General features: G+C 69.0%; 104 protein-coding genes (2 of these 104 only partly in view). 57 read left to right on the forward strand and 47 right to left on the reverse strand.

Annotation, left to right across the window (positions count from 1 at the left end; all coding sequences use genetic code 11):
* Together GTZ93_RS09685 and GTZ93_RS09690 are read left to right on the forward strand one after the other, a co-directional pair.
* A protein-coding gene (locus tag GTZ93_RS09685; protein WP_139918346.1) for a hypothetical protein crosses the window boundary here: on the forward strand, positions 1-1,146 show its 3' portion. Its footprint begins 75 nt before the window's first position; the window shows 1,146 of its 1,221 coding nt (coding positions 76-1,221); the start codon falls outside the window, past its left edge; its stop codon occupies positions 1,144-1,146.
* A gap of 23 nt (positions 1,147-1,169) precedes the next feature.
* Positions 1,170-1,706 carry an AAA family ATPase gene (locus GTZ93_RS09690; RefSeq protein ID WP_139918348.1) on the forward strand — a complete coding sequence of 179 codons (537 nt, stop codon included), beginning with the start codon at positions 1,170-1,172 and terminating at the stop codon, positions 1,704-1,706.
* A gap of 11 nt (positions 1,707-1,717) precedes the next feature.
* On the opposite strand, the gene GTZ93_RS09695 is transcribed toward GTZ93_RS09690, so the two are convergent.
* From GTZ93_RS09695 to GTZ93_RS09710, 4 genes are all read right to left on the reverse strand, one after another.
* On the reverse strand, positions 1,718-2,968 hold the full coding sequence (locus GTZ93_RS09695) for a hypothetical protein (RefSeq protein WP_257979165.1): 1,251 nt from the start codon (positions 2,966-2,968) through the stop codon (positions 1,718-1,720).
* Between the two features lie 464 nt (positions 2,969-3,432).
* Positions 3,433-4,998, reverse strand: coding sequence for an RCC1 domain-containing protein (locus GTZ93_RS09700; protein WP_139918351.1), 1,566 nt, complete (start codon positions 4,996-4,998; stop codon positions 3,433-3,435).
* A gap of 245 nt (positions 4,999-5,243) precedes the next feature.
* The gene (locus tag GTZ93_RS09705; protein ID WP_139918353.1) at positions 5,244-6,836 is read right to left on the reverse strand and encodes an ADYC domain-containing protein; all 1,593 of its coding nucleotides are present in this window, start codon (positions 6,834-6,836) and stop codon (positions 5,244-5,246) included.
* Positions 6,837-7,040: 204 nt separating this feature from the next.
* Positions 7,041-7,688 carry a hypothetical protein gene (locus GTZ93_RS09710; protein WP_139918355.1) on the reverse strand — a complete coding sequence of 216 codons (648 nt, stop codon included), beginning with the start codon at positions 7,686-7,688 and terminating at the stop codon, positions 7,041-7,043.
* A gap of 232 nt (positions 7,689-7,920) precedes the next feature.
* On the opposite strand from GTZ93_RS09710, the gene GTZ93_RS09715 reads away from it, so the two are divergent.
* Both GTZ93_RS09715 and GTZ93_RS09720 read left to right on the forward strand, forming a co-directional pair.
* A complete protein-coding gene (locus GTZ93_RS09715) occupies positions 7,921-8,676 on the forward strand; it encodes a YfgM family protein (RefSeq protein ID WP_139918357.1) in 756 nt (251 codons plus the stop codon).
* The gene (locus GTZ93_RS09720; protein ID WP_139918359.1) at positions 8,673-10,124 is read left to right on the forward strand and encodes a putative metal-binding motif-containing protein; all 1,452 of its coding nucleotides are present in this window, start codon (positions 8,673-8,675) and stop codon (positions 10,122-10,124) included. Before GTZ93_RS09715 ends, GTZ93_RS09720 begins: the two co-directional genes overlap by 4 nt.
* Here the strand turns inward: GTZ93_RS09720 and GTZ93_RS09725 are convergent.
* The 4 genes from GTZ93_RS09725 to GTZ93_RS09740 form a co-directional block, all read right to left on the reverse strand.
* Positions 10,121-10,822: a hypothetical protein gene (locus GTZ93_RS09725; RefSeq protein WP_139918360.1), complete on the reverse strand. Its 702-nt coding sequence runs from the start codon at positions 10,820-10,822 to the stop codon at positions 10,121-10,123. The two genes, GTZ93_RS09720 and GTZ93_RS09725, sit on opposite strands and share 4 nt — an antisense overlap.
* A gap of 120 nt (positions 10,823-10,942) precedes the next feature.
* Entirely contained in the window at positions 10,943-11,404 is a 462-nt protein-coding gene (locus tag GTZ93_RS09730) for an SMI1/KNR4 family protein (RefSeq protein WP_139918362.1), read from the reverse strand.
* Positions 11,405-11,414: 10 nt separating this feature from the next.
* Complete coding sequence (locus GTZ93_RS42705) at positions 11,415-11,735, reverse strand: hypothetical protein (RefSeq protein ID WP_257979166.1); 321 nt, start codon at positions 11,733-11,735, stop codon at positions 11,415-11,417.
* 422 nt (positions 11,736-12,157) lie between these two features.
* A complete protein-coding gene (locus tag GTZ93_RS09740; RefSeq protein WP_139918365.1) occupies positions 12,158-12,583 on the reverse strand; it encodes a DUF3592 domain-containing protein in 426 nt (141 codons plus the stop codon).
* Between the two features lie 118 nt (positions 12,584-12,701).
* On the opposite strand from GTZ93_RS09740, the gene GTZ93_RS09745 reads away from it, so the two are divergent.
* Positions 12,702-13,793 carry a saccharopine dehydrogenase family protein gene (locus GTZ93_RS09745; protein WP_161662752.1) on the forward strand — a complete coding sequence of 364 codons (1,092 nt, stop codon included), beginning with the start codon at positions 12,702-12,704 and terminating at the stop codon, positions 13,791-13,793.
* Between the two features lie 68 nt (positions 13,794-13,861).
* A complete protein-coding gene (locus tag GTZ93_RS09750; protein WP_257979370.1) occupies positions 13,862-14,467 on the forward strand; it encodes a TetR/AcrR family transcriptional regulator in 606 nt (201 codons plus the stop codon).
* Here the strand turns inward: GTZ93_RS09750 and GTZ93_RS09755 are convergent.
* The 4 genes from GTZ93_RS09755 to GTZ93_RS09770 form a co-directional block, all read right to left on the reverse strand.
* The gene (locus tag GTZ93_RS09755; protein ID WP_139920717.1) at positions 14,447-15,223 is read right to left on the reverse strand and encodes an SDR family NAD(P)-dependent oxidoreductase; all 777 of its coding nucleotides are present in this window, start codon (positions 15,221-15,223) and stop codon (positions 14,447-14,449) included. The genes GTZ93_RS09750 and GTZ93_RS09755 overlap by 21 nt on opposite strands.
* Positions 15,223-15,894 (reverse strand): SDR family oxidoreductase, encoded by a 672-nt coding sequence (locus GTZ93_RS09760; RefSeq protein ID WP_139920715.1) that lies wholly within the window; start codon positions 15,892-15,894, stop codon positions 15,223-15,225. The genes GTZ93_RS09755 and GTZ93_RS09760 overlap by 1 nt, the downstream gene beginning before the upstream one ends.
* Positions 15,895-15,996: 102 nt before the next feature.
* On the reverse strand, positions 15,997-17,247 hold the full coding sequence (locus GTZ93_RS09765) for a c-type cytochrome (protein ID WP_257979369.1): 1,251 nt from the start codon (positions 17,245-17,247) through the stop codon (positions 15,997-15,999).
* A 9-nt stretch (positions 17,248-17,256) separates the two neighbouring features.
* Positions 17,257-17,835, reverse strand: coding sequence for a hypothetical protein (locus tag GTZ93_RS09770; RefSeq protein ID WP_139920714.1), 579 nt, complete (start codon positions 17,833-17,835; stop codon positions 17,257-17,259).
* Between the two features lie 278 nt (positions 17,836-18,113).
* On the opposite strand from GTZ93_RS09770, the gene GTZ93_RS09775 reads away from it, so the two are divergent.
* Complete coding sequence (locus GTZ93_RS09775) at positions 18,114-19,718, forward strand: alpha/beta hydrolase (protein ID WP_257979368.1); 1,605 nt, start codon at positions 18,114-18,116, stop codon at positions 19,716-19,718.
* A 22-nt stretch (positions 19,719-19,740) separates the two neighbouring features.
* Here GTZ93_RS09775 and GTZ93_RS09780 read toward each other — a convergent pair whose 3' ends face one another.
* Positions 19,741-23,253 carry a LamG domain-containing protein gene (locus GTZ93_RS09780; RefSeq protein ID WP_161662753.1) on the reverse strand — a complete coding sequence of 1,171 codons (3,513 nt, stop codon included), beginning with the start codon at positions 23,251-23,253 and terminating at the stop codon, positions 19,741-19,743.
* Positions 23,254-23,846: 593 nt separating this feature from the next.
* Here GTZ93_RS09780 and GTZ93_RS09785 point away from each other — a divergent pair.
* On the forward strand, positions 23,847-25,925 hold the full coding sequence (locus GTZ93_RS09785; protein ID WP_139920708.1) for a sodium-translocating pyrophosphatase: 2,079 nt from the start codon (positions 23,847-23,849) through the stop codon (positions 25,923-25,925).
* 165 nt (positions 25,926-26,090) lie between these two features.
* Positions 26,091-26,288, forward strand: coding sequence for a hypothetical protein (locus GTZ93_RS09790; protein ID WP_126935654.1), 198 nt, complete (start codon positions 26,091-26,093; stop codon positions 26,286-26,288).
* Positions 26,289-26,343: 55 nt separating this feature from the next.
* On the opposite strand, the gene GTZ93_RS09795 is transcribed toward GTZ93_RS09790, so the two are convergent.
* Complete coding sequence (locus tag GTZ93_RS09795; RefSeq protein WP_315967318.1) at positions 26,344-27,780, reverse strand: M28 family metallopeptidase; 1,437 nt, start codon at positions 27,778-27,780, stop codon at positions 26,344-26,346.
* A gap of 173 nt (positions 27,781-27,953) precedes the next feature.
* Positions 27,954-28,970 carry an alcohol dehydrogenase gene (locus GTZ93_RS09800; protein WP_139923082.1) on the reverse strand — a complete coding sequence of 339 codons (1,017 nt, stop codon included), beginning with the start codon at positions 28,968-28,970 and terminating at the stop codon, positions 27,954-27,956.
* 184 nt (positions 28,971-29,154) lie between these two features.
* On the opposite strand from GTZ93_RS09800, the gene GTZ93_RS09805 reads away from it, so the two are divergent.
* Complete coding sequence (locus GTZ93_RS09805; protein ID WP_139923084.1) at positions 29,155-30,039, forward strand: NAD(P)-dependent oxidoreductase; 885 nt, start codon at positions 29,155-29,157, stop codon at positions 30,037-30,039.
* On the opposite strand, the gene GTZ93_RS09810 is transcribed toward GTZ93_RS09805, so the two are convergent.
* The 3 genes from GTZ93_RS09810 to GTZ93_RS09820 all read right to left on the reverse strand — a co-directional run bounded on the left by GTZ93_RS09810 (position 30,036) and on the right by GTZ93_RS09820 (position 33,182).
* Positions 30,036-30,818 carry a fatty acid desaturase family protein gene (locus GTZ93_RS09810; RefSeq protein WP_139923086.1) on the reverse strand — a complete coding sequence of 261 codons (783 nt, stop codon included), beginning with the start codon at positions 30,816-30,818 and terminating at the stop codon, positions 30,036-30,038. The genes GTZ93_RS09805 and GTZ93_RS09810 overlap by 4 nt on opposite strands.
* A gap of 191 nt (positions 30,819-31,009) precedes the next feature.
* Positions 31,010-31,888, reverse strand: coding sequence for an OmpA/MotB family protein (locus GTZ93_RS09815; RefSeq protein WP_139923088.1), 879 nt, complete (start codon positions 31,886-31,888; stop codon positions 31,010-31,012).
* A 145-nt stretch (positions 31,889-32,033) separates the two neighbouring features.
* The gene (locus GTZ93_RS09820; RefSeq protein WP_306464235.1) at positions 32,034-33,182 is read right to left on the reverse strand and encodes a right-handed parallel beta-helix repeat-containing protein; all 1,149 of its coding nucleotides are present in this window, start codon (positions 33,180-33,182) and stop codon (positions 32,034-32,036) included.
* Positions 33,183-33,688: 506 nt separating this feature from the next.
* Here GTZ93_RS09820 and GTZ93_RS09825 point away from each other — a divergent pair.
* From GTZ93_RS09825 to GTZ93_RS09835, 3 genes are read left to right on the forward strand one after another with little or no spacing between them, the layout of a single operon-like run.
* Positions 33,689-35,335: a hypothetical protein gene (locus tag GTZ93_RS09825; RefSeq protein ID WP_186820046.1), complete on the forward strand. Its 1,647-nt coding sequence runs from the start codon at positions 33,689-33,691 to the stop codon at positions 35,333-35,335.
* Position 35,336: 1 nt separating this feature from the next.
* Positions 35,337-36,341 carry a hypothetical protein gene (locus GTZ93_RS09830; RefSeq protein ID WP_139916162.1) on the forward strand — a complete coding sequence of 335 codons (1,005 nt, stop codon included), beginning with the start codon at positions 35,337-35,339 and terminating at the stop codon, positions 36,339-36,341.
* An 11-nt stretch (positions 36,342-36,352) separates the two neighbouring features.
* Positions 36,353-37,945, forward strand: a complete 1,593-nt coding sequence (locus GTZ93_RS09835; RefSeq protein WP_139916161.1) for a DUF1501 domain-containing protein — start codon at positions 36,353-36,355, stop codon at positions 37,943-37,945.
* A 1-nt stretch (position 37,946) separates the two neighbouring features.
* Here the strand turns inward: GTZ93_RS09835 and GTZ93_RS09840 are convergent, their stop codons facing one another.
* Positions 37,947-38,990, reverse strand: coding sequence for an NAD(P)-dependent alcohol dehydrogenase (locus GTZ93_RS09840; RefSeq protein ID WP_139916160.1), 1,044 nt, complete (start codon positions 38,988-38,990; stop codon positions 37,947-37,949).
* Positions 38,991-39,136: 146 nt separating this feature from the next.
* On the opposite strand from GTZ93_RS09840, the gene GTZ93_RS09845 reads away from it, so the two are divergent.
* On the forward strand, positions 39,137-40,042 hold the full coding sequence (locus GTZ93_RS09845; protein WP_139916159.1) for a LysR family transcriptional regulator: 906 nt from the start codon (positions 39,137-39,139) through the stop codon (positions 40,040-40,042).
* 78 nt (positions 40,043-40,120) lie between these two features.
* Positions 40,121-41,026, forward strand: a complete 906-nt coding sequence (locus GTZ93_RS09850) for a LysR family transcriptional regulator (protein ID WP_139916158.1) — start codon at positions 40,121-40,123, stop codon at positions 41,024-41,026.
* 7 nt (positions 41,027-41,033) lie between these two features.
* Here the strand turns inward: GTZ93_RS09850 and GTZ93_RS09855 are convergent, their stop codons facing one another.
* Positions 41,034-42,023: an aldo/keto reductase gene (locus GTZ93_RS09855; RefSeq protein WP_139916157.1), complete on the reverse strand. Its 990-nt coding sequence runs from the start codon at positions 42,021-42,023 to the stop codon at positions 41,034-41,036.
* A gap of 295 nt (positions 42,024-42,318) precedes the next feature.
* Between GTZ93_RS09855 and GTZ93_RS09860 the strand changes: the two genes are divergently transcribed.
* On the forward strand, positions 42,319-42,615 hold the full coding sequence (locus tag GTZ93_RS09860) for a hypothetical protein (protein ID WP_139916156.1): 297 nt from the start codon (positions 42,319-42,321) through the stop codon (positions 42,613-42,615).
* Between the two features lie 46 nt (positions 42,616-42,661).
* Here GTZ93_RS09860 and GTZ93_RS09865 read toward each other — a convergent pair whose 3' ends face one another.
* From GTZ93_RS09865 to GTZ93_RS09885, 5 genes are all read right to left on the reverse strand, one after another.
* Entirely contained in the window at positions 42,662-43,345 is a 684-nt protein-coding gene (locus GTZ93_RS09865; protein ID WP_139916155.1) for a phosphatase domain-containing protein, read from the reverse strand.
* A gap of 66 nt (positions 43,346-43,411) precedes the next feature.
* A complete protein-coding gene (locus GTZ93_RS09870) occupies positions 43,412-44,956 on the reverse strand; it encodes a Kelch repeat-containing protein (protein WP_139916154.1) in 1,545 nt (514 codons plus the stop codon).
* Between the two features lie 137 nt (positions 44,957-45,093).
* The gene (locus GTZ93_RS09875) at positions 45,094-45,714 is read right to left on the reverse strand and encodes a DUF1877 family protein (protein WP_139916153.1); all 621 of its coding nucleotides are present in this window, start codon (positions 45,712-45,714) and stop codon (positions 45,094-45,096) included.
* A 37-nt stretch (positions 45,715-45,751) separates the two neighbouring features.
* Entirely contained in the window at positions 45,752-46,090 is a 339-nt protein-coding gene (locus tag GTZ93_RS09880; protein ID WP_121751687.1) for a hypothetical protein, read from the reverse strand.
* 108 nt (positions 46,091-46,198) lie between these two features.
* Entirely contained in the window at positions 46,199-46,639 is a 441-nt protein-coding gene (locus GTZ93_RS09885) for a hypothetical protein (protein ID WP_139916152.1), read from the reverse strand.
* Between the two features lie 136 nt (positions 46,640-46,775).
* Between GTZ93_RS09885 and GTZ93_RS09890 the strand changes: the two genes are divergently transcribed.
* A complete protein-coding gene (locus GTZ93_RS09890) occupies positions 46,776-47,822 on the forward strand; it encodes an alpha/beta hydrolase (protein WP_139916151.1) in 1,047 nt (348 codons plus the stop codon).
* Here GTZ93_RS09890 and GTZ93_RS09895 read toward each other — a convergent pair whose 3' ends face one another.
* Both GTZ93_RS09895 and GTZ93_RS09900 read right to left on the reverse strand, forming a co-directional pair.
* A complete protein-coding gene (locus GTZ93_RS09895; protein ID WP_120576535.1) occupies positions 47,823-48,245 on the reverse strand; it encodes a DUF4326 domain-containing protein in 423 nt (140 codons plus the stop codon).
* 71 nt (positions 48,246-48,316) lie between these two features.
* Positions 48,317-48,706: a hypothetical protein gene (locus GTZ93_RS09900; RefSeq protein ID WP_120576536.1), complete on the reverse strand. Its 390-nt coding sequence runs from the start codon at positions 48,704-48,706 to the stop codon at positions 48,317-48,319.
* Positions 48,707-48,925: 219 nt separating this feature from the next.
* On the opposite strand from GTZ93_RS09900, the gene GTZ93_RS09905 reads away from it, so the two are divergent.
* The 4 genes from GTZ93_RS09905 (at position 48,926) to GTZ93_RS09920 (ending at position 52,835) form a co-directional block, all read left to right on the forward strand.
* Positions 48,926-50,191, forward strand: a complete 1,266-nt coding sequence (locus GTZ93_RS09905) for a CCA tRNA nucleotidyltransferase (RefSeq protein WP_139916150.1) — start codon at positions 48,926-48,928, stop codon at positions 50,189-50,191.
* 94 nt (positions 50,192-50,285) lie between these two features.
* Positions 50,286-51,332 carry a tRNA 2-thiouridine(34) synthase MnmA gene (gene mnmA, locus GTZ93_RS09910; protein ID WP_120566164.1) on the forward strand — a complete coding sequence of 349 codons (1,047 nt, stop codon included), beginning with the start codon at positions 50,286-50,288 and terminating at the stop codon, positions 51,330-51,332.
* Positions 51,333-51,518: 186 nt separating this feature from the next.
* Positions 51,519-52,442, forward strand: coding sequence for an SPOR domain-containing protein (locus tag GTZ93_RS09915; protein WP_139916149.1), 924 nt, complete (start codon positions 51,519-51,521; stop codon positions 52,440-52,442).
* A gap of 30 nt (positions 52,443-52,472) precedes the next feature.
* Positions 52,473-52,835: a cupin domain-containing protein gene (locus GTZ93_RS09920; protein ID WP_014397344.1), complete on the forward strand. Its 363-nt coding sequence runs from the start codon at positions 52,473-52,475 to the stop codon at positions 52,833-52,835.
* 57 nt (positions 52,836-52,892) lie between these two features.
* Here GTZ93_RS09920 and GTZ93_RS09925 read toward each other — a convergent pair whose 3' ends face one another.
* Positions 52,893-53,492, reverse strand: coding sequence for a hypothetical protein (locus tag GTZ93_RS09925; protein ID WP_139916148.1), 600 nt, complete (start codon positions 53,490-53,492; stop codon positions 52,893-52,895).
* Positions 53,493-53,585: 93 nt separating this feature from the next.
* Here GTZ93_RS09925 and GTZ93_RS09930 point away from each other — a divergent pair, with 93 nt between their 5' ends.
* From GTZ93_RS09930 to GTZ93_RS09970, 9 genes are all read left to right on the forward strand, one after another.
* Entirely contained in the window at positions 53,586-53,768 is a 183-nt protein-coding gene (locus GTZ93_RS09930) for a ribbon-helix-helix domain-containing protein (protein WP_120576540.1), read from the forward strand.
* A 24-nt stretch (positions 53,769-53,792) separates the two neighbouring features.
* Positions 53,793-54,752 (forward strand): UDP-glucuronic acid decarboxylase family protein, encoded by a 960-nt coding sequence (locus tag GTZ93_RS09935; protein ID WP_121751681.1) that lies wholly within the window; start codon positions 53,793-53,795, stop codon positions 54,750-54,752.
* 71 nt (positions 54,753-54,823) lie between these two features.
* Entirely contained in the window at positions 54,824-55,768 is a 945-nt protein-coding gene (locus GTZ93_RS09940) for an NAD-dependent epimerase/dehydratase family protein (protein WP_120576541.1), read from the forward strand.
* Positions 55,769-55,934: 166 nt separating this feature from the next.
* The gene (gene lepA / locus GTZ93_RS09945) at positions 55,935-57,746 is read left to right on the forward strand and encodes a translation elongation factor 4 (protein WP_120576542.1); all 1,812 of its coding nucleotides are present in this window, start codon (positions 55,935-55,937) and stop codon (positions 57,744-57,746) included.
* Positions 57,747-57,751: 5 nt separating this feature from the next.
* A complete protein-coding gene (gene lepB, locus GTZ93_RS09950) occupies positions 57,752-58,999 on the forward strand; it encodes a signal peptidase I (RefSeq protein WP_120576543.1) in 1,248 nt (415 codons plus the stop codon).
* 77 nt (positions 59,000-59,076) lie between these two features.
* Entirely contained in the window at positions 59,077-59,970 is an 894-nt protein-coding gene (locus tag GTZ93_RS09955) for an aspartate carbamoyltransferase catalytic subunit (protein WP_120576544.1), read from the forward strand.
* Entirely contained in the window at positions 59,967-61,268 is a 1,302-nt protein-coding gene (locus tag GTZ93_RS09960; protein ID WP_167547954.1) for a dihydroorotase, read from the forward strand. Before GTZ93_RS09955 ends, GTZ93_RS09960 begins: the two co-directional genes overlap by 4 nt.
* A complete protein-coding gene (carA, locus tag GTZ93_RS09965) occupies positions 61,268-62,395 on the forward strand; it encodes a glutamine-hydrolyzing carbamoyl-phosphate synthase small subunit (protein WP_139916147.1) in 1,128 nt (375 codons plus the stop codon). The genes GTZ93_RS09960 and carA overlap by 1 nt, the downstream gene beginning before the upstream one ends.
* A gap of 19 nt (positions 62,396-62,414) precedes the next feature.
* A complete protein-coding gene (locus GTZ93_RS09970; protein WP_120576546.1) occupies positions 62,415-63,080 on the forward strand; it encodes a hypothetical protein in 666 nt (221 codons plus the stop codon).
* Positions 63,081-63,114: 34 nt separating this feature from the next.
* Here GTZ93_RS09970 and pyk read toward each other — a convergent pair whose 3' ends face one another.
* From pyk to GTZ93_RS09985, 3 genes are all read right to left on the reverse strand, one after another.
* Entirely contained in the window at positions 63,115-64,515 is a 1,401-nt protein-coding gene (gene pyk, locus GTZ93_RS09975; protein WP_139916146.1) for a pyruvate kinase, read from the reverse strand.
* A gap of 216 nt (positions 64,516-64,731) precedes the next feature.
* The gene (locus tag GTZ93_RS09980) at positions 64,732-65,526 is read right to left on the reverse strand and encodes a bifunctional nuclease family protein (RefSeq protein WP_169820390.1); all 795 of its coding nucleotides are present in this window, start codon (positions 65,524-65,526) and stop codon (positions 64,732-64,734) included.
* Positions 65,527-65,655: 129 nt separating this feature from the next.
* Positions 65,656-66,021 carry a hypothetical protein gene (locus GTZ93_RS09985; protein ID WP_172810996.1) on the reverse strand — a complete coding sequence of 122 codons (366 nt, stop codon included), beginning with the start codon at positions 66,019-66,021 and terminating at the stop codon, positions 65,656-65,658.
* Positions 66,022-66,116: 95 nt separating this feature from the next.
* Here GTZ93_RS09985 and GTZ93_RS09990 point away from each other — a divergent pair, with 95 nt between their 5' ends.
* Positions 66,117-67,937 carry an AMP-dependent synthetase/ligase gene (locus GTZ93_RS09990; protein ID WP_180946017.1) on the forward strand — a complete coding sequence of 607 codons (1,821 nt, stop codon included), beginning with the start codon at positions 66,117-66,119 and terminating at the stop codon, positions 67,935-67,937.
* 78 nt (positions 67,938-68,015) lie between these two features.
* Here the strand turns inward: GTZ93_RS09990 and GTZ93_RS09995 are convergent, their stop codons facing one another.
* The 8 genes from GTZ93_RS09995 to aroF form a co-directional block, all read right to left on the reverse strand.
* On the reverse strand, positions 68,016-69,323 hold the full coding sequence (locus GTZ93_RS09995; protein WP_120576549.1) for a citrate synthase: 1,308 nt from the start codon (positions 69,321-69,323) through the stop codon (positions 68,016-68,018).
* A gap of 86 nt (positions 69,324-69,409) precedes the next feature.
* Positions 69,410-70,705, reverse strand: a complete 1,296-nt coding sequence (locus tag GTZ93_RS10000) for a 3-phosphoshikimate 1-carboxyvinyltransferase (protein ID WP_139916145.1) — start codon at positions 70,703-70,705, stop codon at positions 69,410-69,412.
* Positions 70,702-71,772, reverse strand: a complete 1,071-nt coding sequence (locus GTZ93_RS10005) for a 3-dehydroquinate synthase (RefSeq protein ID WP_120576550.1) — start codon at positions 71,770-71,772, stop codon at positions 70,702-70,704. Before GTZ93_RS10005 ends, GTZ93_RS10000 begins: the two co-directional genes overlap by 4 nt.
* Complete coding sequence (gene aroC, locus GTZ93_RS10010) at positions 71,769-72,788, reverse strand: chorismate synthase (protein WP_120576551.1); 1,020 nt, start codon at positions 72,786-72,788, stop codon at positions 71,769-71,771. Before aroC ends, GTZ93_RS10005 begins: the two co-directional genes overlap by 4 nt.
* Entirely contained in the window at positions 72,785-74,032 is a 1,248-nt protein-coding gene (locus tag GTZ93_RS10015) for a shikimate dehydrogenase (RefSeq protein WP_167547955.1), read from the reverse strand. The genes aroC and GTZ93_RS10015 overlap by 4 nt, the downstream gene beginning before the upstream one ends.
* Entirely contained in the window at positions 74,032-74,631 is a 600-nt protein-coding gene (locus GTZ93_RS10020) for a shikimate kinase (RefSeq protein ID WP_139916143.1), read from the reverse strand. The genes GTZ93_RS10015 and GTZ93_RS10020 overlap by 1 nt, the downstream gene beginning before the upstream one ends.
* Complete coding sequence (gene ubiE, locus GTZ93_RS10025) at positions 74,612-75,301, reverse strand: bifunctional demethylmenaquinone methyltransferase/2-methoxy-6-polyprenyl-1,4-benzoquinol methylase UbiE (RefSeq protein ID WP_121751676.1); 690 nt, start codon at positions 75,299-75,301, stop codon at positions 74,612-74,614. Before ubiE ends, GTZ93_RS10020 begins: the two co-directional genes overlap by 20 nt.
* Positions 75,298-76,194: a 3-deoxy-7-phosphoheptulonate synthase gene (gene aroF / locus GTZ93_RS10030; RefSeq protein ID WP_139916142.1), complete on the reverse strand. Its 897-nt coding sequence runs from the start codon at positions 76,192-76,194 to the stop codon at positions 75,298-75,300. Before aroF ends, ubiE begins: the two co-directional genes overlap by 4 nt.
* Positions 76,195-76,341: 147 nt before the next feature.
* Between aroF and GTZ93_RS10035 the strand changes: the two genes are divergently transcribed.
* The 7 genes from GTZ93_RS10035 to GTZ93_RS10065 all read left to right on the forward strand — a co-directional run bounded on the left by GTZ93_RS10035 (position 76,342) and on the right by GTZ93_RS10065 (position 85,287).
* Positions 76,342-77,637: an isochorismate synthase gene (locus GTZ93_RS10035; protein WP_161662755.1), complete on the forward strand. Its 1,296-nt coding sequence runs from the start codon at positions 76,342-76,344 to the stop codon at positions 77,635-77,637.
* Entirely contained in the window at positions 77,634-79,406 is a 1,773-nt protein-coding gene (menD, locus tag GTZ93_RS10040) for a 2-succinyl-5-enolpyruvyl-6-hydroxy-3-cyclohexene-1-carboxylic-acid synthase (RefSeq protein ID WP_257979125.1), read from the forward strand. The genes GTZ93_RS10035 and menD overlap by 4 nt, the downstream gene beginning before the upstream one ends.
* Positions 79,397-80,248: a 2-succinyl-6-hydroxy-2,4-cyclohexadiene-1-carboxylate synthase gene (gene menH, locus GTZ93_RS10045; protein ID WP_139917678.1), complete on the forward strand. Its 852-nt coding sequence runs from the start codon at positions 79,397-79,399 to the stop codon at positions 80,246-80,248. The genes menD and menH overlap by 10 nt, the downstream gene beginning before the upstream one ends.
* Complete coding sequence (locus GTZ93_RS10050) at positions 80,245-81,165, forward strand: 1,4-dihydroxy-2-naphthoate polyprenyltransferase (RefSeq protein WP_139917676.1); 921 nt, start codon at positions 80,245-80,247, stop codon at positions 81,163-81,165. Before menH ends, GTZ93_RS10050 begins: the two co-directional genes overlap by 4 nt.
* A gap of 9 nt (positions 81,166-81,174) precedes the next feature.
* The gene (menC, locus tag GTZ93_RS10055) at positions 81,175-82,329 is read left to right on the forward strand and encodes an o-succinylbenzoate synthase (protein ID WP_139917674.1); all 1,155 of its coding nucleotides are present in this window, start codon (positions 81,175-81,177) and stop codon (positions 82,327-82,329) included.
* 63 nt (positions 82,330-82,392) lie between these two features.
* Positions 82,393-83,856: an o-succinylbenzoate--CoA ligase gene (gene menE, locus GTZ93_RS10060; protein ID WP_139917673.1), complete on the forward strand. Its 1,464-nt coding sequence runs from the start codon at positions 82,393-82,395 to the stop codon at positions 83,854-83,856.
* A gap of 105 nt (positions 83,857-83,961) precedes the next feature.
* A complete protein-coding gene (locus tag GTZ93_RS10065; protein ID WP_139917671.1) occupies positions 83,962-85,287 on the forward strand; it encodes a cytochrome P450 in 1,326 nt (441 codons plus the stop codon).
* Between the two features lie 69 nt (positions 85,288-85,356).
* Here the strand turns inward: GTZ93_RS10065 and GTZ93_RS10070 are convergent, their stop codons facing one another.
* The gene (locus GTZ93_RS10070) at positions 85,357-85,557 is read right to left on the reverse strand and encodes a hypothetical protein (RefSeq protein WP_120576700.1); all 201 of its coding nucleotides are present in this window, start codon (positions 85,555-85,557) and stop codon (positions 85,357-85,359) included.
* Between the two features lie 107 nt (positions 85,558-85,664).
* The gene (locus GTZ93_RS10075) at positions 85,665-86,459 is read right to left on the reverse strand and encodes a class I SAM-dependent methyltransferase (RefSeq protein ID WP_126932977.1); all 795 of its coding nucleotides are present in this window, start codon (positions 86,457-86,459) and stop codon (positions 85,665-85,667) included.
* A gap of 456 nt (positions 86,460-86,915) precedes the next feature.
* Between GTZ93_RS10075 and mhpA the strand changes: the two genes are divergently transcribed.
* Positions 86,916-88,556, forward strand: coding sequence for a bifunctional 3-(3-hydroxy-phenyl)propionate/3-hydroxycinnamic acid hydroxylase MhpA (gene mhpA / locus GTZ93_RS10080; RefSeq protein ID WP_139917669.1), 1,641 nt, complete (start codon positions 86,916-86,918; stop codon positions 88,554-88,556).
* Between the two features lie 6 nt (positions 88,557-88,562).
* On the opposite strand, the gene GTZ93_RS42260 is transcribed toward mhpA, so the two are convergent.
* Together GTZ93_RS42260 and GTZ93_RS10090 are read right to left on the reverse strand one after the other, a co-directional pair.
* On the reverse strand, positions 88,563-89,306 hold the full coding sequence (locus GTZ93_RS42260) for a hypothetical protein (protein ID WP_126932976.1): 744 nt from the start codon (positions 89,304-89,306) through the stop codon (positions 88,563-88,565).
* An 11-nt stretch (positions 89,307-89,317) separates the two neighbouring features.
* Complete coding sequence (locus tag GTZ93_RS10090; RefSeq protein WP_180946048.1) at positions 89,318-91,465, reverse strand: hypothetical protein; 2,148 nt, start codon at positions 91,463-91,465, stop codon at positions 89,318-89,320.
* 402 nt (positions 91,466-91,867) lie between these two features.
* Here GTZ93_RS10090 and GTZ93_RS10095 point away from each other — a divergent pair, with 402 nt between their 5' ends.
* The 18 genes from GTZ93_RS10095 (at position 91,868) to rsmI (ending at position 108,619) form a co-directional block, all read left to right on the forward strand.
* Entirely contained in the window at positions 91,868-92,419 is a 552-nt protein-coding gene (locus GTZ93_RS10095) for a histidine kinase (RefSeq protein WP_139917665.1), read from the forward strand.
* A 181-nt stretch (positions 92,420-92,600) separates the two neighbouring features.
* Entirely contained in the window at positions 92,601-93,896 is a 1,296-nt protein-coding gene (icd, locus tag GTZ93_RS10100; protein ID WP_120576706.1) for an NADP-dependent isocitrate dehydrogenase, read from the forward strand.
* A gap of 30 nt (positions 93,897-93,926) precedes the next feature.
* On the forward strand, positions 93,927-94,868 hold the full coding sequence (gene mdh, locus GTZ93_RS10105) for a malate dehydrogenase (protein WP_120576707.1): 942 nt from the start codon (positions 93,927-93,929) through the stop codon (positions 94,866-94,868).
* Positions 94,869-95,097: 229 nt separating this feature from the next.
* Positions 95,098-96,975, forward strand: a complete 1,878-nt coding sequence (gene sdhA / locus GTZ93_RS10110) for a succinate dehydrogenase flavoprotein subunit (protein ID WP_139917680.1) — start codon at positions 95,098-95,100, stop codon at positions 96,973-96,975.
* Between the two features lie 95 nt (positions 96,976-97,070).
* On the forward strand, positions 97,071-97,877 hold the full coding sequence (sdhB, locus tag GTZ93_RS10115; protein WP_120619313.1) for a succinate dehydrogenase iron-sulfur subunit: 807 nt from the start codon (positions 97,071-97,073) through the stop codon (positions 97,875-97,877).
* A gap of 268 nt (positions 97,878-98,145) precedes the next feature.
* The gene (gene sucC / locus GTZ93_RS10120; protein ID WP_139917663.1) at positions 98,146-99,306 is read left to right on the forward strand and encodes an ADP-forming succinate--CoA ligase subunit beta; all 1,161 of its coding nucleotides are present in this window, start codon (positions 98,146-98,148) and stop codon (positions 99,304-99,306) included.
* 32 nt (positions 99,307-99,338) lie between these two features.
* Positions 99,339-100,235 (forward strand): succinate--CoA ligase subunit alpha, encoded by an 897-nt coding sequence (sucD, locus tag GTZ93_RS10125; protein ID WP_120576710.1) that lies wholly within the window; start codon positions 99,339-99,341, stop codon positions 100,233-100,235.
* Positions 100,236-100,277: 42 nt separating this feature from the next.
* On the forward strand, positions 100,278-100,703 hold the full coding sequence (gene ndk / locus GTZ93_RS10130; protein WP_120576711.1) for a nucleoside-diphosphate kinase: 426 nt from the start codon (positions 100,278-100,280) through the stop codon (positions 100,701-100,703).
* Between the two features lie 149 nt (positions 100,704-100,852).
* Entirely contained in the window at positions 100,853-101,668 is an 816-nt protein-coding gene (locus GTZ93_RS10135; RefSeq protein ID WP_139917661.1) for a siderophore-interacting protein, read from the forward strand.
* A gap of 88 nt (positions 101,669-101,756) precedes the next feature.
* Positions 101,757-102,887: a 23S rRNA (adenine(2503)-C(2))-methyltransferase RlmN gene (gene rlmN, locus GTZ93_RS10140; RefSeq protein WP_120576713.1), complete on the forward strand. Its 1,131-nt coding sequence runs from the start codon at positions 101,757-101,759 to the stop codon at positions 102,885-102,887.
* 102 nt (positions 102,888-102,989) lie between these two features.
* Positions 102,990-103,250 (forward strand): 30S ribosomal protein S16, encoded by a 261-nt coding sequence (gene rpsP / locus GTZ93_RS10145; protein ID WP_014397299.1) that lies wholly within the window; start codon positions 102,990-102,992, stop codon positions 103,248-103,250.
* A 23-nt stretch (positions 103,251-103,273) separates the two neighbouring features.
* On the forward strand, positions 103,274-103,558 hold the full coding sequence (locus tag GTZ93_RS10150) for a KH domain-containing protein (protein WP_120576714.1): 285 nt from the start codon (positions 103,274-103,276) through the stop codon (positions 103,556-103,558).
* A complete protein-coding gene (gene rimM, locus GTZ93_RS10155) occupies positions 103,555-104,106 on the forward strand; it encodes a ribosome maturation factor RimM (protein ID WP_121751668.1) in 552 nt (183 codons plus the stop codon). The genes GTZ93_RS10150 and rimM overlap by 4 nt, the downstream gene beginning before the upstream one ends.
* Positions 104,103-104,840, forward strand: coding sequence for a tRNA (guanosine(37)-N1)-methyltransferase TrmD (gene trmD, locus GTZ93_RS10160; RefSeq protein ID WP_120576716.1), 738 nt, complete (start codon positions 104,103-104,105; stop codon positions 104,838-104,840). The genes rimM and trmD overlap by 4 nt, the downstream gene beginning before the upstream one ends.
* Positions 104,841-104,959: 119 nt before the next feature.
* A complete protein-coding gene (gene rplS / locus GTZ93_RS10165) occupies positions 104,960-105,358 on the forward strand; it encodes a 50S ribosomal protein L19 (RefSeq protein WP_120576717.1) in 399 nt (132 codons plus the stop codon).
* 101 nt (positions 105,359-105,459) lie between these two features.
* Positions 105,460-107,370 carry an ATP-binding protein gene (locus tag GTZ93_RS42710; RefSeq protein WP_254380036.1) on the forward strand — a complete coding sequence of 637 codons (1,911 nt, stop codon included), beginning with the start codon at positions 105,460-105,462 and terminating at the stop codon, positions 107,368-107,370.
* Between the two features lie 36 nt (positions 107,371-107,406).
* The gene (locus GTZ93_RS10175; protein WP_161662756.1) at positions 107,407-107,772 is read left to right on the forward strand and encodes a YraN family protein; all 366 of its coding nucleotides are present in this window, start codon (positions 107,407-107,409) and stop codon (positions 107,770-107,772) included.
* A gap of 13 nt (positions 107,773-107,785) precedes the next feature.
* Positions 107,786-108,619: a 16S rRNA (cytidine(1402)-2'-O)-methyltransferase gene (rsmI, locus tag GTZ93_RS10180; protein WP_139921045.1), complete on the forward strand. Its 834-nt coding sequence runs from the start codon at positions 107,786-107,788 to the stop codon at positions 108,617-108,619.
* Between the two features lie 30 nt (positions 108,620-108,649).
* Here rsmI and GTZ93_RS10185 read toward each other — a convergent pair whose 3' ends face one another.
* The 4 genes from GTZ93_RS10185 to encA form a co-directional block, all read right to left on the reverse strand.
* Positions 108,650-109,936, reverse strand: coding sequence for a hypothetical protein (locus tag GTZ93_RS10185; protein WP_139921043.1), 1,287 nt, complete (start codon positions 109,934-109,936; stop codon positions 108,650-108,652).
* 78 nt (positions 109,937-110,014) lie between these two features.
* The gene (locus tag GTZ93_RS10190) at positions 110,015-111,046 is read right to left on the reverse strand and encodes a M23 family metallopeptidase (RefSeq protein WP_120576721.1); all 1,032 of its coding nucleotides are present in this window, start codon (positions 111,044-111,046) and stop codon (positions 110,015-110,017) included.
* Between the two features lie 75 nt (positions 111,047-111,121).
* A complete protein-coding gene (locus GTZ93_RS10195) occupies positions 111,122-112,546 on the reverse strand; it encodes a sigma-54-dependent transcriptional regulator (RefSeq protein ID WP_139921041.1) in 1,425 nt (474 codons plus the stop codon).
* A 24-nt stretch (positions 112,547-112,570) separates the two neighbouring features.
* Positions 112,571-113,302: the 3' portion of an encapsulin nanocompartment shell protein EncA gene (gene encA / locus GTZ93_RS10200; protein WP_120576723.1), read on the reverse strand. The gene runs 141 nt beyond the window's last position; the window shows 732 of its 873 coding nt (coding positions 142-873); its start codon lies beyond the right edge, outside the window — the gene reads right to left on this strand; its stop codon occupies positions 112,571-112,573.

The raw sequence follows: 113,302 nt of genomic DNA on the forward strand, positions 1-113,302 counted from the left end.
AGCCTCGGTACGGCCGCCTCGGCGCCCCGTGCCGCTCCCCAGCGCTTCGTTCCGGTGTCCCGGCTGGGAGCTGAAGCCGGGGATGCAAGGGACTTCCCAGCGGGGCTGCAAGTGGAGGCCCGGGTCGAGGACAGTCGCGGCCAGGTGGTGCCCAGAGGGTTTGCTTCCTTCGTCCTGCCCCTCGTGGGCTGGTGTGGCAGCGAGCCGAGGCGCCTCGGGCGGGTGGCCTTCACGGGCGGTCAGCTTCGGATGTCGCTGCCGGGCCCTCAGCGGATTCACGTCGTCGCCGAGGACGGGCGTGCTGCCCGGGTGTCGGTCGAGAAGGGCGTCGGTTCGAAGGTGACGTTGACGGTGGTGCTGCCAGACCATCCCTCCGCGCCGGTTCGGCCCGGGAAAGCCCTGCCTTGGGCCCTGCCCGAGCGGCCTCCCTACCGGGTCGCGATCCTCGCGATGCCAGGAACTTCCCGTGCGGAGCACCCGCAGCCGGTGCCTCCCGAGTTGGTAGCAGTCCTGGATGAACAACTGAGGGACGCGGGCTTCGCGACGCAGACGGTCCCTACCACTTCGGCAAGCACCGAGGCGGTCAGGGAATGCCATCGTGGGCGTGGGCGCGACTTCGACGCATGTGCTCAACGGGCCTTGCAGAGCATTTCCGCCGAATCCGTCATCGTCCTCGCCAATGGTGCCTTGGGACGGGTGACGTATTCGGAGGTGGAACTGGCCGCTACGTCGCATCGCATCTGGGGCGACTTCCAGATGGAGAGGGACCTGGTGGCGCAGGGCAGGCAGGTCGCTCGGTGGCTGGTGGATACTCACCTGTGGGAGGGCCGGTGGGGGGCCACCCGTCAGGGGCCGCCTCGGGATGCGTGCGAGTACCTCGCCGGTGCGCGTTTCGAGAGAGTCGATTCTTCCGGTGACGGCAGCAGCGTCATCGACTTCCCGGCCGGTTCTCCCAAGTCATTTCGTCTGAGGGGCGAACGCAGCGACAACGATCCGCTGGACTGTGACGGTTGGCAGCTCGTTTCGCGTCAGGGCCACTCCGGGCCTCCGCGCCTGCTCGGAACGGTGGATCCCCTGACAGGACGCCTCACCCTCGATAGAACGGAATACGTCCGGGCGGGAGTCGTCAGACCTGCTCAGGAGTAGCACGAAGAAGGAGTCCAGCACACATGCGCATCGCAATGAGTGGCACGCACCGCGTGGGCAAGTCGACGCTCATTGAAGACCTGGGGGAAGAGCTCTCGGAGTATCGGGTCGTCGACGAGCCGTACCACCTGCTCGAAGAGGAGGGGTACGAGTTCGCGTCTCCACCGTGTCTGGAGGACTTCCTCGAACAGCTCCGTCGCTCCCTGGATCTGCTCGAAGAAGAGGACACGCGAAACGTCCTGTTTGATCGCTGTCCCCTCGACTTTCTCGGGTACCTCCTGACGCACGAGGACTCCGATGCGTTCGACGTCGAGGAGTGGCTGCCCCGGATCCGTTCCACCCTCAAGACCCTGGACTTCGTCGTCTTCGTTCCCATCGAGGAGCGCGATCGCATCCGCCTCCCCGCGCACGAAGATTCGAATTTGCGCAGGGAGGTGGACGAGAAGCTCGCCTGGCTATTGCTCGACGACCCTTATGACCTGGGAGTGGAGGTCCTCTCCGTCCACGGAGCTGGTGCCTCGCGGGTCTCCCAGGTCATCGAACGCCTCAAGCGAGGCTGACGCCGTCTGGACTACCGGGCGGCGACCTGGTCCGCGGTGAGGCAGGGCTCCACCCGCTCAGGGACCACCAGGAAGGGCTCGCGGTCCAGCGTGCGGGACGTGCCCAGCGCGCTGTCGCCAATGGTGCCGCCGCCGTCGAACATCAGCACCGACCAGTCGTTCTGCGACGCGGGGAACACCGTGGCGCTGCTTCCGTCGCGGTTGAGGTCCCGGGCGTAGGTGGCCGTCTGGATGGTGCCGTTGGCGTTCATGTCCAGGTTGGCGCTCGCGGTGCCAGCAACCTGGACATTGACGAAGCGCAACCCGCCAATCTTCACCAGGTCCGCCTCCGTGGTGGGGGCCACGGGCGTGAACGCCGCGACCTCGTTGATGGCCGCCTCGCTGAAGGACGCCACTCGCACGCGCGAATAGTCGAACACGTTCGCCGCGCCGCTGATGGTGAAGCCATACACCTGATACTCGTAGTTCATGATGCTCAGGTAGTTGGGCTTGTAGTTGGCGTTGTCCGTGCCGCCGTGGCGCAGGCCGATGTTGTGCCCCAGCTCATGCATGATGGTGCCGGCCTGCTGCAACTCCGTGCCGCCCGGCGTGGACCAGCCGCCCAGCGTCACCACGAAGTCGTGGGCCGGGATGCCTCGCGAGATGCCGCTGGAGGTGCCACCGCTGTAGGTGTTGGCGAACAGCATGTAGTGGAAGAACGGCGCGCGGGCGGCGGCGAAGTACTTCGCCTTGATCTTGTCGAAGTCCGTCCACACCGGGTTCAGGTCCGTGTCCGCGTCCGCGGTCGCAATCTGCTGGTCCAGCGCCAGGTGCAGCGTGATGCCCGTACTGCCGTCCGGGTTGGACACGGGCGCGTTGGCGAACGCGGTGATGACCCGATTGAGCGCGCCCTGCGTGGGCTGGCGGTTGGCGTAGTAGTCCGCCTCGATGAAGATGTCCTTGCGGCGTGCGTTGGCGCCCAGCGCCGGCAGGTTCACGCCGCCGGAGCCGAACAGCTCCGCGTAATCGCTCAGACGGTCGCCGTCCGTATCGGTGCTCTGAGGGTTGGTGCCGTACTGCGCCTCCACCTTGTCGCAGACGCCGTCTCCATCCGTGTCCACGTCGGAAGCCAGGCACCCGGGCGCGGCCTGCGCGACCACGCCCTGGGACATCGCTGCCTCCGCTGGCAGCCCGTCCACCGACCCCTCCAAGCCTTCACCTCCACCACACCCGTTCACTCCCAGCAGGACCACGGATGCCGTCAGCAAGCGCTTCTGGAGCATGGACATAGCCTTCCCTTGGGGGGCATGGACCGGCGTCAAGCCAGCCCGAACCGCCTTGGGGGTATTTACTAGATATTCTGCTTTTACGTCTATGTCCTGGTGTCCGGTGCTGGGGTCTGGCGCTTTTCCTGCAGCGCGGACGCGTGGTGCGCCGTCACGCTCCGGTCACGCCACCGGGGCTAATCCCCTTCGCACCCACTTCCGGAGCGTCCATGCCCTTGATTCGACGGTTTCCTGTCGCGCATCGCGCGCGCATTCCCTTTCCTCCTTCCGCCGGAGCCTCTCGCGGACGGGGATGGGGGAAGGGCCCGTCGTGCAGGGCGCGCTCGCGTCCTGTCCGCTGCGACACTGCGCTCCCGCCACAGAAGGCCCACCCGAGCTCGCTGCGCAGGCTGCCCCACTGGGCCTTTCGGCCGACACGGGCCCGGCCACGGACACCGTGAACCGGAGATGTCTTTGTCGTGTCAGTCCGGGCAGGGCAGTTGGACGCGCATGGGGCGCGCGCTGGAGTTCTTGCGCTTCGTTCCGAGCTGTCCTTCGGAGCCGCGGCCCCAGCACCAGGCGGAGCCTTCAGCGGTGATGGCGCAGGTGAACGCGTCTCCGGCGGCCAGCGCGACGGCCTGACCTGTCAGCCCCGGTATGCGCACGGGAGACATCAGCGCACGAAGTTCGGATCCCCCGCTCTGGCCTTCCGTGTTCTCGCCCCAGCAGAAGACGTTCCCCGCGGTGCGCGCGCAGGTGTGGCGAAAGCCAAACACCACCTCCTCGACAGGGTGGCCCAGCTCCTTCATCTCCACCGGCACCCTGGCGAGCGCTGGGGAGGGCGCATCCATCAGCAGGTCTCCGAAGCACCAGAGCGAGCCATCCTTCTTCCAGGCGCACGTCTTCTGGTAGCCCGCCGCCACGCGCACCACGTCGTTCATTCCAGGGATGGGAGTGGGCTCGGTGCGGGAGCGGACCTCTCCCAGTCCCAGTGCGCCGTATTCGCTGCGCCCCCAACACCACAGGGAGCCGTCGCGCAGGGCCGCGCACGTGTGGCTCGTCCCCGCGGCGACGGAGACCGCCTCCATTGGGAGCTTGGGGACCCGGACCGGTGTGTCATCTCCCGTGCCGGGTTGGCTGCTCGCGTTGGCCCCCCAGCACGCCAGGGATCCATCGGTCAGCCGGACGCACTGCGTTCCATTCAGCTCCGTGCCACCCTCCAGGTGCCGGACGCGCACGGGATGTCCGCCCGGCTCTTCGTAATCTGTTTCAGACGCGTCAAGGGTGCCTCCCGCGCAGTACGCCGCGCCGGTGGCGGTCCTCACGCACGCGATGCCGTTTGCCATGCCCAGTGCGACGGCACTTCCAGCCAGCAGCCGCAGCGGTGAAGGCCCCCGCTCCCCGGCTTCGTGCGCTCCAGGCGGGTTGGCGCCCCAGCACCACGGCGTGCCGTCGCGAAGCAGCGCACAGGCCGCGCTGCCCCCCGCGGCGATCCGGGACACGCAGCGGCCTTCCCGCACGGGCACATTCGTGGCGGGCAGACCCAGGCGGTGCTTCAGGTGGCCACTCCGGGGGCGAGGACCTCCGGAGCCACCCACGAACTCCACCCACAGCTCCACATGCTGCGGTGCCTCCAGGAGCGCCCACGGTTCCGCGTCTCCGGCGTGCTCCGTCGGCCTCGCGACGACATGCTTCAGGGAGAAGCGCTCGCGGAGTGTCTCACCCGGCGCAAGGTTCACCGGCCCATGGGGATGGAGATTGGCGAGGTCGACGCGCTCCCCGATGGGGAAGCGGAAGACGCGCCCGTTGGCGGTGCGCAGATGAAGCAGGGTGAAGGCCGTCCAGCGCACGGTGCCGCAGGCCTGGGCGGGGAGCTGCTGGGGGCCGGAGGTCGCGTTGTGCGCCAGGACCTCGAGCTCCAACTCGGTGGGCAGTGGGCCGCTGCTCGGGACGATGGCCAGGCCGAGCCGCACTCCCTGCACCGGTTTCCCCCACGCCACCTCCTCCGCCAGGGCGGGGCTGGCGCACAGCAGGATCAGGGTCCCCAACAGGCCGCTCACGCAGGCTCTCGGCACGGATAAAACCTCTCGACGGTCCGCGCGTATGAACGGGCGGGGGTGACCCCAGGGTCTATCCCCCGAGCGTGTTGCTGTTCTCTTCAGAGGTCCCGGTCATGAGACGCAGGTGGATTCCCGCGGGCATCGCCACGATGGCCTTGCTCGGGGCGGGCTTGTCGGGCTGCTGTCCGGGGCCGCGCCAGTTCGGTGCGGGGCTTCTGTGCGTTCTACTGAAATCAGAGGTCGCGGCCCGGCAGCTGGCCCACCGCGGGCAGGAAGCCCAGGTCCCGGACGTGGACGAACCCGGCCGGGGCCTGCGTGGACGTGGCGAAGACGCCCACCAGCTGCGCGTGCTTCCACAGCTTCAGTGGCCGCCGCTGCCCCGGGCTGTCGCTGTCCACGGCGCTGTACAGGAAGCCCTCGATGCCCTGGTCCCCGTTCACCATCTTGAGCGAGTAGCCGGAGGCGCCGTCACACGTGGCCGTGTCGGTCAGCAGGTAGCGCCCATGGGTGTTGGCGCAGCGGTACAGCGGCTTGATGAGGGTCCCCATGCGCTTGCGGATGTTCGCGGGCAGCTTCGGGGTGAGCAGGGGCCCCTCCATGCGCAGCGCGCCGTACGACGACGCATCCGCCACCCCGTTGCCATCCAGGTCCGGGGAGTACCCGGACACGTCCGCGCCACCGGGATGCTCCTGGAGGTCCACCGTCACCGCGGTCGTCGTCAGGTAGCCCGTCTCCCCGCTCTTGAATCCCACCAGCGCCCGGTCGATGAAGAGCGAGTAGGACACGAGCATCGTGGCCGTGCCCATGTTCGCCACGTTGAAGTCCTCGCAGGACCGCACCATCCGGCTGGGCTGCATGACCGCGCGGTTCACGCACGTGGCCTCCAGTGACAGCGTGTCCCAGCGCGCCTTGCCCAGACACAGGGGACGGACCTCGCCGCAATCGCTCATCTCCCAGATGGCTTCCAGCGCGTAGCCCTCGGTGCCCACCGTCTTGGGCAGGCGTCCGCCGGGGCTCATCGCCACCGCGGCCTGCGGCCCCCGGAAGGAGATGGGCGTCCCGTCCAGCGTGTTGCTGCGGCCCTCGCCGCAGTAGTCCGCCCGGGCCATGCGTGTGCACAGCTGGTGGTACGCGAGCGCCTGGCCCTCCGGGTACTCCGTGGCCCAGGGCGGATATCCCCAGTCGACGCACTTGGCGATGACGCCGCCTCCCACGAAGAACGGCTGGGACGCGGAGCCCTCGTTCTTCGGCGCGCACGCGAAGGTGAAGTAGTCCGGGTTGCGGATCAGGTCGCCGCCCGCGGACCAGGCGTGGGGCACGGGAATCGCGAAGCCGCTGCCGGTGGGACACAGCGGCTCGGGCCGCTTGTCCTCCGTGGACGCCGTCACGCGGTACTCCCAGCGCGCCTTGCCCGCGTAGAGGTTTTCAGGAGTGCACTCCGCCGTGGGCGGCGTGATGTCCTCGTGACAGCGGGCCTCCGCGATGACGAGCTTCACCGTGCGGCCCTCGAACGGCGCCTGGAACGTCGTGTTCACCAGCGACGGTCCCTCCAGGAACCGCGCCGCCACGGGAGGATTTCCGCCCGAGCAGCCCTGCGCCGTGATGACCCGGCCGTTCAACGTCAACGCCTTGGCCGGCGCGCACGTCACGCCAGCGGGGGGCTCTGGCACCTCCACGGTCGCCAGCGGGATGTTGATGGATTCGAAGCGCCCCGTGCCGTGCAGTTGCGTGCCCTGCGCGCTGTTGCTGGGCGGCGGCTCCGCGCTCGCGCCCGCGGCCGTCAACATCACCGCGCCCAACAACGCGCGCCTCCAGGTCTTCACCATGTGTCCGTCGCTCCCCGCGTTCAGGCGGCTTCACGGAGGCGCCCCAACGCGTCCCCCGCAATCACATGAACGCTGGAGCTGTCGGAAATTCGCGCTGGCAACACGGTTTCGTGGACGTGTGCAAACCTTGCCGTGCATGCAAGGTCTGCACGGTCGCGCGCGAGTTCGGATGTGCAAACATTGCACATCCGGAAGGTGTTCACTTCAGCAGGGGTTGCCTTCGAAGACCTCCGCGCCCGCGCGCACGCGGATCCGGGTCGAGCCGTTCTGCGTCGCGATGCCGGTCACCCGCACCTTGGTGTAGACCGAGCCCGAGCTGTCGGGGACGTAGAAGCGCAGCTTGCAGGAGCCCGGAAGCCCGAAGATCGGCGGAGTCCAGACGCCCGAGCCGCTCACCGTGCCAATCGATTGCCACGTGGTGCTGACGATTCCCCAGGCGTCTCCGGAAACGAAGAAGGCGTTGCAGGCGGACTGGGTGGTGGGCGCCGTCGCCGGGACGGCCTCCACGTAGGCGCGGGACGGCCTGCCCCCGATGTTCGTCACGTCGACCACGAAGCGGTCCGTGCACGAAGGCTGCCCGTACGTGGCGTCATTGGACGTCGCGTAGACGGGGACGTAGCCCGTCTTGCGGCAGTTCCAGACGTAGGGAACCGTTTCGCCGTCCGGCTGCGCCAGCACGGTGCTGCTGGTCAGGCACGGGAGGACCGGGGGGAGGGTGATGCCCAGCGCCTCGCGGGTGCCGCCAACCTCCGCCTCCTGCCCTGGCGACGGGGTCTCTTCCTCCAGCGGACCGCCACAGGCGGTGACGAGCGAGGCGGCGAACAGGAGGGCGGCGGACGAGGTGAAGCGCATGGGACGACTCCGGAAGGGGCGAGGAAGAACAACGGTGTGTTGCGCCCCGTGCTGTTACGTCCCGTGCCGCGCATATTCCCCCACCATTTCCACGGCCTTTTCAGGCCCAGGGCGTGAAGGGGCCACGCACCTTCCAGACGGGGGTTCCAGTTCCAATGCCAAACACTCCGTGGAATCAAAACAGCACGGCACGGAACTCCGGGCCTGGAGTCGGGTGGTATCTTCCGTTCCCATGGACCTGCGAATCGTGCTCGGCGTCTCGTTGATGCTGGCGTCGCCCGCTTGGGGCCAGCCCGTGGTCTCCCCGGGCCCTGACTTCCAGGCCCGGATGTCCGCCGCGTCCCGGGCCTACGAGGAGCTCGACTACGAGCATTCGCTCGAGCAGCTCGACTCGGCGAAGGCCGCGGCGAGTGACGGTGGAGAGCGGGGCAGGGTGGCCATCCTCCGGGGCATCGTGCTCGCGGACCTGGGGCGTCGTCAGGAGTCACTGGCCGCCTTCAAGGAGGGATTGTCGCTGCTGCCCGATGCGAGCCTTCCGGTGAAGGTGTCCCCCAAGGTGTCACGCGACTTCGAGGAGGTGCGCCGGAACGTGCAGCGGGAGCTGGCGCGCAACCCCCGGCCGCCTCCGGACGCGCCGGTCGCGATAGCGGATGTGCAGCCGGAGCCCGCTCTGTCACCTGGACTCGTGCCGGCACCGGCGCGGGAGGAGGTGCGCCGCACGCCGGTTCTTCCGCTGGCCTTGCTGGGTGGAGGCGTGGTGCTCGGGGGCATTGGGGGCTACGTGGGCCTCCAGTCGCGGAGCAACGTGAACGCCGCGCGCGAGGATGACTTCTACAGCGACCGGACCGCGCACCTGGACAGCGCACGGGGACAGGCGCTCGCGGCCAACATCCTGCTGGGCGCGGCCGTCACCGCCGCGGCCGGCGCTGCCATCACCTGGCTGCTCACAGGCGATTCACCGTCGCCGCGGACGGAGGTCACTCCATGAAGCGCGCCGTGGCCGTGGGACTCGGGTTGCTCTGCATCACCTGCACGGTGCCGGACATCGAGGAGCTCGAAGGGGAGCGCCCCAGCGGATGCGACGCGAGCCATCCCTGCCATGTCCAGGTGCGGCTGACCTACGACGGCTTCCGTCCTGGCTGCGTCACGCTGCGAGTGGTGGACGCGGAGGATGCCTCCAGGACCTTCGAGCTGTCGGTGCCCGAGGGAGCGGGCGAGACAGGCTTCGTTCGTCGCACCGGGTGGAGCGACACGGTGAAGGTGACAGCCTCCGCCCGCGAGCGCTCGTGCGCGGGGCAGGAGGTGGCCACTGCTTCCTCGCAGGTGGAGGTTCCGGAGGAGGACACCGCCAGCGTCGAGCTGACGTTGAGTGCTCGGGATGATGACGGGGATGGCTACGTGAGCACCGCCACCCGGGGGACGGACTGTGACGATCACTCCGTCTCCATCTCCCCGGGGGGGGAGGAGCGCTGCGACTTCCTGGACAACAACTGTGACGGCCGCCAGGACCCGGTGCCCGTCTGTGAAGGCGTCAAATGGAGGACGACCGAGCGCTTCCCTCTAGCGACCTTCCGGGACGTGGCTCCCCATGCGCGCGGTCAGGCCTGGCTCGTGAGCGACAACAACGACGTGCTCGCCCACGTTCGTCGGCAGGCCGATGGTGGCTTTGACGTACAGCCATTCACCGACTGCCACGGAGCCTGGTCCACCGCGTGGGCGCGGCCGAGCGACGGGCGTGTGTTCATGGGCTCCTGGATGGGGCAGCTCGCCACGCGGTCGCTTGTCGCCGAGGAGCCCTGCACGCTGACGTCCTTTGACGGGGGCGGGGCGGCCATCCAGGACCTCGTGGGCTTCGAGGCGGACGGAGGCACGACGCTCTACGCGGTGAGTGAGACCGGGGACATCCTCCGCTGGGACTATCCGGCGGAGCCCCAGCGGGTGGCGCACGTGGACGCGGACTTGCGCTCCATCCATGGCCTCGACCCTCGAACGCTCATCACCGTGGGCACCAACGGCAAAGGGCCCGTCGCCTACCACGTCAACGCGGATGGAGGTCCGTGGCTGCGGGAGCCGCTGCCGCAGTTGATCTCGGGACAGGACGCTCTGCAGGCCGTGCACGTGGTGGCGCCGGGCCTGGCCTACGCGGGCGGAGCCCAGGGGCTGTTCCTGGAGCGTGCGGCGGGCACCTGGAGCACGAAGCCGACGTATCCCATCTACGTGGATGGTGGCGTCGCGCCTGATCTGCTGGACGTGGTGTCCTTCGGACAGGGCGTCGTCTTCGCGCACCTGGACTCGGACGACCTCGTCCGCTTCGACGGAGTGGCGTGGCAGGACTTCCTCTTCGGCACCCAGGGCTTCACGACCCTCAAGGGGCTGTCGTCGGACGAGCTGTGGAGCGCCACCGAGGATGGGACCGGGTTCTACTGGGGACCCTAGATGGAGCCTGCCCGCAGCACCGTGCTCACGTACGAGAGGGCCAGGCTCTGCCGATCCCCGACCCGTCTTCCGAGGAGATGGACCTCCGTCGCGGAGGTGTTCCAACGGCTGTGCAGGGTGTACTCCCGGGTATCCCAGTAGGCGTCCTCGGCGGCCATCAGTGCCCGCTCGTTCATCTGCTCCAGGGATGAGGCGTCCGGGGGCCGCCGCTCCTGGACCGCCTGGATGGTTTCGGCGACGAAGGCGAGGCCGGCGAGCGCACTCAACACGGCCCTCTGACGGGCGGCCTCCTCCGCCGAATCCCGGGTTTCATCCGGCTCGCCGAACTTCGTTTGGAGCATGCTCGCGACGCTGCGGTGGGCCTCGCGGAGATCTCCCTGGGGGCCAAGGTAGAGGGTCACCGCCGCGAGCTTCTCCTGGTCGAAGGAGAAGCGAATTGTCGCGGGCATGTCCCAGTGCTCCGACTGAAGTTCGAGTCCGCCGCCATCCACGATGACCGCCTCGGGGTAGCGAGCCCGCACCTCATCGGGGCTCATGCTCCAGTGGGTGTCCTCGAAGCCGGTCGCGGCGCCGCGGAGATTCCGCAGATGGGCCTCACGGATGGCTTCGCGCCGCTCCAGCCGTTGCGCGTGCTGTGAGTTCTCACAGCCGATGGCCAACAGACACAGCGGGAGGAGGGCGGCGAGCTTCCTGCGCATGGGGGCCTCTCGGTGGAATGACCCCCTGACGTGGAATCGATCTATTTATTCAATCGGGTGATGACCTTCGGACAGGGCGTCGTCTTCGCACGCCTGGACACGGACGTTGTTCTCGCCTGTTCATTTGCTCAGCCAGAAGGCACGGTTACCGCTGTGCAGCGCTCTTTCGAGAAACTCCTCGAAGGACGCGGCGATGCGCGGGACTTCCTCCGGATACGTTTCGTGAAAGGCGTCGAGCAGCGGATAGCGTCTGGCCTCCCGCTTCGCCACGTCCACGACGACGAAGTTGGTGTCCTGCATGTCCACCAGCGTGAAATGCGAGGCGGGGCCCGCGCCGTCTTGGTCTCTGCCGCGGATGGCGATGCGGGCCCGCTCGATTTCGTCCAGCGACAGGATGCAATACTTTGCGTTGGGTATCGGCTTGAAGAGGCTGCCGCCGTTGGAGTGCAGGTAGAAGGCGCGTAACTCCTCGTCCAGCTTCCAGCCGACGCGCGCCTCGAAGGCGGCAAGTTGAGCGGACGTCGCGGGCGGGTTGGGGAAATGCAGCCGGGAGAACTCGGCCAGCAGGCTGTCCATGGACATAGGGGCGTCCTCAATCCACGTAGGGACGCTCGGGACCGGGCGTCAGCCACTTCCCACCGAGCGCGTAGCAGGCGGCGTACTCGTCGTTGAAGATCTGGTGCACGTCCCCAGGGACGGGAACCACGTTACCGGACGCTGTTGGCGGCCCGCCGTGGGCAAGGTCGAAGATGTGGTGCCCAGGCCAACTCTTCCCCTTGCTGGTCATGGGCCAGGGGCCGAACTCGGTGCTCCATTCGTCCCTGAAGCGCTCCCTCACGTTGTCCCACTTGTCGCGGCGTCGCTGCAGATCCGTCACCTTCGGATAGTCGCAGCAGCAGTGGGTAATGGCCAAGCGGCCCCCGGCCTCCGCGGGCATGAAGAAGTAACGTCCCTGCCAGTCGCCCTTGATGTCGGCCAGCTACATGCAGCCCATGAGGGGGAGTCCCTGCGCCGCGCATTTCGACTCGCACCGTGACAGGAACGCAGCGCTGCACTGCCAGGGTCCATAGTAGATGGTCGTCCGCATTTGACCGCCGTCCGGCGTCCTGACGACCGATCCGACCCATTTCGCTCGTGCAGGGCTGCCTCCTCCTCCGCCTCCTCCGATGGTGGCAGACCCGCATCCGACGAGTGCGAGGAGTGCAGCGGTGCTCGTGGCAAAGCGGAAGGCATTAGCGGCTGTCATGTCAATCCATGACAGCACGGCAAGGACTGTCAGGCCACAGGTTCGGTTCCTGTCGGAGTCACTCCGGTCCACCGCTCCTGCGCGGGTGCCTACTTCGGTTGGGTGAAGTAGGCGTGCAGCACGCTCAGGACGCCGGTGATGGCAACGCCCACGAGGGGGACCGCTACCAGAAGGTAGAGCCCCCGGGTGAAGCCCATGCCCACGGCCATGTGTTGTTCCGGCGCTTCCGCCAGGTAGAGGATGTCGACGGGGGAGCCCGGGAGCCGCTTGGAGGCCACCGAGGTCGCCTCATCGAACTTGCCGCTGAGCTCCGGGCCCTCCGGCGGACGGAAGGCATAGTAGACGGTGCTCGGTTTGCCCCGGCCCTCGTTGACCCTGACCACCTGGCCCTGGGCGCGCAGCCCGTGCTGCTCCAGCCGCACGGTCAGGCGGCGGTAGTGGGAGAGGACACTCAGAAAAAGGGCAGGGCCTCCCGTGAAGACCGCCAGCAGGAAGCTCAGCATCGTCAAGCTCATGGTGTCCCCACGATGGCGGGTGCGCGGCGGTCGAATCAACCACCCGCGCGAAATCGAATGTCGTGAAAAAATAGGTCAATCGACCTATATCCGTGGTGGGTCACGAAAGGGAGTCGCCATGGAGTCGGACGGTCGTGTCGTGCTGGTGGGGGGCTATGGGGTGGTGGGGGCGCAGCTCGCCTTGTTGCTGAGGGAGCGTCACCCGGACCTGCCGCTGCTCATCGCGGGGCGCCGGGATGCGCCCGCCAGGGAGCTGGCCGCGCGTCTGGGACGGGCCGAGGGCGTTGCTCTGGATGTCCGCTCGCCTCAGGCGTTGGCGGCGCTGGGCGGGAAGCCCCGGGCCGTGCTGTCCCTGGTCAATGACCCGGAGGACACGCTGCTGCTGGCGGCGTCGCGTGGCGGGGTGCCCGTGCTGGACATCACCCGGTGGACTTCCCGGCTGAAGGCCACGGTGCTGCGGCTCTCCGGTGCGACGCCGGGCGCGCCGGTGTTGCTCGGGTCCGCTTGGATGGCGGGACTGGTTCCTCGCCTCGTGGCGTTGGCGGCGCGGACGGTGGGGCGCCCGGAGCGTGTGGAGGTGGCCATCCGCTTCGCGCTCGCGGATCAGGCGGGGCCGGACTCGTTGGAGTACATGGACCGCCTGGGCCTGTCCTTCGAGGTGACGGAGGACGGACAGGAGCGGCAGGTGCTTCCGCTGACGGACGGTCGGCGGGTGCGGTTCTCCGACGGACGCCACACCCGCGTCTTCCGGCTCGACACGCCCGAACAGGCGACGCTGCCCCGCGTGCTGGGCGCGCGGACGGTGACGACACGGCTGGGCTTCGACTCGGGCTTCGCGACGTGGACGCTCGTCGCGCTCCAGCGGCTGGGGATCCTCCGGCTGCTCCAGCACCCCCGCTGGACGCCTCTGCGACGGATGCTGCTCACCGGCAGCAACACCGGGGGCGAAGCCGCGTGGGTGGCGGATGTGGAGGGCGAGCGGGGGCACGTCCGCATCGAAGTCGTGGATCCCCTGGGACAGGCCCACCTCACCGCCGTCGGCGCGTTGCTGGGCGCTGAGCGGCTCCTGGGACTGGATGGAGCGCCGCCGCCACCCCCAGGCGTGTGGTTCCCGGAGCATGAGCCCCGGCCCGACGAGACGCTGGCCACCCTGCGTGCCTGCGGCGTCGAGGTCCGGATCGACGAGCGTCTGGCGCGCGAGGCGGCGTGATGGCCCGCAGCTCGAGCACGAAGGCTCCTGGGACACTCCCCTCGCCGAGCCCCCGGAAGGGAACCGCGGTGCATGCCAAGGGCACCGAGCGCGTGGAGCGCATCCTCGACGCGACCATGGAGGTCCTGGCCGGCGATGGCTACGCGGGACTCAGCTTGCGCGTCGTGGCCCAGCGCGCGGGCGTGAGCCTGGGGAATCTCCAGTACTACTTCCCCACCAAGCAGGACGTGGTGCGGGCACTGCTGGCGCGCTACCTGGAGCAGGCCCTCCAGCGGGTCCGCGAGCGGATGGCGGGTGGAGGCAGCGAACCGGCGCAGCGGCTCCGGCTCGCCGTGGATGCCATCCTGGAGGACCAGGACTCACCGCACGCCTGCCAGTTCTTCGCGGAGCTGTGGGCAATGGCCGCGAGGGACACCATGGTCGCCGACACCCTCACGGTCTTCTACGCCGGCTATCGCGCGGGCGTCGTGGAGCTGCTTCGGGAGCTGTCACCCGACCTCACCCCGGCACGCAGGGGCCGGAGAGCGGCGCTGCTGGTCGCCCTCTTCGAAGGCCTGTCCCTCTTCCGGGGCGGCGGCAACCTTCGCGGCGCCTCGGTGCCGGGGCTGGAGCAGGAGCTGCGCGTGCTGCTGGAGCAGGTGTTGCTTCCAGGCTCAGAACGACGGCAGGTCTGACGCCAGATGGGATGACAGCCCACCGTCCATCACCAGGGCGCTCCCGTTGACGTAGCCGCCAGCGGGTCCCGCGAGGAACGCCACCAGACCTGCCACCTCTTCGGGCGTTCCGAAGCGCTTCGCCGGGATTCGCTCCTGCAATCGCTGGCGTGAGGCAGGAGGTGCCTTCGCCAGCATGTCCGTCTCGATGTAGCCGGGACAGACCGCGTTGCAGGTGATGCCGTAGGCTCCCCACTCCGCGGCGATGGCCTTCGAGTAGCCCACGAGCGCGTGCTTGGTGGCCGCGTAGGTGGACGACTGGGCGCCACCGAAGAGACCCATGATGGACGCGACGTTCACGATGCGCCCATGGCCTTCCGCCTTCATTCGCGGCAGCGCCCACTGACACAGGTTGCGCACGCCCTCCACGTTCACGCCGAACAGCAGATCCCACTCGGCGACGCTCACCTCGTCCGCGCGATGAAACGGCCCGCCCAGGCCCGCGTTGTTCACGAGCACTTGGGGCACGCCCACCTTCGCTTCGAGCCGGCCGAGCGCTGACTCCACCTCGTCCCTGTTCGCGACGTCGCAGGCCAGCGGCCACGCGCGGCCCCCGGCCTGGAGCAGCTGGTTCTGGAGTTGCTCCAGCGCGGCGGCATCGCGGGACACCAGGACCACCTCGAACCCGTTCCGGGCCAGCAGGGTGGCGATGGCCGCTCCAATCCCCCGGCTGGCCCCGGTGACGACGGCGACAGGTGACTTCGGCTGCGTCTCCATCAGAGCACCCCCTGCGGCGGGACGAGGCGCACTTCGTCGACCCGCACGTTCGGGGGTTTGATCGCGACCTCCCAGATGCACTGGGCCACGTCCTCCACGGCGAGCATGTCGGCCGGACTGAACTCCGGCCGCGACTTCCAGAAGGCGGTGTACACGGCGCCGAGCGACAGCAGGGTGGCGCGGATGCCGAACGCCTTGCCCTCCTCGTTCAGGACGCCAGTCAATCCACGGACGCCATGCTTCGTCGCGGCGTAGGCCCCGTTCATGGGCAGCGTGAGGTGGTCGCTCACGGACCCGATGTGGATGATCCGCCCGCCGCCTCGGGGCTTCATTCGCCGGAAGGCCTCGCGCGCGCACAGGAACGTGCCCGTGAGGTTCACGTCCATCATCCGGTTCCAGTCATCGAGGGACGTCTCGTGGAGCGGCGTGAAGACTCCGACGCCCGCGCAGTTGACGAGGACCTCGATGGGGCCCGTCTCCGCCTCCGCCCGCTTGAACAGCGCCACCACGGAGTCCTCGCGCGTGACATCCACGTGCAGGCAGTCCGGCGTCTCCGTCGTCACGTCACTCGCGGCGCACACCACGCGCAGGCCCTCCGCGCGCAGCTTGTGGACGACGGCGCGCCCGATGTCGCCCGTGCCTCCGATGACGATGACATTCCGAATGCTCAAGCGCCGTACCTCTCCCCCGGGTTCATCCCCATGGCCAGGGTAGTCCATGGAAAGCGAGCCAAGGGGGAATACTCAGAGGCGGGGTGCGAATCCGCTCTCGAGCTATTCGGGCGCGCCCTGTTCAATCCACGTGAAGATGAGATCGATCTCCTCTTCGGGAATGGGCGGCAGGCCCAGGGGCATGCCCAGCACTCCCGGCTGGAAGTGCCCGTCCAGCTCCCCCTGCCGTGCGAGCAGCGCGGCCACCAGCCGTGGCGTCCCGTCCTCCAGTCGATCCGGGAGCCCGCGAAACTGGCCGTCGCGTTGGATGCCCCGGACGATGCCGGCCCGCGTGGCCATGTCGAGCGAGGCACCGTCGTAGCCGAACCCGCCCGTGTTCCCAGGCCCCTGATCTCCGGGCCGCCGCATGTCGGAGTGGCAGTGGAAGCAGAGGTGCCGTGAGAGCTTTTGCGCCACCTCCGGATAATGGACCTCGCGATCCAGCCTCCGGGGTTGGTAGCGGGGGACTGGCGCTGCCGCCACCTTCGGCAGGGGCTCGCGCAGGAAGGCCGCCAGATCCTCGACCTGCTTGGGCGTGAACGAGAAGGCGGGCATCTCCGTGTCAGGGAGGATGCGGTGCGGATCCGTCAGCCAGTTCCGCAGCTGCGCCAGGGACATGCGGTCGCGCACGTGGACCAGATCCGGGGCCCGCCTCCGGGACGAGTCGCTGTGGAACTCCGGCGCGCCGTAGCGCAGGGACGCGAGCGGGAAGTCCCCCCGGTAGTGACAGCTCGCGCATGGGTGCGCCGCGTAGAGCGCCCGGCCCGCCTCCACATCACCTCGCGCGGGTTCCTCCGACTCCTGCTCGGTCACCGCGAAGTAGTCCGCGAGCAGCTCCGCGTCCTTCGGGCCCACCTTCATCCGGGGCATGGTGGCGCCGTAGAGCGGCCTCACCACGTGCGGCGCCTGGAGCCAGGAGACGAGCCACTCGCGCTTGACCCGCTGGCTCAGCGAGCCGAGGTCCGGGGTCCTCACCAGGTGGGTGATGTGTCTCTTCCATCGCTCGACCTCCGCCTGCTTGTACCAGGGGTCCATCCGTCCGGCGCTGATGGCCTGGTGGCACGTGACGCAGTTCTCGCTCAGACGCGCGGACACCGGTTCGAGCCCGGGGACGACGTGACAGCGATTGCACTGGAAATGCTCCACGGCCTCCCGTGGCGTCGACGGTGAGTGTTTCGTGGGGGCGAGCACGCGCGTCTGGAGGCGCAACGCCAGCACGTCCGCGTCGCGGACAAGCACGTAGCCACCACCGGCCATGGCCACGACGAGCGCGACGCCGGCCAGGGTGCCGAGGGTAGGGACGCGCAACGCCACGAGGGTCGCTCAGTAGTAGGAGGAGGACCAGTAGCTGAGCCGTACGTTGTGGCAGAGGAGCTCCGGGAAGATGATGGACTCTCGGGCCATCCCCAACCCCAGCACCAGTACGGCCGACGTGAGCACCAGGCTCATGATGGCCTTGCGTTTCGTGCCACAAAACCGCCGGCCCGGTCCGTGGAAGAAGAGGGCTTGCAGGACGAAGAGCAGGATGGGGCTGGCCACCAGCACGGCGACCCCGGGAATGCTCATCGCGCAATGGGAGAGAGCCCAATTGCTGACGTCCATGAAACTTCCGCCCACCCAGGATGCAGCCAGCAACAGGACGAGTGCGACACCGACGACCCGGAAGAAGTTCCGCCGCGCGGCCGTCGGCTGGGGCTGTCCCTTCACGGTCGGTGCCCAGACGTTGTGGACGACGACGCGGTTCATGACCACCGCGCCCACGGTCCAGAGGAACAGCTCGCCCCAAAAGGGCAGATTGAAGTCCCTCGCCGCGGTGTCCATCGAATTGATGCATGCGAGCGCATGCAGCGGCCACAGGACCGAGGCACCGAAGAGGATGGGAGCAAGGGCGCGGGGAAGCATCCGGTGAGGCTATCAGGCACGTCGCCGCGAGTGCGAGTGGGCCCACCTGGCGGCTGAACCCATTGGCAGTCGCGGAGCCGGCACGGCGTGCGCACGCTGCCGGGGAGCGGTCATGGGGCCTACCCTTTGGAGTGCGTTCTGGAGAGCCGGCGCACCCGAGGGGAGTTCGAATGGAGCACTTCCTCACCCACGCCGAGCAACCTGTCGCAGCGAGCCATGCCAGACGTGCCAGCAGGGCCTGGCCTCGCTGGCTCCGCTACACCTTGCCGGGGGCCTGGGTGGCGCTCCTCTTCGCCTGTCTGGCTTTCACTCCGTCCCTGTTGCCGCGCAGCGGGCCGTTCCAGGGCTTCGTCAGCGGCCTCAGCGCGGCCATCGGTTATGGGCTCGGGTGCCTGGGTGCCTGGCTGTGGCGCGAGTTCGCGGACCGCCCCGCGAGGACGCCCGGTCGTCGCGCATGGCAGGGCTTCTTCATCGTGGCCGCCGTGGCGCTGGCGGGCGCGCTGGTGCTCGGCTGGCATTGGCAACAGCGCCTGCGGGAGCTCATGGGCATGCCCTCACCGGGCCGCGCGGGATATCTGCTCGCTCCCTTCGTCGCGGCGGTTTTCTTCTTCGTGATCATCGCCGTGGGGCGTGGCCTGCGGGGCGTGTCCCGCGCGTTGGCCACGCGGCTCGCACGACACATCGGGCCTCGCGCGGCCCGGGCGACGAGCGGACTGGCCGTGGTGGTGCTCACCGCGCTGGTGGCCAGCGGCTTGCTCTGGGACGGGCTCATCGCAGCGGCGGACCGAACCCTGGAGGTGCAGGACACGATGACCGACGAAGGCGTGGTCCCGCCGAGCACCGCGTTGCGCTCCGGAGGCGCGGGCTCGCGCATCCCGTGGGACTCCCTGGGAAGGGAAGGGCGCAACTTCATCGGACGCGGGCCTTCGGTCGAAGAGCTCTCCCGCTTCCATGGCACGGCGGTGAAGGAGCCCATTCGCGCGTACGCGGGCTACGCCTCCGCGCCGGATGCGGAGGCCCGCGCGGCGCTCGCGGTCGACGACCTGGAGCGGGCTGGCGGCTTCGACCGCGCGTACCTGCTGGTGGTGACGACCACGGGCAGTGGCTGGGTGGTGCCGGAGGCCGTGGACGCGTTCGAGTACATGACCGGTGGTGACTCCGCGATCGTCGCCATGCAGTACTCGCATCTGTGGTCGTGGCTCTCCGTCCTGGTGGATCAAGCGCGGGCGCGGGAATCAGGCCGGGCGCTCTTCGACGAAGTCCATGAGCGCTGGTCGCGGCTTCCTCCCGGCAAACGCCCGAAGCTGCTCGTGTTCGGAGAGAGCCTGGGCTCCTACGGCGGGGAGACGGCATTCAGCGGCGAGCGGGACCTGGCCAACCGCACCGACGGAGTACTCTTCGTGGGGCCGCCCAACTTCAACACCCTGTATCGCGCGTTCACCGACCACCGGGATCCGGGCAGCCCCGAAGTGGAGCCCATCTACCGGCAGGGCCGCATCGTCCGCTTCAGCCGCCGGCCGGGGACGAACATTCCTCCCGCGACCGCGCCGTGGGGAGACTCGCGCGTGCTGTACCTGCTGCATCCCTCCGACCCCATCATCTGGTGGAGTCCCCACCTCCTGGTGAAGCGGCCAGACTGGCTGCGCGAGCCGCGAGGCGATGACGTCCTGGGGCAGATGGTGTGGATCCCCTTCGTGACGTTCTGGCAGGTGACGGCGGACCTGCCCCTGGGCATGGAGGTGCCCGCCGGCCACGGCCACGTCTACACCGCCGAGCACGTGGACGGCTGGGCCGCGCTCCTGCGGCCCGAAGGCTGGAGCGCGGACCAGACGGCACGGCTGCGGGACCTCCTCCTCGCGCGGGATGCATCGAAGAACGACTGAGCGGAAGGAGGCCCCACCGCGCTCACGGCGCGTCGAGCCAGTCGAAGTGGTGATCCAGCGTGAAGGTGCCGTCAGGCTGGTCCATGCGCACGAGCAGCCAGGGCGGCACGGCTCCGCCCAGGACCGCCGGAACGTTCATCGGCTGGCGGCGTGGATCCTGGTAGCGGTTGACGCCGCCCGCGGTGAGGGCACCCATCCGCAAGCCCGGGAGCGGCGCGCTGGACGTGTGGCACGACTGACAGAAGGCGTTGCTGCTGGAGTCCGGGCGAGGCAGATCGGCCTCCAGATGGGGCATGGCCATCATCGACGTCCGCAGACAGCGCTCGCGCCACTGCTGCACGGAATGAGGGTTCTTGTGCACACGGTCGATGCACAGGTGCTCGCCCGACTGGGCCGGGTAGTCCAGCGGCTCCACGTAGGACTGCAGCCGCAGCTGCTCACACAGAACCCGGCCCGACGAGAGCGGGTATTGGTACGAACGTGAGCGCAGCGTCTCCAGCACCGGCGAGTACACCTCCGAAGCGCGGTAGGTCAGGTCCACGGTCGTTCCCAGCGCCTGGTTGCACAGCAGCTCCTCCACCCAGGGCCGCACCGAATCCCCGGGGGAGAGCGCGTAGATGCGCAGCTCGTCCACCCAGCCATGGAAGGGCAGCCGCGTCTGGCCCCGGACGAAGTCGGGACCCGGGTCGCCGACCGTCATCCACGTCCAGCCATTCATGGAGTTGTACATCGGGTCGAAGCCCACGTCGTAGGGCGCCACGGTCAGCGACGAGTGCGCCGTGCCGTTGATGTAGAACGTGAGCTTCCGCTGCCCGGCGAGGGTGTAGACCTTCATGCCGAAGTGGAAGTATTTGCCGGGCTGCACCAGCGAACCCAGGTTGACGGTGAACGTGGAGCCCGTCTGGCCGTTGTATCCGGTGAGCTCGTGCCACGTGTTGGAGTAGCCGTCGACGGCCTGCACCAGGCCCACCCATGAGTTGTCGGAGAAGTAGAACAGCGTGCGAGGCACCGTGCGTGAGACGCCGCCGGGCCGGGGGACGAACGGCGGATCCATCCGGGAGTCCAGCCAGATGCCGAACAGCCAGTCGCGGCGCGAGCCGTCCACCGGGTAGCCCATGTCCATGAAGTCGTTGCGGCCATCCAGCCAGACGCCCTTGCCGCTGACGCCGCCCAGGGCCACCGGTTCGATGCGCGCGCCGCCTCGCAGCCGCACGGAGGCGGGGGGCTGCGGCCCATCCGTGCCGAACAGCGGGCTGCCCGTGGCCGCGTTCTGCGCCAGCGGATTGCGCATGAATTTGAAGTCCGCGATGTCGCCTCCGCGCACGTAGGCCCACGCGTTGCGGGTGGGCATGAAGCCATCCTGCGGGAAGGTCTCCGCGCGCAGCGGGCCTTCCGGAGACACGTCCATGCGCATGGCCGCGTTCATGTGCGCCACCACGAAGGCGCGCTTGTTGAGGTAGTCGTCGAAGGCCACCTCGGAGTTGCGCTGGGTGTTGGATTGGAAGTTCCACACCACGTCGAACGGGAGCGTGGGCCGCAAGGCATTGAAGGTGTTGAGCTGGTTCTCGAACGAGAACAGCTGCGAGCTGCCCTTGGGCGACAGGGACAGGTCCGCGCCCGCGTAGAGGCGCAGGGAATAGGTGCGCTGGTAGCGGTCCTCGCTGTTGCCCCCCAGGTCGGTGATGCTCATGCCGTTGTCCAGGATGACGGCCTTGCCGTGCGTCCAGGCCCCCAGCACGCTGATGGCCTGCGCCGGCGCGCGGTCCGGGTTGAAGCGGGCCCGGTCCGCGTCGGACGCGGGCTCGCTCCACAGCGCATCGAGGTAGGAGACGGGCGCGGAGCGATCCTCCCTCACCACCTGTCGCGCGTAGTAGCCGTCATGGGGGTTGTTCTTCGCCGCGAAGAACAGGTTCTTGCCCTCGCGGTCCAGCCACGCGTACGCGCCCTGGTTGCGCACGCCGAAGGGGATGGGGTTGCCCATCGTGTCGCGGAAGTTGCGCGGCTGGCCGTTGATGACCTGCGAGCGGGCCAGCTCGTAGCGGGTGTTCACCGCGGGGTCCATGGGCATCATGCTGATGGGCTTGAAGTGACTCCAGGTCGCGGCCTGGCAGATGGCGTCCGAGGACGCGTAGAAGAGGCCGCCCATGTTCAGGATGAGCATCCGGCCATCGCCGCTGGTCGCGGGCTCGAACATCGCCAGGTGCTTCTCATCCGGCCCGTTTCCGATGACGCCGTTCCAGGTGGAGCCATTGCCGATGACGGCGTCCTCGTCGTCCTCCACCTTCAGGTCACCCGCGAAGCTCTGCCGGTCGAAGAACTGGCACCACTTGGGTGCGGTGGCGGCGGTGTTGCGGACGTAGTAGGTGAAGCCGAAGATCTTCTTGGGGACGTAGCACTGGAAGCTGGCGTTCTGCGTGAACAGCCGGATCCAGTCGATGGTGTCCGGCGCCCCGGGGACGCTGTACGTGGAGCCGGTGCTCATGTCTCCCCAGTTGGAGTCGTGGACGTTGAACGGGCGGAACGGCGGCAGGTCCCAGGTGGGCAGGGACTTGGACTCGCCTTCGGGGTTGCGCGGGTAGACCCAGAGGCCCCAGTTCTGGACGCCGCCGCCCACGGAGTCACCCGCCGTCGCGAGCTTGGGATTGCGCACGAAGACGGTGAGCGCCGTCGAGCGCAGCTCCCAGCGCTTCCCGTCGGAGGCAACCATTCCGTAGACGAGGGAGATGTCGTAGCAGTCCCCGGAAACCCACGGCGAAGTGGACTCGTAGCGGGCCCGGCACGCCAGCGGGTTGCGGCCTCGGCCCCCCGCGTTCAGCGACGACACGGAGTCCTCGCACAGCGTGCTGTGGAGCATGTCCGGAAAGTCATTGTTGTTCTTCGCCGCGAGCCGGCTGTAGCCGGGCATCGGGTTGAAGGCGACGAAGGGATGGAGCCCCGGCTGCCATGTGGGCTGCACGTAGCGGGTGCCCTTCTGGGCGAAGTCGTAGCGGAAGTCCGGGCCCAGCAGCTCCGGCCGGAAGGTGTAGAGCGTGGAGCCCTCGGCGCAGCCACGGCAGCCGCCGCGCACGAAGAGCCGTCCGTCGTTGCTGCCCCGGTTGAAGGGCATCACCTGGATGGCCTGGGACGCGTCCGCGGTCTCCGGTGTGCGCGGCGCGCTCCATCCGTTGTCGTATTCGAACGGAGGGAACGGCTGCATCACACCGGTGAGCGCCGAGGGGCGCACGGACAGCGGCGTGGCGCTGGAGTCGCGATAGGGGCGCCACGCCGCCGACAGCTCGCGGAAGATGCTGGGGCGCTGGGGGTTCTCCGCGTTGTAACAGTTGTCGATGCGGCTGTAGTCGTTGGAACACGCGGCGGTGCCCACGAAGGCCACTTCGCGGAACTGCGTCGGCGGGTCCAGCCGGGCTTCGGACGTGGCGAGCGACGAGGGTGGAGGCGGCTCCGCGGCAGGCAATGAATCACATGCCACGTTGATGCAGAGCAGGGCCAGGGCGCTGGCCCGCCAGGGAATTCGAGACGCGGGGTGAGGATGCATGAGACGCGGTGTAGCTGTCTCACGCAGCCTTCCGTCAACTGGGGCTATAGCGACTGAGTCGACGACGCGGCCGGGGCGGGGACGCACTTTCCGCGGGCCGTCGGGCGTATGTCTGGCGAAGCCGCCGTAGCGCGCGTCCGTGAACTCCTCCAGGTCGCGGGGATTGCCGGGCACGATGAAGTCCACCGTGCCCGGCGGGTCGAAGCCCGCGCCCCAGGCCAGCCGCAGCGCCCGCCGGACAACCCGAGGAGCCCCAAGCGAATGCCCATGGCCGCGGCTTCTGGCACACCCACCGGGCGAAAAGACAGCAACCCCCGGCATGGCGAAGGGGCGCTCCGACCCTCACGGCGGCCCCTGAATCGCGGTGAATCATCAGTGAATCCAGGTACTTCGATTCACTCAACAGGCCCCGGCGGTCCCCCTGGCGGGCCCGGGGGCCCTCCCGCGTCAAGGACCCCGGTGGGGGCGACTGCTCCGAGGAGGCTCCCCGCTTGCCCTGAAATCACGTATAGGCCTCCGCACATTTCGCGCGGCATGCGAGCGATCCGCAGGGTGAGCGGTCAGGGGCCCCCGGGACTGCTCTGGAGGAACGGATGGAGTTGTCGAGTCTCGAATCTGAATTCTGGGCGATCGCACCGAGCGTCATCGGCGCCGTCGGTCTGCTCTTCGCTGCGTTCTTCTACTTCCGCGTCAAGGGTCTCCCGGATGGTGACGCGACGATGAACCGCATCGCGGGCTACATCCGCGAAGGCGCGATGGCGTTCCTCGTCCGCGAATACAAGGTGCTCGCGGTCTACTGCGTGGTCGTCGCCATCATCATCGGCCTGGCGCTGGGCCCGATCGCCAGCGCGAGCTTCGTGGCGGGCGCGTTCCTGTCGCTGCTCGCGGGCTACATCGGCATGAAGGCCGCGACGTTCGCGAACGTGCGCACCGCGCAGGCCGCGCGCACCGGCTCCAAGCCGAACGCGCTGCTCGTCGCCCTGGATGGCGGCGCCGTGATGGGCCTCGCCGTCGCCGGCCTGGGCCTCATCGGCATGGGCGTCGTCTACTACGCGTTCCGCTCCAGCCCGGAGCTGTCCCCCATCCTCCACTCGTTCGCCGTGGGCGCCAGCTCCATCGCGCTCTTCGCGCGCGTGGGCGGCGGCATCTACACCAAGGCCGCGGACGTGGGCTCCGACATCGCGGGCAAGGTCATCGAGAACATCCCCGAGGACGACCCGCGCAACCCCGGCGTCATCGCCGACAACGTGGGTGACAACGTGGGCGACGTGGCCGGCATGGGCGCGGACATCTACGAGTCCATGGTGGCCGCCATCGTCGCCGCCATGGCCATCGCGCTGACCGCCAACTCGACGGAGCTCGCCCGCCTCGTGGTGGACACGAACGCGACGCCCAACGCGAAGCTGGCTGGCGTCATCCTCCCGCTGGTGCTGTCCGCCATCGGCCTGGTGGTCAGCCTGCTGAGCATCTTCATCGCCCGCGCGCTCAAGCACATGAACCCCGCGCAGGTGCTGCGCAGCGCGCTGATCATGCCCCCGGTCATCCTGGTGGGCCTGTCGTTCGTGCTGATGAACGTGTTCGGCCTGTCCCAGGACATCACCATCGCGCTGGCGGCGGGTGCCTTCGGCGGCGCCATCATCGGCCTCGTCACGGACTACTACACGTCGTCCACGCCGGTGCAGCGCATCGCGGAGGCCTCCATCACGGGCGCGGGCACCAACCTCATCCGCGGCCTCGCCGTCGGCATGGAGAGCGTGGGCATCTCCATGGCCACCATCGCCCTGGTGGCGTACATCGCGGACCGCGCGCTCGGCCTGTACGGCATCGCGCTGTCGGCGGTGGGCATGCTGGGCGGTACGGCCGTCGTGATGACGGTGGACGCGTACGGCCCCATCTCCGACAACGCGGGCGGCATCTCCGAGATGTCCGGCCTGGGCCCGGAAGTGCGCGCCATCACCGACGAACTGGACGCGGTGGGCAACACCACGGCGGCCATCGGCAAGGGCTTCGCCATCGGTTCCGCGACCCTCACGGTCATCGCGCTGTTCTCCGCGTTCAACCTGGAGGTCAACCACACGCGCCTCGCCAATGGCATGGCGGAGATGAGCCTGGAGCTGACCAACCCGAACGTCATCGTGGGCATGCTGCTGGGCTCCATCCTCCCGTTCCTGGTGGGCGCTTCCACCATGCTCGCGGTGGGTCGCGCCGCCGGCGCCATCGTGGAGGAGATTGGCCGTCAGTTCCGTGAGATCCCCGGCCTGATGGAGCTCAAGGCCGAGCCGGACCCCAAGAAGATCGTCGACATCGCCACCCGGGGCGCCCTGCGCGAGATGATCTTCCCGGGCCTCATCGCCATCGTCGCCCCGCCGCTGGTGGGCTACCTGCTGGGCCCTGGCGCGCTGGCGGGCCTGCTGGCCGGTGCGCTCGTCGTCGGCGCCACCATGGCCCTCTACATGGCCAACGCGGGCGGTGCGTGGGACAACGCCAAGAAGTTCATCGAGAAGGGCAAGCTGCCGGGCCACGCCAAGGGCTCGGCCGTCCACAAGGCCGCCGTCGTCGGCGACATGGTGGGCGACCCCTTCAAGGACACCTCCGGCCCGGGCGTGGCCATCCTCATCAAGGTCATGAGCGTCGTGTCGCTGCTCGTGGCCTCGCTCATCGCGCTGCGCTGAGCCGTCCCTGGGGTGCGGCCACCCGGCTTCGGGCGCCGCACCCTGGGTGTAGGAGACCAGACACCCGGCCAGGCAATGTCGGCCGCGTCAGAGGGCGGTGGGCGAGCGCGTGCTTACACTTCGTAATGTGTGCCGCTCGCTGTTCTCCTGACGATGAGGTGTCCCATGGTCCTGGAGTTCTCCCAGCAGCAGATTCACCTGCTCGACGCCGTGCTGGCCGAAAGCGCCGATGCGCTGCGGGACGAGATCGTCCGCACCGACAAGCTCGAGCTGCGTGAGGAGCTGAAGAGCAGGCTCGACCAGCTCCTGGTCATCCAGCGGCAGGTGGAGGCCCGGATGCATCAGGAGCAGCCGGCCCTCTGAGCCTGGCCGTCACGGTCCCCAGGTGAGCGGCCTGGGGCCCGGATGGCTGCCTGCTTCAGCGCGGTGCCGGGGCGGGCTTCCCTTCGAGGGGATGCCCCCGGGTTCCGGCGGTCCATTCCTCCCAGACGTTGAACGACTTCATCTGCTGGCCCAGGTCGGTGTCGCGCACGAGCGCCTCCACCTCCGCGCGGCTCTGCCGGGGCAGCTTCTCCTCCATGGTGGCGAAACCCCACGCGAGCGCGCCCACCACGGCCGCGTTGGCGCGCAGCGTGCGCGCGTCGCACTGGTCGAACTCGTCCGAGCGCGCGTGGTAGTTGGGCCCGTACGTGGCCGGCTCCTGGTTGGCGATGAGGTTCGCCACGCCGTGCATCATGAAGTCGAAGTTGTCGGTGCCCACCACCGGCACGTCCACTTGCGTGAAGGGTCCCAGGCCCGCCACCGGCTTCAGGGCCTGATCCACCAGCGGCACCAGCGCGGGCCGGCCGTTCGTGTAGAAGCCGGTGATGCGCCCGCAGCCGATGTCCACCGACAGCGCCAGGGTGTGCCGATCCAACTCCGCCGCGTGCGTGCGCGCATAGCCGGCCGAGCCGTACATGCCCTGCTCCTCGCCGTTCCACAGCGCGAAGCGCAGGGTGCGCGCGGGCTTCAAGCCCAGGCGCTGCATCTGCCGGGCGAGATCGATCAGCATCGAGACGTTGGCGCCGTTGTCCAGCGCGCCGCCGCCCAGGTCCCAGCTGTCCAGGTGGGCCCCCAGCACGACGACCTCGTCGGGATGCGTGGTGCCGCGAATCTCTCCGATGACGTTGCGTGCCTCGTAGGGGCCGCCCGTTCGCAGGTCCAGCGCCGCGGTGAGGTTCAGCACCTTGCCGGTGCGCAAGAGCCGCAGCGCGCGCTTCGCGCCGTCGCGCTCCATCACCATCATGGGGCGGGTGTTCCTGGGGCCCACGGAGACGCTGTGCCGGTAGAGCTGGTTGCCCGGACGGCTGCCCATGTAGACGATGCCGGCCACGCCCGCGGCGAACGCGCGGGACTCGATGCCATCCGCCATGTCGTACTCACGGAAGAGCCCGTCGACGTCCTTGAGCTCGTCCGTCTCCACCAGCAGGAATGCGGCCCGTGCCTTCGTGCCCAGGCGCTTGAAGTCCGCCTCGGTGCCTCGGCCCACGTCCAACAGCGGCGCGGTGAGGCCTCCCTTGGGCGTGGCGGTGGAGAAGGGCATCGCGGCCACGCGTGGGGCGAAGCGCACGTCCTGGCCCTGCACGGACGCGGTGGCGGCGCGCTCCAGCCACAGCGCCGGCATGCGGAAGGGCTCCGCGCGCGCCGTCACGCCCGCGGCGCGGAAGCGCTCCAACGCCCATGACACGGAGCGCTGGTTGGCTTCGGAGCCCGTGGCCCTCCCGCCCACTTCATCCACCAGCGAGCGCAGGTCCTCGAGCATGGGCGTTGCCCCCAGCACGCTCCCCATGAGCAGCGCGGCCTCGCGCTCGCGCACGGAAGGCGGTGCCTCCTCGGCCCTGGAGGGAACCGGGAGGGCCAGGGCGAGGGACAGCGCCGCAAGGCGGATGAATGGACGGGAAGGGGACATGCGGAGGGCACCGGGGAAGAGGATGGCGCAAGCATCCCCACCCCGGCCGCTCCCCGGCAAGCACGAGTCCCGCCAAGGCTTCAGCGCATCTTGAGCACCACCCGGAAGCGGGCCTTGTTGCTCATCATCCGCTCGTAGGCCTCCGCGGCGCGGTCCAGGGGGAACACCTCGTTGCGCGAGCGCACGCCCGCGAGCGCGCTGAAGGCCATGGCCTCCTGCGAGTCCTGGGGCACGCCGCTGGGCCAGCCCTGGATGCGCGTGCGCTTCGTGATCAGGGACAGGCTGTTGACGGGGATGGGCTCCGAGCCCGCGCCCAGCAGCAGCAGGGTGCCGTTGCGTCCCAGGCCTCCGACCAGCTCGCCCGCGAGGCTGCTGCTCGAAGCGGTCATCATGATGACGCGCGCGCCCCCCATCTTCTGGAGGGCCTCCGCGGCAGGGCCCTTCTCCGTGTCGATGTATTCGTGCGCGCCCAGCTCCATCGCCAGGGCCTTCTTGTCCGCGCCGCGCGAGATGGCGGCGGTCCGGTAGCCGAACTTGCTGGCGTATTGGACGGCCAGGTGGCCCAGCCCGCCAATGCCTTGCACCGCCACCAGGTCCCCCGGCCGCGCGCCCATGTTGCGCAGGGAGTTGTACGTGGTGACGCCCGCGCAGAGCAGGGGCGCGGCATCCTCGGAGCTCATCCCCTCCGGGACCCGGGCCAGCGCCTCCTGGGGCGCGACCAGATACTCCGCGTAGCCACCGTCGTAGCTGATGCCGCAGATCTGCTGCTTCTCACAGGTGACGAAATCGCCGCTGCGGCACGCGACGCACTGGCCGCAATGGCCCCCGTGCCAGCCCACACCGACGTGCTGTCCTTCCTTCCAGGCCGTGACACCAGGGCCCACCCCGTCGATGCGGCCCACCACCTCGTGGCCCGGCACCCGGGGGTACTGGATGGGCATCCAGCCTTCCTTGGTGATGGCATCGCTGTGGCAGACGCCACACGCCTCCACCGCGATCCGGACCTGCCCGGGACCGGGCTCGGGGATCGCGCGCTCCACGATTTCGAGCGGGCCTCCCGCCTTCTTCACCTGCACCGACTTCATCGTCCTGGCCATGGCGTCTCCTCGGGGGGAGGGATGGGGATGACGCGGTGCGGGCGCACACGGAGTGAGAGAGGACGCCAGGCTGGTGGGCGGGCAGGGAGAGCAGGCCCTGACTGGATGATTGTTCAGCAAGCGTCCGGGTTGACGTGGAGTGCGCGCGCTTCGAGGCTGGGCGCCTCACAACAGGAGCGTGAAGATGACGTCCATCCATTCGACGAAGCTCGCGGTGATTGGCAGTGGTCTCATGGGCAGCGCGCTGGCGCGGGCCTTCGCCTCGGCAGGGCACGACGTCGCGGTGTGGAACCGGACGCCGGGCAAGGCCAGGGCCGTGGGCGGTGGCACCGTCGCGTTCGAGAACCTGGTGGAGGCCGTCACCGGGCGGGCGCTCGTGGTCGTCTCGCTGTCCAACTACGCGGCGTGGACGGAGTTGGTTTCTTCGCCGGCCGTCGCGTCGGCACTCTCTGGATCGACGCTGGTCCAGCTCACCAGCGGCTCACCGGCGGACGCTCGTGGAGGCCTGGAGTGGGCGAGGGCCCACGGCGTGGACTACCTGGATGCGGCGATCCTCGCCTATCCCGCGTTCGTGGCCACCGACTACGCGACGGTCTACTACGCCGGGTCGCGAGCGGTGTTCGAGCGGCACCAGGAGACCCTCCAGGCCATCGCCAAGAACTCCGTCTACGTCGACGAGAAGATCGGCTCCGCCGCGACGCTCGACTGCGCGATCCTCGAGGCCTACTACGGAGGCTCCCTGGCGGTCCTCCACGCCGCGGCGATGTGTCAGGCCGAGGGGCTGGACCCGAAGGCCTTCTTCGCCCAGAAGAACTCCTTCCTGGGCTTGATCTCCGTCACCGCGGACGCCGCGCAGGACATGATCGAGCGCAACGACTTCACCGGCCAGCAGTGCAGCCTCAACACCCATGTCGCGGCCATCGAGCACATCGTCCGGCTGAGCACCGACGCCCGCATCAGCTCACGCTTCCCCCGGGAGTTGCTGGAGAACTACCGGCGGGCCCTGGGCGCGGGGCTGGGTGCGCAGGAATTGCCCGCCGTGTTCCGCACGCTGACGGCTGTTCCCTAGAAGGTCCCACGCTTCTGCATTTCGGGAAGCGCCGCGTCCAGTCGCTTCGCCAGTTCCGGCAGCTTGATGGTGGGGACCGCCGGGAAGAGGTGGTGCTCCAGGTGATAGAACATGCTGAACGTGAGCAGGTTCTTCCAGCCGGTGCGCTGGGTTCTCGCCATCGTGGGGTCGTCCTGCGTGTCGTGATGCACGGTCCACACGGCGAAGAAGGCCATCAGGCACTCGCCAAGGACCATCACCCCGACGTGGTAGATGAGGAAGTGAAGCCGCAGGTGGAAGACGCCGATGACGAAGACGGCGATGGAGGCCAGCTCGAAGAGGACGTTCCAGCGGTACTTCGTGTCTCCCTTCTGGAGGGTCACCTTGTGGATCAGGAACATGTGGACGGGGCCGTACAGGATGGCGCCGTACCACGACATGCCCGCTGACTTTCCTTCGTAGTCCCCCTCCGCCAGCGTGTACCGGTGATGTCTCAGGTGGTTGAACTTCACCGCGTGGAGTGAGGCCACCATCAGCACGCTGTTGAGATACAGCGTGAGCCACGTCAGGAACTTGTTCGTACCCAGGGCGCGGTGGAAGCCGTTGTGCACCTGTCTCAGGCCCGTGAGGAAGTAGAAGGCGGAGAAGGGCAGGGCGAGCGCGTAGTGCTCGAAGTACGCCAGCACCATCGAGAACACGAACCAGGGAATGGTCAGGTTGTTCTCAATCAGCAACTCCCGCGTCGAGAGCGTCCGCAGGTCCTTCCACTTCACGCTGCGCAGCAGTTCCAGATGTGCCATGTCGAGGGCGAAACCCGACGACGAGGGAACAGCGACAGCACCACGGCCAGGTGCTCGCGGCTGTTCTAACAAGCCCTGTTCCCCCTCGGCAGGACGCGGTCCTCCGGGGCATCAGCTGGCGGATTCATCGATAGAAGACAGGACAGGGGCAGGCAGGGCCCGCCACCTCTCCGAACACTGCCCGCGCGCCTCTACCGGCCGGACGAGGACTTCTTCCCGACGGCAGGCTTCGTGGCAGCCGCCTTCGCGGGAGCACCCTTCACGGGCGTCGCCTTCGAGGGGGCCGCTGCTTTCGCGATGGCGGTGTTTCTCTTCGCGGCCAGCTCCGGAATCAACAGCAGCTCGATGCGACGGTTGCGCGCACGGCCCTGCGGCGAGGCATTGGCCCCCAGGGGCCGGGTGTCGCCGTAGCCGGCCGCGAGCATGCGCTTCGCGGGCACGCCGCCCTTCTCCTGGAGGAAGCGCACGACGTTGACGGCGCGCGCGACGGACAGCTCCCAGTTGGTGGGGAAGGTGGCCTGGAGCTTCTGCGTGGGCGGCGAGTCGTCAGTGTGGCCCGACACCTGGATGAGCTTGTCATCCACCTTGGACAGCACGCCGCCCAGGCGGGTGAGGACCTCCTGGCCGCGCGTGCTGATGCTGGCGTCGCCTGAATCGAAGAGGACCTTGTCGACCAGGTCCACCTGGAGGCGGCCTCCGTCCTGCGACAGGCGGATGGCGCCCTCGGCGATCTCCTTCTTCAGCTTGTCCTGGAGGTCCTCGTAGGTGGCCTTCAGCCGGGTGAGCTCCGCCTCCTGCTCCTGCACCGTCTGGCTGAGCTGCTCCTTCTCCGTGTTGAGCTGATCCTTCTCCGTGGTCAGCTTCGTGTGTTCCGCCTCCAGCGCGGCCAGCTTCGACTCCAGCTGCTGCCTCGCGGTCTCTGCTTCGTTCGCCTTGGCAGTGGCAGCCGCCGCCTCCGCGTCCGCGCGGGTCGTGCTGCGATGCGACAGATAGAGCACCAGACCCGCGAGCACCGCCACCAGCGCCGTCACCAGCCAGGGCCCCCAGGCCCTTCCGCGTTCCTCTTCCATGTCGCGACCTCCAGGGTGGAATGGACGCGGGCCACGCTAGTGAAAAGCCCCGGGTGCGCCTCAAGGCGCCCCGGGTGTGTGCAGGTATCTGGAGGTGAATTGTTCCAGCCAGGACAGCCGAAGTGCGCCGCCACGGGCTGGGACGTCAGTACATGGCGCAGACGATGCCCACGCAGTCGCCCGCGGTGTTGTTTCGCGCGACGTTCCCGCCGCCGTCAAAGGCGGTGGGCGCGTAGATGCCAAAGCCCGCATTGCCCAGGGCGACGTTGTTGATCACCGTGGGCGTGCTGGGCGGAACCACCCGGAGGCCGTCCCCGTCGTTGCTGAGGAACTCGTTGCCTCGGACGATGCCCGTGAGCGTGCCACCGGCGGGCCCTTCGCGGTCGGACAGGGTCAGGCCGCCCGCGTTGTCATAGAAGGTGTTGCCGTCGATGTAGACGGTCAGGGCCGTGGCCTGGAGCCCCGTGCCGTTGTTGACGACCAGCGTGTCGAGCATCGACAGCTTGTACGGCTCCCAGACGGGAATCGAGTAGGGCGCGATCGTGGCGTTGTTCGCGATGAGCGTGTTCTCGAAGCGCATCTCCTCGCAGGCCCGGGGGCCGTCACCGTCGTTGGGGATCGAGCCCACGGCGTTATTCCACGCGATCGTGCTCGACCTGAAGCGGACGCGGCCTTCCCAGCAGTAGATGACGCTCTCGTTGGACGTGAACGTGGAGTCGAGCACGTCGATGTCGTGGTAGTCCGCGAGCATCGCGAGCCTGTTGCCGGTGAACACCGACGACCTCACGTCGAAGCTGCCGCTGGACGCGTCGAACTCACGGCTCAGCCCGGTGACGCTTCCGCTCACGCGGCACTCCGTGATGAGGAAGTTCGTGGTGGCAGCGTTGTAGACACCCACGTAGTTGTCGACGAGCGCGAGCTTGTGGAGTCGCACGTTCGAAGCGTCCGAGCCTTCAGGCGTGGCGATGCCCCGGCCGAATCCCTGAACCGTGCCATTGCGCACCATGCTGTTGGCCTGGAGTTCGATGCCCGGTGTTTCGGTAGTCGTCGTCCCGGTGCGGCGCACGGTGTGGCCACCCAGGTCGAGGACGATGCCTGCGCCCACGACCCGGAGCGCGAAGGGCGCCGAGCCCGGGCAGTTGAGATCCTGCGTGAGGAGCGTGTGCTGGGTGAGGGTGTCACCGCACCGGACGGCGTGGCCGGTGGTGAAGATCACCTTGGGCTCCACGTTGGATGGAACCGTGTCACGGGCCAGGACGTCGGGCGCTCCCGTGAGCAAGGTGGTCACAGCCATGGCAACGGCGAATCCGCGTGTCTGCTTCATTCTGGCTCCCCCTGGACCGGAGACGTCCGGTCACCGGCGGAGATCCTAGGGAAAGCACCCTCCGCATCATCTCGACCACGGGTGGCAGCGCGCCGCTGGCAGGGCGACAGCATGAAGGCTCGGCGGGGTGACAATGGGGGGCGCGGGCCTCACTGTGTGGGGGAGAGCCATCGCCATTCATCGCGTTTCTCATTGCGGCGCGCGCGCTTTCTCAGAGCGAGAGATGGAATCCCCGCAGTGTCGGGTATCTGGCACACGCATTGCCTTTGCGGCGGCGCATGACTTCGCGCGACGCGACGGCACCTGGCACCTGGCGACGCTCCGTCGGGTGGGCCCTGATTCTCATCGTGTGGACAGCCTGCACCGGCGTTGTGGGTGGGCCGGCTGATCATGACGTGGATCCGTCAGGCTCGACGGACGCAGGGTGTGAGGACCCTGCGCCCTCCGGTGACCCCGACGCGGGCGAGAAGAACGACATGCTCGCCCCCAGCCGGCTCTTGCGGCGGGCCTCGCTCGCGCTGCGCGGGACGCCCCCGACGGACGAGGAGTTCGCCGCGCTCGAGGCCGCGGGCGACGACGCCTCGCAGCGGGCCTTCGTGGAGCACTTCGTCGACACGACGCTCGGGCAGCCCGCGTTCTACCGGACGATGTTCGAGCAGGCGCGCGACTGGTTCAACATCCCGCTCGTGCCTCGCACCGCTGACGCGCCGGAGTACGGCGTGCAGCAGCAGCGGTCCATCCAGCGCTGCCCCGCGGGCACCGCGAAGGCCGGCGCCTGGAAGTACTTCCGGGGCGAAGACACCGCCTGCAGCGGGGTGAAGGCGGATGGCACGCCCGTGGAGGAGCTCGCCGTGGAGCCGTGGTGGGCGCCGGGCACCACGGTGACACTGGTGGGGGCCGCGGCCAACACCTCCGCCACGGGCACCGGATCCGTCAACGGCACCCCCGTGCCCCTTGTCTGCGCCACCGCCGGTCCGGTGGGCACCTGCGGCTGCGGCCCCAACGCCGTGCGCTGCCACGCCGACTTCCAGCAGTACGCCGGCTGGGAGGACTACCTGCACTACGCCGAGCACGGCCAGCGGCGGCTCGTGTCCGAGGAGCCCGCGCGCCTCTTCGCCCATCTCGCGTGGCACGACCGGCCGGTGACGGACCTCATCCTCGGCACGTACTCCGTCGCGCCCACCCGGCTGCAGGCCGCGTACGTGATGCAGGGCCTGGAGGGCGGCGCGACCGGGCTGCTCGACGACGACTCCTGGTGGCGGCCGTCGCGCTTCTTGGGGGAGCCGGTGGATCCAGAACACGCACCGGGGGATCCGCTCGCCTGGCGCGAGTATCAGATCCCCGCGCGCAATCCCTTCCTCCTCGCCGAGCGCGACTATCGTTACGACCCTCGCATCCAGGCGGATCCCTCGCGGGGCATTCCGGCCGCGGGCATGCTCACCAGCATCGGGTTCCTCGCGGGCTATCCGCGCGAGCGCGTGCGCGGTGCGCGGGCCCTGGAGACGTTGGCGTGCGAGGTCCTCTCTCCGCCCCTGGGACAGAAGTTCAACGAGTACCGCCGCGACCCGGGCACGGAAGGGCCCTGCCAGCACTGCCACCGCCGGCTCGACCCCGCGGCCATCCACTTCAAGCGCTTCGCGAAGCAGGGCTCGGCGTCCGAGGGCCATGGCGCGAAGTACCTGATGCCCGGCGTGGGCACCACCTGGCATTGGCCCATCCAGTGGCGCAAGGGCGTGTACCCCTACGGCGGAGATCCGTTCAGCCACTGGAACCGCTGGTACACGGCCGACACGCTGCTCACGCCCATCACCGAGGCCCAGGAGCAGGTGAACCCCGAGGCCGTCTTCCTCGACTTCCTCCCTCCGGATCAGACGCTGCTGGGGCAGGTGGGGGACGGGACGGTGGGCCCGCTCGGCTTCGCCAAGCTCATCGTCGCGGCGGGGGCGTTCGATCGCTGCGTGGTGCGGCACCTCCATGCGCAGGTGCTGGGACGCGACATCGACCCGGCGCGGGAGGCGGGCTACCTGGACGCGCAGGTGGCGCGCTTCATCGCGCAAGGCCGCAAGGTCCGCCCGTTCGTCAAATCCCTCACGCAGTCCAACCTCTTCCAGCGGGGGCGCTGACATGAACCGCTTCGCACTCCTCCTGCTCGTGCTTCCCGTGGCGCTCGCGTGCGGCAGGGACGGCACCGCGTCCAATCCCACCACCCAGGCCCAGAACGCCTGCGGCACCCCAGCCAGCTCCGAAACCGTGCGCATCATGCAGGGCCTCAAGCCGCACTGTGAGGGCTGCCACGCGCAGGGCGCGCGCGGGTACTTCGCTTCCACGGACGCGTTCCAGAGCCTCCTGGTCTCCGATGCCCGGCTGGTGAAGGCGGGCAGCCCGGATGACAGCGAGCTGATCCGCCTGCTGGAAGGCCGGGGCAATGCCGCCTTCAAGCAGATGCCCATCGGGGAGAAGTCCTACGCCCAGCTCGTCTCGGAAGGCACGGCGACGCTGACCGTGGCGGAGGTCCGCGCGTGGGTGCAGGGGCTCGCCGCGCAGCAGCGCGACGAGCGCCCGGACCCCGATGCGTCGCGCATCACCCGCATGAACGCGACCCAGGTGCAGCGGGCGCTGTACCAGCAGCTGGGGCTCGGCCACGACGACTTCTTCACCTCCGCGACGGAGTTCGGCATCCCGATGGCGGAGCAGCGCAGTGACGACCTCTACCCGCTGCAGCCGCCGGACGCCGTGCCGGCCCCGCGGCAGCAGCCCCCCGCCGAGCGCTTCTATGGGCTGGGCGGAGGCTCGGTGATGAACCAGACCTCGTCGGACCGGAGCGCCTCCCCCACGTTCGCGCTCACGCTGACGCAGGTGTCCCAGCGGTGGTGCCGTCTGGCGCTGGCCAAGACGGGCAACGTGGCGCTCTTCCCGGCGGGCACGCAGCGCACCGCGGACCCCGTGGAGGTGAAGGCCACGCTGCGCCGCTGGTCCCTGCACTTCCTGGGCGAGCGCTTCTCCGACGCGCAGGTGGACGCGCTCTACGCGGATGTCTTCGTGCCGCTCTCGACACCGACGGACACCGAGCCCGCCTGGGTGGGCGTGTGCTCGTACTTCATCCGTCACCCGCACTGGATCTTCTACTGAAGGGGCACCCCATGAAGCTCTCTCGCCGCAAGCTGTTCGAGCTGGCCCTCGGGGCCACGCAACTGGGACTCATGGCGCGCTTCGGGCTGTCCACGGCTTCGGCCGCGCCCGCTTCGGGACGCCCCACCAAGCTCCTGGGCATCTGGCTGGACGGAGGTCTGCACTGGGAGAGCTTCTTCTCCCCGCTGTCCCGCGCCGGCATCAACAAGTTCATTCCCCCCGCGCAGGGCGGCGTCATTCCCGTGGGCTACCTTCCGGAGCAGGTGGAGAACTTCGACCGCTCGCCAGTGGACCTGGATGCGCCCGGGCCGGTGCGCAGGCTGCGCGGGCCCATCTACTGGAACTGGGCGAACCCCGCCGACGCGCGGGGCACGAACCCTGTCGTGAACAACCAGCAGATCTACCGGCCGTGGGGCTATGCGTGGGCGGACCCCACGTACAAGCTCTATGAGAAGGCCGCGCTGCTCGTGGGCGCGGATCAGAACACGGCCGCGCACACGAGCGGCATCGTCGCCAGCATGTGCGGCGTGGCGGGCGCGAGCTTCCGAGCCCCGGCGGTGCAAGCCGTCATCGCGAACGCCATGGCTCAGCGCTTCCCGGACCGGCCCATCCCCAACGTCAGCCTGGGCGGTCAACTTCCGAGCGCGTTGGGACTGCCCGCGCTGGCGAACCCGACGGTGCTGCGCTCCGCGGCGTCGGTGGAGCCGACGCTGTCCGACAAGCGCGACAGCGCCTGGAAGGGGCTCCGCGCCCGCAGCGATATGCCGGATGTGGCCTTCGACGGTTCGGCGCTTCCGGGGATGGTGCCTGTCACGGCGGTGGATGCGGCGCTCATGAAGGCGCTGCGCGCGGAGCGGGGCGTGTCCACGAGCGGCACGGACGCGATGCTCGAGGAGCTCTATGACACCTACAAGGGCGCGAGCCGGACGATCCGCCGCGACATCCTCTCCGTGTTGGGCAACACCCTGGCGTGGGAGAAGCTCAAGGCGGACCCGAGCTACCCGGTGGATTGGACGGCGTGCATCGGCTACGCGGATGCCTGCGGCACGGGTCCGTCGATGGGGTCCTATGACTTCGCCTTGCGGCTGCTGAAGTCCGACCTGGTCACGTCGGTGAACCTGCGGGCCACGAGCTTCAGCAACAACTCCTTCGACACCCACAGTGCGAACGGCGTGCAGATGCACACCAACCACCTGCGCATCGCGCTGGAGATGGTGGGTCGGCTGTGCATCGAGATGAGCCTCACCCCCAGCAGGTCCGACCCGTCCCGGTCGCTGCTGGATGAGACGCTCGTGTATGTCTACAGCGACTTCGGGCGGACGTTCCCGAAGCAGGGGAGCGATCACCATCCGGCGACCTGCGCGCTGCTCGTCGGCGGAGGCATCCAGGGCAACCAGATGCTCGGCGGCTACGACGAGACGATGAACGGCTCGCCGATGGGGGCACCGGTGGATCTGGTGGAGGAGGACGGGAGCCGCGGCTCCCGTGCGCCACGCTCGCAGGACATCGCGGCGACGGTGATGAACGCCTTCGGCCTGGAGCCAGGGAAGGACTTCTTCATCCCCGGCGGCTACGGCGTCTTCGACGGCGTCGTGAGGTCCTGAGCTACTTCAGCGTCGACGTGTCGATGACGAACCGGTACCGGACGTCGGAGGCGAGCACGCGCTCGTAGGCGTCGTTGATCTTGCTGGCGGGGATGACCTCGATGTCCGCGCCGATGTGGTGCTGGGCGCAGAAGTCCAACATCTCCTGCGTCTGGGGGATGCCGCCGATGAGCGACCCGGTGAACACGCGGCGGGGCATGAAGAGCGAGAACGCGTTGAGGGAGAGCGGCTCCGGAGGCGCGCCCACGCTGACCAGGGCGCCGTCCAGGGCCAGCAGGGACAGGTAGGCGTCCACGTCGATCTTCGCGCTCACCGTGTTCACGATGAGGTCGAACGTGCCCGCGAGCTTCTGGAACGTCTCCGGGTCCTTGGTGGCGTAGTAGTGGTGCGCGCCCAGCCGCAGGCCGTCTTCCTTCTTGCTCAGCGACTGCGACAGGACGGTCACCTCCGCGCCCATCGCGCGAGCGAACTTCACTCCCATGTGCCCCAGGCCGCCCAGGCCCACGATGGCCACCTTCTTGCCGGGGCCCGCGCCCCAGCGGCGCAGCGGTGAGTACGTCGTGATGCCCGCGCACAAGAGCGGCGCGGCGGCGTCGAGCGGGATGCCCTTGGGGATCTTGAGGACGAAGTCCTCGGTCACGACGATGTGGGTGGAGTAGCCGCCCTGCGTGAGCTGGCCGTCCCGCCCGGTGGCGCCGTAGGTGCCGACCATGCCCTTGAGGCAGTGCTGCTCCTCTCCCTTGCGGCAGGACGAGCAGTCGCCGCACGAGTCCACCATGCAGCCCACGCCGACGCGGTCGCCGACGGCGTGCTTCTTCACCTCGGCGCCGACGCTGGCGACGATGCCGGCGATCTCATGGCCGGGGACCAGGGGATAGGTCGCCGCGCCCCACTCGCCGCGGACGGTGTGGATGTCGGAGTGGCAGATGCCGCAGTACTTGATCTCGATGAGCACGTCGCGCGGGCCGAGCTCCCGGCGCTGGATGGCCAGGGGACCGAGCGGTGACTTCGCGGAGGTGGCGGCGTAGGCGTTGGCGGTAGGCATGGGTCTTCTTTCCAGGAGCAGTGGGGCCGTTGAGCCCCGTTCACGTGCGAAGAGAGATACGCGCCAGCCCCGTGGATGACTACGCCCGAGGAGCCAATAGGCTCTTAACGGGTGCTTAACAGTGGCTTCGGGTACGGTCCTCGCGAATGAATACGGCGCCCTTCACGCAGCTGCAGGTCTTCCTCGCCGTGGCCCGCCTGCGCAGCTTCAGCGGTGCGGCGCGCGAGCTGGGCGTCTCCACGGCCGCGGTGAGCCAGGCGGTGCGGCAGCTGGAGGAGCAGCTGCGGGTGGTGCTGCTCACGCGTACCACGCGCAGTGTGGCGCTGACGGACGTAGGCCGGCGGCTCGTGGAGGGAGCAGGCCCGGCGGTGGGACAGACGCTGGCCACGCTCCGCGAGGTGGCCGCGCAACCCGGAGAGGCCGTGGGCCGGGTCCGGCTGACGGTGCTGACGGCGGCGGTGCCCTACGTCATCACCCCGGTGGTCCCCACCTTCCGTGAGCGACACCCACGCGTGGAGGTGGAGGTCGTCATCGAGGACCGTTTCGTGGACATCGTCGAGGAGGGCTACGACGCGGGCGTGCGGCTGAGTGAGTCCATCCAGCGCGACATGGTGCAGGTGCGCCTCACGGAGGCCTTCCGCTTCGTGGTGGTGGGGGCGCCCGGCTACCTCGCACGCCACGGCACGCCCCAGCGTCCCGAGGACCTGCTGAAGCACGAGTGCATCACCTTCCGTTCGCAGACGACCGGAACGCTCTACCCGTGGGAGCTGGAGCGTGGACGCAAGAACTGGCGCGTGCCGGTACGCGGCGGCGTCGTCACCAATGACATCCATCTGCCCGCGACCCTGGCGGAGCAGGGCGTGGGGCTGGCGTACGCCTTCGAGCCGGCCGTGGAGGAGCGGCTGCGCACCGGGAAGCTCGTGCGCGTGCTGGAGGCCTACGCGCCCACCGTGCCCGGCTTCTTCCTCTACTGCCCCAGCCGTGCGCAGCGCTCGGTGCCGCTGCGACTCTTCGCCGAGGCGGCCCGGGAGCTGGCGGCCAAGGCCGTGTGAGCTCGGGTGACTCCGCGCAGGGAAGTCCGTAGCCTCGCGGCGCGTGCTGAACAGTGAAGCCCAAGAGGGTCCTCGCGAATGAATACAGCACCCTTCACCCAGCTCCAGGTGTTCCTCGTCGTGGCCCGCCTGAGCAGCTTCAGCGGCGCCGCCCGTGAGCTGGGCGTCTCCACTGCGGCGGTGAGTCATTCGGTGCGACAGCTGGAGGAACAGCTGCGCGTGGTGCTGCTCACCCGCACGACTCGCAGCGTGGCGCTGACGGACGCGGGCAGGCGGCTCGTGGAGACCGCGGGACCCGCGATGGGGCAGGCGATCGCCGCGCTTGGGGAGGTGGCCGCGCGGCCGGGAGAGACGGTGGGCCGGGTCCGGCTGTCCGTGCCGCGGGCGGCGGTGCCCTACATCATCACCCCGGTGGTCCCCACCTTCCGCGCGCGTCACCCGCGCATCGAGGTGGAGGTCGTCATCGAGGAGCGCTTCGTGGACATCGTGGCGGAGGGCTACGACGCGGGTGTGCGGCTGAGCGAAGCCATCGAGCGCGACATGGTCCAGGTGCGCCTCACGGGAGAGTTCCGCTTCGTGGTGGTGGGGTCGCCCGGCTACCTCGAGCGCCACGGTACGCCCCAGCGCCCGGAGGATCTGCTGAAGCATGAGTGCATCACGTTCCGCATGCGCTCCACCGGGGCGCTCTACGCATGGGAGCTGGAGCGGGGCCGCAGGAACTGGCGCGTTCCGGTGCGAGGGGGCGTGGTCAGCAATGACAGTCACCTGACGTTGGACCTTGCGGAGCAGGGCCTGGGGCTGGCGTATGCCATGGAGCCCCTGGTGGCGGAGCGGCTCCGCACGCGACGGCTCGTGCGGGTGTTGGAGGCCTACGCGCCCACCGTGCCCGGCTTCTTCCTCTACTATCCCAGCCGTGCGCAGCGCTCCGCGCCGCTGCGACTCTTCGTCGAGGCGGCGCGCGAGCTGGCGCTCAAGGCCGTGTGAAAGCGAATCAGCGGCCGGTCAGCTTCTCCAGGGCCTCGGGATAGCGGGCTCCCTGCGCCGTGAGCTTCGCGGCGGCATCCGTGAGCTCGCGGACCTCGTCCGTCGTCAGCTCCACCCGGGCCGCGCCCAGGTTCTCCTCCAGCCGGTGCGGCTTCGTGGTTCCCGGGATGGGGACCATCCACGGTTTGCGCGCCAGGACCCAGGCGAGCGCGAGCTGCGCCGGCGTCACCTTCTTCCGGGCCGCGACGCTGCCCAACAGATCGACGAAGACCTGGTTCGCACCGCGCGCTTCGGGCGTGAAGCGCGGAAGGATGTTGCGGAAGTCGTTCTTGTCGAGCTGGGAGGTGTCGGGCAGCTTGCCCGTCAGGAAGCCCTTGCCCAGCGGGCTGAACGGAACGAACCCGATGCCCAGCTCTTCGAGGGTCGGGAGGATCTCCTTCTCCGGTTCACGCCACCACAGGGAGTATTCGCTCTGGAGGGCTGTCACGGGCTGGACCGCGTGCGCGCGGCGGATCGTCTTCGCGCCCGCTTCGGACAGGCCGAAGTGCCGGACCTTGCCTGCCTGGATGAGTTCCTTCACGGCGCCCGCGACGTCCTCGATGGGCACGTCCGGGTCCACGCGGTGCTGGTAGACCAGGTCGATGACGTCGGTCTTGAGCCGCTTGAGTGAGGCCTCGGCGACCTGCTTGATGTGCTCGGGCCGGCTGTCCAGGCCCTCCTGCTTGCCGTCGCTGCTCAGCTTGAAGCCGAACTTCGTGGCGATGACCACCTGAGCGCGAACCGGGGCGAGGGCCTCACCGACAAGCGCCTCGTTCGTCCAGGGGCCGTAGACCTCGGCGGTGTCGAAGAAGGTGACGCCCTGGTCCACGGCCGACCGGATGAGGGCAATCATCTCTGTCTTGTCCGCGGGCGGGCCGTAGCCATGGCTCATGCCCATGCAGCCGAGCCCGATGGCCGAGACCTCCAGGTTGCTGTTTCCGAGTCTGCGCTTCTGCATCGTGTTCTCTCCGTCGTGAAGTTCGTCGCACGAAGGAGATACGGCCCGGACCCGGATGGGACTAGACGCACTGGAGGCAACGGCCTGTTAAACCCACGTTGAAAGTGAAGGGTGGGCATGGGCATCGTGGATTGCCACGATTGACTCGCGTCAGACATGCACCGCTGGTGGGTGTAAGCGTTTGGTTGCCGACGGTCGTGGGCGTGGATGTCTGTTATGGGTGGCGGCCGTGGCGTCTGCTGACGGGCGTGCCTGCCTTTCGCGCGGGCACATTCCCCTCACACCAGGAGTGCTGATGAACGCGCTGAGGAAGTCCCTGATGGCCGTGTCCGCCGTCCTCGCCGTGGCCCCCGCCGCCGCGTTTGCCTATCCGCCGCAGTGCGATGAGGTCTGCCTGGTCCACTGCGCCGGACCCTGTTACGAGGGGACCTACCGCACCAGTTGTGAGGAGTCGGGCTGGTGCTTCGCGCCCGCGCCTTCCGAGGAGACCGCGTCCGTCTCCTCGGAGCAGAGCCAGCGGTCCGAGGACGCCGCGCCGGTCTGCGACTCCGCCCATCCGGGCGTGGAGCAGACTCCGTCCGCGGAGAGCTGAGCAGTCCTGAGCATCCGCGGGGCCTGCCCTGTCCAGGCCTCGCGGTTCAGGCGCTTCTGGAGCGGAGCGCCGCGGACAACGCGTCGAGCGCACGTTCCTGCAAGGCGGAGAGCCGCACCCCGGGCCGAGCCTGACGTACCCGAGCGAGTGCCGCCTTCGCATCCGGAGCATCCCCCCGCGCCACGAGGAGCGCGGCGGCGATCATCCCGGTGCGCCCATGTCCCTGCGCGCAATGGACGTAGACCGAACCGGGCAGGGCGGCCAGCTCGCGAAGGATCGGGACCACGTGCTCCACGGGCAACGTCGATGCGTCCAGGATGGGCAGGGACACGTACCGGCCAGCGGCGCGGATGGCTTCCGGTTCGATGAACTCGGAGGTCAGGTCCAGCACGGCCGTGACACCCGAGGGCAGCTCGCCGGCGAGCAATCGGCGTCCCACCAGGACCCCAGGCACCACTTCGTCAAAGGCACGCTCCCGCGAGGAGCGCCGCGCCAGATGCCAGGTGCCCCACGTGAGCAGCAGGTAGGGCAGGAGTGCGAACACGGCCCACGGCCGCATGCGTCCATCCGGCTGCTTCCCGAAGGCCCTCGCGCCTGGTCCGGCGTAGGCGAGCGCCACGACCGCGAAGCTCAGTGCGGGCCACATCAGCAGCCAGCCGAAGCCCTGGAGCCGCTGCGCCAGGAAGGTGAGGAGTGCCGCCGCAGTGGTGAATACGAACGTGTACTTCATGCGCGGCGCAGCGTAGCGGAAACCCGGGTGGCCTCCATGCGGCGGAGGCCGACCCGGAGGTGACGGCTACTGACTCACGACACAGCCCGGCTGCGCGATGGCACACCAGGAGGAGGCCTCGCTGACGCAGATGCTGTCCCAGGCCGTGGTGCAGCAGTACGGGTCGCGGTTGCACACCGAAAACGTGCAGGAGTTGCAGTCCTTGTTCAGCGACGAGCCCGTCGTACAGACGTTGTGGGTGCATGCCGCGGCGGTACAGACGTTGCTGCTGGAGCAGGCCTGTCCGGCGCCGCAGGTACCGCAGGCGAGGGTGCCACCACAGCCGTCGGAGATGGTTCCGCAGGTCTTGCCCTGAGCCGCGCACGTCGTCGGGGTGCAGGCGGCGGTACAGACGTTGTTGCTGGAGCAGGCCTGTCCGGCGCCACAGGTGCCGCAGGTGAGGGTGCCACCACAGCCGTCGGAGATGGTTCCGCAATTCTTGCCCTGGGCCGCGCACGTCGTCGGGGTGCAGGTGGCGGAGGCGTCGAAGACCTCGATGCTCGCCACCGCCTGCATGTTGCCCTGGGCGTTGTAGGTCGTCCCTCCGAGGAACAGGACGCGGCCGTTCGGCAGCGCGACCGTGGGGTGGTCCACGCGGGACTGCGTCAGCGTTCCCACCGTGCTCCAGGTGCTGGTCGTGGGGGAGAACAGCTCCACCTGCATCGTGTTGTAGGAGCCACCGGCCATCAGGATGGTGCCATCTGGCCGCGTCACCGACGGCGCGGAGAAGTGCTGGACGGCCGTGGCGCCGGTGTTCGTCCAGGTGTTGGCGGCCGGGTCATACAGCTCCGCCGCGGTGGCATAGCCCGTCAGCAGCACCTTGCCGCTGGAGAGCAGCTGCAGGGTGTGGCCATTGCGGCCCGTGTTCATCGACGCGACGGTGGTCCACGTCCCCGTGGTGGGGCTCCAGATCTCCGCGTGGTTGCTGGAGGACGTCGTGCCATTGCTTCCACCCGCCACGAGCACGCGGCCGTCCGCGAGCCGCACCGCGGCCTGGCTCATCATCCCGGCGTTGAGCGAGCCCGTGGCCGCCCAGGTGTTCGTGGACGGCGTGTAGACATAGGTCGAGGTGACGATGCTCACTCCGCCCGCCACGAGCACGCGACCGTCCGCGAGCAGCGTGGCGGTGTGGCCGTAGCTGATGCGGGGCAGGGGAGCGGCGGCGCTCCAGGTGTTCGTCGCGGGGTCGTAGCGCTCGGCGGACGAGAGCACGCTCGAGTTGATGCCGCCCACGACCAGCACGGTGCCGTCCTGCAACAGCGTGGCGGTGTGAGCGCGGCGTGCGGTGAGCATCGACGGACCGCTGACGGAAGTGGCCGTCGCCGGGTCATACAGCTCCGTGGAGGAGTACGAGCCAGAAGGCGTCCCACCGCCCGCGACCAGCACCTTGCCGTTGGCGAGCAGCGTGGCGGTGTGCTGGTAGCGCGCGGACAGCATCGAACCACCGGACACGACGAGCGCGGACGACTGGGAGGACACGACGTCGTCCCCGGGTAGCTCACTCTCGGGACTGCACGCGAGACACAACAGCAGGGGGACGACGGCCAAGGACATCCAAGACGAGGTGCGCATGTGGGCTCCCGGGAAATGGGCCCGCGACCATGGCACGCGGTGTCTGGATTCCTTTCATGAAACATGAACACAAATCGGGTGTCTCAAGACACCCGGACTTGTCTCAGGAGACGGGAAAGGCCGGTTCTGAGCTGGAGTCAGTCCACGCAGACGAGGACGCCGTCCCGGTGTTTCGCGGCCGTGACGTAGAAGGCGCGGAAGCGGTCGAAGTGCTCGGTGAGCCACTGCCAGGCCGCGTCGATGGACTCCTCGTGCGGGCATTTGTAGACGCTCGCTTCGCTCATGCTTTCGTAGGTGAAGTGCAAACGAAGGGTGTCGAACCGCACGGCCTCCAGCATCCGGGCGATCCGCTCCACCGTCTCCGGCCGCGTGTAGCGAAGGGGCACGCCCTGACCCGCCACCACGTGCGGGGCGATCTTCGCCTCGCCATGGATTGCGATTCCGGCCAGGGAGTCGTCCTCGGCTCCCGGCTCGTTCCGGCGGCGGTCGGAGAGGACGAAGTGCAGATGATCCCACCTCCGGTCGAGCTCCACGTGTTGAATCACCAGGTCCGGGCGGGTGCGCAACAGCTCTTTCACGGCCCCCAGGAGCTGGAGTTCGCCGGGATCCGGGCCGCCCGGTGCCAGCCGCTCCTCTCGGGGATCCTGGAGCAACCGGGTGACGGAGCACAGCCATTCGCCCACGCCGATGTTTTGCCGCGCCAGTTCCAGAAGCGGGGAACCGCTGGGAAGGGCCTGGTAGCTCGCATCGAGTCCCATGGGCCCCGTCCTAGCAGCTCCGACGCCAACGCAGCAGCTAGCTCGCGCGGTTCACCTGTTCGGGGGTGACAGGAGGCACCGCTGCGAGCGCTGCCTCCGCGGCCCTCCGCGTATTGGCTTCCGTGGCGACCTGACACAACGCCACCTGCGCTTGAAGCTGGAGCGCGAAGGCCCGGCCCCGGCCGAACATGACGCCGATCAACGCCGCAACCAGACCGCCGATCAGGACGAAGAGGCCTTGCGCGTTCATCGCCTTCGTCACCACCACACCCACGATGAAGGCCATGAAGCCCCACGCGAAGATGATGCCGGCGGCCCGGTCGTACAGCGCCTGGGCATGTTTCGTGATGATGCTGGGATCGTAATGCACTGCCATGGTGGCTCCGCGGTCTGGGGATGATGGGCCCGTGGATCAGGCCCGCGCGGCTCCATCCCATTGCGCGAAGCGCCCGGGCATCCCCCATGAGAGGAATGCCCGGCGGCATCAGGCCCGTGCTACTTCGGCACCCAGACCGCGACCCAGTCGATCTGCACGTTGCCGACGGCGCTGTTGCTCGGCGGCGTGCCGCTCAGGTCGGTCTCCGTCTGGATGACCCAGTTGCCCTTGCGGCGCGTTCGGGATGCCGCTCTGCGCGCCGTCCAACGAGTACATCGTCGCCGCCCCGCTGACCGTGACGCGCCCGACGTACTGCCCATCCGGCGCTCCGGTGCGCGCCTCCCGCGTCAGCGTTCCCTGCCAGCCAGACCAACCGCTGGTGTTCGTCTCGAAGGACGTGTTGGTGATGACGGACGCCAGGTTCGACGTGGCCTGGACCGGAGCGTCGGCTCCAGGCTCCGGGTTGCATGCGGACGCCAGGGGGAGGGCCAGCAACAGCGCCAGGGCAGTGCGGAAGCGCGGCCTGCGAAGCACACGGGACTCACTCATGACACTCTCCGTGAAAAACTAGAAATACCTGCATAATTGTAAATAGCAGATGCGGCGCATCGGACAAGCCCACCGTGTGCCTGCGTCTCCCACTCCTGTCGTGCGTGGCCATTCTCGGCCCAGGAGGAGAGACGCCATGCCCACCGACACGAAGCAGCCTTCCGACTCCGGATTGGATCCCCACGCCCGTGCCTTCCTGGAGCAGCTGAAGAAGGCGGGCGGGCCCGCGCTCGAAACCCTGCCTCCCGCGGAGGCGCGCGCCGTGCTCCGGAGCGTGCAGGCGGGAAAGAGCGCGCGGAAGCCGGCCCGCATCGAGGACCGCTCCCTGCCGGTGGGCCCTGACGGCCAGGTCTCCGTCCGCATCGTGCGGCCCGCGGACGCGTCGGAGACGCTCCCGGTGGTGCTCTACCTCCACGGCGGTGGCTGGGTGCTGGGCGACAAGGACACGCACGACCGGTTGATCCGTGAGCTGGCCGTGGGCGCGCGGTGCGCGGTCGTGTTCGTCAACTACACGCCTGCTCCGGAAGGGCAGTACCCCACGCAGATCGAACAGGCCTACGCCGCGCTGCAATGGGTCGCGAAGAACGGCGGCGAAGCGGACCTGGATGGACAGCGGATCGCCGTGGTGGGAGACAGCGCTGGCGGGACCCTGGCGGCGGCGCTCACGCTGGTGGCGAAGGAACGCGGCGGTCCGCGCATCCTGCAGCAGGTGCTGTTCTATCCCGTCACGGATGCCCGCTTCGACACGGGGTCCTACGCGCGCTACGCGGACGGCTACTTCCTCACCCGCAGCGGCATGCAGTGGTTCTGGGACAACTACGCTCCGGACTCCACCGCCCGCACGGAGCCCACCGCCAGCCCCCTGCGCGCGACCGACGCGCAGCTGCAAGGCCTGCCCCCGGCGCTGCTCCTCAATGGCGAGTGCGACGTGCTCCGCGACGAAGGCCAGGCCTACGCGCGCAGGCTCGTGGACGCGGGCGTCCCCGCGCTGGCCCTCCAGTACGATGGGATGATCCACGACTTCGTGATGCTGGATCCGCTGGCGGACTCACTCGCCGCGCGCAACGCCATCGCCCAGGCCTGCGTGACGCTGTCGGAAGCCCTGGGCACGCGGAGGCAGGTGGAAGCGACGCTCACGTCCCAGCCCGCGCAGGTTCGCGAGCGGGAGAGCGCGCGTCACTGATCAATCCCCTGAGTCCAGCCACGCGGCCAACACGTCCGCGTGGCACGGGCCCGGCTTGCACCAGCAGCCCAGCCGCTTGCCGCGCAGCGTCCGCACGTCGCGCAGGAAGTCCGGGTCGTGCTTCGTGCGCAGCTCCAGGTACCAGCGGAAGGACTCGAACGCGTCCGGGCCGGGCGCCATGCGCCGCTGGGCCTCGTCGCGGATCCGCTCGGCTTCGTCCGCGGGCAGCTTCGCCAGCCACGGTTCGAAGTACGTGCGGATCATCGCCTTCCAGGTCTTCACACCGCCGGGCTTGAATGGATTGCCGAAGCGGCCCGGCACGGGGTTGAGCGGCCCGGGCTTCGCCCAGGCGCGGAAGGCACGGCCTACGTACACCTCACAGGCGTCGTGGACGTGCACCGCGGTGGTTCGGGATTCGGACATGGCGGGTGCATCGTTAACAGATGCCCCCGCCAGACGCCGTGCGTGATGCCCGGCCCGTCAGCAGGCAGGGGTCACCAGGGGTCGATGCCCTGCTTCTCGTGCGGCGTCGGCGTGTACGTGGACTTGAACCCCGAGGCCGCGGCGTTGAGCCCGGAGCCGAGCGCCTCCACCGCGCCCTGCTTGAACTGGCCCTTGCTGAAGCTCACGAAGGCGTCGCGGCCGAAGTTCAGCGCCTCGCGCTGGTGCGCGTTGACCTCGCTGCGCGCGCCCGTCTCCACCTTCTTGACGTTGTCGATGACGCTGTTCTTGGAGCGGTCGGAGATGCCGAAATTGCCCTTGTCGAGGATCTGGTTCACGCCGCTGACCGCGTGGCTGTAGTCGCTCGTCTTGCCCTGCGTCGTCTGATCAATCTGCAGGCGGGAGGGGTTCTTGAACGTGTGGTTGCTGGTGACCTTGAACATGGTTTGCCTCGCTGGGGGCGGCGGCCCGTTGGCCCCTGCCCGCGGTAGGTGATGCGTTGAAATGATTGTCTGGGCATGTGGGCTGGAGTTTCCTGAAGACTTTCATTTGCCCACGTATACGTCATTTGTCGTATGCCGGCCTTCGCGAGGGCCATCGCAGTGGCAAGGCCCGCCGGAAGACGGCAACGTACGCGCCCGTCTCCTCCCACCCTCGCGGACATGATCGCCAACCTCCACGACGCCGACATTCCGAAGCCCGTGCTCGAAGTCATCACCCGCCTGCGCGAGCTGGGCCACCCCACGTACCTGGTGGGCGGCTGCGTGCGGGACATGGTCCGCAAGGTCCACCCGAAGGACTTCGACGTCGCCACCAGCGCGCTGCCGGAAGAGGTCCAGCGCGCCTTCCGCAAGGTCATCCCCACCGGCATCCAGCACGGCACCGTCACCGTCGTCACCGGCGGCAACCACGTGGAGGTGACGACGTTCCGTTCGGAAGGGGACTATCTGGATGGCCGGCGCCCCAGCTCCGTGTCCTTCGAGCGGGACATCGTGAAGGACCTGTCGCGGCGCGACTTCACCATCAACGCCATGGCGTACAACCCGCTGGACCGCGAGCTGGTGGATCCGTTCGGCGGCCAGGTGGACCTGCCCGCGAAGTTGATCCGTTGCGTGGGCTCCGCGCAGGAGCGCTTCTCCGAGGACGGACTGCGCCCCCTGCGCGCCGTGCGCTTCGCCGCCGTGCTGGGCTTCACGCTGGACCCCGACACCCGCGACGCCATCCCCGCGACCCTGGCCGTGTTCCGCAAGGTCGCGCTGGAGCGCGTGCGCGAGGAGCTGCTCAAGCTGCTCCTGTCCCCCCGCGCGGAGATGGGGCTGCACCTGCTGGCGGCCACGGGGCTGATGGAGGTCTTCCTTCCGGAGGTGGCCCACGCGGACGAGGAGGCCGCCCGGCTCGCCCGCGCCGCCGTGCAGGCCGCGCCGCTGGACGCGGACCTGCGCGTGGCCACGCTGCTCGCGGACATCGACACCGCGACGCAGGCCCGTGAGCGGTGTCTGCGTTTGAAGTTCCCCAACAAGTCCGCGGACCTCATCGGCATGCTCGTCGAGCACGCGAAGCTGGAGACGCGCGTGGACGACGCGGACCCCGCGCTGCGCCGGCTGCTCGCCCGCGTGGGCCTGGTGAACCTGCCCGCGCTCCTCTCCGTGGCGAAGGCCCGCGTCCAGGTCCGGGCCCCGGAGCGCCTGCCCGCGATGGAGGCGTTGGCCGGAAGGCTGGAGGCGCTGGCCGCCGCGAAGCCCCCCTTGTCCGCGAAGGAGCTGGCGCTCACCGGGGGCGACATCATGAAGACGCTGGGCATCGGCCCCTCGCCGAAGGTGGGCGAGGCGACCCGGTACCTTGTCGAATCCGTGCTCGATGACCCGTCGCTGAACACCGCGGACGCGCTCCGCTCCCTGCTCACGGCCTGGGCGGCGCGCGGTTCATGACACGGGGGCCTCTTCCCGGCCGGAGGGCAGGGGAGGGAGCCCGGAGCGCCTCCGGCCGTGCGTCGCGGCCTGGGGGCGTGTAGGAAGGAGCCCCATGCGAGTCGTCGTTGCGATGAGTGGCGGAGTGGATTCCTCGGCCGCCGCCGCCCTGCTCAAGGAGCAGGGCCACGAGGTCATCGGCATCACCCTGCGCGTCTGGTCCTACGAGGGCGCTGCGAAGTGTGGCAGCTGCTGCAGTCCGGACGACATCGACGATGCCCGCGCGGTGGCCCAGACACTGGGCATCCCGTTCTACGTGGCCAACGCCGAGGAGATCTTCCAGGACCGGGTCGTCAACCCGTTCGTCCAGTCGTACCTGGGCGGCAAGACGCCCATCCCGTGCGTGAGCTGCAACCGCGACGTGAAGTTCAACTTCCTCCTCAAGCGCGCGCGCGCCCTGGGCGCCCGGCTCGCCACGGGCCACTACGCCCAGGTGGAGGAGGTGGACGGCCGCTTCCACCTGCGCCGCGCCGTGGACGCCGCCAAGGACCAGAGCTACTTCCTCTTCACCCTGGGCCAGGAGGAGCTGAAGGACGTCCTCTTCCCCGTGGGCCACCTCACCAAGCCGGAGGTGCGCGCCGTCGCCGAGCGCCACAACCTGCCCACCACCCACAAGCCGGAGAGCATGGAGATCTGCTTCGTGCCGGACGGCGACTACGCCGGGTTCGTGGAGAAGGTCGCCGGTCCCCAGCCGTCCGGTGAGGTCGTGGATCCGGAGGGCAAGGTGCTGGGCACGCACAACGGCATCCACCGCTTCACGGTGGGGCAGCGCAAGGGCCTCAACCTGGGTGGCGGCGAAGTGCGCTACGTGCAGCGCCTGGAGCCGGAGACGAACCGCGTCGTCGTGGGCCCCGCGGAGGGCACCGGCCGCGCGCAGTTCGGCCTGCTCCAGCCGCACTGGGTGGACGGTCCGCCTCCGCCCGAACAGGCCGTGGAGGTCCGGATCCGCCACCGCCACGCGGGCGCACCGGGACGGATCCACATCTCGCAGCACGGGCTGGTGTCCGTGAAGCTCGACGAGCCCGCGCGCGCCGTCACGCCGGGGCAGGCCGCGGTGGTCTACGACCGGGATCGCGTGCTCGGCGGCGGGTGGATCGTCTGAGCCGACCTGACGCGTCCTCCGTCATCCACTGATGCAGCCGGGGCCGGACTTCCGGCCTCGCGCGCGCCGCGTGTTCCACTGCCTCCGCGAATTTGACCCGCCTGGGGGTGGGGCGTAGCTTGCGCGCACGCTGTCGCTACAGGCCGTTACACGGGCCGTGAGCGCGCGATCGAGGTCTGCCCCGCCATGCGTGACGCCCATCGGATGAAGGAGAAGTTCGACGTCTCGCTGGACAACCGGCAGATCGTCAGCCTGTTGATCGCCGGCATCGTCGTGATGGGCGCCGTGTTCGTGCTGGGCGTGGTGGTGGGCAAGAAGCTCTCCGGCGACGCGCAGACGGCCGAGGCCCCGGACCTGCTCTCCGCGCTGGACGCCAACGCGCAGGTCCTCAACGACGCGCGCCAGGATCCGCCGCTCACCTTCCCGGACGAGCTCACCCGCAAGACGGGCTCCGAGCCCCTGCCTCCGATGCCCAAGCCCGCCGCGAAGCCGGAGGCCCCCAAGGTCGCCGCCGCCGCGAAGCCCGAAGTGAAGCCGGAGCCCAAGCCCGCGGCGAAGCCCGCCGCCCTGGCCCCCACGCCGGACCCCGACACGGGCGAGCTGCCCGCGATGGACGCCGCCGAGGAGGACGCCATCGCCAACGGCAAGCCGCTCGCGAAGCCGGAGCCGAAGGTCGAGGAGCCCGCCAAGGTCGCCGCCGCGAAGCCGGAGCCGAAGCCAGAGCCCAAGGTGGTGGAGCCGGTGAAGGGAAAGGTGGAGGAGACGCCGGTCGCCACCCGCACCGCCGCGCGTGACGGAGGCATGAAGGAGGCCATCGCCCGGGCCCAGGCGCTCCCCGCGGAGCCGCCGCGTCCGTCGGAGGCCGTGAAGGGTGGGGCGTTCACGCTCCAGCTCTCCGCCTTCCAGAGCCGCCAGGACGCCGACCGTTTCGCCGCGCGGTTGCGCGACAAGGGCTATGCCCCCTATATCCTGACGGCGGAGGTGCCTGGAAAGGGCACCTGGTACCGCGTCCGGATGGGCAGCTTCGCCAGCAAGGAAGCCGCGGGCCGGTACCTGACGGACTTCAAGCGCGAGACCCAGCTCGACGCGTACGTGGCCGGCACGAACTAGCGCTGCTGGGCAAGGAAGAGACGAAGCAACATGACGACGACGAAGCGGGTGGAGAAGCCCTGGGGCCACGAGCTCATCTGGGCCCACACGGAGCGCTACGTGGGCAAGCTCCTGCACGTGAAGGCCGGCCACAAGCTGAGCCTCCAGTTCCATAACGTGAAGGACGAGACCATCCACGTCCAGAGCGGCAAGCTCCTCTTCGTCGTGGACGAGGGCCAGGGCCTCATCGAGAAGGAGATGAACCCCGGTGAGAGCTACCACATCAAGCCGCTGACCAAGCACCGCATGGTCGCCATCACCGACTGCGACATCCTCGAGGTCAGCACCCCCGAGTTGAATGACGTGGTGCGCCTGGAGGACTCCTACGGGCGCACGGGCACCAGCGCCCCGTAGTCCCCGCTGTGAAGCCCGCTGGCGCGCCTTCACGGTGCGCCGGCCGGGCCTCCGACGTCACTCCTTGGACTTCGCCGCCGCGTTCGGATTGCGGGTCCACTGGTCCACGGTGCCGTCGCCGTCCAGGTCCTCGCCAATGCGATCCACCTGGCCGTTCTCCCAGTACTCCCAGTAGTCCACCCGGCCGTCGTGGTTCGCGTCTCGCTCCTTCCGCACGAGCGTGTCGTTCTCGTAGTACAGCCACGAGTCCGGCCGGCCGTCGCCGTCCAGGTCGCGCTCGCCCTTCGTGCGCTTGCCCTCGGCGTAGTGGTACGTGGCGTCCACCTTGCCGTCGTAGTCCAGGTCCATCACCTCACGGACCTTCGCGCCCTGCGGATCCAGGTACTGGGTGACGTCCACGCGGCCGTCCCAGTTCAGGTCCAGCTCCTTGCGCACCAGCACGTCCTTGAGCCGGTACTCCCAGACGTCCGTGCGGCCGTCGCCGTTGGCGTCCAGCTCCGTGACGGTCTCCCCCGGGTCCTGTTTCCCCCGGACGCCCTCCGCCTCCGGGCGCTTGCGCACTGCGTCAGGAGTCTCCGCGGCCTTCTGGGAGGCGCAGCCCGCGAGCGCACCTACAGCCAGGAAGCCCAGGAAAATCAAACGGTTGCTAGAAGCCAAGATGCCTCCCGAGCAGGTGGGGCGCCATGTTCGCGCCGCTTCACTTCCGTGCTTTCGCAGGCCACGTCATTCCATATATTTTCACGTATCGCCATGGCCCGAAAGAAAGTCAGCACCACCATCTACATCACTCCGGAGCAGAACGAACTGCTCAAGGCGCTGAACCAGAAGTCGAAGGTGCCCGTGGCCGAATACATCCGGCAGGGCATCGACCTGGTGCTGGAGAAGTACAAAGCGCAGCTGCCGGGCCAGGCAACCTTCGACGAACTCTCCTGACGAACGAGGCGTGACGTGACGAGCATGCGTGGCAAGCGGGCGGTGGTGTTGGGTGGGGCCGGATTCGTGGGCTCGCATCTGTGTGAGCGGCTGCTGGACGACGGCGCGGAGTCCGTCCTCGCGGTGGACAACCTCATCACGGGCAATGAGGCGAACGTCCGCACGCTCAAGCCGCGCGCGGGCTTCCAGTTCGTGAACCAGGACATCACCGAGGGCCTGGAGGTGGACGGGCCGGTCGACTTCGTCCTCAACCTGGCCTCGCCCGCTTCGCCCATCGACTACGCGAACCTCCCCATCGAAACGCTGCGCGTGGGCTCCATCGGCACGGAGAACGCGCTGAAGCTGGCGGAGAAGAAGAAGGCCGTGTTCCTCATGGCCTCCACGTCGGAAGTGTACGGCGACCCGCTGGTGCACCCCCAGAAGGAGGATTACTGGGGCAACGTGAATCCCATTGGCCCGCGCTCGGTGTACGACGAGGCCAAGCGCTACTCGGAGGCCATCAGCGCCGCGTACGAGCGCAGCCGCGGCGTGAACGTCCGCATCGTGCGCATCTTCAACACGTACGGCCCGCGCATGCGCCTCAACGACGGCCGCGTGGTGCCCGCCTTCGTGGGCCAGGCGCTCAAGGGCGAGGACTTCAGCGTCTTCGGGGACGGCAGCCAGACGCGCTCGTTCTGCTACGTGAAGGACCTGGTGGACGGCCTGGTGCGGCTCGCGCTGTCGGACGTCCGGGGCCCGGTGAACATCGGCAACCCGCGCGAGATGACCATCAAGCAGTTCGCGGAGGCCGTGCGCGAAGCGGCCGGTGGGGGTAGGCAGATCGTCTACCACCCGCTGCCCAAGGATGATCCGAAGCAGCGTCAGCCGGACATCACCCGCGCGCGCACGCTGCTGGGGTGGGAGCCCAAGGTGAAGTTGGAAGATGGTCTGCGGGACACCATCGCCTACTTCCGTGAGGTTGCCGCTCGCCCCTCTGGGACTTAGGTTGGCCGCGCGCGAGTGAACGCGAGGTAGTCGGCCCGGCCCTCGTGGCGGCCGGGCCTGGGGAGAACGGCGTGAAAGTCCTGGTAACGGGCGGCGCGGGCTTCATCGGCTCGCACGTGTGCGATGAGTTCCTGCGCAATGGCCACGAGGTCATCGCGCTGGACAACCTGTCGAGCGGCAAGAAGGAGAACCTGGATCCGCGCGTACGGCTGGCCGTGCACGACATCCGGAGCCCGGAAGCCGCGGAGCTCATCCGCACGGAGAAGCCCCAGGTGCTCTGTCACCTGGCCGCCCAGATGGACGTGCGCCGCAGCGTGGAGGACCCCGGCTTCGACGCGGACGTGAACATCCGCGGCATGACGAACCTGCTGGAGGCCGCGCGCCAGTCCGGCGTGAAGAAGGTCATCTTCAGCTCCACCGGCGGCGCCATCTACGGCGAGCAGGATTACTTCCCCGCCCGGGAAGACCACCCCCAGCGGCCGGTGTCGCCGTACGGCGTCTCCAAGGCGGCGGGCGAGCTGTACCTGGGCTACTACCGCGCGCAGTACGGCCTGCCGTACGTCGCCCTGCGGTACGCCAACGTGTACGGCCCCCGGCAGAACCCGCACGGCGAGGCCGGCGTGGTGGCCATCTTCAGCCAGCGCGTCATCGCTGGGCAGGGCTGCACCATCTACGGCGAGGGCAAGCAGACGCGTGACTTCGTCTTCGGTCCGGACGTGGCCCGCGCCAACTACCTGGCCTTCCAGAGCGACTACGTGGGCGCCGCGAACATCGGCACCGGCGTGGAGACGGACATCAACCGGCTCTACGAGCTCATCGCGGAGGCCGGCGGCAGCTCGCTGAAGGCCGCGCACGCGCCGGGCAAGCCGGGCGAGCAGCTGCGCTCCTGCATCGACGCGGCGCACGCGAAGAAGGTGCTGGGCTGGGAGCCGTCCGTGCAGCTGGCGGAGGGCCTGCGCCACACGCTCCAGTTCTTCCGCGACCAGGCCGCGGGTCCCGTCCGCGTCCGGGGCTGAGTCCGGGCCGTCGTCGCGCCGCTCAAGTCCCCCCGGCCTGGATGCCGGGGGGAATGCGGGGCGTCAGGCGGGTGGAGTGCCCGGCGGGCAGGTGTGCGCCGGTCGTGGATTTTCAGGCGGTTCGGTGTTACCTACGCCCGCTTCGCGACCGACGAGCGCCCTGACCATGCCGGCTGAAAACGCGCACATCCGCAACTTCTGCATCATCGCCCACATCGACCATGGAAAGTCGACGCTGGCCGACCGCCTCCTGGAGAAGACAGGCACGCTGACCAAGCGTGAGGCGCAGGCCCAGTTCCTCGACAACATGGACATCGAGCGAGAGCGGGGCATCACCATCAAGGCCCAGTCCGTGCGGATGACGTACACCGCCAAGGACGGCCAGAACTACGTCCTCAACCTCATCGACACGCCGGGACACGTGGACTTCGCCTACGAGGTGAGCCGCAGCCTCGCCGCGTGCGAGGGCGCGCTGCTCGTCGTGGACGCGACGCAGGGCGTGGAGGCCCAGACGCTGGCCAACGTCTACATGGCGTTGGAACACGAGCTGGAGATCATCCCGGTCATCAACAAGATCGACCTGCCCTCCGCGGACGTGGAGCGCACGCGCGGGGAGATTGAAGACGTCATCGGCATCGACGCGTCCGTCGCGGTGCCGGCCTCCGCGAAGGAGGGCATCGGCATCCACGACATCCTGGAGTCGGTGGTCAAGCGCGTGCCGCCGCCCACGGGTTCGCCGTCCGCGCCGCTCAAGGCGCTCATCTTCGACTCCTGGTACGACAACTACCGGGGCGTGGTGACGCTGGTGCGCGTGCTGGAAGGCACGCTGAAGCTGAAGCAGAAGATCAAGATGTTCAGCAACAACAAGGTCTTCGAGGTGCAGGAGCTGGGCGTGTTCAGCCCGTTCTCGCGCCCGGTGACGCAGCTCATGGCGGGCGAGGTGGGTGTCCTCGTCGCCAACGTGAAGGAGCTGCAGGACGCGAAGGTCGGCGACACCGTGACGGAGGAGGCGCGGCCCACCGAGCAGCCCTTCCCGGGCTTCAAGGAAGTCAAGCCGATGGTGTTCTCCGGCATCTTCCCGGTGGACTCGTCCGACTACGAGAACCTGCGCGACGCGCTGGCGAAGCTCACGCTCAATGACTCCGCCTTCACCTACGAGCCGGAGTCGTCCACGGCGCTGGGGTTCGGCTTCCGCTGCGGCTACCTGGGCCTGCTCCATATGGAGATCGTCCAGGAGCGCCTGGAGCGCGAGTACAACCTCAACCTGATCACGACGGCCCCGTCGGTGGTCTACCGCATCACCACCACCAAGGATGAAGTGCTCCTGGTGGACAACCCGGCGAAGCTGCCGCCGACGCAGAACATCACCAAGTTCGAGGAGCCCATCCTCACCTGTCACATCCACGTGCCCAACGAGCACCTGGGCGCCATCCTGAAGCTGTGCCAGGACCGGCGTGGCGTGCAGAAGGACATGAAGTACCTGGGCTCCAGCGGCACTCGCGTGCAGGTGACGTACGAGATGCCCATGGCGGAAGTCGTCTTCGACTTCTTCGACCGCCTGAAGAGCGTGTCGCGCGGCTACGCGAGCCTGGACTACGAGCTGTCCTCCTACGCGGAGGCGGACCTCGCGAAGCTGGACATCCTCATCAACGGGGAGCCGGTGGATGCGCTCTCCGTCATCGTGCACCGCGAGCGCGCGTACCTGCGCGGCCGCGAGGTCTGCGAGAAGCTCAAGGAAGTGATTCCCAAGCAGATGTACGAGGTGGCCATCCAGGCCGCCATCGGCGCGAAGATCATCTCCCGCGAGACGATCTCCGCCATGCGCAAGAACGTCCTTGCCAAGTGCTACGGCGGCGACATCAGCCGCAAGCGCAAGCTCCTGGAGAAGCAGAAGGAGGGCAAGAAGCGCATGAAGCAGGTGGGCACGGTGGAGATTCCGCAGGAAGCCTTCCTCGCGGTCCTCAAGACGGAGCAGTAAGCCCTATGAGCACGGCCAGTCCTTCCATGAAGCTGGGAGCGGCCATGGCCGCGCGCCGCACTCCGGAGCAGCTCAAGGCTCGCCGCCAGCTGATGTGGCGCGAGCTGCTCACCAGCCTCTGGGCTCCGCTGTGCGGTGTGGGCCTGGCGTTCATCCCCTACGTCACGCTGATTGAGATGGCGCCCGGCACCGCGTCCTGGGCCCAGCCGCTGATCAAGGGCTTCGGCCTGCTGATGGTGCTGGCCTTCGTGGGCCTGCTGGTGTGGCGCAACGCCTCCCGGAAGGAATCGCTGCTGCGCACGCTGCGCCACGAGGCGCACGAGCTCATCTCCGAGGACGAGCGCATCCTCGCGCGCCTGGGGACGAAGGTGTCCCCGGCCGTGGCGGAGCGCATCACCGAGCAGGCCCTGCGCGTGGAGTCCGCGTCCGTGGCGGCCAACGCGGAGCTGCTGCGCACGGAGACCCAGGCGCTGGAGAAGCTCACCCAGGAGCACCTGGGCGCGTACCGCAAGCAGTCCGTGTGGGACTTCCTGGGCGGCTTCGGCAAGGCGCTGCTCATCGCGGTGATCATCCGCACGGTGCTGATCGAGCCGTACCGCATCCCGTCCGGCTCCATGCTGCCCACGCTGCAGATTGGCGATCAGGTCTTCGTGAACAAGTTCATCTACGGGGTGCGCATCCCGTACACGAACTTCGTTCCGTTCCGCATCGTGCGGGAGCCCATGCGCGGGGACGTCATCGTCTTCAACAACCCGGTGGACGAGTCCAAGGACTTCATCAAGCGCGTCATCGGCATCCCCGGCGACACGGTGGAGATCGTCGACGGGGTGGTGCGCATCAACGGCGAGCCGCAGCCGCGCACGCTGGTGACGCCGGACTACGTGGTGCACAACCAGGACGACCTGACGGGCCGCTGGTTCGACCAGGAAGAGGTGCTCTACCGCGAGAACCTGGGCGGCGTGGTGCACTCGTCGCTCCAGCACCCCATGCGCCTGCCGGGCCGCGAGCACGAGGGCCCCTACACGGTGCCCGCCAACAGCGTCTTCGTGATGGGCGACAACCGGGACAACAGCGCGGACAGCCGCTACAACCTGGGCGGCCCGGGCGGCGCCGAGGTCGCCTACGTGCCGTACGGCCACATCAAGGGCAAGGCCATGGTCGTCTGGCTGTCGCTCGGTTGGGGTGGCCTGCTGGGCAATCTGTTCGGCGGCACGGGCCTGAGGGTCGACCGCTTCTTCGAACCGGTGCGCTGACGGACGCTGGACGGGCCAGCCGCAACGCGCCGTGCTTGACGCAACGTGCGGCGCGCGGTACGCGGCGGCCCCGGCCCATGAGACATCTTCTCGGAATCGCAGGCTGGCGGCGGGACGAGCTGGAAGCACTGCTCGACCGCGCCCAGGCGCACCTGCCCGGCGGACCGGATGCCTCGCACGTTCTGCGGGGCCGCGTCGTGGCGAACCTCTTCTTCGAGGACTCCACCCGGACGCGCTCCTCCTTCGAGGTGGCCGCGCGGAAGCTGGGCGCGGACGTCCTCAACTGGAGCTACGCGGGCTCCTCCGTGTCCAAGGGGGAGACGCTCCTGGACACCGCGCGCAACATCGAAGCCATGGGGCCGGCGGTCATCGTCATCCGCCACCGCTCCTCCGGCGCGCCGGGGCTCGTGGCCCGCCACGTGAAGTGCGCGGTGGTCAACGCGGGCGACGGCGCGCATGAGCACCCGTCCCAGGCCCTGCTGGACGCCTTCACCCTGCGCCAGCGCTGGGGCCGCCTGGACGGGCGTACGGTGCTGATTGTTGGCGACGTACTGCACAGCCGCGTGGCGCGCTCCAACCTCTTGTGCCTGAAGGCGCTGGGGGCCCGGGTCGTGCTCTGCGGACCGCCCACCCTCCTGCCGCCAGGGCTGGAGGAGATGGGCGGAGAGGTGACGCATCAGCTGGACGCCGTGCTGCCCCAGGCGGACGCGGTGATGTGCCTGAGGCTGCAGACGGAGCGCATGTCGGAGGCCTTCCTTCCGTCCCAGCGGGAGTACTCGCGGCTGTTCGGTATCACGCCCGCCCGCGCGGAGCGGATGAGGCCGGAAGCCCTCGTGCTGCACCCGGGCCCCATCAACCGCGGCGTGGAGTTGTCGCCGGTGGTGGCGGACGGGCCTCGCAGCGTCATCCTGGAGCAGGTGGCCAACGGCGTCGCGGTGCGCCGGGCCGTCCTGGAGGCGTGCGCATCATGACCACGGTGCTCTTCCAGCGGGCGCGCGTCATCGACCCGCGCAATGGCGTGGACGGCGTTCGTGACGTCCTCGTGACGGACGGCCGGGTGGCCCAGGTGTCGCAAGGCCCGCTGCCCGCGCCCAAGGACGCGCGGGTGGTGGACGCCACCGACAAGTGGCTGGTGCCGGGCTTCATCGACCTGCACGTGCACCTGCGCGAGCCGGGAGAAGAGGGCAAGGAGACGGTCCTCACCGGCTGCCGCGCGGCGGTGGCGGGCGGCTTCACCGGCGTGGTGGCCATGCCCAACACCAAGGTGGTGAACGACAGCGCGCTCGTCACGGAGCTGGTGCTGTCGCGCGCTCGGGACGCGGACCTGTGCCACGTGTATCCGGCCGGCGCCATCACCAAGGGGCTCAAGGGCGAGGAGCTGTCGGAAGCAGGCGAGCTGATTGGCGCCGGCTGCGTGGCCCTCACCGACGACGGCCGCCCGGTGATGAACGCGGGCCTGATGCGCCGGGTGCTCCAGTACGCCACCCAGTTCGACGTGCCGGTGATGGTGCACGAGGAGGACCTCACCCTGTCCGCCGGCGGCGCCATGCACGAGGGCGCCACGTCCACGCGGCTGGGCCTGCGCGGGATTCCGTCCTCCGCGGAGGTGGCCATGGTGGCGCGCGACCTGGTGCTCCTGGAGGAGACGAAGGGGCGGCTGCACGTGGCGCACGTGTCCTGTGAGGGCAGCGTGCGGCTCATCCGCGAGGCGAAGAAGCGCGGCCTGCGCGTCACCTGCGAGGTGGCGCCGCACCACTTCACCCTGGATGACCGGGCGGTGGGGGACTACGACACCCACGCGAAGATGGCGCCGCCCCTCCGGAGTGACGTGGACGTGAAGGCGCTGCGCGAGGCGCTGGTGGACGGTACGGTGGACGCCATCGCCACGGACCACGCGCCGCACGGCGTATCCGACAAGCTGGTGGAGTTCGAGAAGGGCATCAACGGCATCGTCGGGCTGGAGACGGCCCTGGGGCTCACGCTGGCGCTGGTGCACGAGGGCGTGCTCACCCCGCGCCGGGCGGTGGAGCTCCTGTCGGACGGGCCGGCGAGGGTATTCGGCCTGCCGGGCGGTCACCTGGCGCCTGGTGCCCCGGCGGACATCACTCTTTTGTCCCCTTCGGAGGAGTGGACGGTGGATGCCCACCGGTTCTATTCCCGCAGTCGCAACACGCCCTTCCACGGGCGCACGCTGAAGGGTCGCGTGACGCAGACGTGGGTGGGCGGCCGGTGTGTGTTCGAGGACGGTCAGCTCAAGGAGTCGCGGTGATGACGAAGCGGGCGGTGCTCGCACTGGCGGATGGCACCACGTTCGAGGGACGCGCCTTTGGCGCTTCCGGCGAGACGGTGGGCGAAGTGGTCTTCAACACGTCCATGTACGGCTACCAGGAGATCCTCACGGATCCCTCGTACGTGGGGCAGATCGTCACCATGGCGTACCCGGAGATGGGCAACATCGGGGCGAACGCGGCGGACGAGGAGGCGGGACTGCCGCACGCGGTGGGCATGGTGGTGCGCTCGCTGACGAGGACGCCCTCCAACTGGCGCTCGCAGGAGACGCTGGACGCGTACCTCGCGCGCCACGGCCGCGTGGGCATTGAAGGCGTGGACACCCGCCGGCTGGTGCGCCACCTGCGCACGCACGGCGCGCAGACGGGCATCATCTCCACGGAGAACGTGACCGCCGCCGCCCTGTCCGAGCGCGCGCGCACCGCCGTGGGCATGGAGGGCCTGGACCTGGCCACGGGCGTGTCCTGCAAGGAGCCCTACCTCTTCACCACGCCGTCGCCGGACGTGTTCCTGGCCACCGGTGACAAGCGCCCGGAGCCGGAGTTGAAGTTCGACGTCGTCGCGTACGACTACGGCCTCAAGCGCTCCATGCTCCAGTACCTGGTGGACGTGGGCTGCCGCGTGACGGTGGTGCCCTCCCACTTCACGGCGGAGCAGGTGCTGGCGAAGAAGCCGCACGGCGTCTTCCTGGCCAACGGCCCGGGCGACCCGGCCGCGGTGAAGGGCGCGGACCGCACGGTGGCGGCGCTGCTGGGCAAGGTGCCGGTGTTCGGCATCTGCCTGGGGCACCAGATCATGGCGCTGGCCCTGGGCGGCCGGACGTACAAGATGAAGTTCGGCCACCGCGGCGGCAACCAGCCCGTGAAGGACCTCACGACGGGCAAGGTGGAGATCACCGCGCAGAACCACGGCTTCGCGGTGGACGACGCCAGCCTCAAGGGCAAGGCCGTCGTCACGCACATCAACCTGAATGACGGCACGGTGGAGGGCCTGGCCGTTCCGGACGCGCGGGCCTTCAGCGTGCAGTACCACCCCGAGGCTTCGCCCGGCCCTCACGACGCGCGCTACCTGTTCAGCCGCTTCGCGACGCTGATGGCGGGTTCGTAGGAAGAGGCACGCACCGGCCATGGACACCGCGCTGACCCCGATGTCGTACCAGCCCTACCTGGACCAGCTCATCGCCTTCGGCAGCTCGGAGGCGCGCAAGCCGGACCTCCTGGAGGCCAAGGCGGAGTACTTCCGTCTCACCGGAGAAGTCTTCGAGGACGACAAGCTCTTCGAGCTGCGGATGGCGTCGTTCCTGGACTACTACCTCTACGACCGCGTCTCGCCGCTCACGGGCAAGACGCCGGCCGCGGAGCTGTACGAGCAGCGCCTGCAGTCCGCGCCGCCCGAGGAGGCCAACGCCTTCCGCAGCTTCACGGAGACGGTCCACGGCCTCTTCGAGGTGCGCAAGCTGGCCAAGGGCATGGTGCGCCTGCGCGAGCTCTTCTCCGGCAAGGACTTCGACGTGACGGAGCGCCGCCACATCGCGGGCCTGGAGACGGGGGACGTGCTGGAGGCGCGCCTGGTGCCCTTCGGCGGCCACCTGCTGTTCTCCTCCGCCTTCTGCTACCACCCGGCGCTGGCCCTCAAGTCCATCAAGGCCGAGGTGAAGCGCCGCAAGAAGAAGGAGCCGGAGCGCCCCGCCAAGGACCTGGTGTGGGAGTGCGCCCGCCGGGCCCTCAACGTGGAGCGCTACCGCCAGCTGTCGGTGGAGAAGATCTACGACTTCGAGCAGAAGGTCCTGTAGGCCTTCTGCCCGGAAGCCTCCACCGCGGGCTCTTTCAGATGCGGTGGATGCTCATCATGTTGGTGTTGCCCGGCACGTTGAGCGGCACGCCGGCCACCAGGATGAAGGGCGCGCCCGGTTCGCAGAAGCGCAGCTCCTGGCAGAGCCGGCGCACCTGCTTGAGCATGGCCTCCGTGGTGCTGACGCGCTTCACCAGGTGGCCCGTCACGCCCCAGTACAGCGCCATCCGGTTCACCGTGTCCGCGTTGGGCGTCAGGCCGAGGATGCGCGCGCCGGGACGGAACTCGGAGATGAGCCGCGCGGAGTGGCCGCTCTCCGTGTACGCGATGATGGTCCCGATGTTCAGCTGCCGGGACGCGGCCACCGCCGCCGCGGCGACGCCGGTGCCCAGGTCCTCGGAGCGCTCGAAGGGGGAGTGGGGCAGGGTGATGACGCCGGTGCGCTCCGTCTCCTCCACGATGCGCGCCATGGTGGCCACCGCCTCCACGGGGTAGCGGCCCGCGGCCGTCTCCCCGGAGAGCATCACCGCGTCCGCGCCGTCGAGGATGGCGTTGGCCACGTCCGACACCTCCGCGCGCGTGGGCCGGGCGTTGAGCACCATGCTCTCCAGCATCTCCGTGGCGACAATGACGATGCCGCCCATGCGGTTGACCTCCCGCACGGTGCGCTTCTGGATGGCCGGCAGCTGCTCCAGCGGCATCTCCACGCCCAGGTCGCCGCGGGCCACCATCACCCCGTCCGACTCCGCGGCGATGGACTCCAGGTTCTCCACCGCCTGGGGCTTTTCAATCTTGGAGATGATGGGCGTCTTTCCCTTCGCCACCAGCGTCCGCGCCTGGCGCACGTCCTGGGCGGAGCGCACGAAGGACAGCGCCACGTAGTCCACGCCCACCTCCTGGCCGAACGCCAGGTCCACCTTGTCCTTCTCCGTCAGCGTGGGCACCGACATGGCGGTACCGGGCAGGTTGAGCCCCTTGTGGTCCTTGAGCAGCCCGCCCACCTCCACGCGGCAGGACACATCCTGGCCGCTCACCTTCAGCACGCGCAGGCGCACCCGGCCGTCATCCAGGAGCACCTCGTGGCCCTTCTCCACGTCCCGGGGCAGCGTGCGCACCGGGGTGGGGATGACTTTCCCCTGGCCCAGCACCGCGCGCGTCGTCACCGTCACGGTGTCGCCGGCCGCCACCATCAGCTGGCCGCCCTCGAAGCGCCCCAGGCGCACCTTGGGGCCCTGCACGTCCTGGAGGATGGCCACCGGCACGCCCAGCTTCTTCGACACCGCGCGGATGCGCTGGACGCGCTGGCGGTGCTCGTCGTGCGTTCCGTGGGAGAAGTTGAGCCGGGCCACGTTCATGCCCGCCTTCACCAGCCCCTCGATGACTTCCTTGGAGTCCGAAGCCGGACCCAGCGTGCAGATGATCTTCGCCTTGCGCATAAGGCGGCCCATCCTAGCGCCACGGGGTGGGCGTCTTGACAGGCTTGCGCCCGAAGGACTAACTCTTCGCTTCACGCGCTGGACGGAAAGTTACCGCAGGCCGGCGCACGCCATTCGTGGCTCTCAGACGCTTGAGACGAAGAAAGCCCGGCTACCCTGGGAGGGGGGGCCGGGCTTTTTTCGTTCCAGGTTCCAGGCAGGCCTTTTCGCGGACGCCTACAGGTCGATCTCCTGGCCCTTGCCCATGGGCTCCATCAGCGGGCGCGTGGAGTGGTCCATGCCGATGTCCTCCGAGTGAGGCTTCGGGTTGCCGGCGCTGGGGCCCATGGGAGGCGGCGGGGGCAGGGGACCCATGTCCTCTTCACCCAGGCCGCCGCTGCCGCCCACGCCCAGGTCCTGCTGCTTCTGGAGGGCTTCAATCTCCGAGCGGGTGATGCCCGCCATGGTCAGCACCTTGCGCGTCACGCGGATGCGGGCCTGGCTGTGCATGGCCATGGCGATGGAGTCCGAAGGGCGCGCGTCCAGCGCCAGCTCCTTCTTGCCCTGCTGGAGGAAGACGCGGCCGGAGTAGACGTTGTCGCGCAGGTCGTCGATGCGGACCTCGGTCACCTTGCCGCCCAGCTTGTTCACCACGTCGTCCAGCAGGTCCTGCGACAAGGGCTGCGGGGGCGGACGCTCCGCGAGGCGGAAGGCGATGGAGACCGCCGCGCCCTCGTCCACGAAGAGGGGCAGCACCGTCTCCCCGTCCTTGGTGGTCAGCACGACGGCGTGCGTCTGCGCCTCCATCAAGGGCACCACGTCCTTCACTTCCAGCTCCACCAGCTCCGAGCAGGCCTTGGGGTCGCTGCCCTTCTCCGTGATGCAGGGCCTCTCTTTGCCTGCCGCCGCTGAGTCCGCGGCGGCGTTGGCGCCGGGGATCCCGAACGCGGGGAGGAACAACGCTCCCCCCAGCGCCAGCACCACAGCCGTGAACGGAGCGACGAAGAAGTTGGCGCGGTTGGACGTTTTCACATCCCTAAGCTACGCACCTCCCCCTTCACCGGGAGGGCACCGCCCCCACGCCGTCGCGAGCAGCCCCCGGGCCCTGGCCCACCCGGTTGGAGGGCGGGCGGGCAGCCGGGAACAAGGGGCGCCAGGCGACTAGCGGTCGCCGTCCTCGGGCTCTTCGTCGTCGTAGTCCTCGTCGTCCTCGGACTCTTCGTCGTCCTCGTCCTCGTCCTCGTCGTCATCCTCGTCGTCGTCGGACTCTTCCTCGTCTTCGTCCTCGTCGTCGAGTTCGTCCTCGAGCTCCTCGGCTTCGAGCGTCATCGTCACCGCGAACTTCTTGCTCAGGATGGCGATCTGCGCGCGCATCTCCGTGAGCGCGGCGACGAAGTCCTCGGAGAGGTTGGCGGGCGCCTTCGCGTCGCAGTGGGGGCAGACAATCTTCTCCGTCCCCTCGATGAGGTCCTGGGCTTCCAACTCGAAGCTGGCCTCGCACTTCTGACAGGTGAAGTCGATGCTCATGGTCGGGCGCGGCATACAAAGCTGGTGAACATGCTGTCAACGCCTGAGACGCGGGGACGTGGAACGGGCGGGGCGCTTCCACTACGTTTCGCCAGATGGACCTGCCCAAGACGATGCTGCATGCGCTCCATGACCAGGCCGCGCGGCTGGAACACCGCCCGGCGCTCTGGTCCCGCCATGGAGGCGCCTATGTCCCCACCTCGTGGTTCGACTATGCCCAGCGCGTCAAGCGCTTCGCCCTGGGGCTGCACGCGCTGGGGTTTCAGGAAGGCGACCCGCTGGGCATCCTGAGCTTCAACCGCGAGGCGTGGCACGTCGCGGACCTGGGGGCCATGTCCCTGGGCGGCATCCCGGTGGGGCTCTACACCACCAGCAGTGTGGACCAGCTCGTCTACATCCTGGGCCACTGCGAGGCGCGCTTCCTCCTGGTGGAGAACGCGAAGCACCTGGCCACCGGCCTGGAGGTCCAGAAGCGGCTGCCCGCGCTCCAGCACCTCATCGTGATGGACGCGCCCACGCCGCTGCCTGAAGGCGTGCTGCGCTACGCGGACGTGCTGGCCTCCGGCGCGAAGGCGGATGAAGCCCCCTACTGGGACGGCGTCCACGCGCTCCACCCGGACGCGCTGGCCACGCTCATCTACACGTCCGGTACCACCGGCCAACCCAAGGGCGTGGCGCTCAGCCACCGCAACCTCGCCTGGACGTCGAAGCAGCTGGGCGACACCATGGGCTTCCGGGACATGGAGGACGAGCGGCTGGTGTCGTACCTGCCGCTGTCGCACATCGCGGAGCAGATCGTCTCCCTGCACAGCCCGCTGCTCATGGGCACGCAGGTGTACTTCGCGGACTCGCTGGACGCCCTGGGCAAGAACCTCACGGAGGTGCGCCCCACCGTCTTCTTCGCGGTGCCGCGCGTCTGGGAGAAGTTCAAGACGAAGGCGGAGGAGGGCCTGGCCGCGCAGCCACCCCTGAAGCGCCGGCTGGTGGAGTGGGCCCGCGCCACGGCGCTGGAGCGCAACACGCGCGTCCTGAGCCAGGAGCGCGTCCCGTCGTTCATGGAGGCCAAGTTCGCGCTGGCCCAGCGGCTGGTGTTCGAGCCGTTGAAGACGCGCATCGGCCTGGAGAAGGCGAAGCTGTTCTCCACCTCCGCGGCGCCCATTGGCCGGGACGTGCTGGACTTCTTCGCCTCCATCGACGTCGTCCTCTTGGAAGTGTGGGGCATGACGGAGGTGTCCGGCCCCGCCACGGTGAGCACCGCCGAGTGCGCCCGGATGGGCACGGTGGGCCGCCCCATGCTGGGCGTGGAGGTGCGCATCGCGCAGGACGGGGAGATCCTCGTCCAGGGCGGCAACGTGTGCCTGGGCTACCACCGCAACCCGGAGGCCACGCAGGAGCTGCTGGCGGACGGGTGGCTGCACACGGGCGACGTGGGGCAGCTGGATTCCGAGGGCTTCCTGCGCATCACCGGGCGCAAGAAGGAGATCATCGTCACCTCCGGCGGCAAGAAGACGTCGCCCGCCAATATCGAAGAGCTGCTCAAGGGCGTGTCCCCCGTGGGGCACGCGCTGGTGGTGGGGGACCGGCGCAACTACCTGGTGGCGCTGGTGACGCTGGATCCGGACCGGGTGCGGAAGCTCGCGCGGGAGAAGGGCTGGCCGGAGGACGTGGCCACGCTGGTGAAGGACGCGCGCCTCCAGCAGCACCTGTACGAGGCCTTCGAGCGGGACGTGAACCCGAAGCTGTCGCGCTTCGAGACCATCAAGCGCTTCCGCGTGCTGCCGGGGGAGTTCTCCATCGACGGCGGCGAGCTCACGCCCAGCATGAAGATGCGCCGCAAGGTGGTGGAGCAGAAGTACGCGGACGCCATCGAAGCGCTCTACAACGAGCCAGGCGCGCCTGGCGTCGCCCACGGCTAGGCAAAGCGAAAGGGGCGGGGGACTCGATGTGAGTCCCGCGCCCCTTCGTGCTTCAGTGGCTGCTACCGCCCGCGGTGACTACTTGCCGCCGGGGGTGCGCTTGTCCTGGGCCACGTAGTCGCGGCGCGCGGCGCCGGTGAAGACCTGACGGGGACGGGCGATCTTCTGCTCGTTGTCCGTCACCATCTCCTCCCACTGCGCGCACCAGCCCACCGTGCGGGGGATGGCGAACAGGACGGGGAACATCTCCGCCTGGAAGCCCATCGCCTCGTAGATGAGGCCCGAGTAGAAGTCGACGTTCGGGTACAGCTTGCGCTTCACGAAGTACTCGTCCTCGAGCGCGATGCGCTCCAGTTCGAGCGCGATCTCGAGCAGCGGGTTCTTGCCCGTCACGTCGAAGACCTCGTCCGCCACGCGCTTGATGACCTTCGCGCGCGGGTCGTAGGACTTGTAGACGCGGTGGCCGAAGCCCATCAGCTTCTTCTCGCCCTCGCCGCCCTTCACCTGCTTGATGAACTCCGGGATGTTGGACTTGCTGCCAATCTCGCGGAGCATGCGGAGCACCGCCTCGTTGGCGCCGCCGTGCAGCGGGCCGTAGAGCGCGCCCACGCCCGCGGCGACCGCGGAGTAGGGGTCCACCTGCGAGGAGCCCACCGTGCGCACGGACGTGGTGGAGCAGTTCTGCTCGTGGTCCGCGTGCAGGATGAAGAGCACGTCCAGCGCCTTCTCCAGCGTGGGGTGCACCTTGAAGGCGCTCGTGCCGATGCGCTTGATCATCGCCAGGAAGTTGGCGACGTAGGACAGGTCGTTGTCCGGGTAGACGAACGGCAGGCCCATGGCGTGGCGGTACGAGAACGCGGCCAGGGTGGGCATCTTCGCGATGAGGCGCGTGATCTGGATCTCACGGCTGCGCGCGTCCTTGATGTTCTTCGCGTCCGGGTAGAACGCGGACAGCGCCGCCACCGTGGAGCCCAGCATGGCCATGGGGTGCGCGTCGTAGCGGAACCCGTCGATGAAGGACTTGATGTTCTCGTGCACCAGCGTGTGGTGGGTCACGTTGAACGTGAAGTTCTCCAGCTCCTTCTGCGTGGGCAGCTCGCCCTTCAGCAGCAGGTAGGCCACCTCCAGGAAGGAGGACTTCTCCGCGAGCTGCTCGATGGGGTACCCGCGGTACTCGAGGATGCCCTTGTCGCCGTCGATGAAGGTGATGGCGCTCTTACAGTTCGCCGTGTTCAGGAACGCGGGGTCATAACCCATCAGACCGAAGTCATCGCTGCCGGTCTTGATCTGGCGCAGGTCGGGGGTGCGGATACAGCCGTTCTCGATCGGGATCTCGTACGTCTTCCCGGTCCGATTGTCGGTGACGGTCAGCGTGTCCTTGGGCATGGGCGGAGATTTCACAGGGCGGCGGACGCTTTCAACAAAAAAGATCGATAAGTCTTAGAGGCGAAGTTTCCGGTCCGCGCGCCCGCTCAGGAATAGCGGACGCCGACCCGCGCGAGCTGCCGCCAGAATCCGGGGAAGCTCTTCTCCACGCACTCCGGCCCCGTCAGATCCAGAGGCACCCCGGACAGCACACACAGGGTGGCCGCTGACATCGCCAGGCGGTGGTCACCCCGGCTGTCCATGGCGAAGCGCGTGGGCTTCACCTTGGGCGGGAGGATTCGCAGCGTCTCACTGTCGGCTCCGGCCGACAGTTCCGTGGTGCCGCCGTAGGCCGCCACCAACGTGCGGATGCCCTCCAGCCGGTCGCTCTCCTTGACCCGCAGGATGCCCACGTCGCTGAGCGTGGTGGGCCGGGGCAGCACGCACGCGAGCGCCGCCAGCGTGGGCAGCAGGTCCGGGCACTCCTTGCCCGTCGCGCGCAGCTCGCCCGTGGCTTCACCCTCGAAGCGCCAGGTGTTGGGAGCGCCCGACGGGAGCATCTTCAGACCCACTTCAGCGGCCAGCCGGAGGATCGCCTGGTCCGGGTGGGCGCTCTGGGGCTCCGCGCGTTCCACCGTGCCGCCCGTGCGCCAGGCGATGAGCACCAGGTAACCCAGTGAAGACCAGTCGCCCGGCAGTGATGGGACGGATTCGGGCGCCTGATAACCCGTGACGGAATAGTGTCCTTCGGACTGTTCCACGGTGAAGCCGAAGCGGCGCAGCCACGCCACCGTGAGGTCCATGTAGCCAGCGCTGGTGAGCGCGCCTTCAATCTCCACGCTCCACGCGCGCTTCTCCCGGAGGAAGCGCTCGGCGCAGCCCAGCAGCAGGCTGGAGGCGTACTGGCTGCTCTGCGCACCCGGCACGCGGAACACCGGCGCGACCTTCGTGGTGTCCTGGGGCGCGTGCAGCTCCACCGGCCACGGGGTGCCTTCGGTGAGCGTCAGACCCGTGGGGCCCAGGGCCTGCTTCAACGACGTGAAGAGCGGGCCGTGCGGGCGCTCACCCAGGCGGGGCGTGCCGGTGAAGCGTACGCGCACGTCGGGAGTCACCGCGGCCTGCGTGACGAGGATGCGGAAGGGGGCGCCGCCGTCCGCGCAGTCCACGTCGCGCACGGGGCCTGGGGGAAGGCGCAGGGCCTCCACGCCCCGGCGCAGCACGCGCACGTCGGCGGGAAGGTCCTCGTCCGATTCCGCCTGCACCGACGGCAGCGGCCAGGCGCCGGTGAGGTGTCCCAACACCAGGGCTCGCTGGGCGTCCGACTTCGACACGGGCGGGGTGAGCGGTGAGGCGCTCAAGGCGCTCGGGTCGACGGTGAGACGGCTCGGCGAGGCGTGGCTCAAGGGCGGGCTCCACGGGTCCAGGCGGGCCACAGGGCCCGCCACGTCTTCGGCAGCACATCCACGACTTCGGAGGCGCCCACGGCGGTGAGCAGCACCATGCGCAGCTCGCCGTTGGCACCGGCCTTCTTGTCTGCGTCCAGGAGCGCGACCACGTCCTTCAGCGGCGCGCGCCGGGCAATCTCCGCGGCGCGGTCGCGGCCGAGCACGCCCGGGCCTCGGGCCAGCGCGCGCTCCACCTCGTGCGCCACGGGCTCCGGGGTGATGCCCAGGTGCCGGCCCACGTCCAGGGCCCAGAGGATGCCCAGGCCCACCGCGTCGCCGTGCGACAGCTTGAAGCGGGACAGGCTCTCCAGCACGTGACCGAAGGTGTGGCCGAAGTTGAGCACGCGGCGCAGGCCCTGGTGCTCGTACGGGTCCTTCGCGCAGATGCCTTCCTTCAGGCCGCGCGCGTCCTTCACCAGCTTCTCCAGCTTCGGCGGCGTGCGCACGTAGCGCTTGAAGAGGGACGCATCCAGCGACGCGACCATCTTCCACGCCTCCATGGAGCCCTCGCGCACCTGCGCGTCGGACAGCGTGGCGTACAGCTCCGGGCACAGCCACGTCTCATCCGCGTAGTGGAAGACGCCCGCGGGGTTCTTCACCACGCGGCCGCGCACGACGAGGTCCACCGCGCCCTTGCCGCCCAGGCTGCTGTCCACCGCCGCGAGCAGCGTGGTGGGCACCTGCAACAGCCGCACGCCGCGCTTGAGCAGGTGCGCGGCCACGGTGGCCACGTCGCCCACGGTGCCACCGCCCACGGCGACGAGCGTGCCGGAGCGCGGCAGCGTGATGCCGCCCGCGAGCACCTTCTGGAGCGAGATGAGGCTCTTGGCGCGCTCACCGCCGAGCAGCTGGATGATGGCGCGCGGCTTGCGGGCCTCCAGCGCGGGGATGAGCGTGGGGTGGAAGCGCGCGACGGTGCGGTCCACCACGGCGACACTGCCCTCGGGCAGCTTCGCGGCGAGCTTGGTGAAGGAACCCCAACGGTCGTTCGGGGGGCGGTAGGAACCGGGAGGAAGCGAGCTCATGCGGAGTGGGGGCGGGCGTTGAGTTGCTGGACGAGGTCGGCGATGACGAGCGACACCATGGCCTCCAGCACCGGGACGGCGCGGGGCATGATGCACGGGTCGTGACGGCCGCCCTTGGCGTGATCCGCCAGCGTCGCGGGCGGCTTGAAGAAGGCGCGCACCTGCATGGGCTCACCGTTGGCGAGCCCACCCTGGATGCCACCGTACGCGTCCTTCACGGCGTGGAACTTCGTGCCGGGCTGGCCGAGGCGCTGGATCAAATCCGGTGGGCCCCACACGACACCGGTGACGGCGCCAATGCTGCCCAGCGCCTGCGCGATGAGCGCCTTCAGCTTGCCGAAGATGGGCTCGCCCAGACCGACGGGCAGGCCCTCCACGCGCACGTCGATGGAGCCGCCCAGGCTGTCCCCGGCCTCCTTCGCGGCGAGGATCTGGCGGGCCATCTCCTCGCGCACGGCGGCGTCGGGGCAGCGGGTGGGGTGCGCGTCCACCATGGCGCGCGTGAGTCCCGGCGACGGAACAGGGGCGACCAGCTCACCCACCTGGGAGACGTAGGCCACGGTGCTGATGGAGGGCAGGTCGCGCGCGAGGTACGCCTCCGCGATGGCGCCACCGATGACGCGGCAGAGCGTCTCACGTCCGCTGGTACGGCCGCCGCCCCGGTGGTCGCGGTGCTTGTAGCGCTCCCGCCACACGGCGTCCGCGTGGCCCGGCCGGTCCACGCTGGCCAGCTGGTTGTAGTCCTGCGAGCGCTGGTTCGCGTTGCGCACGATGGCCGCGATGGGCGTGCCCAGCGTCTTGTCCTCGAAGACGCCGGAGAGGATTTCGACGGTGTCGGGCTCGTTGCGCGGGGTCACCAGGGCGGACTGACCGGGACGCCGGCGGTCCAGGGCCGCCTGGATCATCTCGCGCGTGAGAGGAACGCCCGCGGGGCAGCCGTCGATGACGGAGCCCAGCGCGGGACCGTGGCTTTCGCCGAACGTGGTCAACCGGAAGAGGGTGCCAAAGGTATTCATGTCGCCGTTTCCCAGAGTTGTCGCTGCCGCCGGGCCTGGGCGACAAACCACGCCGCACCTAGCAGGAGAGGGGTGCCCCCGCGGCGAACGATCTCCGCGGCGACGCGCCGGCCGGGCGCACCGTATGCGATCACCGCCACGCGTGCCCCCTGGAATCTCAGGTTTTCGGGGGCGGCCACGCGGTCCGGCCAAGTCCAGACCCAATCCCCGGACAGCGGTGCTTGAATCTCCGCGCGCTTGACGACCCGCAGGGCGAGTCCTTGTTCAGCGGACACCAGCCGCAGGGCCTGCGTGGAACCGCCGTCACCCAGTACCGCCACGTCCTTCGCGCCCAGTCGCTCCAGCACCGCGCGCGCTCCTTCCGTGTCGGTGTTGAAGGACTCCCACCGAGAGCCCCGGCGCACCAGCGTGTTGATGGCGTCCAGCTGCGAGCCCGTGTGCTTCGCGAGCCGCATCTTGAACGGGCTCGTCACGGCGAAGCCCGCGTAGTGCGGCAGGAGCGCGTCCACCACCGCCTCCACCGGCGCGTCCTCGGCCAGGTCGATGCGGTCGAACGGCTGACGGTGGATGCGTGGCGAGCGCGAGTGCGGAATGGCCGTGCCCAGGATGCCCAGGCGCAACGCGTGCGGATCCTTCGCCTTGCGGTGCTCGCGCACCACGTCGTCCAGGAGGCGCTGTCCCGGTGCCGCCGTCCACGGGCCGCCCATGGCCACGTACTCCAGGCCGTTCCTGCGAGAGAGGACCGCGCGTGCCGGGATGGCGACGGGCCCCATGCCCAGCACGGTGACGCGCTCGGCGCCGAAGCGCTGGGACAGCGCGGCCTGCGTCTCCAGCAGCACGTCCAGGTGCGCGGGCCCGTCCATGGGCTCCACGTGTTTCACCAGCGCGTCCGGCGGAATGGGACGGGACCAGCGCTTGAGCGCCTCAGTCGTCGTCAGCGGCCCTTCCGCGTGGTGCGACGCGAGCAGCTTCCCCGGCGGCGCGTCCATGTCCTGCGCGCGCTCCACGTCGCGATCCACGCGCCACGAGGCCTGGACCCACGGCGCGGGCACCGGCTTGCCCCGCTCGGAGACGAGCAGCGGCATCACGCGGGCGAGGGCGTCCGGATCGATGTCACCGGGCGCGTGCAGGTCGGTCCGCACCTCGATGACGTCCGCGCCACGCTTGAGGCCGTCGCGCGCGAACGCAACGGCGTCCGCGCCGGTGAGGGAGGGGGGCAGGGTGATGATGCGCCGGGTGGCCATCACGCAGGCTCCTGGGCAAGACAGCCCCGGAGGAAGTCCGCCAGGGAGATGGTGGGGACGCGGGCGTGCATCGCCTCGCGTTCATGGAACAGCGAGTGGAGCTCTTCCTCCAGCGACACGTCCGCACGCAGCCGCGGGCGCGTGGTGTCCGCCATCAGCCGCTCGCGGTACGTGTCGAAGGTGACGGGGACGACGAGCGTGAAGTGTCCCGCGAGCACTTCCGGATGGTGCGACAGGAAGCCGCCGCCCACCGCCACCACGCTGCCCGAGGGCAACAGGCCCAGCGTCTCGCGCTCGGCGGCGCGGAAGGTGGTGGGGGACTCCGCGACCCAGGAACGGAGCGGGCGCCCATGCCGGCGCTCCAGCTCCGCGTCCAGGTCCAGGCCAGAACGTCCGAGCAGCTTCGAGACGAGCGGCAACAGGCGCGTCTTGCCGGCCGCGCGGTGTCCCGCGATGACGACGGTCTGCGCGCCCGCGGGGCGAGGGCAGGGCCCCGGGGACGAAAGCGCCCCCTGGAGCACCTGCTGGAGTCTGGGATCTACCGACGCGACGACTTGCGAGACAAGGAGGCGCCGGGCCTCAACGGACGGTTCCGACATAGACGTAGGCGGTTCCAAACAGCAGGGGGTGGGCGGCGCGCTCGGAGTAGGCGCCGGCCTGGTCCATCAGGGAGAGGAAGCGGTCGCCAGCGGGGAAGGCCGCGGCGGTGCGGGGCAGGTACTGGTACGCCGCGCGGTTGCCCGTGAGCAGGCCGCCAATCGCCGGCATCACCGTCTTGCTGTAGAAGCGGAACAGCGCGCCGTACGGGCCCGTGGGCTGGCCGAACTCCAGCACCACCACGCGGCCTCCGGGGCGCACCACGCGCGCCATCTCCTGGAGGCACTTCACCGGATCATCCACGTTGCGGATGCCGAAGGAGATGGATGCCACGTCGAAGCTGTTGTCCGGGAGGGTGAGCGCCATGGCGTCCTGCACCTGGAACTCCACGTCCAGGCCCGCCTTGGCCGCCTTGGCCGGCGCGCTCTCCAGCATCTCCGGGCAGAAGTCCGTGCCCACCACGCGGCCCGTGGAGCCCACCTTGCGCTTGAACGACAGCGCCAGGTCGCCCGTGCCGGTGGCGCAGTCGAGCACCTGGCTGCCTTCCTTCGCGCCGCTGAGCTTCACCGCCGTGCGCCGCCACAGCCGGTGGATGCCGAAGGAGAGGACTTCGTTCGTCACGTCGTAGCGCGTGGCGATGGAGGAGAACATCTGACGGACTTCGGTGCTCATCGCGCCCCCGCGATCTGTGCCGGCCCCGCCGGCGTCCAAAGGTGACGGTCCACCGCGGCGAGCACGCCCGGCAGCCGTTGCATCAACGTAGCGAAATCCCCGGGCGACATCGCCTGCTGCCCGTCGCACAATGCCTGCTCCGGCCGGGGGTGGACTTCAATCAACAATCCATCCGCCCCGCAGGCCGCGGCAGCCAGCGACATGGGAGTGATAAGCGACGGGATGCCCGTCGCATGCGAAGGATCCACGATGACCGGCAGGTGCGTGCGCTCCTTCGCCCACGCCACCGCGGCCAGGTCCAGCGTGTTGCGCATCGCGGTCTCGAAGGTGCGGATGCCGCGCTCGCAGAGCATCACCTGTTCGTTGCCGCCCGCGAGGATGTACTCGGCGGCGTTGAGCCACTCCTGCACCGTGGCGGACAGCCCGCGCTTGATCAGCACCGGCTTGCGCAGCTTCCCCAGCGCGCGCAGCAGCCCGAAGTTCTGCATGTTCCGCGCGCCCACCTGGAGGATGTCCGCGTGCTGCTCCATGAGGGGCAGTTGCTCGGTCTCCATCACCTCGCTGATGATGGGCAGTCCGTGGCGCCGTCCGGCGTCCACCAGCAGCTTCAGCCCCGGCTCCCCCATGCCCTGGAACGCGTACGGACTGGTGCGCGGCTTGAACACGCCTCCGCGCAGCAGGTGCGCCCCCGCCTGCGCCACCGCGCGGGCCGCCAGTTCCAGCTGCTCCGTGCCCTCCACCGCGCACGGCCCCGCCATCACCACGAAGCCGGGCCCGCCCACCTCCACGGCCCCCACCTGGACGCGCGTGCCTGCTGGACGCGCTGCGCGAAGGACGCGGTGTGCACCCGGGTCACGCCGCCCGGCTGGGTCGTCTGGTTGCTGGCCTCCCACGGCGGCTCCCTCGCTGGAGTTACTGGAATTCGGATTCCATGGAGTTCAAGCGGTTTTGAACTCCTTGGTGCATGTATAGCCGAGATCGCTTAGAAGACAATCGAAGGTGATGTCACTCGCCTCCCCCGAGGTGCAGGAGAATGGCTGATGACGCCGCTCAGTCCCGCTGAGGATCCGCGATGGGTCGCCGGGATGATGCCCCTGCCTGGAGTGGATCCATTGGCTGGGGCGGGCAGCCTCGGCGTTCCCTCCGTGTACTGGGAGCGGCCGGTGGCGCGCGAGGCGGTGGCGGGGTGGGGCGAGGCGGGCGTGCTCGAGGCGCATGCGCCCGGTGAGTTGCCCTCGGTCCTGGGCGCGCTCGGGTACGACAGCGTGCGGTGGCTGGACGCGGTGTCCCCTCAAATGCCGGGCCCCTGGTTCGGCGGGATGCGTTTCAGTCCCACGCAGCCGGTGGAGGGCGAGTGGCGCTCGCACGGGCTGGCCCGCTGGACGCTGCCGGAGGTGCTGGTGTGGCGCGAGGGCAGCGCGCTGGCGGTCGCGGTCTTCGCTCCAGAGGGGCCGGGCGCGGAGGACGTGGTGCGCTCGCGGCTGGAGCGCGTGCGAGCGTCCTTCCCTCAGTCCTACCGCCATCCGTTGGGCGCGCCGGTCGCGCTGCGCACGGCTTCGTCGCGGCCGGACTTCGAGGCGTTGGTGGACCGCGCGGTGGAGGCCATTGGCGCGGGCCAGTTGCACAAGGTGGTGCTGGCGCGGGCGCTGGAGGCGGAGGGGCCGGAGCCCTTCGACGTGGTGGACGTGCTGGCGCGGCTGCGCGAGCAGAACCCGAGATGCGCGACGTTCCTCTTCCGCGCACCAGACGGCACGGGCTTTCTGGGCGCGACGCCGGAGACGCTGTGCCGGGTGGATGGGCGCAGGCTGGAGACGGAAGCGCTCGCGGGGTCCGCGGCGCCGGGTGGCGCGGATGCGCTGGACGCCAGCGACAAGGACCGGCGCGAGCATGACGCGGTGGTGCGCTACATCCTCCAGGCGCTGACGCCGGTGGCGGCGAGCGTGTCCGCGGACGCGCAGCCGTCGGTGCTCGCGCTGAAGAACGTGGTGCACCTGCGCACGGGCATCCGCGCGGAGCTGGCGGACGGCGTGGACACCGCGACGGTCGTCACGGCGCTGCACCCCACGCCCGCGGTGGGCGGCACGCCGCGCGAGCGCGCGTTGTCATTCCTGGTGGAACACGAGTCCCTGGACCGGGGCTGGTACGCGGGACCGGTGGGCTGGGTGGGCCCCGGGCGTGCGCATCTGGTGGTGGCGTTGCGCTCGGCGCTGGTGCGCGGGGCGAAGGCCCGGCTCTTCGTGGGCGCGGGCATCGTCGCGGGCTCCAGCGCGGAGTCCGAGTGGCGGGAGACGGAAATGAAGAGTCTGGCGATGTTGCGCGCGCTGGGGGGCCGGTGAAGTCCCTGGACGCCAACCTCAACGTGCTGTGGTCGCGAGCCCTCCTGGAGGAGTTGGTGCGGGGCGGCGTGCGGCACGCGGTGGTGTGTCCGGGCTCGCGCTCATCGGCGCTGGCGCTCGCATGCGCGCACACGCCGGGCCTGCGCGCCTGGTCCGTCATTGACGAGCGGAGCGCGGGCTTCTTCGCGCTGGGCATGGCGAAGCAGTCGCGTCAGCCGGTGGTGCTGATCGCGACGAGCGGCTCGGCGGGCGCGCACTTCTTCCCGGCGGTCATCGAGGCGGCCATGGCCCAGGTGCCGCTGGTCATCCTCACGGCGGACCGGCCGCTGGAGCTGCAGGGCTGGGGCGCGCCGCAGACGGTGCCCCAGGCGCGCTTCTACGGTGACTTCGCGCGGCTGTTCGCGGACGTGGGCATGCCCGAGGCGAGCAGCCCCGCCATCGCGCACCTGCGTGCCACGGCCGCCCGCGCGGTGAGCACCGCATGCCGCGCACCCCGAGGCGCCGTGCAGATCAACGTGCCGTTCCGTGAGCCGCTGGCGCCCATCGCGCAGGACTTCGGCGCGGAGAAGCTGACGGCGCTCGCGAGAGAAGGGCGGACGGACGCGCCCCTCACCCGCATCGCGCAGTCGTCGCGGGCTCCGGATGCGGCGGTGCTGGAGGACGTGCGCGCGCGCATCGCCGCCACCGAGCGTGGCGTCATCGTGTGCGGCCCTCGCGACGAGGACGACGGCTTCGCGGAGGCCATCACCGCGCTGAGTCTGGCCACGGGCTACCCGGTGCTCGCGGAGGCCACGTCGCAGGCGCGCTACGGAGGCGGCCCGCTGACCGTGTCGCTCTACGACGCGCTCCTGCGCCATGAGCCGTTCGCGCGCAGCCACACGCCGGAGCTGGTGCTGCGCTTCGGCGGAGGCCTGACGCCCAAGTCGCCGCAGCAGTGGTTGGACACCTCCGGCGCGGACATCACCGTCATCAGCGACGAGGGTGCGCTGTACGACCCGGCGCACCGGGCCACGCGGGTGCTGGAAGGTAACGCGGTGCTCGCGTGCCGCACGCTGACGGAAGGCCTGTCGCGAGGTCCTGGCCGCTGGGCGCAGGACTTCGTCTACGCGGAGCGCGTGGCGCGCAACGCGCTGGAGCAGGCGCTCGGAGAACAGCCGGACGTGCTGACCGAGCCCCGACTGGCGCGCGAGGTGGTGGCGGCGCTGCCGGCCAACGCGCTCTTCTTCGTGTCCAGCAGCATGCCCATTCGCGCGGTGGATGCGTTCGCGCACGGTGGCGGTGTTCCGCTGCGCGTGCTGGCGAACCGCGGGGCCAATGGCATCGACGGCATCGTGTCCAGCGCGGCGGGCATGGCCGCGGCGGCGGGGCGGCCGGCGGTACTCCTGTCCGGCGACCTGGCGCTGCTGCACGACGTGGGCGGGCTCGTGTCCGCGGCACGGGCGCGCGTGCCGCTGACGGTCGTGGTGGTGAACAACGACGGCGGCGGCATCTTCTCCTTCCTGCCGCTGGCGCAAGTGGCGAAGCCGGACGAGTTCGAGGCCCTCTTCGGCACGCCACACGGCGTGGACCTGTCGCACGCGGCGGCGCTCGCGGGCGCCCGCTTCGAGCGGCCCACGACGCCCACGGCCCTGCGCGCGGCGGTGCGCACCGGGCTGGAGGGAGGCCTCCACCTGGTGGAGGTACTGGTGGACCGGTCCACCAACGTGGATGCGCACCGACACCTCTTCGCGCGGATGGCCGCCGCACTGGGAGAAGGACCATGGGCGTGACGCTCGCTTATGACAGCTGGGGTGAAGGCCCCCATACGCTCCTGGCGCTGCACGGCTTCACCGGCAGCGGCGCTACGTTCGAGCACCTGCGTCCGCTGCTGGGCCGCTCCGTGCGAGTGGTGGCGGTGGACCTGCCCGGCCACGGCCGCACGCCGTTGCCGGAGAAGACAGGCCGCGACGGCTTTCTGGAGACGGTGGACGCCGTGGTCCAACTGGCGCGCGAGCTGGGGGGCCAGGTGGATCTGCTCGGCTATTCGCAGGGCGCGCGGGTGGCGCTGGGCGCCGCGGTGCGCGCGCCGGACTGCTTCGGCCGGCTGATCATGGAGAGCGGCTCGCCCGGGCTGCACCGACGCCAGGAGCGCTCGGAGCGGCGCGAGGCCGACGCGAAGCTCGTGGACTTCATCCGCACGAAGGGCGTGGACGCCTTCGTGGAGCGGTGGGAAGCGCTGCCCCTCTTCGACGGGCTGCGCCGCCTGCCGGAGCCGGAGCAGGCCGCGCTGCGCGATCGCCGCAAGGCGTGCACGGCGCAGGGACTGGCCGGAGCGTTGGAGACCCTGGGCCTGGGCGTACAGCCGGATTACTGGCCGGCGCTGCACCGCCAGCGGCTGCCCACGCTGCTGCTCACCGGTGATCAGGACGAGAAGTTCACGACCCTGGCGAGGCGCATGGCGGCGGAGCTGCCGGTGGTGTGGCGCCGCGCCTTCGCGGGGGTCACCCACGCCCCGCACCTGGAGGCGCCGGAGGAGTACGTGCGCGAAGTGCTCTCGTTCCTCCAGACGCCCTGGTACGAAGCGCCGCAGTTCGAACACGCCATCCTGGCGCGAGAGGCGACCCACTCGTGACAACCCTGGTGAGCACCCCTCCCGATGCGGCTCGTCCCCGGCCCACGCTGAAGACGTGGCTGATGGCCGTGCGTCCGAAGACGCTGACGGCGGGCGCGGTGCCGGTGCTGGTGGCCACGGCGCTCGCGTACGGCAACGGCGTGGGGCGCCTGTTGCCGGCGCTCGCGGCGCTCGTGGGCGCGGTGCTGATCCAAATCGGCACCAACTTCATCAACGACTTCTATGACTACAAGAAGGGCGCGGACACCGAGGAGCGCCTGGGGCCCAAGCGCGTGACGCAGAGCGGGCTCATCGCGCCGGGCACGGTGCTGCTGGGCGGCCTCGGGTGCTTCGCGCTGGCGACGCTGGTGGGCCTGTATCTGGTGGCGGTGGGCGGCTTGCCCATCGTGGTCATCGGGGTGGCTTCGCTGCTGTGCGGCTACGCGTACACGGGAGGCCCTTTTCCGCTGGCCTACCTCGGCCTGGGCGACCTGTTCGTGCTCATCTTCTTCGGCATCGTGGCGGTGACGGGCACGTACTACGTGCAGGCCGGCTTCGTGAGCCCGGCGGCCTGGTGGGCGTCGCTGCCGGTGGGCGCCATCGGCACATGTCTCATCGTGGTGAACAACCAGCGCGACGCGAGCACGGACGTGAAGGCCAACAAGCGCACGATGGTGGTGCGCTTCGGCCAGGGCTTTGGCCGCGCGGAGTACGTGCTGCTGCTGGTGGCCTCCTACGTCACGCCGTTCGTGCTGTTCGCCAAGGGCTACGCGAGCGCCTGGGTCTTCTTGCCACTCCTGAGCCTGCCGCTGGTGGTGCCGCCGCTGAAGCTGATGCTGAAGGCGGAGGGCGCGGCGCTCAACCCCGCGCTGGGCGGGACGGCGAAGCTGCAGATGCTGTTCGGGTTGCTGTTCGCGGTCGGCCTGTACCTGCGCTGAAGGAGCGTCATGCGCATCACCGAAGCGACGCTCACCCCGCTGCACCTCACTCTGGCCCAACCCCTGAGTACGGCGAGGGGCACCTACGCCACACGCGACGGGTTCATCGTGCGGCTGCGCGACGAGGAAGGTCGCGTAGGGCAGGGTGAAGCCATGCCTCTGCCGGAGTTCGGCACGGAGTCCCTGGCTACCACGCACACGGTGCTGCGCGGGTGGCTGAGCTCCCTCAAGGGCCAGACGTTGGAGGACAGCATCGAGGGGGTCGAAGCCACGCTCGTCCCGACCGCCAGTGAGGAGGTTCGCCAGCGAGGCGCGCGGATCCGAGGCATCGACCCTGAGGAGCCCGTCCCCGCCGCGCAGCACGGCCTGGAGCTGGCGCTGCTGGATCTGGTGGCCCAGCGCAAGGGCATCCCCCTGTGCTGGCTGCTCGCGGAGGAGGCGCGGCAGGAGGTCCTGGTGAACGCGCTGCTGAGCGCGGAGGAACCGGAGGCCCTTGCCCAGGAAGCGCGAGGGGCGGTGGAGGAGGGCTATCAGACGCTGAAGGTGAAGGTCGCGGGTCGCTCGCTGGACGCGGATGAAGCGCGGGTCCGGGCCGTGCGCGAAGCGGTGGGGGCCCGCGTGCGCCTGCGCCTGGACGCGAACGGCGGCTGGACGGAGCCCGAAGCCAACCGCGCCCTGGATCGGCTGGGTTGGTACGACCTGGAGCTGGTGGAGCAGCCCACGCCGCCGGAGGACCTGCAGGCGCTGTGGCGGGTGCAGCGCCGAGCCCCGTGCATCATCGCCGCGGACGAGACGCTCGCCACGCCCGCAGCGGTGCGAACGCTCCTCACGATGGACCTGGGCGGCGGGCCGGCGGTGGGCGCGGTGGTGATCAAGCCGATGGTGCTCGGGGGGCTGCTGCCCTCCATGGTGGTGGCGCTGCGAGCGGCCCACCTGGGCATGCACGCGTACGTCACCAGCTCCATCGACGGCGTGGTGGCCCGGGCCGGCGCCGCGCATCTGGCCTCCGCGCTGCCCTCGGGAGACCTGGCCTCTGGCCTCGCCGTGGGGCGGCTCTTCGCGGACGAGCCACGGGATCATCCGTATCAACCCCAGCGGGGACTCGTGCGGCTGCGCGACATGCCCGGTCTGGGACTGAGCCCGGACTTCAGCCGGGAACACTGAGCCATGCGCTCGGGCCTTCGTCGCGAAGGCCCGCCGGATTCAACTCTTCGGAGGAGCGAGGCCATGACCTACGACTGCCCCATCCGCGAAGGCGCGCAGCTGCATCCCCATGCGGAAGCACTGCGTTTCGCGGGACAGACCTGGACCTTCCGCGCACTGGACGAAGAGGTGACGCGCTGGACGGAAGCCCTGGCCGCGCGAGGCTTGGACCAGGGGGACCGCGTGGCGCTGCTGTCCACGAGCCACCCGTCGGTGACCTTCCTCTTCTGGGCGCTGGGCCGTCTGGGCGCGATCTTCGCGCCGCTCAATGCCCGGCTCACGCCAGCGGAGCTGCAGCCCCTGATGGAGGACGTCGAGCCCCGGCTCACGCTGGTGCTCGGAGCCCTGCGGGACCGGCTCCCGGAAGCGGAGCTCCTGGACACCTTGACCGAGGGCGTTGCGGCGCAATCCGTGCCCGCCCGCACCTGGGACGCGGACACGTCCCGGGTCATCCTCTTCACCAGCGGAACGACGGGAAGGCCCAAGGGCGCCGTGCTCACGGAAGGTGCCTTCCGTGCCTCATGCCGCGCCTCCGCCGCGAACCTGGGCGCGCACCCCGCGCCGCGCTGGCTGGGCACGCTGCCCCTGTTCCACGTCGGCGGCCTGGCCATGCTCACGCGCACCGCGTACGAGGGCGGCTGCCTCCTCCTGCACGAGCGCTTCGACGCGGACGCCGTCAACCGCGCCATCGACACGGAGGGCGCGTCCCACGCCAGCTTCGTCGCCACCACGTTGGAGCGGGTGCTGGACGCGCGACAGGACCGCACGCTGCCCGCGACCTTCCAATGCGCGCTCATCGGCGGAGGCCCCGTCCCCACGGCCCTACTCACGAGGGCACGCGCTGCGGGACTCCTGGCCCTCCAGACCTACGGACTCACCGAGGCCTGCTCCCAGGTCACCACCGAACGCCCCGGCGAAGCGGATGGCAGCACCGCGGGTCCGCCCCTGCCTGGACTGGAGGTCCGCATCGTCGGGACCGACGGTGAGCCGCTCGGTGAAGGGCACGAAGGGGACGTGGAGGTCCGAGGCCCCACGCTCATGGCCCGCTATTGGCGCCAGCGCGATGCCACGCGCGACGCCTTCCATGACGGCTGGCTGCGCACCCGCGACGTGGGCGTCCTGGACGCGAAGGGGCGACTCACCCTCCTGTCGCGCCGCACGGACCTCATCGTGCGGGGAGGGGAGAACCTCTATCCGGCCGAAATCGAAGCGGTCCTCGCCAACCACCCGGCCATCGCGGAGTCCGCCGTCGTCGGCGTACCGGAGCCGCACTGGGGCGAGGTCCCCGTGGCCTTCGTCGTCTTGCGCCCCGGCCACACCCTCCCCGAGGACCTGGACGCCTGGTGCCGCCAGTCCCTGGCGCGCTTCAAGGTGCCCGCACGCTTTGTTGCAGTTGAAACATTGCCCCGGAACGCCATGAGCAAGGTGGAGCGCTCCGTCCTGAGAAAACAGGCTCGGTCTCATCCCCCGTATCAGCCTGGGTCCTAGCAACCCTGAATTCCGGATGGCTGAGGTTCGCAGGACTCGCTGAGAAGACCTGTCAGGTTGGGTTATAATATTCCGCTGTGGGGGGATCCTGAGAGGAAGCTCAAGGTGAGTACCGCAGTGGAAGCAGTGAAGGTGGAAGGGCAGTCTGAATCGATCCACATCGATGCGCACGCCAGCAAGGCCGCTGGCGCGATGAAGTGCCCCCATCTGGGCGCCCAGTACAACCCGTTCGCGGGACCGCACGTCGAGGATCCACATCCGTTCTACGCGGAGCTGAGACGGGACGCGCCCGTCAGCTACAACCCCATGCTGGGGATGTGGCTGGTGAGCCGTTACGAGGACATCTGCCACGTGCTCAAGGATCCGACGCGCTACTCGTCGGCGGACCTGGGCAACATGGGTTCGGTGCTGTCTCCGGCGACGCTCGCGGTGCTCGCCGAGGGCTATCCCCTGGCGGACAGCCTGATCAACTCGGATCCGCCCGCGCACACCCGGCTGCGCAAGCTGCTGGGCCGCGGCTTCTCCGCCCAGCGCATCGCCGCGCAGGAAGCCCCCATCCGCGCCGTCTCCGAGGAGCTCATCCAGGCCTTCGCGAGCAAGGGACACGCGGACCTGGTGACGGAGTTCGCGTACCCGCTGCCCGTGCGGGTCATCCTGGGCATGGCGGGCGTTCCCCAGGAGGACATGGCGGACATCAAGCGCTGGTGTGACGACTTCTTCCGGATGATCTTCACCCGCGTCCCGCCTGAAGAGCAGCCGCCGCTCGCGCGCAGCTGGGTCACCTACCAGCACTACGTGGCCCGCCTCATCCGCGACCGCACGGACGACCCCCGCGACGACCTGATCAGCTACCTGGTCACCACCGACGCGGATGGCGAAGCGCTCACGCTGCCGGAGCTGATCATCGCCATCGCCGGAAGCATGCTGGCGGCGGGCCACGAAACCACCACCGCGCTGCTCGCCCAGTGCTGGAAGCAGGCCCTGCTCCAGCCCGGCCTCTGGCAGCGGCTGCGCGAGGACCGCTCGCTGGTGCCGCACCTCATCGAGGAGACGCTGCGCTTCGACTCCGTGGCGCACGGCATGATCCGCACCACCATGGAGGACGTGGAGCTCGCGGGTGTCGCGCTGCCCAAGGGCTCGCGGCTACTCCTGCTCTACGCGTCCGGAAGCCGTGACTCCGCGCTGCTCGCGGACGGGGAGCACTTCGACATCTCCCGGCACCACCCGACGCACCTGGGCTTCGGCCGGGGCATCCACTTCTGCATCGGGGCGCCGCTCGCGCGGCTGGAGGCGCTCATCGCCACCAACCTGCTGCTGGATCAGCTCCCGGACCTGAAGCTGGAGGAGAACCCGGACTTCGGCCACACGCAGTCGCTGACCATCCGCACCATCCAGCACCTGCGCGTGAACTGGACCCCCACGGGGACCTGAACGCCACCCTGGAGGCTCCCGTCCCGCCCGTGGTGCCCCCACGGACGGGCCGGGTGCTTCATCCGCGTCTCAGCACTCCGACGCGGGGTGACCCCAGGGGTTGCTGCGCGGGTACTGGCGCAGCAGCGTGCACAGGCGGTGCGCGGCGAGCATCGTCGCGGACGGCCGCGGCGGCTCGGCGTGCATCGCCGTCTGGCCCAACCGGGCCGCCTGCAGTGCCAGCGCGTGCTGGACTTCGGGTGACCAACGCTTGAATTCGAGCCATTCCATGAGCCTGCTCCTCGTTGAAGGAGCGGCCATTGAACCCCCTTCAAACCTGGAAATCACGACGCCCCGCGTCGGCCCGGGGCGTCAGTGACCTCCTGCTGACAGGCCACTCAAGCCTTCGAGGGGGTGGCGGGTCGGCCAATGAGCATCATCAAGCCGAAGGGGTTCCCCGGGTTGGTGAGCCGGTCGATTTCCCAGATGTAGTCGTCGCTCAGTCCGTGGGTGAGCTCGCGCATCTCCTCCACGGAGTACGTGCGCAGACAGGACACCACGCCGTCGAACGCCGCCGCGATGGGGATGAGCGGCATGAGGTAGGTGAGGGCGAGCCTGTCCGCGCGAATGGGGCGGATGAACGGCGTCGTCAGCGGCACGTTGATCAGCGCCGCCGCCGTCATCGCAATGGCCGGCCCGCGCCGCTCCACCAGCTCCATGATGGCGATGCCCCGGCGCTGGGCCACGGCGTCCGCCAGCACCTTGCGCGCCATGTCCGGCGGCAGGTGATGGAACGAATTGCACATGATGCGGAAGCCCTTGTACGTCGCGGGCACCGCGGTCGCGTCCACCGGCGTCGTCACGTAGTCGATGCGGCCCGGGTTCGCCGCCTTCGCCTTCTCGAACGCGGAGATCTCCGGGTACAGGTCCGTCAGGAGCGCCGTCGCCTGGTAGCCCTCCTGCGACTCCAGCATCTCCAGCAGCTTCGGCACCGGCCCCGCGCTGCCGGACGCCATGTCCAACAGCTGCGTCTCGCCCATCTCCGCCATCGCGCCCTTGAGCCGCTTCACGAACTCCGAATAGCGGTCATCCGACAGGCTCCACACGTACGCGAGGAAGTCCGTCACCCCCCGGCGCAGCACCTTCGGGAACCAGGGCTGATCCTCTAATTCAAAAAGTTGCAGTCTGGGCATAATCGCTGGGCGCTCCAAGGGGCTCAGTGGGGGAGACAACTCCCGCACTGTCCCGCAGTCCCGAGCGACGTACAAGGGGCGCCTTCCAGGGGCATCCGCACACATCTGGGTGCCGTGAAACACGGACAAGACCCAGAATCCCTGCCGCCTCCATGAAACTTTGAAGCCTTTCAGGAAATCACTGTGCGAAAGGCAGACAGCGGACTGCGCGTGCTGATCAGCCCTGCAAGGTTTCTGGAGGGGTGCGTTTGATTATCAGGCGGTCGGAATGACGCAGACCGGGTGTTTCTGACTCGGGGGGGCAGGCAGCCAGGATCGCGTCGAAACAGCGTATCCAGAGTGGGGTTGCCGGAGTTTATAGGTATTATTACTTACGACACTGGCGACCGAGGGGGGCTTCGGTCGTCCGGTCGCTCGGTTCAAAACGGATCAGCTCGCACACAACGGGAGGGAGTAATGGCTCCGGAATCTGTTGATGTGATCGTCGTCGGAAGCGGCCCGGTGGGGGCCATGGCGGCGAACCTGCTCGGCCAGTACGGCTTGCGCACCGTGGTCATCGAGAAGGAGACCACCGCGCACACCCAGTCCCGCGCCATCAACGCGGACGACGAAGCGCAGCGCATCTTCCAGGCCGCCGGTCTCACGGGGGAACTGGGGCCGGGTTTCCACCCGTGCCTGAAGATGACCTACGTGGACGACGAGATGCGGATGCTCGCCGAGGTGGACTTCACCAAGGTGGAGCGCCCCAACGGCCACCCCATCGGCTCGCTCTTCAACCAGCCCCGCCTGGAGGCCTCGCTGCACCGGGGCATGGAGCGCTTCGCGCACGTCAGCATGTGGCGTGGCCATGAAGTCGAATCCTTCATGCAGGACGACGAAGGCGTGTCCGTGCGCGTGAAGGACAACGTCAATGGCCGCACCATGACGGTGCGCGCGCGCTACCTGCTCGCGTGCGACGGCGCCAAGAGCGGCATCCGCCGCCGGCTGGGCCTGAAGCTGGAGGGCACCACGGCGCTGGAGCATGCGCTGGCCGTCTCCGTGGAGACGCAGTCGTCCGCGCCGGACTTCACCTACTACCCCTGCGGCCCGGAGCGCGTGGGCATCGTGACGCGCACCGCGCACGACGAGATCCGCTTCGACACGCTGGTGAAGCCGGGGCAGGACCTGGAGCACGTGAAGACGCCCGAATACGTGCGCGGCATCATCGCGCCCTTCATTGACCCGGACACCGTGAAGGTGAAGAGCGTCAACCTCTACGCCTACCACAGCCGCATGGCGGAGAAGTGGCGCGTGGGCCGGGTGTTCCTGCTCGGGGACGCTGCGCACCTCATGCCGCCGTTCCTGGGGCAGGGCCTGTGCTCCGGCCTGCGCGACGCGGCGAACCTCACCTGGAAGCTGGCGCACGTGCTGGGCGGCGCCGCGGACGCGTCGCTCCTGGACACCTACGAGGTGGAGCGTCGGCCGCACGCCGCGGAGATGATGCGGATGTCGGACGCGCTGGGCTCGATGCTGGCGTCGGGCGGCCCGTTCATGGCCCGCGCGCGCAACGCCTTCATCAAGCTGCTGTACCACATGCCCGTCACCGGCCCCTTCATCCGCGAGTACAAGATGAAGCCGAACCTCTTCCACGCGGAGGGATTCGTCTTCGGCGGCAAGCGCGGCAAGTCCAAGCAGGCGGCGGAAGGCGCCTACTTCCCGCAGCCGCGCGTGGAGCACGGCGAGGAAGGGGAGCGACCGTTGGATGACGTCATCGGCCAGCGCTTCGCGGTGCTGACGCGGCCGGGTGCGCCCGCGGACGTCCAGCAGGCGGCCAAGGCGCTGGCGGAGGACATCGGCGGCGTGTGGCTGTCCGTGGCGCCGGCGGCGCGCTCCGGCGCGGGCCGCTCCGGCGAGGTGGTGGACCTGGAGGGCAAGCTGGGCGAGTGGTTCGCCCAGCACGGCTCGGACCTGGTCGTCCTGCGCCCGGACCGCTACGTCTACGCGGCCACGAACAGCGCGGGTGTCGCGCAGGTCCACGCTTCGCTGAAGCAGGCCGTCCGCGCGCTCACCCGCTGGGGCAACCGGGGTTCCCGGCGGGCGGCGCAGCTCGGGGCCTGAGGCTTCTCAGGCGGTGGCGGCCTGGAGGATCTGCCGGGCCTTCGCCATGCAGTCGCCGTAGAAGCGCAGGTAGATGTCCAGGGCACGGGCGCCCGTCTTCGCGATGGTCGCCGCGTGCTCGGGCTTCTGGCCCAGCAGCTTGTTGAGCATGACCTCGTTGAGCGCCGTGTGGCCCACGTCCAGCTCCACGTGCTCCTTGATGAACGACAGCGAGTTCATCACGTCCGGGCCCAGCACGGCCTTGCACTGCTCGATGAGGCGGGGCGCGAACACCACCGACAGGTTTTCGATCTCGTACTCGATGGCGACCTGGCCGCCCGGCATGGGGCCCGCGATGGTCTCCTCGTGGATCTGCCGGTACTCCTGCATGGCCGGGGTGGGGGCCTGCGCCATCAGGGCCTCCGCGTCCAACTTGGGAAAGCGGCGGGCGTTCCAGCTGGCCACCAGGTTCTTCGTGTCCTCCACCATCATCAGGTGGTGACCGGCCTCGTGCTTGGCGTGGGTGATGAGCTTCTCGCCCACGTCCACCATCCCCGCCTTCACACAGGCCTCACCGGCGCGGCGGATCCACCCGTCCACGGGCTCCGTCATGTAGACGCCCAGGGCACACAGCTGGATGAGGAAGGCCTCCAGCAGGGCGGGCTCCACGTTGGGGTCCAGCAGCGTCGTCACGTGGGGACCGGTCGCCAGCAGGTGACGGACGTCGGTGACGTGGGGGAGGTACTGCTCTTCGACGAGGGGCTTGGTCATGGGGGGAATCCTCAACGGGAGTGGGCACCACGGCGCCCGATGGTGAGTTCGCTGATGTGCTCCAGGAAGTCCGGAACGAGCTTGGCGGAGATGATCCACAGGTAGGGATCCGGCCCGTCGTGCAGGCCGCACTCCTGCACGTAGTCGCCGCCCTCGTCCTCGCGCAGATAGAGGAAGGAGGGGCGGTTGCGCCCGGCGTACCAGCGGCGCGCCGCGTCCAGGAGCGCCGAGTACGCGCGCGTTCCATCCCCCAGCAGGGAGAACAGGCGCGTGTTGTCCAGCAGGCGGAAGAGGTTCGCGCCCAGCTGGCCCAGCTCCACCACGGCGGCGGCGTGGGGGACGCCGTCGCGGCGGGCGACCAGGACGGTGCGCTCGCGCTCCATGCCGAAGCTCTTCCACTTCGCCGTGACGGGACCCATGTCCAGCCGGTCGCGGGTGAGGTCCAACGACTGCACGTAGCACTCGGGGAACTGCTGCGCGATGGTCGCCGCCAGCAGGCTCAGCTCGCTCGCGGTGGCGGGGCCCACCGTGTACGGGTGCACGCGGCCGGTCAGCTCGTTGCTGAAGGCCTTCATCTTCTGGATCTTCCGGGTGAAGGCCAGGGGCGAACCGGCCTCCATCTGGCGCTGCGCGTACTTCACGTGCGCCTTGTTGATCCACGGGTTGAGGGCCTCCACGTAGGCCACCACCCAGTGGAAGTCCGGGTCGCTCTGCGGGTGCTCGAAGGTGCGCAGGTAGAGGTCGCGCATGATGGCGCCCGCCTCCTTCAGCCCCTCCGGCGGCTTGCCGGGCCGCTTCGCCACCTGGTGGCCCAGCCACGCGTTGCGGTACGGCTTGGTGAAGGACAGCGTCGCTTCAATGCCGCGCTCGGACGGCCACACCGCGTTGCAGAACAGCTGCGGCACTTCCGCGGCGCGCTTCGCCAGCGACGCGAAGTTCTGCTTCAGCTCCTCGAACTCCGCGGGGGTGCTGCCACCCAGACTGAAGAAGCCGGAGCGGTTGAACAGGTCCCACAGCTCATCCACCAGGCCCTCGCTGGTGCGCGTGGCCGGAGACATCGTCTGGGACACGAAGCGCACCCAGCGCGCCTCGTCGGAAGAGTAGGGCAGCACGCTCAGGCCGCACAGCACGGTGCCGTCCGCGCGCATGCCGCTGACGTAGCGGATCTCCCCGCGCACGCTCACCCGCTGGCCGTCGCCCAGCTCCAGCTCGATGAGGGGCGGCAGCAGGCCCGGGAAGAGCAGGTCCTGCGGCTGGCAGCGCATGCACAGGCCGGAGAAGGACAGGTCCAGCACCTCGCGGCGCATCAGCCCCTGCTCCCTCCAGAGCGGGTGGTGGAACCGGGCGTGCACGCCCTCGGGGGCGGCGACGCGGCGGTGCCAGCGGTGGCGGATGCGGAACAGCTGCTCGGGCAGGGGGGTGAAGAGGCGGTCACCCTCGGTGCGGCCCGTCTCCACGCGCAGGCGGTACGCGGAGTTGTAGCCGATGACGTCGATGTCGTACGCCGGCTCGCCGAAGTCCGGGGTGGACTCCTCCGTACGCCACTCCAGCTGACCGGAAGAGGAGTGGAAGCGCTCCAGCACCATGCGCACCACCCGGCCCTGGCGGCGCAGCACGCCCTTGTTCCCGGACGCGCAGATGGCGGTGAAGATGGAGCGGATCCGCTCCGCGTCCGTGATGATGTCCTGCACGGGCAGCGCGGAGGCCGCCGGCACCGCCACGCCCTGGCGAAGCGCGTCCGACAGGAAGCCCAGGATCTGACGCCCCTGCTCCAGCGTCACGCCCACCAGCTGCAGCCCCACCGGCGCGTTCGGGGCGTCCATGTCCGTCCGGATGAAGGCGCCGTTGAGCGGACCAATCGTGGCGCCGTTGCACGCCAGGTACACCGGGAAGGTGCGCGACTCGGTCGCTTCCGCCAGCGGCTGCCGCGGGGCCACCCACACCACCGTCGGAGACAGCCGCGTCACCTCACCCAGCACCGCGTCCGGCTGGCCCACCGCGCAGGTGATGGCCGTGGGGCCGCTGCCGTGCAGCGAGTAGCCCGAGTCATCCAGGGCGGCTTCAGCGGGGGGCAGGGGAATCACGTTGCGCAGCGCGTCGCCACTGCCGAATTCGATCGCATGCCGGAACTTCGAGGACGCTGGGATCCCTCCATCCATCGTCAGGACTCCCCTCTTGCGGGCAGCGCTACCGTTCGTGGTCGGCGATGTTGCGAGCACAACACTTCCTCCCTGATTCACTGGAGACGCTGACGGCTCTGGATTCTGGGAAGACATATTGAAGGTCTCGGCCGTAACAGTCAAATCGAATTTATATGCCTGGGCTGTTTTTTCGTCACCGCCCCTGACTCACCCTGGGTCGCAATTGACCGACCATATACGGGTTTTCCGAGGAGCAATCAGGACCCAGCGTGCGCATCCATATCAGCAAGATGGCGCAGGGCTGTAACCCTCCTTCACGTGAATAAGCGGTGGCGGTCCGGGGCTGACGGGCAATGGACCCTGTCAGGGGGGGCCGTTATGGTCGGTACTTCTGGGACTGGCCGGGGATGGGAGCCGCGAATGAGCGCAGCGCTGGATGTGAAGGGATCGCCGGGGGACGCGGGAGCCTCCTTCGGTGGCCAGGGGCTCGAGTCCGTGGACCTTCCAGACGTCTTCCAGGTGGACGTGGCGGTGTGCGTGCGTGACGCGCTGGGGCTGCTCGGCGCGACGCGGCGGTTGCGCGGCATGGAGGTGGCGCTGGAGCTTCCCGAGGACCCGGTGATCGCCCGGGTCAGCCGGCGCCGCCTGGAGCAGGTGCTCCTGTTGCTCGTCGCCCACGCGGCGGACGTGGCCCCGCAGGCGGCGCCCTCCGTGCGGGTGGTGGTGGATCCGCCGGACGACTTCGGAGACGTGGGGCCTCGCTTCCAGGTGGTGATGCCGGGCGTGAGCCTCTCTGAGCGGGAGACGCGCTCGGTCGTTCTGTCGCCCCTGCGCGTGGGCAGCACCCAGCGGCGGCTCGCCCGCGCGCGGGAGCTGGTGGATGCCATGGGCGGGGAGTTCGCGGTAGAGCGCCTGGAAGAGGGGACGGCCGTGAGCGTCGTCCTGCCGGCTCCTGGGCTCGCGAGCTTCTAGTGCGCGCCCGAATTCCGGAATAACGATCCTGCTTTCCGGACCATTGGCTGCGATAAGCGCGGCACGCCCCGGGTGCGTCCAACCCAGGGGGACGTGCGGCCAAACTCCTTGACGACCGGGGGCGGGTTCCCGACTATCCGCCGCCTCTCAATACCCCGGTCTCAATCAGGAGTTTGCGTTCATGGCGCCTCCCTCTGGCGAGAAGATCACCCTGCAGAACGGCAAGCTGACCGTTCCGAACAACCCGATCATCCCCTTCATCGAGGGCGACGGCACTGGCCGCGACATCTGGAAGGCCTCGCAGGCCGTGTTCGACGCGGCGGTGGAGAAGGCGTACGGCGGCAAGAAGAAGATCTCCTGGTACGAAGTGCTGGCCGGCGAGAAGTCCTTCAAGCAGGTGAACAACTGGCTGCCGGACGAGACGGTCGCCGCGTTCCGCGAGTACCTGGTGGGCATCAAGGGCCCTCTGACGACGCCGGTGGGCGGTGGCATCCGCTCCCTGAACGTGGCGCTGCGCCAGATGCTGGACCTGTACGTCTGCCTGCGGCCCGTGCGCTACTTCAAGGGCGTGCCCAGCCCGGTGAAGCAGCCGGACAAGGTGGACATGGTCATCTTCCGTGAGAACACGGAAGACATCTACGCGGGCATCGAGTTCGAGGCCGGCACCGCGCAGGCGGAGAAGTTCCTGGGCTGGCTGAAGCAGGAGTTCCCCAAGGAGGCGGGCAAGATCCGCTTCCCGGCGAACGTGGGCATCGGCATCAAGCCCGTGTCGCAGGAAGGCACGGAGCGCCTGGTGCGCGCGGCCATCCAGTACGCGGTGGACCTCAAGCGCAAGAGCGTCACGCTGGTCCACAAGGGCAACATCATGAAGTTCACCGAGGGCGCGTTCCGCAAGTGGGGCTACGACCTCGCGGCGCGTGAGTTCGGTGACAAGGTCTACACCTGGGACCAGTGGGAGGCGACCAAGGCCGCCAAGGGCGAGGAGGCCGCCAACGCCGAGCAGAAGGCCGCGGTGTCCGCCGGGAAGATCATCATCAAGGACTCCATCGCGGACATCACCCTGCAGCAGGTGCTGACCCGTCCGGACGAGTTCGACGTCATCGCCACGCTGAACCTCAACGGCGACTACCTGTCGGACGCGCTCGCGGCGCAGGTGGGCGGCATCGGCATCGCGCCGGGCGGCAACATCAACTACGTCTCCGGCCACGCCGTCTTCGAGGCCACCCACGGCACCGCGCCGAAGTACGCGGACCTGGACAAGGTGAACCCGGGCTCCGTCATCCTCTCTGGCGAGATGATGCTCCGCCACATGGGCTGGAACGAGGCCGCGGACCTGATCATCAAGGGCATGGACAAGGCCATCGCGGCGCGCACCGTGACGTACGACTTCGCGCGCCTGATGAAGCTGGAGACGAAGGAGACCGTGTCCGAGGTGAAGTGCTCGGAGTTCGGTCAGGCCATCATCAAGCACATGTAGTCCCCACCCCCAAAGCAGGAGGGCGAAACCATGGCTCACAAGAAGAAGAAGATCGGCCTCATCGGTGGCGGTCAGATCGGCGGCAACCTGGCGCTGCTGGCGGTCCAGAAGAACCTTGGCGACGTGGTGCTCTACGACATCCCGGCGGCCGAGGGTCTGGTCAAGGGCAAGGCGCTGGACATCAACCAGCTGTCCGCGGTGGACGGCTACGACAGCCGCGTCACCGGCTCCACCGACTGGAAGGACGTCGCGGGCTCGGACGTGATCATCATCACGGCCGGCGTGCCCCGGAAGCCCGGCATGTCCCGCGAGGACCTGCTCGAGGTCAACCTGAAGATCATGAAGGACGTGGCGGGCAACATCAAGCAGCACGCCCCGGACGCCTTCGTCATCAACGTGGCCAACCCGCTGGACGCGATGGTGTTCGCGCTCCACAAGATCGCCGGCCTGAAGGACAACATGGTCGTGGGCATGGCGGGCGTGCTGGATACCAGCCGCTTCAAGTGCTTCGTGGCCGAGGCCCTCGGCTGCTCCATCCGTGACGTGGAGGCGCTCGTCCTCGGCGGCCACGGCGACGACATGGTCCCGCTCGTGCGTCACAGCACCGTGGGCGGCGTGCCCCTGACCCAGCTCATCGCCAAGGACAAGCTGGACGCCATCATCGACCGCACCCGCAAGGGCGGCGCGGAGCTGGTGGGCCTGTACAAGACGGGCAGCGCCTACTTCGCCCCGGCGTCCTCCTCCATCGCCATGGCGGAGAGCTTCCTCTTCGACCGCAAGCGCGTGCTGCCGGCCGCCGCCCTGCTCAAGGGCCAGTACGGCATCAGCGACTTCTTCTTCGGCGTCCCCGCCCAGATCGGCGCGAACGGCGTGGAGAAGATCATCGAGGTGGAGCTGAACGAGGCGGAGAAGGCCGAGCTGAGCAAGTCCTTCACCTCCGTCAAGGGCACCGTCGACCTCGTGAAGCTGTAGTCCCCGGTCTTCGGCCGGGCCCGCTGGAATGCTGCTGGCGGGCCCCGCCTGATGCCGTGAATGATCCGGGCTTATCCCCGGGCGCACCGTCCTTGCGGCGGTATTTTTCCAAGTTAACTAGCGTGTTGGACTCGCACCTGGCACGGGAGCGGGGCAGCGTCGCGAAGCAGGACTTCAGCGGCCCCCCGTGAAGGCACCCCCCCGGCTGCCGGTGGTCAAGGAGACGATGATGGCGGCAGCAGCGCGATTCACGGTGGTGGGCGGCGGTCTCGCCGGGCTGATGACGACGATCAAGCTGGCGGAGGCGGGTCACCAGGTGGACGTGCTTTCGCTCGTCCCCGTCAAGCGTTCCCACTCCGTCTGCGCCCAGGGCGGCATCAACGGCGCGGTGAACACCAAGGGTGAAGGCGACCACCCGGACATCCACGTGAAGGACACGCTGCGCGGCGGCGACTTCCTCGCGGAGCAGGTGTCCGTGAAGGGCATGTGCTACGCGGCGCCCGGCATCATCTACCTGTTGGACCGCATGGGCGTGACGTTCAACCGCACGCCGGAAGGCCTGCTGGACTTCCGCCGCTTCGGCGGCACCCTGCACAACCGCACCGCGTTCGCGGGCGCCACCACCGGCCAGCAGCTGCTCTACGCGCTGGACGAGCAGGTCCGCCGCTACGAGGCGGAGGGCAAGGTCACCAAGTACGAGTACTGGGAGTGGCTAGGCACGGTGAAGGACGAGTCCGGCCGCTGCATCGGCAGCGTGGCCATGGACCTGCGCACCATGGAGATCCGCACCTTCCCGGCGGAGGCGGTGTGCCTGGCCACGGGTGGCCCTGGCATCGTCTTCGGGCGCTCCACCAACTCCATCATCAACACCGGCACCGCCGCGGGCCGCGCGTACATGGAAGGCGCGCTGTACGCCAACGGCGAGTTCATCCAGGTGCACCCCACCTCCATCCCGGGCGAGGACAAGCTGCGCCTGATGAGCGAGTCCGTGCGCGGCGAGGGCGGCCGCGTCTGGGTGCCCCGGAAGAAGGGCGACACTCGCAACCCCCGGGACATCGCGGAGAGCGAGCGCTGGTACTTCCTGGAAGAGAAGTACCCCAAGTACAAGAACCTGGTGCCGCGCGACGTGGCGACGCGCGAGATCTTCATGGTCTGCCGCGACCTGGGCCTGGGCCTGGGCGGGCGCGACGGCGTGTACCTGGACGTGACGCACATCCCGGCCAAGACGCTCGACGCGAAGATCAAGGGCGTGATGGAGATCTACGAGAAGTTCGTCGGAGATGATCCGCGCCACACGCCCATGGTCATCTTCCCGGGCATGCACTACTCGATGGGCGGCCTGCACGTCTCCTTCGAGGCCGACTCGCGCACGCAGACGCCGCTGGACGGCAGCCCGGTGAACCAGAGCACGCGCATCCCCGGCCTGTACGCGGCCGGCGAGGCGGACTCCGCCTTCCACGGCGCGAACCGTCTGGGCGCCAACTCGCTCCTGTCCTGCATCTACTCCGGCATGATCGGCGGCCCGGCGATGGTGTCCTTCGCCAAGAACCAGGAGACCAGCGCCGCGGCGATGCCGGAGAAGTACTTCGCGGACGCGAAGAAGTACTGGCAGGACCGCTTCGCCACCATCAAGGCGATGAACGGGCAGGAGAACCCGTACCAGATCGCCAAGGAGCTGGGCGAGGTGATGACGGAGAACTGCACCGTCGTCCGCTACAACGACCGCTTGAAGAAGACCATCGAGCGCGTCCGCGAGCTCAAGCAGCGCTGGAACAACGTCAACGTGCTGGACACGGGCGTCGTCGCCAACCGCGCGCTGTCGTACACCAACCAGGTGTGGAACATGCTGGAGCTGGGCGAGGTCATCGCCACCAGCGCGCTCCTGCGCGACGAGAGCCGCGGCGCCCACTACAAGCCGGACTTCTCCCTGCCGGAGCCCAAGGTGAAGGACCCGACCAAGGATCCGGAGTGGATGGAGCTGTGGCGCAAGCGCCACGAGAAGTGGGCGAAGACGACCATCGCCACCTACGCCGCCCAGGGCCCGCAGATCTCCTACCAGGACCTGCCCACGCCCGTGCTGGACCCCGAGCCCCGCTGGTACGCGTAAGGCGTTCGTTTTCTTTCCGGGCTCGCGCGCGTCGTCATCCGGCGCACGCGGGCACCGCCACCTGATTTGGCAGTGAAGGGAAGGGCAGCCGCACCATGGACACCGCACAGGCCAGCGCCGTCAGCTCGAAGACCATCTCCTTCCGCATCTGGCGGCAGGATGACCCGAACAAGCCCGGGCACTTCGAAGAGTTCAAGGTTCCCTATGCGAAGGGCGCCAACGTCATCTCCTGCCTGATGGAGATCCAGCGCAACCCCGTCACCGCGGAGGGCAAGAAGGTGGCCCCCGTGGTGTGGGACTCCGCGTGCCTCGAGGAGGTGTGCGGCAGCTGCGCCATGAACATCAACGGCCGGGTGCGCATGGCGTGCTCCGCCCTGGTGGACAAGCTCCAGCAGCCCATCACCCTGGAGCCGATGAAGAAGTTCCCGGTGGTGCGCGACCTCACCGTGGACCGCGACCGCATGTTCGAGTCGCTCAAGCGCGTGAAGGGGTGGATCCCCGTCGACGGCACGTACAACCTGGGCCCCGGCCCGCGCCAGTCGCAGAAGGACCACTCCGTGATGTACGTGCTGTCCACGTGCATCACCTGCGGCAGCTGCCTGGAGGCGTGCCCCCAGGTGACGCTGGACAACGACTTCATCGGCGCCGCCCCCATCAGCCAGGCCCGCCTGTTCAACATGCACCCCACGGGCAAGCTGAACGCGGAGGAGCGCACGCGCGCCCTCATGGGCCCCGGCGGCATCCAGGACTGCGGCAAGGCGCAGAACTGCGTGAAGGTCTGCCCGAAGGAGATCCCCCTCACCACCTCCATCGCGGTGATGAACCGCGAGGTGAGCAAGCTGATCATCAAGGACATCTTCTTCAAGGAAGAGGAGCAGAAGGCCTCCGCCGGTCCGGGCTAACCCTCCCGGACGCTGACCTGGCTTGCTCGCGGCCCCGTGCCTGCGCCTCCTGTCACGGGGGCGCCGGGCGGGGCCGTGGCCGTTTGCGTGAAGGTCGCCTCATTCGCCCGGACACCGGGTGTTATTCCTGGAGGCACACGCCTGTGTCCCGCCGCGACGCTGGAGGCCAAACGGCCTTGCCATCCGTCGTTTTCTGCGCAATGAGGGCCCGCGTTGACGCCCCGTGTAGGGGTTGTCCTCGTCTCCCCTCGTCCCACCCGGAGATTCGATGAAGATCCACGAGTACCAGGGCAAGGAACTCTTCCGGAAGTATGGCGTGCCCACGCCGCGCGGCATCCTCGCGCTCTCTCCCGATGAGGCGGAGGCCGCGGCGAAGGAACTCGCCACGCCCGTTGTCGTCGTGAAGGCGCAGATCCACGCGGGCGGCCGCGGCAAGGGCGGCGGCGTGAAGCTGGCCAAGAGCCCCGCGGAGGCCAAGGCGCTCACCCAGCAGATCCTGGGCATGATGCTCAAGACCATCCAGACCGGCCCGGAAGGGCAGAAGGTCCACAAGGTCTACATCGAGGAAGGTCTCGACATCGGCCAGGAGCTGTACCTGGGCGTGACGCTCGACCGCGCCACCAGCCGCGTCACCTTCATGGCGTCCACCGAGGGCGGCGTGGAGATTGAAGAAGTGGCGGAGAAGCACCCGGAGAAGATCCTCCGCGCCGTCGTGGACCCCACGGTGGGCTTCGCCGACTTCCAGGGCCGCGAGCTGGCCTTCGGGCTGGGCCTGTCGGGCCCCACGGTGAACAAGTTCGTCCAGTTCTGCACCGCGCTCTACAAGATGTACATGGAGACGGACGCGTCCCTGGTGGAGATCAACCCGCTGGTCATCCGCAAGAGCGGCGGCGTGGTGGCGCTCGACGCGAAGGTGACCTTCGACGAGAACGCGCTCTACCGGCACAAGGACCTGCTGGAGTACCGCGACCTGGCGGAGGAGGAGCCCCGCGAGACGCAGGCCAAGGAGCACGACCTGGCCTACATCGCGCTGGACGGCAACATCGGCTGCATGGTGAACGGCGCGGGTCTGGCCATGGCCACCATGGACACCATCAAGCTGGTGGGCGGCGCTCCGGCCAACTTCCTGGACGTGGGCGGCGGCGCGAGCAAGGAGAAGGTGACGGCGGCCTTCAAGCTCATCCTCGCGGATCCGCAGGTCAAGGCGGTGCTCGTCAACATCTTCGGCGGCATCATGAAGTGTGACGTCATCGCGGACGGCATCATCGCGGCGGCGAAGGAAGTGCAGCTGAAGATCCCGCTCATCGTGCGCCTGGAAGGCACCAACGTGGAGCAGGGCAAGGAATTGCTCCGCAACTCGGGCCTCGCCATCACCCCCGCGGACAACCTGCGCCAGGCGGCCGAGAAGGCCGTGGCGGCCATCAAGTAGGGCCTTCGCTCCCTCTTTCCTGAAAGAACGCCATGAGCATCCTCGTCAACGAGAACACGAAGGTCCTCGTCCAGGGCATCACCGGCTCGGCGGGCTCGTTCCACGCCAAGCAGATGCTGGAGTACGGGACGAAGATTGTGGGCGGTGTCACGCCGGGCAAGGGCGGCACCTCCTTCGAGGGCAAGGTCCCCGTGTTCAACACGGTGGCCGACGCGGTGAAGCAGGCGGGCGCGAACACGTCCGTCATCTTCGTGCCGCCGCCCTTCGCCGCTGACTCCATCATGGAGGCCGCGGACGCCGGCATCTCCCTCATCATCACCATCACCGAGGGCATCCCGGTCAACGACATGGTGCGCGCCAAGCGCTACCTGCAGGGCAAGCCGGGCGTGCGCCTCATCGGGCCGAACTGCCCGGGCGTCATCACCCCCGGCGCCAAGTGCAAGATCGGCATCATGCCGGGCCACATCCACAAGCCGGGCCGCATTGGTGTGGTGTCCCGCTCCGGCACGCTGACCTACGAGGCCGTGCACCAGCTGACGCAGCTGGGCCTGGGCCAGTCCACCGCGGTGGGCATTGGCGGCGACCCCGTCAACGGCACCAACTTCGTGGACGTGCTGAAGCTCTTCCAGGCCGACCCTGAGACGGACGCCGTCATCATGATCGGTGAGATCGGCGGCAGCGCCGAGGAAGAGGGCGCCGAGTACGTCAAGCGCGAGTTCACCAAGCCCATCGCCGGCTTCATCGCCGGTCAGTCCGCGCCCCCGGGCAAGCGCATGGGCCACGCGGGCGCCATCATCTCCGGCGGCAAGGGCACGGCCGGGGAGAAGATCAAGGCGATGGAGGCCGCGGGCATCCTGATGGCCGCCAGCCCCGCCGAGCTGGGCACCACGCTGCAGGAGGCCGTCAAGCGCGGCCCCCCGAAGCGCTAAGCCGAACCTTTCACACGACACACACACGAGGAGCCAACGACCATGGCCATCGAGCGCACGCTGTCCATCATCAAGCCGGACGGGCTGAAGAACCACCACATCGGGGAGATCATCGCCCGGTTCGAGAAGGCGGGCCTGACGCCCGTCGGCATCCGTCTGCAGCAGCTGTCGCAGAAGGAAGCGGAAGGCTTCTACGCCGTCCACAGCGCCCGGGGTTTCTTCAAGGACCTGGTCTCGTTCATGACCTCCGGACCGGTGGTCGTGATGGCGCTTGAGGGTGAGAACGCCGTCCTGAAGAACCGTGACCTCATGGGCGCCACGGATCCGAAGAAGGCCGACAAGGGCACCATCCGCGCGGACTTCGCCCAGAGCATCGACGCGAACACGGTGCACGGTTCGGACAGCCTGGAGAACGCGAAGAACGAGATCGCGTACTTCTTCCGCGAGACCGAGCTCCAGAAGTACTGAGCAGCGTCCAGCCTGGTGACAGCGGCCCGGTGTCCACGCCCCACGAGGCGCGGACCCGGGCCGTCGTCTTTCCGGGCGCCGTATCCGGTTGCCCTGCCGGACGGTCCTTGCTACCGATAATGAAAATCACAATCGGCAAGGAAGCACGCATGAGCGGCGATTCAGAGCGCGTGGCCCGTCGTGGGCCGTTCCCGGTGAAGTTGCGGTTGCTGGAAGTCCTTCGCGTGACGCGGCTGTCGCCGCACATGGTGCGCGTGACGCTGGGCGGCCCGGAGCTGGAGGGCTTCACGTCCCCCGGCGCGGATGACCACGTGAAGTGCTTCTTCGCGAAGCCTGGCGTGAAGAAGCCGGACATGCCGGTGGTGGGGCCCCACGGCCTGTCCATGCCGGAGGGGCTCGAGAAGCCTGCGTCGCGCGACTACACGCCGCGCCGCTTCGACCCGAAGGCCGGGGAGCTGGACATCGACTTCGTGCTGCACGGCGAGGGCCCCGCGTCGCTGTGGGCGCAGCAGACGAAGCCCGGCGACTACATGGGCATTGGCGGTCCGCGCAGCACGCACGACGTGGCGGACGACTTCGACTGGTACCTGCTCGCGGGGGACCAGAGCGCGCTGCCGGCCATCGCACGGCGCCTGGAGGAGCTGCCTGCGGGCAAGCGCGCGTTCGCCTTCATCGAGGTCGCGGACGCCGCGGAGGAGCAGCCCCTCGCCAGCAAGGCGGACGTGAAGGTCACCTGGCTGCACCGGGGCAGCGCGGAGGCCGGCACCACGAAGCACCTGGAGGACGCGCTGCGCGCCTGGACGCAGCCCTCGGGGGACGGGTTCGTGTTCGTGGCGGGCGAGTCCACGTCGCTCAAGCCCATCCGGGAACACCTGGTGAACGAGCGCGGTCTGAACAAGAGCTGGATGCGGGTGACGGGCTACTGGAAGCGCGGCGTCGCCGAGCACCACGACTCGAAGGGGTAGGCAGGGAAGGGGGCGGGCACTCCTTTGACTTGCCGTGCCTTCTTGTGGGAAGCACGCCCCATTGCCCTCCGTTAGCCCCGACTGAACGATGTCCGAGCCTACCGCTACAGCCCTTCCTGTCACCGAGCCCCTGCCGGTGTCGGCCCCCGCGAAGCTGGTCGACGTGGCCAGCCTGTCGCGCGAGAAGCTCGCGCTGTTCCTGAGCGAGCAGCTGGGCGAGCGCCCGTTCCGCGCGGCGCAGCTCTACCGCTGGCTGCATCAGCGCGGCGCCACCTCGTTCGAGGAGATGACGGACCTGTCCAAGGTCCTGCGCGAGAAGCTCAAGGTCAAGGCGGAGATCGTCCCGCTGGTGAAGGACCTGGAGCAGCGCAGCGTCGACGGCACCATCAAGTACCGCTTCAAGACGCGCGACGGGCGCTTCATCGAGTCCGTCTACATGCCGGCGGAGGACCGCAAGACGCTCTGCGTGTCCACGCAGGTGGGCTGCGCCATGGCCTGCACGTTCTGCATGACGGGCACGCTGGGCCTCAAGCGCAACCTCACGGCTGGAGAGATTGTCGCCCAGGTGCACGCGGTGAACCGCGAGGTTCGCCGCAACGAGGGCCTGGAGACGCTCCGTCCGCTCACGAACCTGGTGTTCATGGGCATGGGCGAGCCGCTCCACAACTTCGAGAACCTCAAGACGGCGCTCGCCATCCTCCAGTCGGAGGAGGGGCCCAACTTCAGCCACCGGCACATCACCGTCTCCACCGTGGGCCTGGTGCCCATGATTGAGCGCTTCGGCCAGGAGACGGACGTCAAGCTGGCCATCTCGCTCAACGCCAGCACGGACGAGCAGCGCAGCCAGACGATGCCGGTGAACCGCAAGTGGAACATCCAGGCGCTCCTGGATGCCTGCCGCAAGTTCCCCCTGCGCCAGGGCCGCCGCATCACCTTCGAGTACGTGCTGCTCAAAGGATTCAACGACACCGACGACGACGCGCACCGGCTGAAGGAGCTCCTGCGCGACATCCCGGCGAAGGTGAACCTGATCCCGTACAACGAGAACCCCGGCCTGGGGTTCCAGACGACGGGCGAGCAGCGGGCCGAGGAATTCCGGGCCATCCTTGCCGAGGCTCACGTCGCGGCATACATCCGGAAGAACCGGGGCCGGGACATCGCCGGGGCCTGTGGTCAGCTCGCCAATCGCGACGAGACGGCCGCGGAAGCCCCGACGTGACATAAGCACCCGAGCTTCCTTGACAATCCAGTCAGCAGGGCGCTAAGAGCGCGCCCTCCGCACTGTTACCGTAGAAGTCACACGATTTCGCTGGAGCGTTCCATGGCCGTTGTCCTCCGTCTTGCCCGCGCGGGCGCCAAGAAGATGCCGTACTACCACGTGGTTGCCACCGACTCGCGCAGCCCGCGTGACGGAAAGTTCCTGGAGCAGGTCGGTTCCTACGACCCCAACCACAGCCCCGCGAAGGTGCAGTTCAACGAGGAGCGGCTGAACTACTGGCTGAAGAGCGGCGCGCTGCCCTCCGAGACGGTCGCGGACCTGATCAAGACGGCGAAGAAGCAGGCTCCGGCGACCACCGCCTGAGCACGCCCCCGTCTGGACAAGACGTGGAGCCGCTGCTCACGTATCTGGCGAAGGCCCTGGTTGATCAACCCGACCAGGTCACCTTACGCATCTCCGAGGCGGATGGCGGCCGGCTCTATGAGCTGAAGGTCGCCCCCGAGGACGTCGGCAAGGTCATCGGTCGTGATGGGCGCACCGTGAACGCCCTCCGGACGCTGATCAACGCCGCCGCCCAGAAGCAGGGCCAGAAGGTCCGCCTGGAGATACTCGACGATCGCCGCGCTCCGGGTTCTCCCCCGGCGCCGCCCGCTCCGGACGCCGCGCAGTGAGCGCGCAGGACTGTCTGGAGTTGGGCTACGTGGCCCGTGCGCACGGGCTGCGCGGCGAGGTGGCGGTCAGAAGCTTCGACCCCGCCTCGGAGACGCTCGGCACCGTCGAGCGTGTCTGGTTGCGCCTGCGCTCCGGCGAGGAGCGCGAGTACGCCCTGGAGACCTTCCGTCCCGCCAACAAGGAGGATCTGGTGTTCTTCGAGGGCGTGGCGTCCCGCACGGCCGCCGAGGCATTGGTGGGCGCGAAGGTGTTCGTCTATCGCGAGGACCTGGAGCCGCCCGAGGAGGGCGAGTTCTTCCAGGGCGACCTCGTGGGGTTGAACGCCGTGGACGAGCAGGGCGCCTCCCTGGGCACGGTGGAGGAGGTCTGGGCCACCGGTGAAGTCCCCAACCTGGTGATCCGCGCGAAGGGCCGGCCGGAGCTGGTGGTGCCTTTCGCGGATGAGTTCGTGCCGGCGGTGGACGTGCCGGCGGGGCGCATCGTGATCCGGCCTCCGGAGTACCTGGAGGCGGACGGGCCGCCGGAGGAGTCTGGAGACGGCGGGTGAGCTACCGCGTGGAGCTGCTCACGCTGTTCCCCGGGATGGTGTCCGGCTACCTGGGCGCGAGCATCCTCGGGAAGGCCCAGGAGAAGGGGCTGATCTCCGTCACGCTCACCGACGTGCGCGACTACGCCGAGGGCAAGCACCGCGTCACCGACGACGCGCCCTACGGCGGCGGCGCCGGCATGGTGATGAAGCCCGAGCCGCTGGTGGCCGCCATCGAAGCAGCCCGGGCGCGTCAGCCCGGGGCGAAGGCGCTGCTGATGAGCCCCCGGGGGCCCACGTTCACGCAGGCCACGGCGCGGGAGCTGGCGCGGCACGAGGCCGGGCTGATCCTCGTCTGCGGCCGCTACGAAGGCGTGGACGAGCGGGTGATGCCCTTCCTGGACGGCGAACTGTCCCTGGGCGACTTCGTGCTCACGGGCGGGGAGGTCGCGGCCATGGCGGTGGTGGACGCGGTGGCGCGGCTGGTGCCGGGCGTCCTGGGCAACGAAGCGTCCTCCGTGGCGGAGAGCTTCGAGGAGAACCTCCTGGAGCATCCGCACTACACCCGCCCGCCTGTCTTCCGGGGGGCCGAGGTGCCTGCCGCCCTCCAGTCCGGCGATCACGCACGCATTGCCCGCTGGCGCCGGTGGAAGGCCATCAAGCTCACGCAGGAGCGGCGGCCTGACCTGTTCGCGCGGCTGGTGTTCAGCAAAGCGGATCAGAAACTGCTCGCCAGGGAAGAAGAAGCGTTGTAACCCTCAGTGTTCTCGCGGAACCCTTCGTTGCAGGCTTGTTCGTCCCGGCGGTCTCTGCTAGGACGGCCCGCTCTTTTCCACGCGTCCTACGCGTCAAGTTCCGCTTTCTGGAGTCCGTTATGCGCCGCAGCCTCATCGAGCACGTCGAAAACAAGTTCCTGCGCAAGGACATCACCGCGTTCCGCACGGGTGATTCCGTTCGCGTCCACTGGAAGGTCAAGGAAGGCGAGAAGGAGCGCGTGCAGGCCTTCGAGGGCGTGGTCATCCGCAAGACCAAGGGCACGAACCGCGCGACCTTCACCGTGCGCAAGATGTCCTTCGGCGTCGGCGTGGAGCGCATCTTCCCCATCCACAGCCCGCGCTACGAGAAGATCGAAGTCCTCACCCGCGGCGACGTGAACCGCAAGCGCCTGTTCTACCTCCGCGATCTGAAGGGCAAGGCCTCGCGCGTGGACGTGCTGGTGGACCCGGAGAAGCTCGCAGCCAAGGCTGCCAAGTCCGCCGTCGCTCCGGGCTAGTAGGTCCGCAGAAACCCTCTCGCGGCCTTCGCGGCCGCGTGAGACAAGGAGCGTCCTTCACTGGACGCTCCTTTTTTCGTTCGGGCTAGACTGCGCGCGCCATGCACTTCGTCGAGGTCGCCATCCAGAACGTCCGCGGGTTCTCTCCCGCCGGGCGCTTCCCGCTGAAGAGCGGGTATCTGATCCTCAAGCCGCCCACGGCGGACGTGTTGCCGCTGGCGAACGTGGCGTTGTCGCTGCTGTTCGCGGATGGCCGCGGCGGGGACTCAAGCCTGGTGGGCTCGGCGGGACGCTCCGGCAAGGCCGCGCTGACGTTCGTGGGCCAGGACGGGATGACGTACCGGATATTGCGCGAGCTGGGAGGTTCCGGATCGCTGCACCGGCTCAATCCCGCCACCAGCCAGCCAGAGCTCGTGTCCACGGACGTGTCGGAGATAAACCAGTACCTGCGCGGCCAGGCGGGCCTGCCTCCGCGCACCACCTTCGAGCAGGTGTACTGCCTCCAGCTGGTGATGCTGCCGTCGCGCCGGCCTCGCAAGAGCGTGGCCAAGGCCGCCGCGGCTGCGGGCGCGAAGGCCTCCGGGGCCACGCCGTCGCTGGCGGCCGCCTCCCAGGTGGCGCCGGCGGAGGACGTCCCGGCCGCCGAGGCGAAGGTGAAGGTGCTGCAGAAGGAACTCGTCACCGCGAAGGAGGTGGATCAGCTCCAGTTCAAGGTGGATGAGCTGGCATCTCTCATCTTCGAGGCGGACTCGAAGCTCAAGGGTGGCGAGGGCCTCAAGGAGGCCATCTCGCGCGCGGAGGCCGCCTGGCGCGCGGCGCCCTCGCCGGAGTCGATGGGGTTGCCGCTGGACATCCTCACGCGCGTGAAGCGCTATCCGAAGGCGGTGGCGCGGCGGGACGAGGCGCTGGCGCGGCTGGAGACGGACCGCGAGCCGGAGCAGGAAGACGCGTCGCTGAAGGTGCCGCCACTCACCGAGAACCGCTTCTTCTGGGGCGGCCTGGGCGCGGGCGTGCTCTTCATGGGCCTGAGCGTGGGCCTGGGCATCGTCGCGGCGCAGCCCATGTGGCGCTACCTGGCGTTGATCAACATCCCCGCCTTCGGCACGGCCGCGTGGATGGCGCTGCGCTACGTGGACGACCTGCAGCACGCCACGCGCAAGGGCTCCAAGGACAACCGCAAGGACGCACGGCAGAAGAAGATCCTCGACGAGTTCGAGCTCGAGGATGCTCCGGTGCGCATGGCCATCAAGGCCCTGAACCTGGAGTCCCACACGGAGATCCCCGCCGCGCTGGAGCAGAAGGATCTGCTCGGCATCCGGCTGGGAGAGCTGCAGACGCAGCTGGAGGAGTACGAGTCCTCCCCCGAGTTTCAGGCCGCCATACGCGACGGACAGGAGCTGCGCGCGCAGCAGGAGACGCTCAACGCGGAGCTGACCGCCAAGGGCACCTACGTGCGCGACCTGCGCGAGGTGGAGCGGGAGCTGTCGCGGCTGAAGGAGTCCATCGCGCTGGCGAAGGCGCCTCCGGTGCAGGTGGCCGCGGCTCCTGGCCAGACGCCGGTGCCGGTGGATCCGCTGGAGGATCCGTCCCCCCTGGTGCTGTCGCAGGCCGCGGACGTGCTCACGACCGACATCCTGTCGGTGCAGGCGCTCCTGAAGGACCGCTGCGTGCAGTACCTCACCGCGCTCACGGACCGGCGCTACCAGGGCGTGGAGTGGGACCGCGAGGGCAACGCCTTCCTGCTCACTCAGAACAGCCGCGTCCCGGTGGGAGAGCTGTCCCCGAAGGACATCGACCTCTACTACCTGGCGCTGCGCCTGACGGTGGTGGAGAAGACGTGCGCCCGGGTGAAGCGCCCCTTCCTCCTGGACGACGTGCTGACGGGCGTGGACGAGGCGAAGCTGCCCCTCGTCGCCCGCATGCTCAAGCACCTGGGCACGCTCACGCAGGTCCTGCACGTCACCGCCCACCCGGGCTTCGGCCAGATGTCGGACGGCACCGTTAACGTCTAGCCGCCGCCGGAATCACAAGGGGCGGCGGGGACGGAAATGGGGACGCGGCGGGACGTGGGCGACGTGGCGGAGGCGGAGGGCGTGCGCCTGCTGGAGTCGCAGGGCTTCCGGGTGGTGGCGCGCAACTGGACGTGCCGCTACGGCGAGCTGGACATCGTGGCGGAGCAAGGGGAGCTCGTGTGCTTCGTGGAGGTGCGCATGCGCTCCACGGCGGCGTGGGGAGACCCGTCGCACACCGTGTCCTTCGCCAAGCAGCGCCGGGTGGTGAAGGCCGCGTTGCACTACCTCTTCCAGAACGGCATCGACGGGCGCATGGTGCGCTTCGACGTCATCTCCGTCGTGGGCCAGGGCGAGCACGCCCGGGTGGAGCACCTGCCCGCCGCCTTCGACGCTGGCATGTAAAGGAATCCGTCCCTTGGCTGGAACGCTCTACCTCGTGGCCACGCCCATCGGGAACCTGGGGGACGTCACCGCCCGGGCCCTGGAGACGCTGCGCACCGTCGGCCTCCTCGCGTGCGAGGACACCCGGCACTCGCGCATCCTGTTGGATCACTTCGGCATCACTGGGAAGGACCTGGTGAGCCTGCCCGCCTTCGCGGAGGGGCAGCGCGCCGGACGCATCCTGGACCGCATCGAGGCGGGGGAGGACTGCGCGCTCGTCACCGACGCGGGCAGTCCCGGCATCAGCGACCCGGGCGAGAAGCTGGTGGCGGAGGCGCTGGAGCGAGGCCTGAAGGTGGAGCCGGTGCCCGGCCCCACGGCGCTGGTGGCCGCCCTGAGCGCTTCGGGCCTGCCCACCGGGCGCTTCCACTTCCTGGGCTTCCTGCCGCGCAAGGGGCCGGAGCGCCGGGCCATGCTGGACGAGGTGGCCCCCTTGTCCGCCACCTGCGTCCTCTACGAGTCCCCGCGCCGTCTGGCGGAGACGCTGGTGGACCTGCAGGAAGCCTGGGGCGACCGGCGCGCGTGCGTGGCGCGGGAGCTGACCAAGCTGCACGAGGAGTTCGTGCGGGGGCCGCTGTCCGCGCTGGTGGCGCGCTACGCGGGTGAGGAGACCCGGGGCGAGGTGGTGGTGCTGGTGGAGGGCCGCACCGGCGAGCAGCGCTGGAGCGAGGACGAGCTGCTCCGGGCGCTGGAGTCGGGCCTGGCTCGCGGCGAGAAGCTCAAGCCACTGAGCACGGAGCTGGCCCGCCGCGCGGGGTGGCCCGGCCAGGAGGTGTACCGGCTGGGCCTGGGGCTGAAGCAGCGGTAGGGGAGGCCCACCGCTGCTCCGGGCGGGACTTCAGAAGCTGAAGGTCGCGCCCAGGTCGAAGCGGAACGTGGTGCTCTGGATGGCCCGGAAGCGGCGGGACACCAGGTCGTAGCGCCAGTCGAACGTGGGGTTCAGCTCCGGCGAGCCCACGGCGGTGTCCACGGTGCCGTCGCCGTTCAGGTCCTGGCCAATGGCCTCGGTCGTGAGCAGGTGGTCCGTGTTGTAGAGGAAGTTGCCGGAGGCCCGGATGGTGAAGGCCTCCGCTGCACGCGCGGTGACGCCCACCTGGCCACCCACCTGGAGGTAGTCGTCGGAGGTGAGCAGCTTGCGCAGCGCGGAGCTCAGCTCGTTGTAGTACCGGCCGCGGCCCACGTAGTTGCCCAGCAGCCGCAGGTCCAGGGTGAACTTCTGGGACTTCGCCGCGTTCTCGAACGGCACCAGCTCCATGCCGAAGGTGAGCGCCGTCTGCGAGGGGGCCTTGATGCCCGTCTCCTGGCGGGTCCACGGCTCGCGGTAGCAGTTGTACGGGGCACCCAGGTTACCCGGGGGGGGAGCGCTGGACTGGTCGCAGTTGGAATAGGCGCCGGGGCCGCGCACCGGGATGGTGTGGGACGCCTTGAAGTACGGCTCCGCCACGCCCATCTTCCGCGAGAAGGTCGTGTAGAGCTGGTACTTGTGGACGCGGTCGCCCACGTTGCCGCGATCGCCGTCCGGGTCGGTGTTGTCCAGGCTCGGGTCGCGCTGCTTGGCGGTGGGCGCCTCGTAGTCGATGCCGACGATCCACGTGGGCTTGGTGTCGTCCTTCTCCTGGTTGAAGAAGGCGTACGCCAGTCCGAAGTGCACGTTGCCCAGGCCGCCGCGGTAGCTCTCCTGGGGCACCTGGAACAGCCGGCCCACGCAGCCCTCGTCGGAGTAGGGCGAGCCGTCCGCGTTGAAGCAGCTGTTCGTGATGGTGGAGTTGCCCTGGGTCGTTCCCGAGACGAAGTTCCACGTCTCGTTCTGCTGGAAGACGATGGGCAGCTTGAAGCTGAACTCCAGGTCCTTCCACAGACCGAAGGCCACGGCGAGATTCAGCCGCGCGTCCACGCCCTTGTACCAGAGCTCGTTGACCTCCGGGACGTTGGTGGCGTCGCCGTCGCGAAGCTGCTCGCGGACGATCTTCGCGCGCGTCTGCGTGCGCTCGAAGCCCACGTCGAGGAAGAGGTCGAACGGATCATCATCCTCGAACGAGGAAGCAATCCGAGTGATCTCCGCCGCGCTGGCGGCGAAAGGCACGCCCAGCGTCAGCGCGGCGATGACGGCACGAAACCTGTGCATCCACTACCTCCGACGACCACGGCTCAGGCCTGCCAGCTAGCCGTGCCGTCGGAGGAGTGTCAAGAAATGGGTGGGGCTTTACTTCCCTGCGACCGACGTTCCCAGCAGTCCATCCAGCCGCTGGACCTCGGTGTCGAAGGCGCCCTTCTGTGCGGCCGCCAGGGACGCGCGGAAGGTCTTGTGCTGGTCGAAGGGGTCCAGGACGCGGTTTTCGCCCAGCATGAGCTGGTAGTGCAGGTGGGGGGCGAAGGAGTGGCCCGTGTTGCCGCTCTGGGCCAGGACCTGGCCCGCGTTCACGCGCATCCCGGGCTGGACTGTGCGGGGCAGCTCCGCCAGGTGCAGGAAGAGGGCGCGGCGGCCCTTGCCCCCGGTTTCCACCAGCTCGATGCAGTTGCCGTTGCTGCCGAAGTTCCAGTTCTTGCGCTTGATGACGCCCGCGAAGGGGGCCCGGACCGTCGTGCCCACCGGCGCGCGGAAGTCCACGCCCTTGTGGCCGCGGCCGTCGCGCAGGAGCGAGGTGATCTGCTCGTAGCTGTCGATGGGCGACTTCTCCATCCGCAGCTCCAGCTCGTCGCCGCCCGGCAGGTAGTAGCGGGAGTTCACCTCACCCGCGGGCGTGAAGCGGTAGGCGCGGTGCGTCTGGCCCGTCTTGCCGCTCACGAAGCGCACCGCGTACACCAGCGGCTCCTCGTTGGGGCGGCGCTGGAAGAGCACGTCCAGCGTGTCTCCCCGGAGGATTTCGCCGGGGACTCGCACCCACCACACCAGCGTGCGCGTCACCACCTGCGCCAGGGCGGGGCCCACGGTGGAGTCGGAAGCCTGGACGAGCGCCGTCTCCAGCGGGCCCTCGATGCGGATGGACACGCGCTCCAGGCCCGCGGCCTTCACGGGGTCGGTGGGCGCGGGCGGGGCCACGGGGGCCGCGGCCACGGTGCCGGCGTCCAGCGCGGACGCGGTCTGCGAGGCGACGTCCATGGGGACATCCGCCATGCGCTGTTTCCACCACCACACGCCACCCGCGGCCGCGCCGAGGATGACGGAGACGGCAACCACCGGTCCGAAGGGATTGCGCTTCGGTGGTCCACCGAGGGTGGGAAGATTCGGCCGCATTCAGGCTCCCTGAGGGTAAGAAGGTACGCGGGGGCCGAAACCGCTGGCGAAAGGGCGATATTTCGGCCCCCCAGGCTACTCGTCCGGGCCGTCGTCCTGACCGTCCGGGGTGGTGTCGCGCAGGCCGAACTCCTTCATCTTCGTCTGGAGCGACTTGCGGCTGATCTGCAGGAGGCGCGCGGCGCGCGTGACGTTGCCGCCCGTCTCGTCCAGCTTCTTGACGATGAGGTCCCGCTCCAGCTCCGCGGCCTTCATTCGCACGATGTCCTTGAGGCCCACTTCGCCCACAGGGACGTCCAGCGTGCCCAGCGAGGCGGCGACCTGTGCCCCCGCCTGCACGCCCGCTCCCCCGCGCACCGGCTCCGGCAGGTCCTTCGCGGTGATGAGGGGACCGTCCGCGAAGAGCAGCACGCGCTCGATGAGGTTCTCCAGCTCGCGGATGTTGCCCGGCCACGCATAGGCCTGGAGCAGCGCGAGCGCGTCGTCGGCGATGCCTTCGATCTTCTTGTGGAGGCGCCGGTTGTACTTGTCCACGAAGTGCGCGGCGAGCATCGGGATGTCGCCGCGGCGCTCGCGCAGCGCGGGCAGGCCAATGGGCACCACGGCCAGCCGGTAGTACAGGTCCTTGCGGAAGCGGCCCGCTTCGATCTCCGCCTGGAGGTCGCGGTTGGTGGCGGCCACCAGGCGCACGTTCACGCGCGTCGTCTTGATGCCGCCCACGCGCTCGAACTCGCCCTCCTGGAGCGCGCGCAGCAGCTTCACCTGCATCTCGACGGGGATCTCGCCAATCTCGTCCAGGAAGAGGGTGCCCTCGTCGGCCAGCTCGAAGCGGCCGGGCTTGGACGTGACGGCGCCAGTGAAGGCGCCCTTCTCGTAGCCGAACAGCTCGCTCTCCAGCAGCGTGGCGGGGATGGCGGCGCAGTTGATCTTGATGAACGGCTTGTCGCGGCGGCTGGACGCGCCGTGCAGCGCGGTGGCGATGAGCTCCTTGCCCGTGCCGCTCTCCCCGGTGATCAGCACCGTGGAGGGCGTGTCCGCGACCTTGTCGATGATCTTGTAGACGTCTTGGATCTGCGGCGACTCGCCGATGATGGCGGACCGGGCCTTGTGGTCCGCGCGCACGGAGCGCTTGGCGCTCTCGTTCGTCTTGGCGGCCTTGGCCACGACGGAGGACAGCTCCGCCTGCTCAAAGGGCTTGGTGATGTAGTCGAACGCGCCCGCCTTGATGGCCTCCACCGCGGAGTCCACGGTTCCGTGCGCGGTGATGATGATCACCGGCACGTCCGGGTTGGCGGTGCGAACGGCGGCGAGGACCTCCATGCCGCCCAGCTTGGGCATCACCAGGTCGGTGACGACGATGTCAGCGCCGTTCTTGTGGAACTCGGCCAGGCCCTGCTCGCCGTTCTCCGCCACGGTGACGTCGAACCCGTCGCGGCGCAGCAGGGCGGCCAGCACCTTGCGCAGGTTCGTCTCGTCATCGATGACCAGGACCTTGGCCATGAGTCTCCGCGCGGGGACCGCGACTTAACGGCGCGCTGGGGGAGCGGCCGGGATGGCGCCTTCCAGCGTGCAGATGGCGTCCGGGTGCTTGATGCGCAGGAGCAGCGACTCCAGCACGCGAAACGGGTGGTTCATCTTGCTGGCGCCCAGGTAGGCCGCGACCATGTCCATGGCCACCGCCAGGTCCATGTTCTCCCGGCCCGTGGACACCACCACGCCGGACTCACCGCGCAGGCGGTTGGACTGGTAGACGCCGTCTGACGCGAGCTGGCGGATGGTTTCAATCTCCAGCACGCCCGTCTTCTCGTAGATGCGGTGCAGCTGCGAGTACAGGCGCGGCGACAGCACCACGGCGTAGGGCCCGAAGTGGCCGGCCTCGTTGAGCTTGCGCGTGGCCTCCACGATGGTCTGGAACCCGCCGCCCGGCGCCGTCCAGTCCCCCAGCGTGGCGGTGAGGCGGCCGTTGGCCGTCATCAGGCCCTCGTAGCCCAGGCGCTGGTCGCCGTAGAAGATGAGCTCGTCTTCCTGCTGCGCGCACAGCGCGGCGGCGCCAGCGGCGGCGGACACGTCCAGCGGCATGTTGTGCGTGCGCGCCGCCTCGATGTCCCGCCAGTGCAGCAGGAAGTCCTTGTAGATGATGGGGATGGTCTTGAACTTGCGGACGTCGGTGAAGACCATCGCGGTCTCCTGCTCCCCGACGATGTCCACCGCGCCCGGGGACACGCCCTGGAACTCGTCGTAGGCCACGGTCTGCAC

Origin of the sequence: Corallococcus exiguus, assembly GCF_009909105.1 — a bacterium.
In the GTDB taxonomy this organism is placed as follows: Bacteria; Myxococcota; Myxococcia; order Myxococcales; family Myxococcaceae; genus Corallococcus; species Corallococcus exiguus.

Bases quoted from the DNA above. Each gene is read 5' to 3' on its own strand.
- GTZ93_RS09755 (WP_139920717.1), bottom strand. From the start codon at position 15,223: ATGGAGACGCAGCCGAAGTCACCTGTCGCCGTCGTCACCGGGGCCAGC.
- sucC (WP_139917663.1), top strand. From the start codon at position 98,146: ATGAAGATCCACGAGTACCAGGGCAAGGAACTCTTCCGGAAGTATGGC.
- GTZ93_RS09715 (WP_139918357.1), top strand. From the start codon at position 7,921: ATGGACCTGCGAATCGTGCTCGGCGTCTCGTTGATGCTGGCGTCGCCC.
- mnmA (WP_120566164.1), top strand. From the start codon at position 50,286: ATGCGAGTCGTCGTTGCGATGAGTGGCGGAGTGGATTCCTCGGCCGCC.
- ndk (WP_120576711.1), top strand. From the start codon at position 100,278: ATGGCCATCGAGCGCACGCTGTCCATCATCAAGCCGGACGGGCTGAAG.
- GTZ93_RS09915 (WP_139916149.1), top strand. From the start codon at position 51,519: ATGCGTGACGCCCATCGGATGAAGGAGAAGTTCGACGTCTCGCTGGAC.
- icd (WP_120576706.1), top strand. From the start codon at position 92,601: ATGGCGCCTCCCTCTGGCGAGAAGATCACCCTGCAGAACGGCAAGCTG.
- GTZ93_RS10135 (WP_139917661.1), top strand. From the start codon at position 100,853: ATGAGCGGCGATTCAGAGCGCGTGGCCCGTCGTGGGCCGTTCCCGGTG.
- menE (WP_139917673.1), top strand. From the start codon at position 82,393: ATGACCTACGACTGCCCCATCCGCGAAGGCGCGCAGCTGCATCCCCAT.
- GTZ93_RS10095 (WP_139917665.1), top strand. From the start codon at position 91,868: ATGAGCGCAGCGCTGGATGTGAAGGGATCGCCGGGGGACGCGGGAGCC.
- GTZ93_RS09955 (WP_120576544.1), top strand. From the start codon at position 59,077: ATGAGACATCTTCTCGGAATCGCAGGCTGGCGGCGGGACGAGCTGGAA.
- GTZ93_RS09745 (WP_161662752.1), top strand. From the start codon at position 12,702: ATGGAGTCGGACGGTCGTGTCGTGCTGGTGGGGGGCTATGGGGTGGTG.
- GTZ93_RS09820 (WP_306464235.1), bottom strand. From the start codon at position 33,182: ATGGCTGTGACCACCTTGCTCACGGGAGCGCCCGACGTCCTGGCCCGT.
- GTZ93_RS09900 (WP_120576536.1), bottom strand. From the start codon at position 48,706: ATGTTCAAGGTCACCAGCAACCACACGTTCAAGAACCCCTCCCGCCTG.
- GTZ93_RS09990 (WP_180946017.1), top strand. From the start codon at position 66,117: ATGGACCTGCCCAAGACGATGCTGCATGCGCTCCATGACCAGGCCGCG.
- GTZ93_RS09880 (WP_121751687.1), bottom strand. From the start codon at position 46,090: ATGGCAGTGCATTACGATCCCAGCATCATCACGAAACATGCCCAGGCG.
- GTZ93_RS09855 (WP_139916157.1), bottom strand. From the start codon at position 42,023: ATGCAGAAGCGCAGACTCGGAAACAGCAACCTGGAGGTCTCGGCCATC.
- GTZ93_RS10175 (WP_161662756.1), top strand. From the start codon at position 107,407: ATGGGGACGCGGCGGGACGTGGGCGACGTGGCGGAGGCGGAGGGCGTG.
- GTZ93_RS09785 (WP_139920708.1), top strand. From the start codon at position 23,847: ATGGAGTTGTCGAGTCTCGAATCTGAATTCTGGGCGATCGCACCGAGC.
- GTZ93_RS10020 (WP_139916143.1), bottom strand. From the start codon at position 74,631: ATGTCGGAACCGTCCGTTGAGGCCCGGCGCCTCCTTGTCTCGCAAGTC.
- GTZ93_RS09875 (WP_139916153.1), bottom strand. From the start codon at position 45,714: ATGGGACTCGATGCGAGCTACCAGGCCCTTCCCAGCGGTTCCCCGCTT.
- carA (WP_139916147.1), top strand. From the start codon at position 61,268: ATGACGAAGCGGGCGGTGCTCGCACTGGCGGATGGCACCACGTTCGAG.
- GTZ93_RS10035 (WP_161662755.1), top strand. From the start codon at position 76,342: ATGACGCCGCTCAGTCCCGCTGAGGATCCGCGATGGGTCGCCGGGATG.
- lepB (WP_120576543.1), top strand. From the start codon at position 57,752: ATGAGCACGGCCAGTCCTTCCATGAAGCTGGGAGCGGCCATGGCCGCG.
- GTZ93_RS10070 (WP_120576700.1), bottom strand. From the start codon at position 85,557: ATGGAATGGCTCGAATTCAAGCGTTGGTCACCCGAAGTCCAGCACGCG.
- GTZ93_RS09790 (WP_126935654.1), top strand. From the start codon at position 26,091: ATGGTCCTGGAGTTCTCCCAGCAGCAGATTCACCTGCTCGACGCCGTG.
- GTZ93_RS09810 (WP_139923086.1), bottom strand. From the start codon at position 30,818: ATGGCACATCTGGAACTGCTGCGCAGCGTGAAGTGGAAGGACCTGCGG.
- menC (WP_139917674.1), top strand. From the start codon at position 81,175: ATGCGCATCACCGAAGCGACGCTCACCCCGCTGCACCTCACTCTGGCC.
- GTZ93_RS09995 (WP_120576549.1), bottom strand. From the start codon at position 69,323: ATGCCCAAGGACACGCTGACCGTCACCGACAATCGGACCGGGAAGACG.
- GTZ93_RS09800 (WP_139923082.1), bottom strand. From the start codon at position 28,970: ATGGCCAGGACGATGAAGTCGGTGCAGGTGAAGAAGGCGGGAGGCCCG.
- GTZ93_RS09930 (WP_120576540.1), top strand. From the start codon at position 53,586: ATGGCCCGAAAGAAAGTCAGCACCACCATCTACATCACTCCGGAGCAG.
- GTZ93_RS09895 (WP_120576535.1), bottom strand. From the start codon at position 48,245: ATGTCCGAATCCCGAACCACCGCGGTGCACGTCCACGACGCCTGTGAG.
- sdhB (WP_120619313.1), top strand. From the start codon at position 97,071: ATGGACACCGCACAGGCCAGCGCCGTCAGCTCGAAGACCATCTCCTTC.
- rpsP (WP_014397299.1), top strand. From the start codon at position 102,990: ATGGCCGTTGTCCTCCGTCTTGCCCGCGCGGGCGCCAAGAAGATGCCG.
- GTZ93_RS09720 (WP_139918359.1), top strand. From the start codon at position 8,673: ATGAAGCGCGCCGTGGCCGTGGGACTCGGGTTGCTCTGCATCACCTGC.
- GTZ93_RS10190 (WP_120576721.1), bottom strand. From the start codon at position 111,046: ATGCGGCCGAATCTTCCCACCCTCGGTGGACCACCGAAGCGCAATCCC.
- GTZ93_RS09695 (WP_257979165.1), bottom strand. From the start codon at position 2,968: ATGCTCCAGAAGCGCTTGCTGACGGCATCCGTGGTCCTGCTGGGAGTG.
- GTZ93_RS09710 (WP_139918355.1), bottom strand. From the start codon at position 7,688: ATGCGCTTCACCTCGTCCGCCGCCCTCCTGTTCGCCGCCTCGCTCGTC.
- GTZ93_RS09725 (WP_139918360.1), bottom strand. From the start codon at position 10,822: ATGCGCAGGAAGCTCGCCGCCCTCCTCCCGCTGTGTCTGTTGGCCATC.
- GTZ93_RS09830 (WP_139916162.1), top strand. From the start codon at position 35,337: ATGAACCGCTTCGCACTCCTCCTGCTCGTGCTTCCCGTGGCGCTCGCG.
- GTZ93_RS09770 (WP_139920714.1), bottom strand. From the start codon at position 17,835: ATGCTTCCCCGCGCCCTTGCTCCCATCCTCTTCGGTGCCTCGGTCCTG.
- GTZ93_RS09815 (WP_139923088.1), bottom strand. From the start codon at position 31,888: ATGGAAGAGGAACGCGGAAGGGCCTGGGGGCCCTGGCTGGTGACGGCG.
- sdhA (WP_139917680.1), top strand. From the start codon at position 95,098: ATGGCGGCAGCAGCGCGATTCACGGTGGTGGGCGGCGGTCTCGCCGGG.
- GTZ93_RS09845 (WP_139916159.1), top strand. From the start codon at position 39,137: ATGAATACGGCGCCCTTCACGCAGCTGCAGGTCTTCCTCGCCGTGGCC.
- GTZ93_RS42710 (WP_254380036.1), top strand. From the start codon at position 105,460: ATGCACTTCGTCGAGGTCGCCATCCAGAACGTCCGCGGGTTCTCTCCC.
- mhpA (WP_139917669.1), top strand. From the start codon at position 86,916: ATGGCTCCGGAATCTGTTGATGTGATCGTCGTCGGAAGCGGCCCGGTG.
- GTZ93_RS09935 (WP_121751681.1), top strand. From the start codon at position 53,793: ATGCGTGGCAAGCGGGCGGTGGTGTTGGGTGGGGCCGGATTCGTGGGC.
- ubiE (WP_121751676.1), bottom strand. From the start codon at position 75,301: ATGAGCACCGAAGTCCGTCAGATGTTCTCCTCCATCGCCACGCGCTAC.
- GTZ93_RS09840 (WP_139916160.1), bottom strand. From the start codon at position 38,990: ATGCCTACCGCCAACGCCTACGCCGCCACCTCCGCGAAGTCACCGCTC.
- GTZ93_RS09905 (WP_139916150.1), top strand. From the start codon at position 48,926: ATGATCGCCAACCTCCACGACGCCGACATTCCGAAGCCCGTGCTCGAA.
- GTZ93_RS09825 (WP_186820046.1), top strand. From the start codon at position 33,689: ATGCTCGCCCCCAGCCGGCTCTTGCGGCGGGCCTCGCTCGCGCTGCGC.
- GTZ93_RS09890 (WP_139916151.1), top strand. From the start codon at position 46,776: ATGCCCACCGACACGAAGCAGCCTTCCGACTCCGGATTGGATCCCCAC.
- GTZ93_RS10195 (WP_139921041.1), bottom strand. From the start codon at position 112,546: ATGGCCAAGGTCCTGGTCATCGATGACGAGACGAACCTGCGCAAGGTG.
- GTZ93_RS09865 (WP_139916155.1), bottom strand. From the start codon at position 43,345: ATGAAGTACACGTTCGTATTCACCACTGCGGCGGCACTCCTCACCTTC.
- rplS (WP_120576717.1), top strand. From the start codon at position 104,960: ATGCGCCGCAGCCTCATCGAGCACGTCGAAAACAAGTTCCTGCGCAAG.
- GTZ93_RS09885 (WP_139916152.1), bottom strand. From the start codon at position 46,639: ATGAGTGAGTCCCGTGTGCTTCGCAGGCCGCGCTTCCGCACTGCCCTG.
- GTZ93_RS09860 (WP_139916156.1), top strand. From the start codon at position 42,319: ATGAACGCGCTGAGGAAGTCCCTGATGGCCGTGTCCGCCGTCCTCGCC.
- rlmN (WP_120576713.1), top strand. From the start codon at position 101,757: ATGTCCGAGCCTACCGCTACAGCCCTTCCTGTCACCGAGCCCCTGCCG.
- GTZ93_RS09870 (WP_139916154.1), bottom strand. From the start codon at position 44,956: ATGCGCACCTCGTCTTGGATGTCCTTGGCCGTCGTCCCCCTGCTGTTG.
- GTZ93_RS10005 (WP_120576550.1), bottom strand. From the start codon at position 71,772: ATGAGCTCGCTTCCTCCCGGTTCCTACCGCCCCCCGAACGACCGTTGG.
- GTZ93_RS09780 (WP_161662753.1), bottom strand. From the start codon at position 23,253: ATGCATCCTCACCCCGCGTCTCGAATTCCCTGGCGGGCCAGCGCCCTG.
- pyk (WP_139916146.1), bottom strand. From the start codon at position 64,515: ATGCGCAAGGCGAAGATCATCTGCACGCTGGGTCCGGCTTCGGACTCC.
- GTZ93_RS09985 (WP_172810996.1), bottom strand. From the start codon at position 66,021: ATGAGCATCGACTTCACCTGTCAGAAGTGCGAGGCCAGCTTCGAGTTG.
- GTZ93_RS09850 (WP_139916158.1), top strand. From the start codon at position 40,121: ATGAATACAGCACCCTTCACCCAGCTCCAGGTGTTCCTCGTCGTGGCC.
- mdh (WP_120576707.1), top strand. From the start codon at position 93,927: ATGGCTCACAAGAAGAAGAAGATCGGCCTCATCGGTGGCGGTCAGATC.
- GTZ93_RS42260 (WP_126932976.1), bottom strand. From the start codon at position 89,306: ATGACCAAGCCCCTCGTCGAAGAGCAGTACCTCCCCCACGTCACCGAC.
- GTZ93_RS09730 (WP_139918362.1), bottom strand. From the start codon at position 11,404: ATGTCCATGGACAGCCTGCTGGCCGAGTTCTCCCGGCTGCATTTCCCC.
- GTZ93_RS09690 (WP_139918348.1), top strand. From the start codon at position 1,170: ATGCGCATCGCAATGAGTGGCACGCACCGCGTGGGCAAGTCGACGCTC.
- GTZ93_RS09970 (WP_120576546.1), top strand. From the start codon at position 62,415: ATGGACACCGCGCTGACCCCGATGTCGTACCAGCCCTACCTGGACCAG.
- GTZ93_RS09920 (WP_014397344.1), top strand. From the start codon at position 52,473: ATGACGACGACGAAGCGGGTGGAGAAGCCCTGGGGCCACGAGCTCATC.
- GTZ93_RS09835 (WP_139916161.1), top strand. From the start codon at position 36,353: ATGAAGCTCTCTCGCCGCAAGCTGTTCGAGCTGGCCCTCGGGGCCACG.
- sucD (WP_120576710.1), top strand. From the start codon at position 99,339: ATGAGCATCCTCGTCAACGAGAACACGAAGGTCCTCGTCCAGGGCATC.
- GTZ93_RS10075 (WP_126932977.1), bottom strand. From the start codon at position 86,459: ATGCCCAGACTGCAACTTTTTGAATTAGAGGATCAGCCCTGGTTCCCG.
- GTZ93_RS10185 (WP_139921043.1), bottom strand. From the start codon at position 109,936: ATGCACAGGTTTCGTGCCGTCATCGCCGCGCTGACGCTGGGCGTGCCT.
- GTZ93_RS09805 (WP_139923084.1), top strand. From the start codon at position 29,155: ATGACGTCCATCCATTCGACGAAGCTCGCGGTGATTGGCAGTGGTCTC.
- lepA (WP_120576542.1), top strand. From the start codon at position 55,935: ATGCCGGCTGAAAACGCGCACATCCGCAACTTCTGCATCATCGCCCAC.
- GTZ93_RS09740 (WP_139918365.1), bottom strand. From the start codon at position 12,583: ATGAGCTTGACGATGCTGAGCTTCCTGCTGGCGGTCTTCACGGGAGGC.
- GTZ93_RS10015 (WP_167547955.1), bottom strand. From the start codon at position 74,032: ATGGCCACCCGGCGCATCATCACCCTGCCCCCCTCCCTCACCGGCGCG.
- aroC (WP_120576551.1), bottom strand. From the start codon at position 72,788: ATGAATACCTTTGGCACCCTCTTCCGGTTGACCACGTTCGGCGAAAGC.
- GTZ93_RS09960 (WP_167547954.1), top strand. From the start codon at position 59,967: ATGACCACGGTGCTCTTCCAGCGGGCGCGCGTCATCGACCCGCGCAAT.
- menH (WP_139917678.1), top strand. From the start codon at position 79,397: ATGGGCGTGACGCTCGCTTATGACAGCTGGGGTGAAGGCCCCCATACG.
- GTZ93_RS10090 (WP_180946048.1), bottom strand. From the start codon at position 91,465: ATGGATGGAGGGATCCCAGCGTCCTCGAAGTTCCGGCATGCGATCGAA.
- GTZ93_RS09705 (WP_139918353.1), bottom strand. From the start codon at position 6,836: ATGGTGAAGACCTGGAGGCGCGCGTTGTTGGGCGCGGTGATGTTGACG.